This window comes from Desulfobulbus rhabdoformis (assembly GCF_016919065.1).
GTDB lineage: Bacteria > Desulfobacterota > Desulfobulbia > Desulfobulbales > Desulfobulbaceae > Desulfobulbus > Desulfobulbus rhabdoformis.
On record NZ_JAFFQA010000003.1, the window covers coordinates 1 to 115,343 of the forward strand.

Here is a 115,343-nt window from a genome sequence, read left to right on the forward strand (position 1 = left end):
CCTCAATGCTCTTTGTTTTTCGAAGATAGGGAGGCAAGAGTCCTGAGTTAAATTTGACGCCTTTCCCCCGTTTATCCCGAACTTTCGGCACCCTAACACTCACGGGGCCGACACCGGTCTGAATTTTCCGTTCTGGTAAGTAGCCATTGCGAACTACCTGGCGACGGCCACTGGCATCTGTGCACGTTGCAAATTCCTGAAGAAAACCATGTAGCTCTGCTTCCACGGCTTGAGTAATCAATTGCCGGGCACTGGTGCGAAGCAATTCGGTTAACGGATCCTCAGAAATCTCTTCTCGCTTTTTCAGGGAAATGATTTTACCTTCACTCATGACGTATCCTTTTTTGTTGGAAGTAAGTTTTGGCGAACTGTTTCCAACAGGATACGTCATTTTTCTTTTAGAGTCCCCTCAAACACCACTTTCGAGCATAACTCATAGATGAGAGGATTGCATTGAAAGTTTAATTCGGCTGAGATGCTGCCTATTTCAACAGTAATCGGAGAATTACCCCAGGTTAACCTTTATTGAGTCTCTGACGTTGCGTGCTTTTGCACGGGCTTCATCGATATTTTTCCCCAGGGCCAGCCCTACAGCCAGACGGCGATGCCCTGCAATTTCTGGCTTTCCAAAAATCTGGTAGGCGGTATCGGGCTCGGTAAGAGCTTCATCCATTCCGGAGTAGCTGATATTGCTGGAATGGCCTTCCGCCACCAGGGCCGCTGATGCAGAAGGTCCGTACTGCCGGATTAGGGGGATAGGAAGCCCCATTAGGGCACGGGCATGGAGCTCGAATTCCGACATATTCTGCGAGATCAAGGTAACCATACCCGTATCATGGGGACGGGGAGACACTTCGCTAAAAATTACTTTATCCCCCTGAATAAACAGTTCCACTCCGAAAATCCCTCTACCGCCGATACCGTCGGTAACAGTTTTGGCGATATCTCGGGCTTTGGTCAGAGCCTGATCTGTCATAGGCTGTGGTTGCCAGGATTCACGGTAATCGCCATCCACCTGAAAATGGCCAATGGGATCCAGAAAGGAGGTCCCTCCGGTATGGCGTATGGTCAGCAGGGTAATTTCGTAATCGAAATGCACAAAGGCTTCCACAATCACCTTTCCAGCGCCGGAACGGCCCTCTGCCTGAGCATGATCCCAGGCCTTCTGGATATCGGTATCGCTTTTAATAACGCTCTGCCCCCGTCCAGATGAGCTCATGATCGGTTTTACTACACAGGGCATTCCCAGGGCGGATACAGCGGTTTTGAATTCCTCAAAGGTTTCGGCAAAAGAGTAGGGAGAGGTGGCAACGCCCAGTTCTTCGGCGGCCAGCCTGCGGATTCCTTCCCGGTTCATAGTCAGAACAGTGGCACGGGCGTTGGGGATCACATTGAACCCCTCTTCTTCCAGTTCCAGCAGCATAGAGGTAGCAATAGCTTCCACTTCGGGTACGATAAAGTCAGGTTTTACTTCTTTTACGATTTCTTTCAAACGGGCGGCATCGAGCATATTGAATACTCTAAATTCATGGGCTACCTGCATGGCTGGAGCATTTTCATATTTATCACAGGCAATAACCCGGCACCCCAGACGGATCGCTTCCATGGCTACCTCTTTGCCCAGTTCTCCGGAGCCCAATAAAAGCATTTTTGTAGCGTTCTTTCCTGCCGCGTTTCCTAGAGTCATAGGAATCTCCCCTGTTCTCTCATATTCGTACAAATTTACAGTTTGTTGAACTACAGGATGAACCAGTCAGGCTTTCGCCTGCAGGTATCCTGCGCGTTATTATTAATCTTACCACCATTTCGAAAATCCTTTCATTCTGCCAATGCCCCAAGTTGAGGTTACTCTGTTCACTCCTGTCTAACTCTTCGAGTCGCAACATGTTCTGCCTACCGGGGCATAAAGCCGAACAAGTCAGGAAAAATATGTTGCCAATAATTGAGTTGAGGGAGATTCTTCTTTCGAGCTGCACTACAAGTGCCCTTAAAAAGAAAAAGCACCTAACCCAAATTGGCTAGGTGCTTGATTTTATGGTACGCCCGGAGGGATTCGAACCCCCGGCACTCGGATTCGAAGTCCGATGCTCTATCCAGCTGAGCTACGGGCGCAGAGCTTTTAGGTAGGGTAGAGAATATTTATATTACCCGGAAACCCAAGCAGGCGTCAACCATGCACAACATTACGTTGCAAAATAGTTTACTGCATCAGTAGCGGGGCCGGAGAGGTGTGGGTACGCATGGCCGCATATAACCGTTCCGGATCGATATACATGCTCAATTTTTCTCGCTGGGCTTCAAGTACCGGCAGTGCTTTTGCCGCCAGCTTCGCGGCTGGTTCATTGTAACCGTAATCGCTTTTGATATAGACCCCGGCTGCGCGGATCATAGCCTGCAGCAGCGATTTTTCATCCCCTCTGGAATGATGCCAGGCATGCTCCAGAACCTCATGCACCTCAAAATGCAGCCCCAGGTCCCAGAGCAGAAATCCCTGCCAGAGTACATCCTGTGGTCCTTTTGCCGCCTGATCAAGAAACTGCTGAAAGCGGCTTAGCCGTTTTTCGATATACTCCCGCTGCTCTGGCCCCGGATCTTGCTGGAGAAAGCGGTTTGCGACCTCGCGGGCCGGGGCCAGGTTCATTGTTCGCAGGCAGGGAATAATCGCTTCAGAAAGGTGATTTCGAATATCGCGGCTTAAACGATCAACAAATGGATCAAAGGGGTGTGTTTCGCCGTTTTGCCGAGTATTGTCGAGGTCATCTGTATTCATTTGTCCTCCTCCCGGTAGATCGAGTATAGTGATGCGGCATACACTCAGTGTGTCTCCCTTATACCTCTTATTTATCGGTGAGCAAATGAAACTCTACACCTGTATTACAGGACCAGATGATGAAACCTTTTGTAAACGCGTCTCGGAAAAGTTGAACAGAGGCTGGCAGCTCCATGGTGGCCCGACACTGACCTTTAACGGTGAAAACGTCATTGCTGGGCAGGCTCTGTTCAAGGTGGTCGAAGACGAAGAATTCAGCATGGATATCAACATAAGCGATTATTAAATCGACTTGCTACGCATGCGCCTTTTACACACATCCGACTGGCATCTGGGCCACCGTTTTCATGGACGGATGCGGCTGGAAGAACAGGGGGCCTTTTTACACTGGTTACTGGAACAAATTCAGGCGCATACGGTCGAGGTACTGCTGGTTGCCGGGGATATCTTTGATACCACCACGCCGGGAAGCCGGGCGCAAGCGCTCTATTACCGGTTTCTCCACCAGTTGGCCGGTTCCAGCTGCCGCCATGTAGTTATTATCGGGGGCAACCACGACTCTCCTTCGCTGCTGGAGGCGCCGCGTGAAATACTGCGCCAGCTCAATATTCACGTACTGGGCATGGTCGATGATCAGCTGGATAAGGAGATCGTGCTGCTTCCAGGTCAGGCCACTGAGGCACCCGAGCTGCTGGTCTGCGCCGTCCCCTTTCTGCGCGACCGGGACATTCGCCAGGCTGGAGCGGCAGAAACCCTGGAAGAAAAAGGACGTCAACTACGCCAGGGGATTCAGGACCATTTTCAGCAGGTCTGCCAACAGGCCGAGCAGATACGTCAGGAATACAATCCGCAAATGCCTTTGGTGGTCATGGGCCATCTTTTTGTTGCGGGCGGGCAGACTCAGGAGGGTGATGGAGTCCGCGAATTGAGCATCGGCGGCCTGGACCGCATTGATGGCAGTTCTTTTCCAGCCGGAATCGACTACCTGGCCTTAGGGCATCTCCACCTCCCCCAGAAAGTAGCGGGAAATCCAACCCGTCGCTACAGCGGCGCCCCCTTTGCCATGAGCTTTAGCGAGGTTGGCCAGAAAAAAGAGGTGCTGCTGATCGACTGTGCAGGACGAGAAATTACCCCAACTCCCCTTGAAGTTCCCTGTTTTCAACCTCTGGCAAGCATACGAGGCGATCTCTCCCCCCTCTTGGAAAAAATCGAAGCACTCAAGGCCGAAGAACGCCCCTACTGGCTGGAATTGCAGTACGAGGGGGCTACGGTGATTGCCAACCTGCGCGAGCAACTCCTGGAAGCGGTCGCGGATTCGCAAGTAAGCATCCTCCGCATCCGCAACAGGCGTATCTTTGACCATGCCCTGCAGCAAAGTAAAGAGAGCGAAACCCTGGACGAACTCAGTGTTGAAGAGGTCTTTGCGCGTTGCCTGGAGGCCCACCAGATTGAACCATCCCAACGGCAGGGCTTGCTGCAGGCCTTTGCTGAAATCAAACGCGCTGTTGCTGAGGAGGATATGTGAGAATTCTGGCCCTCTCGCTGCATAACCTCAACTCTCTGGCCGGGACCTGGTCCATCGATTTTACCGCTACCGAATACGCGACCACGGGCATCTTTGCCATTACGGGTCCCACCGGCGCAGGAAAATCGACCCTACTGGATGCCCTCTGCCTGGCGCTCTATGGCCGAACCCCACGCCTGGGTCCGATCACCAAGGGATCCAATGAAATCATGTCTCGCCGGGCCGGTGAATGTTTTGCCGAGGTCAGTTTTTCCACAAACACTGGCAGTTTCCGTTGCCACTGGGGACAGCACCGAGCCAGGCGCAAGGCTCAAGGAGAGTTGCAAACACCCCGCCATGAACTCGCCGAACTGGAGACCGGGAAAATCCTGGAAAGTCGCAGCCGTCAGGTGGTGCGTTTAGTGGAAGAACTCACCGGCATGGACTATGACCGGTTTACCCGTTCGATCCTGCTGGCCCAGGGAGATTTTGCCGCCTTTTTACAGGCCGATGCCGACCAACGGGCTCCTCTTCTGGAGCAGATCACCGGGACTTCCATCTATTCTCAGTTGTCAATCGCTGTCCATGAGCGGACCAGCGAAGAACGGAGGCGGCTGAAAACACTCCAGGAAGGATTAGGCGCTTTGCAGCTGCTCAGCCCGGAGGAAAAGGACGAGCTTGCCACCTCTATCGCAGAGCAGAGCAAAACGGTGGAAGAGGTTCGAGCAAAACTGGCCCTGGTGGACAAAAACCTGCAACAGCAAGAGCAGCTTGCCAAATTGGGCCTCCAACTCCAGGAGAACGAAAATAAACGTATCCATCTGGCTAAGCAACGCGAACAAAGGGAGCCAGAATTCAAGCAGCTTGCCCTAGGCCACAAGGCACAACCGCTGATACCACTGTATACCTCCCTGAGTCAACTCAGCAAACAGATCTCCAGCCTTGAAAAACGTCAGGCCCAACGTACAGAGAATACCGTACGATTAGAAAAAACGCGCCAACACCAACAAAAAGAGCTGTCACAAGCTCTGGAGGCGCTCACCCAAATCCGCGAGCGACGCGAACACGAACTGGAGTTGATAAAAGAGGTGCGTGCCCTTGATCTCCACCTCCATGAAAAACAGAAGGCCAATGACCAAATCCTTACCACCCTGCAGCAGCACAACAAGGAACTGGCAGCGATTTCAGCTGCCGAGAAAGGAATGCTTGAGCAACAGGCAGTCCTACGCAAGCAACAGCAAACACTTGATCATTTTTTCGAGGAGCGAAGCCCGGACGCACAGTTGGTGGAAGAGTTTGCCGGTCTACGGCAACAGCTGTTGCACCTGGCACGACAGGAAGAAACTCGCGAACAATATAAGCAAACGCTGAGGGCATTAGAGAAAGAACAAAAAAACGCCCATGTTTTGCACGAAAAGTCGACAAAACGTTTCGCACAGGTCGAAAAGGACGTGCACCAATGTCTCCAGGAGCAGAAGAAAGGAAGCCAAAAACGCGATACCCTCTTAGACGGTCGGGAACTCTCCTGGTTACGTGAACAACTCGCCGACCGTACCGCCTTGATTGCCCGTCTGCAGCAGGGGTTGGAACGAGCTGAAGAATGGCAGATCTTACAAAAAAAGACTCGGGAGCTGGACGAACAAACAACAACGCTTAACGCGCAAAGAAAAAAACTTCAGGAGCAGGAGACACAACTTGCGGGGGAACTGCAGCTTCGCCAAGATCTCGTCCTCCAGTACGAAAAAAACCACCGCTTACAGCTCCGCATTCGCAGCTACGAGCAGGAGCGCGATCATCTCCAGGAAGGAAGCCCCTGTCCGCTCTGTGGCTCCCCCCATCACCCATGGGGCCACGGGAGTGCACCCCTTGAGGACTCAGAGAGCGAGCTGAACCAGGCACGATCACTACTTGAAGAGAGTCAGAAAAAGATGGCCTCACACCGGGAAGGGCTGGCCGTGCTTGGAAGGGATCTTGACCATCTCAGGCAGAGCACAGAGGAAACGCAAAAACGGCTTGCGGAACGTGCAGCACAGCTTGTCCCGTTGCTTGCAGCGCAGAGTCTGGGGCCTGTGGATGAGTGCAGGCAAGCCATTGCCACACAACTCACCAATGTGGAGGAACAACAAGCCGCCCTGTGCACGCAGATCAAACACGTTGAACAGGTAGAAAATAGACTACAGAAGATCGCAGGCAGGCTGGAGCAGGTCAACGCCCTCCACACCAAGTACAGCCAAGAGGCACAAGCCAATCAAGAGAGACTGGCAGCGAAAACCTATGAAGTGCAGAGTCAGACCACCCAACTTGCGGAGGCCGACCGCCTTCTCGCGCAAACAAGGGAAGAACTCCGCACAGTCCTCGCTGCCTATGGGGGGATTGATCTCAATACGCACAAGGCGGACGAACTCATCACAGCGCTGGAGGCAAGACGGCAGCGGTGGAAGAAGCGGCTGGCGCAGCAAGAAGAACTGACACGTCAAGAGATTCAGCTGGCAGGTGAGCTGGAAAAACAAGCGCTGCAGGCGAGTTATTTGAAAGAGCAAATCCAGCAGCAGCGACAAAAACAGCAGTCACTGGCCGAGGAAAGGCAAGGGCTTACCCAAAGACGAAGGGAACTCTACGGGAGCAAGGACCCGAACCGGGAGGAACAACAGCTCAGGCAAGGGGTGCAGGCAGCGGAGAAAAATGAAGGGAAAATCAGGCAACAACTGGCACAGAGCGAAAAAGAACTCCACGGCTTGAGCCAACAGCAACAGCTGGACAACGAAGAACTCGCGAGCATAGGCCCCCAAAAAAGCCAGCAGGAGACCAAACTTCGCCAACAGGTAGCGGCAGCAGGGTTTGCTGATCTCGACGCCTTTCAAGATGCCATCCTTCCCTTGGAGACGCTCCAGGCTCTCGAGCTGAAAAAACAGCAGCTGGACCAAGAGGAAACACTCCTTGCCGCAGGCCACAAAGAGTTGCAGGCCGCGATTGCCCAGGTAGAGGAACAGGTGGCAAAGAGCCCTGACAAAGAGGAGCTAGAGCAGGAAAAACAGCAACTGGTCAAGGCGCAGGAGGGCCTGCAGCAGGCGATCGGCGGTGCTCAGGAACGGCTGCGCGCCAACGAGCAGCGGGCGCAGAGCTTTCAGCAGCAGCAGGAGGCACTTGAAAAACAACGCCAGGAACTGGATCGCTTTGAGGTATTACACCAGCTCATCGGCTCAGCTGATGGCAAAAAATTCCGCGTTTTTGCGCAAGGGCTCACTTTTGAGGTCATGGTGAGTCATGCCAATCGGCAGTTGCAAAAGATGAGCGATCGCTACATCCTCCTGCGAGATCCCGAACGACCGCTCTCGTTGCAGGTGATCGACAACTACCAGGCTGGAGAGATTCGTTCTACCCGTAACCTCTCCGGTGGTGAGAGTTTTCTCGTCAGCCTGGCCCTGTCCCTAGGGTTGTCCGCCATGGCCAGTCATAATGTCCGGGTCGATTCACTCTTTCTGGACGAAGGGTTTGGCACCCTTGATGAGGAGACCCTGGACACCGCCCTCCAAACCCTGGCCAGCCTGCAGCAGGACGGCAAGCTGATCGGGATCATCTCTCATGTTAGCTTGTTACAGGAGCGCATCGACCTCCGCATAGAGGTGCAACCGGGGCCGGATGGGTGCAGCCGCCTCATGGGGCCAGGCTGTCATCAGATTACCTGAGACTAATTCCCTGCAGCGCCTGAATCTCCTGATAACAGCTGTTTTTATAGGTGTAATCCAGACCGTTCACTACCTGAAGGTGCTCATCGGCGAGAAACTCGTGGGTTGCATAATCTCGAATGATACGCCCCTGATGCAGGACCACTGTTCGGGCACAGAGCTGGCGCACAAAAAAAAGGTCATGGGTCACCAGAATCTTGGTGATGGGGAGATCTGCAAGAATCTGCAGTAAAAGCTCTTCACTGCGTGGGTCAAGACTTGCTGTGGGCTCATCCAATATGAGCACCTCCGGCTCCAGACTCAGCGTCGCAGCGATGGCCAACCGCTTTCGCTCGCCTCCACTCATGTGCAATGGCGGTCGTTTTGCATATCCACTGAGCCCTACAAGCTCAAGCGCCTGCTCGACCCGACGCCTCACCTCCGTTTTAGAAAGCCCGAGCTGTTCCGGACCAAAGGCCACCTCCTCACGGCAGGAAGGCGAAAATAGCTGATCGGCGGCATTCTGAAACACCATTCCCACCCTCCGCCAAAGCTGCCTATAATCTTGCCTGGCAAGTGGACGGCCTTCGAGCAGGTAAAATCCCTCGTTTTTTTCCGGCCTGTGCAACCCGAGCAGGCAATGGGCCAGCGTCGATTTCCCTGCGCCGTTTTCTCCTATCAAAGCAAGCGTATCACCGGGAAAGAGGCTGAGATTGATATTGCTCACCCCTGGCGTGGTGTCAGGGTAGCTATACCAGTAATGCTGCAGCTCGATGATGGGATCTGTCTGTTGGCTCTCACCGTGCAGATGCGCACCAGCCACCTCGTGCTCGTGGGTGCCATGATGATGGTGGTGGTATTGGTCGTGATGATAGTGCTGACCACAGCAGGTGAAACGAAAGGTAAAATCCAGGCCGTGCTCACAAAGTGCCTGGGGCTCGGCGGCCAGCTGCTGAAAACTGTAGTCGTGATGGACCTGTCCCTGGGCAAGGACAACTGCCCGTTCACAGAGACCATAGAGAAAAAGCAGATCGTGATCAATGGCAATGAGTGCCCCGGTAAACTGCTCCAGCAGTCGGCGGAAAACAGCCTCTTGCCGGGGGTCGAGATTGGCCGTGGGCTCATCGAGAATGAGCACCTCCGGCTCCATGGCTAAAATCGCGGCCAGGGCAGCCCGTTTTTTCTGGCCATAGCTGAGATGATGGGCAGGTTTGTACATCACCTGGTCAAGCTCGACCTCGCCCAACCAGTGATGGACCAGCCGCTCAACCTCCTCAGGACGACGTCCCTGATTACGCGGTCCAAAGGCCACATCGTCGTAGAGGGTATTGCAAAAGAGGTGATCATCGGGATCCTGAAAGAGGATTCCGACTTTTTGGCGCAGCCCCTGCACCATGGCTTCAGTGATTAACTCTCCCTGGTAGCTGCAACGCCCGGCCTGAGCAAGAAAGAGCCCGTTTAAATGACGGATCAGGGTGGACTTTCCTGAACCGTTCTGCCCCACCAGAGCGACCCGATCTCCGGGAAAGATATCCAGATCGATCGATCGCAATCCCGGTGTGCCATCGGGATAGGTATAGGCCAATTGACGCAGGGAAAACAGGGTGGTGCGCTCATCGTCCACGGGAGGACGAACCGCCATATGATGCATAAAAATTCTCTGGGAAAATCAGAAGAGGATAAGAGGCAGCAGCCGGTCACCGGCAAGCAGAATTGCAGCAATCATAATAAAGAGAACGCCTTTTACCAAGTCCATGTTGGTTATTTTTTGCCGAACCTCTGCAGGAAAGCTGCCCTGATAGCCACGGCTGAGCATGGCCTCATAGACACGTTCGGTGCGTTCAAAAGAGCGAATAAAAAGCATACCAAAGCCACTGCCCATGGTGCGCAGGGTGGCTATATTGGTGCGGGGGACAAAGCCTCGTACCCGCATGGAGCGTTGCATGCGGCGCATCTCTTCCTGAAAGACAAAGATATAGCGGTGGCAGAGCAAAATCATCTGGTTCAGGGACGCAGGCAGGCCGAGGTCGGTAAATCCCTGCAAAGTCTGAGGCAGCGATGAGGTTGCCAGCATGGGTTCCATGAGCAGGGCCACTGCCATCGCCTTACAGACGATAGTGAGCGCAAGGTGGGCACCAGCAAGGCTATAGGGCCACTCCGGCAGGCCGGGAAGCACCAAGACTGTTTCCCCGGACTGGACGGGACTGGTCAGCGGGACAATCACCACCAGCATCCCCAAAAATCCTCCCAGAGCAGCCAAGCGTCGCAAGGGACGCGTCCAGGACATACCGGTCAACTCAACACATAAGGCGCAACAAAACAGCGCTGTCAGGGCCCAGGCCAAGGTGTGCAGGGAGACGATGACAAAGGCTGCGATCAGCAGGGTGGCTATCTTGATCGAAGGAGCCCAGGTGTGAAACAGTGAACTCCCCTGGCCATGGCGATCAAGGACAGGGGAGGACCAGTCCGGCTCGGTCTTCTGGCCAGCGGAGGTACTTTCTTCCGCTTTGAGTAACCAGGCAACAAGGGCACAAAAGAAGGGGAGAAAAAGGCAGGAAAAAAGCGACATGGTCTGGACACCGTTGAGCACGATGACATGGGCCTGATCGAAGTTCACACGTTCTCCCTGGCGAGGGTCACACCAAGCAACTCGGGTTTCACCTGGTACAAAAAGGAGATCACAAAGCCACCGACAAGAGCTTCAACCACCATCACCGGGATATGGGCCACAAGGGCTATCTTGGCAACGCCCATAAAGGATTCACCTCCTGTTGCCAGAAAAAAGGCCAGAATAAGTGCGGCCAGCAAGACGCCCAGTCCACTGACCAAGCTACCAACCAGGGCATTGGACTTTTTGCTGGTTCCGCGCAGGCGACGGTACAAGAAACCACAGACCAATGCCGGGAGACCCATCATAAGGCTGTTGGCCCCCAGAGCGGTGAGCCCTCCAAATTGAAAGAGCAGGCTCTGCAGGAAGAGTCCCACGACAATGGAAAGGAAGGCTGTCGGCCCCAGCAAGGCGCCAACGAGCCCGGGCAGCAGCAGGTGGACGCTGGTGGGTCCAAGGGGCAAATGGATCAAGGAAGCCACAAAAAACGACGAACTGACCACGGCAATTTTGGGCAACTCACGCTGATCAAGCGTGCGCAGACTCAGCCCCAGGCCGGCCAGGGTCACGATATAACTCCCCGCGGCAACGGCCGTGGGGAGTACACCATCGGCAATATGCATCTCAGCGCTCCTCTGCTCCCTGACGACGGGTGGCAACAAGGGCTGCAACCCCGCAGAGGCCAAGAATATAGCCAATACCAGCGGCTATCTCGCGCAGCCCCGGCTCCTCCAGATTTTGGTTCAAGAGGGCAATTTCCCGTTTAATCTGGCGGAGTTCCCGGTGCAGTTTTTTATTCTCCTTGCGAACCTCATCTACCAGAGCAACACACTGCGAGCTCTGGGAAACACCATCAGGCTGCCCCTCATCTGCGGCTGCGGACAGCGGCAAGACAAGAAGCAACACCAAAGTTATGCCCAACAACCAGCAAGCCCCTATCGGGGAGAGTTTATTCCATCTCATCCTGTGACAACACATAGGTATTTCTATGCCCCATCCCTGCATCGATGACAATGGTCAGGGGCTTTTTCTCTGTGAGCGGAAAGGAAAACAATCCCTCCTTATCGGTTGTTCCTGTCAGCAGTTCTTTTCCATTGGCATCGAGTACTTCTATTTTTCCCCCCATTACCTTCTGGCCACTTGCAAAATAACTCTCTGTGTACACCTTCCCATCCTCTACATAAGCAAAAATATTCACTTTATGCGCCCAGGCAGAGGAAAGACAACCGACAAAAACGATGACAGAGAGCGCCAGTACTCTGAGTACGGAAGCCATCATTTACTTCATATCGGTGGTGTGTACCCACATCACCGCTCCGAGCTCAACGGGTTTTTCCTGACCGTCCTGCTTCAATGTCCAGTCGGCGGTGGACAGGGCTGCAAATCCCCACCAGCCAGCCCGGGGCATGGCATAGGTAAAGAAACCGTTTGCATCCGTCTTGACCACCTGGGTGATAAAGGGGTCACTGGGGGGATGAACCGCACTGGGGTTCTCCGGTGATTCGTTGAGATATTCGACCTCCACCTCCACATCCGCTGCCGGTTTTCCCTTTACCAGAACCTGACCGGTAAAGACATTGCCGGTCCAGAGGCCGTAGGGCCGGGTCTTGGCGAGGATTTCAGTCTCCAGGCCAACGGGTGTATCCCAACCTTCTTCCAAGCCCAGAGCGTTGACACAAACTTTGGTGTAATGGACAATATATGAATCCTCAACAGGTTCCCAGTAGGGCTGGGGCTCCACAAAAAAGACATAATCGCCCGGACGCTTGATCTGGTACTGCGTTTGCCATGAGGTAAACGCCTTCCCCGGTTCTGTCCCCTTTACGGCCTTCAGTGTGGGCAGTAAGTCTGTGCTCGTTCCGTCATGGACCACGCCAAAGCGCTTGGGCTTGACCATTTCCATATAATGGCCTTCCAGCGGATGAAGAAATTTCACCGCCACTTCAATTTTCTTGGAATCTTTCTGGGTGACTATGTCATCGGAGGGGATCACCGCACCGAAATGGGCATTGGCAACGGACGCGGTGGTCAAGAGAGCGGCACAACAGCTCAGTAATACCAGTTTGGGGGTTTTGCGCATCTTTCTTCTCCTGTGGATTTCTTTATAGAGAACGGATTTGGGCGAGGACCATAATACGTTTTATGAAAAAATCACACAAAAGAACACAATTTTTCAATTCGTGTGAACACCTACGTATGCATGAGAAAACAAGGCACTGAAAATACATAAGGAAACATGCGGCGCACCCGTCCATTGTCATGGACCTGAATACGTGACGGCGGATGGTCTCTGAATAACATATTCAGTTGATAATGCAGAAATTTTCAAACTAATTTATTTGCTATTCAGTTTCCCCCACCGCCCTTTGGGGCATCCATTAGTACGCCACCTTCACTGTTCGTAACAAACCGATAAAGTTTACTTTAATCGACATATCACAAACAGCGAAGCTGACACACCAATGAATGCTCACGGATCCAGGATGGAATCAGGAGAAGAGCAGAATCAGCCCCCAGTCAATACAGGCCAAAACAAGGGCGACAAAGACAGCGGCCGAGCCAACATCTTTCGCCAGGCCCGAGAGTTCATGACGATCGGCACTGATACGGTCGACCACCACCTCAATGGCCGTGTTAATCAACTCCACAATCAGCACCAACAGAAGACTACTGATCAACAAGGCACGCTCAATACTGTTCTCCCCGAGCCAGAGAGCAACCGGCAGGAGCACAGCGCAGAGCAGCACCTCCTGACGAAAGGCGGCCTCATTACGAAATGCGGCAAGAATGCCAGCCTTTGAGCAGACAGCGGCGCGAATGATTCGTCCTAACCCGGTCCCGTTTATTTTTCCCTGCTCTGTCATGGTGTGTAAAACTCCCAGCTAAATCTGCGACAGCGGATGGTTGATGACAAACCCGAGAGTTTGTCTCTTCAACGCCGCGTAGTAAATGATTTTCCCTCCATATGGACAGGAACTGCTTAAAAAACTACACTATCTTCTTGTGGTTTTCCACAGACTTTCTTCTCAATTCAGCCAGTGTATCCAGCCTTCTGGAAAACACAGTTCCCAGGAAAATCGATTGCTGCACTCCTCACCGTGTGGTATCTCTAGACAAAGCTTTTTTTACAAGAGGCAGGTACATGGATCGCGATACATTCTCACATTTACGGGCAAAACTGGGAAAAACTCAGAAGGCGCTGGCCGAACTTCTCGGCGTCTCCCTGAAAGCCGTTCAAAGTTACGAACAGGGGTGGAGGGCAATCCCCATCCATGTTGAGCGCCAGCTTTATTTTCTGGCTGTCAATCAACGCGGCGAGAAACACAATAAACGCAAAGACTGCTGGAATTTTAAGAAGTGTGATCGCAAAAAAGAATGCCCGGCCTGGGAGTTCCAAGCAGGTCATCTCTGCTGGTTCCTCAGCGGTACCCGTTGTGAGTGCACTGTAGATAAAAACTGGAAAGAAAAGATGGAAATATGCCGCAAATGCGATATGTTAACCTCTTTACTCTAGTCAGTCCCCCTTAGGTTTTCTTCTTTTAATGCCGTTTTTGTTGTTGTTTCTCATTTCTCCCATTATTTCAATACGTCTATGGCTGCGCTGAAAGTTGGTGTTGCCATGAGCGGTGGGGTCGATTCCACCATGGCCGCCTCATTGCTGATGGAAAGGGGCTACGAGGTGCATGGATTTTTCATGCAACTTCCGCTGAACCATCAGGAAGCTCTGGAGACCAGGGCCCGCCAGGTAGCCGCACATCTCAATATCCCCCTTACTCTGGTTGATCTGCGACAACAGTTTCTTGCTGAGGTGATTGGCTACTTCACCAAGACCTACCAGGCAGGCCTCACTCCCAACCCCTGTATCCACTGCAACCGCATGATCAAATTCGGCCTGCTGGCTCAGGCCATGCGTGCAGCAGGTATGGAGCAAATCGCCACCGGTCACTACGCCCGTCTCGTTGAACACCGGGGTAAACGCTGGATCGCTCGCGGTCAGGATCCGGTGAAGGACCAATCCTATTTTCTTGCACGACTCAGTGGAGATCAGCTCCAACACCTGAATTTTCCACTTGGTGGCTGGAGCAAGGAAGCCATCTACGAGCGCGCTGGCCAGCTGGGGTTTAGTTTTAGTGGCGAAGAGAGTCAGGATGTCTGCTTTCTCGAGGAGGATCTGGCAAGTTTTCTTGCCCAACACGGGCTGGGGCAGCAATCAGGCCCGGTGCAAACCCTGGAGGGCAAAACCATCGGAGAGCACCACGGGGTCTGGCGGTATACCATCGGCCAACGTCGTGGACTTGGGTTGCCCGATGCCACCCCCTGGTATGTGGTTGCGCTGGATGGGCCAGGGAACCGGGTAATTGTGGGCAAAAATGACCAGTTATTTTCTCGAACCTGTACGCTGCATTCTTTGCTCGTACCCCATGAACCACCCAAGCTGCCCTGGAGCGGGCAGGTTCAGCTGCGCTCCCGTCATAAACCAGCCCTGGCGACACTGCATTCGACAGGAGCAGATCAATGGCAACTGTGCTTCGAAAATCCCCAACGTGCTATGACACCGGGCCAATTTGCCGTGCTCTACGAGGAAGATCGCGTGATTGCCAGTGGCATTATTGCAGAGGCCCATCAGGAGAAAACACCATGAAGCGGGTTGCCATTACCACCTTGGGTTGCAAGGTCAACCAGTTCGAATCTGCCGCCTTTGCCAGTGCCTTTGAGTCACGAGGCTGCCAAATGGTCCCCTTTACTGCTGAGGCTGATATTTATGTGATTAACACCTGCACGGTTACGGGACGGGCAGGGCAGCAGTCGCGGCAGATGATTCGACGGGTTCTGAAACAGTTTCCCCAGGCGCGAATTTTTGTAACCGGCTGTTATGCCCAGATGGATCCGGAGAGCGTGCTCAATCTCTCTGAAAAGCCCCTGGCTATTGTGGGCAACGGCAACAAGCATCGGCTGGTTGATGCAGCCCTCTCTGAAAACCCTCCGGATATGGTCATGCTCATGGGCCGCATTCGGGAAAACAAAGAGATCTGCGATCTCCCCGTGATACGCTTTCGCGGCCGCACCCGGGCCTATATCCGCATTCAGGATGGCTGCAACAATTTTTGCTCGTACTGTATTGTCCCCTATACAAGAGGGCCGAGCCGCAGTCTTGCGCTGGAAAAAGTGCTCAGCCAGACAGCAATCTTTGTTGATCAGGGATATCGGGAGCTGGTCATCACCGGAATCAACGTCGGTAAATACGGCCTGGATTTGGATGAAGGGGAGACCATCTATACACTGCTGGACCGACTCTGCCGGGCATTTCCCCAATTGCGTCTGCGCCTGAGTTCCATCGAGCCCACCGAGGTCAACACCACCTTGCTGGACCTGGTAAGTCGGCATGACAACTTCATGCCCCATCTGCACATCCCTCTGCAAAGTGGCGATGATGCGGTGCTTGCCCGCATGAACCGTCGCTACAATCGCAGTCAGTTTGCAGATGTCATCCACCAGGTGCATGCGGCCTTGCCCACGGCCTCCATCGGCTGCGATGTACTGGGCGGTTTTCCCGGTGAGACAGAAGAGGAAGCTGAGAACACGTACCAGTTGCTCAAAAGTTTACCCATTTCCTATCTCCACGTTTTTCCCTATTCCAAACGGCCGGGGACCTTAGCCGCCACCATGCCGGGGCATCTGCCAGGCCCTGTCAAAGACGCACGGGTAAGCCGTCTACGCGCACTTGATCAGGAGAAACGACAGACCATGTATGCCCAGGGAAGGGGAGAAATCCATCAGGTACTGGTGGAACGACGAAACAGGAAAAGCGGTCTGTTGCAGGGCTTTAGCGAAAACTATATTCCCTTTCAGTTCAGCGGCGACAACAGACTGATACACACCGTGGTCCCCGTCCAGCTCTGCCATATTGAGAAAGGGCAGCCCATGGGCTGCTTACCTCAGGACTTTCTTGAGGAAAATCACAAAAGCAGGTAGATTGCCACCTTTGATCGATCATGCGTACAGGTGCAGCATCATGGCAACTGCGCATGACCTTGCCCCCAAAAATCCCGCAGGAATAATCTATTAGGTGCCCATTGTACATTTGGGAAGAACGGCATTACTATGATCGGAGAAATAATAGCCATTGGCGACGAGCTGACCTCAGGCCGTATCATCAACTCAACAAGCGGTCTTGCCGCTCGGGAATTGTTTCTTCGAGGCCATATTATTCGGGCCATGCACACCATCGGCGATGATCCAGATCTCATCGGCACCACCCTCAACAGGGCCATTAAGCGTGCCGATTTTGTTCTGGTCACGGGCGGTCTTGGAGCAACCACCGACGACCTAACCAATGAGGCAGTGGTCAAGGCCCTGAACCTTGAGACTGTCACCAACCCTTGTGTCCAGGCCAGAATAGAGGCCCGTGTAGCCAAAGGGACCTGTACATCAACCACCTCGTTGGCTAAACTGGCCCAGTTACCACAAGGGGCTGAAGTCCTGGATGAGGCCTATCGAATGGCTGGCTACCTCTTGCGCTACCAGGGCAAACCGATTTACTTTCTCCCCGGTGTACCGCCACAGATGGAAGTCCTGCTGCAGGAGAAGGTCCTCCCCGGTCTGGAGGAAATGACCCCAGCCACGACATCGGCAGTGGCTCAACGGGTCTATCGCACCTGCGGCCTCTCGGAAATCGAGATCAACAACCAACTTCATTCCCTGGAACAGCAGGGGCTGGAGATTGGTTATTATCCGGTGGGGGCCGAGGTACACGTTAGCCTCACCGGCCGAGACCTGGCACAGGGGGTGCGTAATCCCCTGTTTCAGCAAGGGGACCGGTTCATCCGTGAGGCTCTGGGTGACAACATCTATGGCACGGACGAAGACACGCTGGCCTCTGTCGTGGGGGAACTGTTAGTTCAACACACCTCTATGCTGGCAACGGCGGAGTCGTGTACAGGGGGGTTAATCGGTGCCACCCTGACCCAGGCTGCGGGCAGTTCCAACTGGTTCAAGGGAGGGGTGATCGTCTACTCCAACGCCCTGAAAGAAAACCTGTTGGATGTCCCCGCTGAAACTTTAAACACCCACGGCGCTGTCAGCGCAGAAACCGCACGGGCCATGGCCAGTGGTACCGTTGCCTGCCTGGGCAGCGATATCGCCATCTCAGCGACTGGCATTGCCGGCCCAGGTGGCGGCACCGAGGAAAAACCGGTAGGCACAGTCTATATTGGCCTGTGCATGGCCGGCCAACACAGAGAACAACGCTGCCATTTTGTCGGTTCCCGTCGACAAATTCAGGAAAAAACCGCGCAGACCGCAATGGATATGGTACGCCGGGCGTTACTTTCGCGATAACCGCAGAATGTAGAAAAGGAGAAATTCATGACAGCAGCCAACGATCAGAACGAAGGCCGCCTGAAAAGCGTCGACAATGCCATCACTCAAATCCATCGTCAGTTTGGCAAGGGTGCCATCATGCGCCTGGGGTCGACAGAAAAAGTCAATGTGCCGGTTATTCCCACAGGCATTCTCTCCATTGATATGGCTCTTGGCGTCGGCGGACTGCCCCGCGGGCGTGTAACCGAGATTTACGGCCCTGAGTCCTCGGGTAAAACCACCCTGGCCCTGCATGTCATTGCCGAGGCCCAGAAGATGGGTGGCAATGTGGCCTTTATCGATGCAGAGCATGCCCTGGATACCAGCTATGCAGAGCGTTTGGGTGTGGATGTGGATAATCTGCTTATCTCCCAACCTGATTTTGGCGAACAGGCCCTGGAGATAGCTGAAATACTCATCCGTAGCGGTGGCGTTGACGTCGTTGTTATCGATTCGGTAGCGGCCCTGGTGCCCCGGGCAGAGATCGATGGCAATGTCGGCGACCAGCATGTGGGGCTGCAAGCGCGCCTGATGTCCCATGCCATGCGGAAGTTTACCGGTGTTTTAAGCCGGACCAATACCGTTTTGATCTTCATCAACCAGATCCGTATGAAAATCGGCGTCATGTTCGGGAACCCCGAGACCACCACCGGTGGTAATGCCCTTAAATTCTACAGTTCAGTGAGGGTTGACATTCGAAAATCGACCCAGATTAAAGACGGACAGGACGTTGTCGGTAACCTGACCAAAGTCAAGATTGTCAAGAACAAGGTGGCGCCACCGTTTAAGCAGGCAGAGGTGGATATTATCTACGGTGAGGGTATTTCCCGTACAGGCGACATACTTGATCTGGGCGTAGCCAACAACATTGTGGACAAATCCGGTTCCTGGTACTCTTATCAGGATGAGCGTATCGGCCAGGGCCGTGAAAATGCCAAGAAGTTCCTCAAAGAACACCCGGAAACCCTGGTCTCCATCGAGCGTAAGCTCAAGCTTGGTTTTGGCCTGGCAGTGGAGCCCGAAGAACCCGCAGCAAAGGAAGAGTAATCCGAAGCTTCATGTTCCCTGTACCTGCCTCCTCAGGACAGGGAACATGAAGCACGTACTGATTTCCCCATCTCTAAACAGGGACCAATGTCCTGCCCCCTCCAGTTTCTTTCTTTTTTCACTTGACTTACCCAATATCATCGGTTCTACCTTTTGCCGTTCAGGTGTTCAATACGAACCGAAGAGGGAACTCCGTGTAATTCGGAGACGGGCCCGCCGCTGTAACCGGGGACAACGGTCGCACCATGTCACTGATCCATACGGGTTGGGAAGACGCGATTGTTTGGTTGATCCGGAAGTCAGAAGACCTGCCTGAGCAGAGGAAACAACCGCACGGACAGCGGATTCCTGACATTTTTCTGTGGATAAAAAAGGGCTATCCCGGATCGATTTTTCGGTCCGGGATTTTTTTTTGTGCTCATTTTGGCCAGAGCATTCCACCACCTCTATTAAATCGGCATGTCACAAACAGCGAAGCTGGCGCACCGATAAATCTCACGAATTCAGACATTGTAAGCCGTACAAGAATTGAGGATATACAACTAAAGGAGAAGAGATGAAGAAAAAACTGCTGGCACTGGCTACCATGGGGGCCATGCTCCCCGCTCTTGGCATGGCGGCTGAGAAGGAGAACAGCTCCACCGTACTTGATGAGATTGTGGTCACAGCGACCAAAACCAAGGAAACGCGCAAAAATATAGTCAACTCGGTCGTCGTCAAAGACAGCTACGACATTGAAGAAACGCCTGCCTCCTCCCTGGGGGAGGTGCTTGCCAATGAACCCGGACTGGATTGGCGCACCTACGGCAATTACGGGGGAGCGGCTCAGGCCATTAAAATTCGCGGTATGAGTGCCGACGCAACCCTGGTGGCGGTGGATGGCGTGGTCATGAATTCCCCGTCTCTGGGAACTGCGGATGTCGGCCAGATTCCACTCAATTCCATCGAACGGATAGAGGTGGTTAAAGGCCCCGGTTCCTTGCTGTACGGTTCCGGTGCCATGGGCGGAACGGTGAACATCATCACCAAATCACCGCAGCGTGACCATTTTTCTGCTAAAATATCCGCTGGATACGGCACCGAAGATACCTATCACCTGGCTGCGGAAAGCGGAGCCTTTATTCTCGGCGATCTGGGATATTATCTCACTCTCAACCGCAAGGAAACCGATGGCTTTCGTGATAACAGCGACCTGACCCACAACGATGCCACCCTCAAACTTCTTTTGGATAAAGGGGAAGCTTTTCAAGCGGTTTTGGATGCAGGGCTTGTGGATCGTGAATACGGAACCCCAGGAGCTCAACCACCTGCATCTATTACCCCACTGCTCCCGTATTACAACAGAGATTCAGCTACCTTACTTGACAGAGTCGATGAACAGAACAGCCATGCCGCACTCACCCTCAAAGGAGAAGGCTCCCGATGGTTTGACTGGAAGGTTAAAGGTGATCTGACAAAGCTGGACAGTTCCAGTTACAGTCGTTACTACTTGAGTGGCCTCGGTGAACAAACTGATGTGATCAACAAAGTTATGGGGGCTGAAGCCAATATCGACCTGCATCCCTTTTCTCAGGTTAATCTTCTCTTGGGCACTGAATATCGCAATTTTGATTACGATTATACCGTCTATGGACTCAACTCTTCCGGTGCGCTCATCTCAGGGCCAACCCAAGATGAAAGTCACAGAATTTTTACCCAGGGAACATTCGCTGAACTCAGTGTTCAACCTATTGAAAAAGTAAAACTGGTAGGCGGTTATCGTTATGAAACCCACTCTTTATTTGGTCATGAAGATGTGACCCGTTTCGGTGTCGTGATCACCCCTTGGGAAAATACGGCTTTAAAATTTAATCGCGGGCAGCATTTTAAAGCACCAACGATGAATGATCTGTTCTGGCCCGATGCAAACAACATGTCAGGGAATCTAAACCTTAAACCAGAAACAGGTTGGCATACAGATATCACCTGGGAACAGGGCGGTTTGCTCAATGGAAAACTATACACCTCCGTGAGTTATTTTGACTGGAATGTCGACGATAAAATTCGTTGGGTCTACAATTCAGACACCTTTTATTATCGTCCTTATAATCTCGATTCTTATCAAGCCTCGGGCTGGGAATTTAACATCAAATTGGGCCCATTTTACTCTGTCCAGGCTGATTTTTCTCTCACACTTATGGATGCTAAAGAACAACGCAGTGGCGGGGTAAAAAGACCTGCGCTATACACTCCTGATACCCAATTTAAGGTGCAGCTGATCCATCTGAGTGATTTTGGCCTCTGCTCAACTCTCGTTGCTCGCTTTACAGACTCCCGCCCTGGTTACTACGCGAGCGATACCGATAAAAACGCCAGCATTGAACTCGACTCCTACTGGACACTAGATCTTAAACTGGAACAAAGGATCGCAGAACACTGGAAAGTGAGCATCGAAGCTCTAAATCTGTTGGATGAAGAATATGATACCTACATGACACGATTCTATCCAACCTATACCATGCAGCCATATCCAGGGGCAGGCCGAAGTGTGTTTGCATCACTCTCCTATACCTGGTAAAGCAACAGGCATATGATCGAGGTGGGGAGCATAGAAGCAAGAAAGATATCCATGGAAATGGCACTTAAAATAACGATGGATTCCAGTGGTGAGCCCTGCGGCCTTCGGCGGTCGCGAGGGGGCTGGCCCTTGCCTTGTATCGTAGCGCTGCTTACCCACGGCCTTGCCTTTGCCCTTATCCTGACAGTGAGCTTTACTCCCCGGCAGGCACCCATGCTTGCCGGGGATTGCATCCCAGTGACCCTGTATGCAGCCCTTCCCGGTGCTCCAGGCAGCGCTCCCAAAGCCAAACCAAGTCCCCAGCCCGCCTCTGTGGTGCAGCCAGCCCAGCCGGTCGTGACACCACATCCTCCACAAGAAGCGCTCAAAGAGCCGGTTCTTCACAAACGACCTGCAGTCAGTCTTGCCACTGCACCCAAGAAAACAGTTCACAAGAAACAAAAGACTTCGCGCCCAGCACACCAAGTCACGCGACGCAGTCAGCCCCCGGCAAAAGCAGACTCCGTCTCCTCAAATTCAGCAACAGGGGAGACAAAGCTTACCAGTACGGCGGCTTCAGGTGCAGAGGGGGGAGCGGCCAAAGCGGTGATACCGGCGCGGCCACGTTATCGGACCAATCCACCACCGGTGTACCCGGAAATGGCGCGCAGACGGCAAATGGAAGGGACAGTTGTCCTCAAGGCTCTTGTTAATACACAGGGGAGGGTGGATGCACTCAACATCCAGTCCTCCAGTGGTCACCCCGTGCTTGATCGAGCAGCACTGAGAGCGGTCCGCACCTGGATTTTTATACCGGGTAAACAGAACAACAACCCGATCACCATGGCTGTCCTGGTTCCTGTCCGCTTTGCCCTGCGTTGATCTGACACATTTTAAGCAACAAGCCTGACGCACTAATCAATGCGCACGGTTATAAGGTTCAGGTAAAATCAGAACGCAAATCTCTGGTTATCTTACGTCGTGCATCCACATCCTCATTGCGCACAAGCTCAGGTAAATTGCCCCACATCCCCACCTTCCCGCTGTGGACCGCCAAAATTCCTTCAATCCCCTCAATGGCACCGACATCATCCAAGACCGGGGTCAAATCCTGTTCTGACTTGATGAGATTACAGACTAATGTGACCGCAGAATCGGCCAGAGCGGCCTCCTTGGCAAGCACTGTCGCCAGGTCACAACGACCAAAACTCAACGAATGCCCCATCTTGGAGGAGGATGAGCACAGCGCCAGGGGCAAACGATCGGCTTCAAGGCGAAAAGCGAGCTTGCCGGCGATGGCGTTGTCACCGGCATAGAGCCCAATGGTAATGGCACTGGCGGCATGGATATAAATATCACCGCCGTTTTCAACGATGGCTTCGGAAATGCCTGCCTCCATGGCGGCTTCGGCGCCGAGCTGAGCCAACGTCCCGGCCACAGACGCCATGGGTCCCAGGCCGGTGAGCTGGCTGGCAGTAGCCATACGCTGCGCCGCCACAGGGGCATCCTCACCAACCTCTATCGGAACGAGGCTGGTTTGAAACTCCGCATGGCGGCCAATATAGCGCTCCAGCTGTCGTCGATGAGTAACCACGGCCTGGGTGACCAGCTCAAACGCTGTACACGCAACCCGAAGGTTAGTCTCTTTCCAGGAAAAAGAGCGATATGTGCGCATTGCCGCTTAGCCTTTAAAACAATAGGGTGTCTTGAATAATTAGATTTTTCAATCAAGGCCAAGGATTGCGCAAAATTTTACCGCAGGCATATAATTGATATTCCGAGGATAAAATTTTAAGCATGACGCCGGGATTGGCAGAAAAAGCAATTATTCAAGATTCCCAATATTAGAATTTTGAGGAACAGGCACCAAAGGGACAGGCTTCAACGCAGGCCAGGCATTCCACACAGGCCTTATCGTTAAAAGAAATTTGACGAATATCCCGATCAACCATGGACAGGGCACCGGTGGGACAGTGGACCAGACAGGCGCCACACTGACCACAGCGGTTCTCATCCCATACCATGCCCGAGTTCCCGGCATGGATATTCACGTCAAAACCGCTGAGATACTCAAAGGCGCGATCTACATTTTCCTGACTCCCGGTGACTTCCAGACTCAGGTAGCCCGATTCCTCATTGGTCACCTTGGCACGGAAGATATTCACGACCAGATCAAACTGTTTGACCAGTTCGTAGACAATCGGGCGTTCGGTTTCACTCTGGGGAAAGTAAAGATAGACTTTTTTCGTGATCATTTTGTCGCTCCTTTAATATCCAGAGACTGCATGCCCTGATTTAACGGAAGCCGCTGGCTGGCCTCGGCAAGCAGGAAGCGACCGGCTTCGATTTCGGCCTTCAGTAAATTACAGATCTTCAATGCCTTATTGTAGCTGGAAAGCGAGGTCACTGGAACCTTCTTGCCCATGAGCTCGACCTGACCGGAACGCAGCTCCTCGTAGGAGTACTTTGCCAACACCTTGCCTGTTTTTTCCGGGTAGTCGTGGGAGTAATCAATGACACTTGCCTGAATATCCCGGTCGCGCACAGTAGTCCGTTTGAGAATCTCTGGGTTGAGTATCGGTATGGGAATTCCCACCCCGACCGCCAGTGAGACACCGTACCCTTTAAAACTCAGGCCCCGGACAAACTCGGGCAGCATCTCTTTCATGTTACCGCTTAGGGCCAAAGTCCCTGCGCCCTCAACCGGAACATCATTGTCGCTCCGCTCAACCGCTGAACAGTGCTGGGTCCCCTCGGCATACACCAGGCCCCGTGCACCTGCCAGCCAGACCGGTGTGCCCACCCCAATGGTTTCATAAAGCGGATCATTCAACAGCGGCGAGAGCTGTCCGGCCGAACTGTAGGTCATGTTCCGCATGTGAGCCCGTAAAATGCCCAGATAGGTATAGATGCGCTTATCTGAACAATTCACTGCCACATTATAATTTTGGTAGCAGTTACGGGGGTTGACCATGATCGCCTGGTTGAGATCATTAATATCGAGCATGGTACAGATTTCACGGCGGGGATAATCATCTGTGCCGTAGGAAAGGGCACGAAATTCCACCTGTTTTCCCGCCACAAGATCTTCAATCACGTGGCCTCCACCGTAGCGAAACTCGCCGGGAAAATCCATATTGGCCGGGTCGTGCTGACGCAGCTGCGTTGCCCCTAAATAGGCATCGACAGCGGCAATACCAGAATACGCCATGACATCGTTAAGCCAGGCTTCGGTGATACGCATCTTGGGTTTGCTGTGGCCGAAGTTAAGAAAACAGCCCGAAGAACACATGGGGCCAAAGGTTGCGGTGGTGACCACATCAACCTCTTTGGCGGCTGTTTCCAGACCTCGTTTGTCTACGTAATCGATTACCTCCTCAGCGGTCAGAACCACCGCCTTGCCCGAGGCAATCTTCTCGTTAATTTCTGCATACGTTTTGGTCATATTGCATTCCCATAGAGATAAGTTCTTGGTTTCGTCGCAAAGTACTTACTATAGACGATTGAAAAAAAACAGCAAGGCTGCATCGTAACCCATGGAAAAAAGGGAACAAAACCTACACACATGAAATTTTTAGGTTAAAGGCAACCGCTTACAGGCCTGGCTATCGTACTCACAGGACTCACCGGGAGATGTCCCGCAAAAACAATGCAAACAAGGATGGCAAAAGCACAAAAATGCCTGTTGTCGCCACCATAATCTGGCATAATCGCACAAGAAGACTTATTCTCGTAGGATATGCCCCCATGAGCACACAAGGAGAATTGTATGAGCGCCCCCCAGGATTTCAGCCAGTTCAATCCCAAACTCACCCTCGAGGCCGGTGATACGAGCTACACCGTTTTTTCAGTCAAAGCACTGGAAAGCCTCGGTTACGACTCGATTCATCGCTTACCCTACAGTCTGCGAATTCTTCTGGAAAATCTCCTGCGCCACTATCCGCAAGGCTTGGTGAACGATACCGATATCCACAATCTCGCCTCCTGGCAACCGGATACAATCAGTCCCGAGGCGGTTCCCCTAATGCCCGCCCGGGTTATTCTGCAGGATTTTACCGGTGTTCCCGCCCTGGTCGATCTGGCAGCAATGCGCTCAGCCCTGGCGCGTGCCGGTGGCGATCCTGCCACTATGAACCCTTTTATTCCTGCGGATCTCGTCATTGACCACAGTGTCCAGGTGGACAAATCTGCCAGCGCCGACTCCCTTGAAGTCAATGTGGACATGGAAATGCAGCGCAACCGCGAACGGTACACCATGCTCCATTGGGGGCAACAGGCCTTTACCAACTTTCGGGTCGTCCCTCCGGGTACAGGCATTGTCCATCAGGTCAACCTGGAATACCTGGCCTCGGTTGTGGCTCAGGGGGAACAGGATGGCGCCCCGGTACTCTACCCAGACTCCGTACTCGGTACCGATTCTCACACCACCATGGTCAACGGTCTGGGCGTTATGGGCTGGGGCGTTGGTGGTATCGAAGCGGAAGCCGTTCTTTTAGGACAACCTTACTCCCTGCAAATTCCTGAAGTTGTGGGGGTTCGCCTCAGTGGATCGCTGCCGACAGGAACAACGGCCACCGATCTGGTCCTGACCATCACCCGCTTTCTGCGACAAAAAGGGGTCGTAGGCCGTTTTGTCGAGTTTTTCGGACCAGGACTGCCTACGCTGAGCCTTCCAGACCGAGCCACCATCGCCAATATGGCGCCAGAATACGGGGCCACCATGGGATTTTTTCCGGTGGACAGTGAGACCCTACGCTACCTGCAAGCCAGCGGCCGCCCCGCGTCTCTGGTCAACCTGGTCGAGCAATACAGCCGAGCCCAGTCCTTTTTCTTTGCACCCGAAAATCCAGAGCCCACCTACTCTGTTGTCTATGACATCATCCTGGATGAGGTGGTGCCCTGTCTTGCGGGACCGAAACGTCCCCAGGATCTGCTCCCCCTCTCTGAGGTGCGCAAGGATTTTCAACGCCAGTTTGAGACGGAACTGGCAGCCTCTGCGGCCCCAAAAACAAAGGACATTGTTGGTCAACTCACCAACGGTTCCGTGGTCATTGCCGCTATTACCAGTTGTACCAACACTTCCAACCCGGATGTCATGATTGGTGCCGGCCTTTTGGCGCGCAAAGCCCGCGAGCGTGGCTTGAAACCCAAGTCCTGGGTGAAGACCAGCCTTGCTCCCGGTTCACGGGTGGTAACCCGTTATCTTGAACAAAGCGGGCTCTTACCCGACTTGGAAGCGCTGGGCTTTCAGGTGGTCGGTTACGGCTGTACCACCTGTATTGGTAACTCCGGCCCGCTGGATGAACAAATAGCGGCCCCGATTCGTGAACAAAATCTGGTGGCTGCGGCCGTGTTGTCGGGTAACCGCAACTTTGAAGCCCGGATCCACCCGATGGTCCGGGCAAACTACCTGGGTTCGCCTCCTTTGGTCGTCGCCTACGCCCTGGCCGGAACCGTGCTGATAGACCTGGAAAAAGAACCGCTGGGCACCGACAACACAGGGCAACCGGTATTTCTTAAAGACATCTGGCCGACGATAGAAGAAATCCGAGAGGCGGTCCGACAAAGCATCAAACCGGATCTCTTTACCGTCAGTTACGGCTCTGTCTTTGACGGTGATGCCCGCTGGAATGCACTCTCCGCCGGTACCTCTGAACTCTACCCCTGGGATGGGGAGTCTTCCTATATTCGTGAGCCCCCCTTCTTTCAAGATATGAGCACATCCCCCAATCCGGTGAGCAACATCGAAGGCGCCCGTGTCCTGGCCCTTTTTGGTGACTCCATCACAACCGACCATATCAGCCCGGCCGGTGCCATTGGTCCCCAGACACCAGCTGGCCTTTATCTCCAGAGCCTGGGGATTAAGCCTGCCGACTTTAACAGCTACGGATCCCGCCGTGGGAACCATGAGGTTATGATGCGCGGCACCTTTGCCAATATTCGTATTAAAAACCGCATGGTGGAAAAAGAGGGTGGAGTGACCAAGGCCTGGCCCGAAGGAGTGGAAATGCCCATCTTTGATGCGGCCATGCACTATCAAGAGGCGGGCACACCGCTGGTGGTCTTTGCGGGTAAGGACTACGGAACCGGTTCCTCTCGTGACTGGGCAGCCAAAGGAACCATGCTTTTAGGCGTGAAGGCAGTGATTGCAGCCTCGTTTGAACGCATCCACCGCTCAAATCTGGTGGGCATGGGGGTGCTCCCCCTTCAATTTTCCGAAGGCATCGATGCACAGCACCTGGCACTTGATGGCAGTGAGACCATTACCATCATTGGCATTGACGGTGAGTTGCAGCCTGGTCAGAAGGTGAATTTACGTATTGATCGCGCCGACGGAAGCACGGAAACTACCGAGGTTGTGCTTCGCCTGGATAACGCCATGGAAATCGACTACTACCGCCAAGGCGGTATCTTGCACAAGGTCCTCCGGCAGCGCATGAACCAATGAAACATGGGGGCGAGAAAAGTCCCCTGGAACGAGCAAAAGTCGGGCAAAACCTTGCCCGACTTTTTTATTTCTGCATGAGCCTCTCAGGCAGGGAAGTCACCGCCTCGGTCGTATATCCCTGGCTGCGTTGTAGTACCTCCAGTTGTTGTATCCGCTCCACAGCCTCGGGGTGCGAGGCAAAGTAACTCGCGATTCCCCTACCGCGCTCTTCATTTTGCATGGCCCGGAAAAACTCCGTCGCCCCGCCCACATGGCCGTACCGACAGTGCAGTGCCCTCAGCGCCAGACTATCCGCCCGGGCTTCCCGTGATCTGGAATAACTTGCCGTCCCCAGGCTTACAGCCGGAGTGACCAACCTGGTCAAACCGGAATCCGACCCCGTCAAAAAGGCTGTCATAGCTGTCAAGACGATGCCCCGGCCCATGCCACTCAAGTGATCACGATGCTTAAAATGCGCCAGTTCATGGGCCAGCACAAAGGCGAGACCGTTTTCAGACTGGATCTTGTCCAAAATCCCGGAGAACACTATAATTCGCCCTCCCGGCAGGGCCAGTGCGTTGGCAGTCTCCGTAGTCACCAGCTCCACCTTGACGGGGTAGCCAACATCAATGCAGCTTCCCAGTCCATCGACGAGCTGCTGCAAAACATCTTCGCCAGAGCTGCGTTGCCCCACAGAATCTTTCACGGCAGGGGAGAGGGCCGTGAATATTTGCGCTTCCATTTTCGGTGAAATCCACAGAACGGCCCTGTCCACCAACCAACCGGACACGACAAAGACAGCCACACAGACCAGCAAGACCCCGGTAAGAAGGACCACAAATTCCCGCAAGGGATTGTTGTGGCTGACGTTGTTATTGTCCTCTGGATAGGCGGGTTTGAACTCCATCTGATTTATATCTGATTTATTGAAGCGGCGATTGAAAATATACGGCGGTTCCGTAGGCCAGAACCTCCACGCTGCCCACCTGTTTCTGGCGGCCCTTGAAAATGGACGAGGTCTCCAGGCGGAGATTGATGATCTGATCCGCCTCCGGGCAGGACTCCAGTAGGCGCAACATGGCCTCACGCCGGGCGCGGTCAACCAGGGTCTCGTAGGCCTGCACCCGACCGCCAAAAATATTTCGCAGACCAGCCAACAGACGTTTAAAATAATCCACCGAAATAACCACGCTCCCCATGACCAACTCGCTTCGCCCAACAGGACGATCATCCCCCATGACGGTTCGCGCAGCGGTTGTTGGGCGGCCAAGTTGTTCCTGCTCACGCCTGATAATCGAGCTGTAATGCCGTTTTTCAGCAATTCGCCCGACAAAAAAACCCAGGCTCACAAGCACAAGAAGAACTCCAAGTTGTATGAGTGCTTCCATGGCCTACTCCACGGTGACTGCGGTGCCGTAGACATAGAGCTCCGAGGCACCCGCAGCAACGGAACTTGTGGAAAAACGGACATTGACCACCGCGTTTGCCCCCATCTGGGTTGCCTGGGCTTTCATCCGATTAATGGATTCGTCCCGGGACTCCTGGAGCAATTCGGTATACCCTTTGAGTTCTCCACCAACGATATTTTTCAGACTGGCCATGAAATCCCGGCCCACATGTTTGGCCCGAACGGTACTCCCGGAGACAATTCCGTGAAAGGCTACTATATTTTTGCCAGGAATCCCTTCAGTGTTGGAAAGCAGCATTGTTCTTCTCCTTCTTGAGTAAGGCATGAATAGAAAATTAATTTCTATTCTGTTATATGCCTAGCGAAGCCAGTCTCCAAAGAAATTCCTACATCCCTGATGCATTCTCCCGCTGTCACGAATTCAGGAATTTCCCAAGGCTCAGCCACTCAAGCTACTCAAGCTGCAGATGACTCTTGCCCCCGTTGGGTGCCAGCCATCAACTCATGTTCATTGTCCGTAGGAACCGTATGTCCACTATCATTCTCAGCACCATCAACGCCCGCTATATTCACGCAAGCCTTGGCCTTCGCTGGCTCTATGCCAATCTGGGCGAGCTGCAGCAAGAGACCGCTCTCCAGGAGTATACCCTGACGGATCAGATCACGGATATGGCCGAAAAAATCCTGGCCACCCGGCCACGGGTGATCGGCCTTGCTGTTTATATCTGGAATGCGGAGCAGGTGCGAAAACTCGTCGGTGTACTCAAGCGGGTCGCTCCGGACACGATTGTGGTCCTCGGGGGACCGGAGGTCAGTCATCTGCCCCTGCGGGTGGATATGAGCGAGGCGGATTACCTGATTCAGGGAGAAGGCGAATTTGCCTTTGCCACACTCTGTCAAAAAATTCTTGCGGGCCAGCCACCAACTGAGCGCATCATCAAGGCAGAACCGGTTGATGTGACCCGGCTCCAATCAGCCTATCCCTATTTCAACGAGGCCGATCTGGCCCACCGTCTTGTCTATGTCGAGGCCTCGCGAGGCTGCCCCTTTCGCTGTGAATTCTGCCTCTCTTCCATTGATCCGCGGGTCCGCCCCTTTCCGCTCGACTGGTTTTTAAACGAGATCGAGTCACTCTGGCAACGGGGTGCGCGTACCTTCAAGTTTGTAGATCGCACCTTTAACGCCAATCCTGCGACAGCTGCGCGAATCCTTGACTATTTTCTGGCAAAAGAACCACCGTATCATGTGCATTTCGAAGTCATTCCCGATCATTTTCCAGAGGCTGTCAAAGAGCGGCTGACCAGATTTCCCGAAGGAGCCCTGCAGCTTGAGGTCGGCATTCAGACCCTGGATCCTCAGATTGCCGACAATATCGCAAGACGGCTCAACTTTGAGCGCATTCAGGAGAATCTTGCCTTTCTTGAACAGAAGACCACGGCCCATCTCCATGTGGATCTGATCGTCGGCCTGCCCGGTGAATCCATCGAAGGTTTTGGCCGTAATCTCAACACGCTGATGTCACTCGCGCATGGAGAAATTCAGATCGGTATTCTCAAAAAACTCTCCGGCACTACCATCAACCGCCACGACCAAATCCATGGCATGGTCTATTCGCCGGATCCCCCCTATGAAATTTTGCAAAACGATCTGATCAGCTTTCAAGCCATGCAGGAGATGAAGCGACTGGCCAGGTTCTGGGACCTGGTCTACAACAGCGGTAACTTCCGCCGAACGGCGCCGCTGCTCTGGGAAGACGGGGATGTATTCAGCGGTTTTTTCGCGTTCAGCCGCTGGCTCTATGGACAGACGCAGGCCACCTGGCAGATCGGCCTGCCTCGGTTAAGCGAACTGCTCTTTACCTATCTCACCCAAAAACAGGGGATGGACAAAAGTAGGGTTGCCGACAGCCTGGCCGCCGATATTCTAGTGATAAAGGGGAGGGTACTCCCTAAAACCGTACAACAATACGTGACCCAGATGCCCGAAACCCGGCGCAGCCTGGGAGATTCACTGACGAAACGTCAAAAACGGCATACAAGCTGAAACCACGATACGCAGCCTAGTACCTACGCTCCGCGTGGGGACCTAACCTCCACGCTCTGCGTGCATTCCATTCCTGCAATGCGGTGTTCCGGCTCAGCGCTACCGGCAGGGGAGTGAGGATACCCCCGTGCATCAAACCATCTCTTGACGCGGAGCGTCTAGATAAATGTTCCCACGCAGAGCGTAGGAACAAGAAACGGCAGAAACGCCATTCCGCCTGACCACTGGTACCTACGCTCCGCGTGGGTACCTCACCTCCACACTCTGCGTGCCCCTATCACCATACCCGGCAGACCTCCACCAGCCCCGGCAACCCGGCGTAATTACGCGCACTCGAATAGCGCCAATGCAGGGGATCATCCACATACCCCCTTTTCACCGGATTGTTGTGGATGTACTCCACCTTCTGCCGCATCATCGTTTCGTCCTGGATCTGTTGCGGGTGGGCCCCCTCCTGCCAGAGCTGATACTGCCGATCCGTCTTAAAGCCCGCCTTATACAAGGCCAACTGCTGTAAAATCCAGTCGGCTTTTCGTTCCCTGAGCCGATCAATCATTTTCCTGGCAGTGAAGGACTTGAAGTCGCCGATCTCCTTGCCCAGATTTTCGGCAGCACCGACCAGGTGCAGATGATTCTCCATGATCACATAGGCATACAGGGTCAACCGCCCCTGATCATGCAGAAAGCGCCAGGAATCCAGGAGGATCTCCACCAGGGCCGGGTTACTGAACAGGGGCAGCCAGTTGACCACGGTGCAGGTGAGGAAATGGGGGGCTCGGGCCTCAGAGATGGTGTAGCGGCTTCTGGCCATGGGATTCCTCTGACGCGGAGCGTCTGGTTTATGTTCCCACGCGGAGCGTAGGAACGAGACAACGCTTGAATATTAGAGGTACTGCGACGCATCGAGCAGCATCCGTACCTTATCGGCCAGGGCTGTATGGGAAAAGGGTTTTTGAATGAACTGAATTCCCTCTTCCAGCACTCCCTGATGGGCAATAATATCGGCGGTATATCCGGACATAAAAAGGCTCTTTGCAAGCGGATGCTCTTCTAATACGCGTTGCACGAGTTCTCGACCATTCATTTCAGGCATGACCACATCGGTCAGGATAAGATCGATATTGCTGGCATACACTGTGCTTTTGTGTACCGCCTCAAGTGGAGAACTTGAAGCAAGGACTGTATATCCCAGGTGTTCCAGCATAACCGTGGTTATCTCCAGGATTTCCGGTTCGTCTTCCACCACCAGGATTGTTTCCGCCCCGCCCACCGTCTCGGCGACCATCTCGTGAGCCTCCTCGCTTGCCACATCTATGATGCGGGGAATGTACACCGTAAAAACAGTTCCCTGACCAGGCTCACTGTAGACATTCACAAAGCCTTCATTCTGGCGGACAATTCCATAGACGGTCGCCAACCCCAGGCCCGTGCCCTGGCCAACAACTTTCGTGGTGTAAAACGGTTCAAAAACCCGCTCCACCGTTTCCTTGTCCATACCGCATCCGTTATCAGCCACTGAAACCCGGACATATTCACCGGCCACAAATCCTGTATGTGCTGCACAGTACATCTCATCAAAGCAGCAGTTCTTCGTTTCCACGATAATATTGCCAACACCTGCGATGGCATCCCGCGCATTGACACAGAGGTTGGCTAAAATCTGATCAATCTGTGAGGGATCAGCCTTCACCGACCACAACTCCTTGTCGGGCAACCAGGTCAGGGTGATATCCTCTCCAATGAGCCGCCGCAAAATGGAAAGCATATTTTCGATCGTAGTATTGAGATTCAGCAGTTTGGGATCAATGGGTTGTTTTCGGGCAAAAGCGAGCAACTGGCGGGTCAAATCAGCGGAACGATCAACGATAGTACGAATGGCTTGAAAGCGTTGATAATCAGGACCTGTGGGATTGCTGTTGAGCATGGCCATGTCGGCATGCCCCTGGACCACCATGAGCATATTATTGAAATCATGGGCAATACCACCGGCAAGTCGGGCAACGGATTCCATCTTTTGCGACTGCAGCAGCTGGGCTTCCAGGGCTGCATGCTCCTCTTCGGCCTTTTTACGCTCACTGATATCAACATGGGTGCCCACCATGCGCAGGGCCCGTCCGTTTTCATCCCGTGCAGCGGCCTTGCCCCGGCCCTGAATCCATTTCCAACTTCCATCTTGGCTGCGCAGGCGATACTCAACAAGAAACGACTCGCATCGCCCTTCAATACAGTCCGTGTTGGCGGCGAGTACTGCCTCTCGGTCGTCGGGGTGGAGCATCTCCATCCACACATTGGCATTCTGGGGTTTCTCCTTTCCTTCGTAGCCCAGCATGGTCCAGTAATTTGGGCTGTAATACACGGAGTCTTCCTGGATATTCCAATCCCAGAGTCCATCCTTGGTGGCCTCCATGGCCAACCGAAATCGCTCTTCACCAACCCGCAGGGCCTCCTCGGCCTGCCTGCGTTCGGTCATAGCCCGCGCCTGCTGGATATTCTGATAGGCGGAGAGGGAGAGCTGGTTGGCAAGGGTATGCAGGGACTGGGCTATCTGTTCAAAACGTTTCCGCTCCATGGAAGGAACCTCTGCAAAGGCCTCCATGAAGATCTCTTCATCAACACCTATTTCATCGGCATACTTTCGCAGGGAGGTTTCATCCTGATACTCGTTGCGCACCTGGCCAATCAGCCAGTTGGCCACATGGTGTCCTCCCACAGTTATGCTGGCACCCGCCTCCAAGAGGCCCCCGCTGAGACAAGGCTGGACAATGGGCCCCTCGGGATTATGTCGTCCCAGAGCCGCATCGGATTTGAAGCAGTTGGCACAGCCAACCTCGGTCTGACGAATAATAGAGCTGCACAAACGGGTAAAATTACTTGGCCGGGTGATAGGTTCGCCGTTAGGGTGGGTTATAATCGAGGCGACTCGGGTGGCATTGGCAAACTCATCTTGGATCTGTTGGATACGATCCAAATCAAAAAGTTCCTTAAAACTCACCCTACTCTCCTGTGTGGCAGGGCAGGTAAGCGCAACCAGTCTTTTTTCCAGGGCCTCTTCCAGCTGCTTGAATTTGGTTATATCACGAAATTCAGCAACGCGGACTGTTCGCCCTTTATAAGGAATATTGGCTCCGCGCAGCCGCAGGGGATACTGGCTCCCGTCCTTTCGTAATCCAACCGCCTCGTAGGGAAGATCATAGCCTCCTTGAATATGACGTTTGACCAAATCACGCGATTGCGGCGCGATGAGCTGGATTCCGTCCATGCCCATCAGCTCCTCGACCGAATACCCGCTCTGCTCAGCCAATCCCTGGTTGCAATCAAGAATCATCCCTTGATCATGGATGATGATCCCCCCAAAGGAAGCATTGTGCAAAGCGCGGAAGCGCTCTTCGCTCTCACGCAAAATCAGCTCATCCTCTTTCTGCTTGGTGATGTCCTGAAAAAAGCAGTGGGTTTGCACAAAGCGTCCATCGTTAGTGGTGGCTATTTTGCCGTTAAAAGAGACGAAGATGCGGCTGCCATCCTGTTTGAGCATGGCAAATTCCACACCAGAGATCTCACCCTCACGTTTGAAACGGGGAAACTGTGCATGAAATTGTGGGCGGTAGTCCGGATGGAGAAATTCAGTCACATGTTTCCCAATGACCTCTTCCCGTGTCCTTCCAAGGATATCAAGCCAACGCTGATTGACATCAATAAGGTACCCATCAATGTTCAATGATTGATAAGCCAGAGGTGATTGCTCGTAAAACTGCCGGAGCTGATAGCATTCTTCTGTTAAAGCAGCTACTTGCTGTTGCAGTTCAACGCACTGCTGTGATTCCTGCCCGGTCATTGTATCCATGTACCTGTGGTCATACCGTTCTTTGTAGGGTGGTATCGGCTTTTCAGATCAGTGATTTCTGGAGTTACTCTGCGTTATTAGGGTGTCTTGAATAATTAGATTTTTCAATCAAGGCCAGGTAAGCGCAGACTCCGAGGATTGCGCAAAATTTTACTGCAGGCATATAGCTGATATCGGAGTCTTCGCTTACCTCCGAGGATAAAATTTTAAGCGTGACGTAGGGATTGGCAGAAAAAGCAATTATTCAAGATTCCCATTAGTATAACAAACCATAGAGCTCTGCCATAACACGAGTCGCGATAAATTTCTGTACGAAAAAAGCCACCTGCGACACTCAAAGGTCGCAGGTGGCTTGTGGAGTTGTGCTGAACAATATGCAGAACAGTGGAGAGTATCTTGTTCGTAACCGATGAGGGGGAATTCCCGAAAATACGAGCAATCATCAAAGCTGTAAGCGATTGCGGGGTGCCGGAGATGCCTAGGTATCGGCCTGTACCTAAACAGGCCGATAACACCGCAGATTAGGTGCCCCGTGATCGCTTCCCCTTGTTCAGACCGTAAATTTTTCAATCATCTTCTTCAGTACCTCCGCCATAGCATCAAGTTTGGAAACATTGTCTGAAATCTGCCGACTCCCCTCTGTTACATCCTTTGCGGCCTGATTGACCTCGCTCAGATCCTGATCTATTTGCCGGGACATGGCGCTACTTTCTGCAATCCGTTCGTTAATCTCATCAACAACGCTGGATGCCTGACTGATATTGCTTGAAATTTCATCGGTTGCTGCCGTCTGCTCAGTCACGGATTCCGCGACCATCAGGGTGATCTGGTTAATCTCCACAATCACCTCCGCCATACCGCTGATTTCTGTCAAGGTGGTTCCAATTGCACGCTGAACCGTCTCAATCTGCTGTTTTATCTCGTTGGTGGCACTGGCAGTCTGAAAGGAAAGGTCCTTGATTTCGTTGGCAACAATGGCAAAACCTTTGCCCGCCTCACCTGCCCGGGCAGCTTCAATGGTCGCATTGAGGGCAAGGAGATTCGTCTGATCCGATATTTCGGCGATGGTTGCGGTCACCTTATCGATATCCTGGGCAATAGACCGGAGTTGATCAATCTGCTGGGTTGCCTGCTCCGACCGTTTCACCCCCTGCTCGGATACCCGCCTGGCATTATCGCTGCTGTGGGATATTTCCTGAAGGGTGGTGCTCATCTCCTCGGTTGCCGATGCCATAATCGCAATGTTGGAGGACGCCTCTTCCATGGCTGCCGCTATGGCATTCATGGTATCGCTCATCACCGTACTTGAGGAGGAGACCCTATCTGTTCTTGAGGAAGCAGCAACAGAAGTTCCTGAAATATCTTGTGATATATTCAAGAGATGGGCCGATGCATTGGTAATGGTATCGGTATTTCCGGCAACCTGGCTGATCATCTTTTGCAGGTTTTCAATGAACTTATTGAAATTGTGTACCAGCGCACCAATTTCGTCGTTATTGAAGGCATCAAGTCGCTTGGTCAGATCAGCATCCCCGGAGGCAATATTTTCCAAGCTTTTTGTCACCGAGCCAATGGGTTTGGCCACCGCATAGTGGACTAGAAAATAAAAGGCAAACATGGCACACCCCAGCCCAACCAGGGTAATGACAAACGCCTTGATCAGATCTTTGCGCAGTTTGCTGTCAGCTGGTTTCAGAGACTGCACAATTTCAAAGGCGCCATGAATTTCCCCAAGCTTCCAATTTTCCATGGTCCCCCCGGTGGGATCCTTACCTCCCTCAAGTCCCCAGAGTTTTACCGAGGTAGCAGGATCGCCATGGCACATCAAACAGGTTTGGCTTAGGCGAATGGGTAAAAAATAACGAACCGCATTCTGCTGCTCATCAATGACGAAATACTCGTCGAGGTTCTCCTCTTTCATTTTCTTTAATGCCGGGGCCTCTATCTTGTATTGCAACCCATAGTCAGGCAAATTTTTAGGGTTTCGAGGCTCAAATTTAGGAACCCGTAAAACATAGTCGCCCTGTTCCGCCTTTTTCATGGCAGCTTTCCAGGCGGTGACCACGGGGACCATGTTGAGTACATGGTCCAATTTCCCTTCCTGGGACAATTTGCGGGCCTGTTCGGTCGTGAACAACCCCTGCTCCCATTTTTCATCCATCTCCTGACGGACAGACTCAGCCGCCAAAGCTATACTTCGCGCTTTGTCAACATAGGCCGTCACCGTATCATTGTGGATCATGCGGGCAAAAAAGGACATCAGGCCAAAGCCAAGCAAGGCGACAATAACGATACCTATGGATAAAAACTTGCTTGTCAGGGAAAGGTTGCGCAGAAATTTCATAGGCCTCCGGCAAATCAAAAGGTTGCTGACGAAGAGATACTCAATTCTGAGAGCCACACTGTTCAAGTAAAACCTATCTGAATTAAGAAATGTTATCACAACCCATCCCCAGCAGACAATGGAGACTTCTTAAAAAACAACGAATTACCAAACAGTTATTAGACAGGGGGGAGAGGAGGGGAGCCTGAAATTTAACTTTATGAAACTACAGGAAAAAGTCTCATTCTTTATTCACTGGTTGTCAATTTATCGTAAATAACTCAAGGAATTTTGCATGTATTCCGGTGCCAGCTTCAATACACACTCCTGGTACAACAGGATGATTTTTCTTGTTTCCTTTAAGCTGACCGGTTGAAAGTCAACCAAAGTCGATTTTTTTCAGCAAGTAGAGGGGAGATGGCCGGTAAACGGGAACTCAAAGAGGTGGTGGTCAGTGGCGGTGCCACCCGTCTGCGCCCGGTCCGACCATGTATTACCTGATGCAGCGCAGCAAGGAGCAATCACAGCAGTGGCGCACTCGAGTGCACCGAAAATACGGGAAACTTTATGAGAGGATCTTTGGTGCCAACGGCCTAATCAATCCCTAAAGGATTGTCTTGAACAATTAAATTATTCAAGATACTCTTCTTAGGTAATACACAATGATTCCGCCCTATTTTTCACTGCAGAGTTGTCCTGAAAAGACCGAGTCCAGCCCCTGAAATAGCAACTGGATTCATGGCCCTTCCCCCATTCAGCCCAAAGGAGCACCAATGCATCGATTATACTCAGATATCCTCGTTGTCCTTGCCGCCATGTCGCTTGCTCTATCGCCCTTGGCTGTCGAACGGGCAAAGAGCGCAGAGTCCCCAGCCAATGTTACCACAATCACGGCTGCAGGATCGGGAGTAAACCTGGGAATCACCCGTCTTTTAGCAACGGCATTTGCCCAAAAACACCCCGAGGTGCGTGTGGACGTTCCGGGCAGTATTGGCTCCAAAGGTGGGATCATCGCCGCCGCGGAAGGTGCCATTCCTTTAGGGTTGGTTTCGCGTCCCTTAAAGGCGAAAGAACAAGATCTCGGACTGGTCTACCATCCCTATGCGAGGGTGGCTATGATCATTGGAACCCATCCCTCGGTCACGGATGAAAACATAACCTCTGCCGATTTAGTGCAAATCTTTCAGGGCAACAAAAGCCGTTGGCAAGACGGTCATGAGATTATCGTCCTCTCGCGAGAGGAGGGGGACAGTGGTTTTGGTCTCCTCTCTCAGGCGATCAAAGGATTTCAGCAGGCATGGGATGAAAGCCTTGCCGCAAAACGATGGACGGTCCATTTTAACGATCAGGATGCAAACCGAGCTCTGGCAGCCACCCCCTATGCCCTCGGAGTTGCTGATTTAGGGATGATCACCACAGAACATTTATCGATCAAGCCGCTTGCTCTCGACGGATTTTCCCCGACCGAGGACAATGTCGGCAATGGCAGCTATCGCCTCATCCGTGAACTTGCCTTTGTCTATCGACCGGATACACTCCCGGAGGCGGCCAAGGCATTTATGGATTTTGTGACAACAGAAGCCGGAAAAACCATCTTGCGGGACAATCAGTACATCCCGCTGCCGTAAATTTGCCGCTCCATGCTGCATATTCCCCCACAAAACACCATCAGCCGCCGCCTAGCGGGGAAACTGTTTCCCTTGGCCATGGTGGTCTTTGTCATTCTTTCGCTCTGCATTCCCTTGGGATACGGCTCACTTGAATTGAGTAAACTCCGGCAGGAGGCGCACAACTATGCAAAAGAACTGGCTGGACAAATCAAACGTCTGGCAGCCTCATCCCCCCAACTCTGGAAATATCAGACAGGCAAATACATTCAGATTCTCGACGGCTTTGTCCCCAACAAAAGCATTGTCCACATCACCATTCTTGATCGTCACAACGAGCCCATAACAAATTATACGCATGACCAGGAGCGACATTCCTCGTTCTTTTGCTGGCTCGAAGTGCAAGGCAAATCAGCGGCGATCTTGTTCAACAACCACAAAATCGGCGAAGTCATCATCACACTCTCCATCTATCAGCCTGTACTGACGCTGCTGATGGTCTTTGTCATATGTTCGATCCTCGGCTTGGTCCTGGCTTTGTTGATCTACCGCATCCCCCTGATAGTCGTCCTCCGACTGGAAGGCAATCTGGTGGAGTACCAGCAGTCGCTTGAGCAGAAAATCGAATCAAGAACTGTTGAACTCAAGAAAAATGCCGAGCGATCCAGGCAACTTGCCGAAGAGGCTGAGGCGGCCAACAAAAGCAAATCCCTGTTTCTGGCCAATATGAGCCATGAAATCCGCACACCAATGAACGCTATCCTTGGGATGACCTACCTGGCCATGCGGGAACAATCTGATGCCAAGAGACAGCACCTCTTGAAAACGGTGCATTTCTCCTCGGAAAATCTGCTGAGCATCATTAACGATATCCTGGATTTCTCCAAGATGGAGGCAGGGCAATTCCAACTCAACCTGGTACCTTTTGCTCTGGACCAATTGCTGGATGGCATTCTCAAGACTATGAACACCCCAGCCTTGGAGAAACAGTTGACCTTGGAATGCAGGCTGGACGACGGTCTTCCTCCGGCATTGATTGGTGACGATGTCCGCTTGCGGCAGATTCTGATTAATTTGACCGGTAACGCCATTAAATTCACCCATTCCGGCTCGGTTTCCCTGACCGCTGTCCCTGAACAGTCCGCTGAAGCAGGAATTATTACCGTACATTTTACAGTATCCGATACCGGTATTGGCATCTCAGAGGATAAACTGTCCTCCATTTTCGATTCATTTGAACAGGCCGATGCTTCCTACAGCCGACGATTTGGTGGGACCGGGCTGGGGCTCTCTATCTGCAAACAGCTCGTTGAGATGATGCAGGGAAGCATCTGGGTGGAAAGTCAGGTAGACGTTGGCAGTTCGTTTCATTTTACTGTGCCCTTACGCGTGGATGAGCAGAGAGCGGGGCAAACAGCCCAGGCAAAACAAATGGCCCCCGTCATTAAAGGGTTAAAAGTTCTGATTGTTGATGACAACAAGATAAATCAAGACGTGGCCAGAATGATGCTTGAGCAGGATCATCATATTCAAACAGCAAACAACGGCCTTGAAGCCCTTCGCTGTTTGGCGGCGGAGACCTTTGATCTGGTTTTTATGGATGTGCAGATGCCGGAGTTGGATGGGTTGAGTGCCACTCAAATTATCCGTGATTTTGAGGCGGGCCGTGAAGTGGCACATGAGATGGATGCCGCCATCCACAGAGAACTCGCCGAAAAACTCAAAGGGGGCCACATACGGATTGTGGCCATGACAGCGCATGCCATGGAGGATGACAAGCAACTTTGTCTGACAGCCGGCATGGATGCCTATATCACCAAACCACTGCAACACGATACATTGGAAGAGGTCTTCCGTAGCGAATTTAAATCGCGGCGAGAAGCCACCAGCAGTCAGGCGACTGACGCTGCCGTTTCAGCGAGTACGGTGTCAGCAAAAAGTTTTTCCCAGCCTGGACCAGGCGACATCAGGGAACATTTGCAGGTTGCCACAGCATTGTCCCCATCCAAGGTAGAGAGGATTGCAAACGCCGCACAACAGAGTATTCTAGAAAATCTCACTCTAGCCACTGAATCGCTGGAACAAAACAATTTCCCCTCTTTCTCCAGAGCCATGCATACACTCAAAGGCACCTTGCTCCAATGCGGGATTGATGATTGGGCAACTGAGGCGCAATCCCTCTACGACGGCATCAACAACCATCAGAAACTCAACTTTTCCGAAAGGCTGGAATCCCTGGAGAAGGCAATGGAGAAGTTGAGAAGCACGGAGAACTGAAGGGGAGGCTGCTTTCCCCTTTGAGCTGCGACACGGCCCCGTTCCCACGACCGTGATATACCCCTTCTGGCAAAGGGCTTTTCACTATCCCCCGTCACGGATTCAGAGAAAATTCCTCTTTTTCACCAGACAATCTAGATTCCCTCAAAACATTCTGTATGCGCTCCTTTTTCCTCATCACCCATGAAATTACGACTCTCCTGCGTCTGACCGGCCCCCTGCTGCTGGCCCAGCTCACCCAAACAGCAATGGGGTTTGTCGATACCGTCATGGCCGGACGCTACTCAGCGCTCGATCTGGCGGCAGTGGCGATTGGCTCCTCCATCTTTTTTCCGGTATACCTCTTTCTTATTGGCCTGCAGAGTGCGGTAACCCCGATGGTGGCCCAGGCCCATGGCCGGGGAGACGGGGCAGGGATCAATGGTTCCATTCGTTTGGGGATGCTGATCGGATTGACCATGGGGACACTGCTGATGCCGCTCCTCTGGCACTGTATTCCCTTCATGGAGTGGCTTGATGTCAGTGCTGAAGTCATTCCCATCACCAACCGCTACCTCTATGGCATCTCCTGGAGCCTTCCCTCTGGAGGGCTGTTTTTTGCCCTCAAGGGAGGGGGCGATGGCTTGGGTAAGGCGCGGCTATCCATGGTGGCTGGGTGTTGCGGCCTAAGCGTGAATATCGTTGCCAATTCCCTGCTCATTTACGGCAAGCTTGGCCTGCCTGCTCTCGGCGGTGCTGGGTGTGGTTGGGCGACCTCCATCTCTGTTGCCGCCATGATGACGACCATGGCGTTGCTTCTGCAGCGCAGCCGACTCAGCGGAACCGATCACCTTTTTTCACTGCAGAATGCGAAACGCCTCTTCAGAATCAACGAGGTATTCTCTTTTCTTCGCCTCGGTCTGCCGCTTGGGGTGACCCTTTTCATTGACTGTTCCATATTCACTGTCATAGCACTGTTTATTGCCAAACTTGGCCCAGATGTAGTTGCAGCGCATCAGATTGCGCTCAACTTCACCTCCATAATGTATATGCTGCCGTACAGTCTGGCGACCGCCCTGACGGTTCGAGTTGGCTACACCATCGGGCGTGGCCGCTTACAACGCCTGCAACGCATCGTCCCCACTGGATTGGGACTAGCCCTGTCCGGTGCTGTCCTCACCTGTCTCACCATCCTGATTTTCTCCCCGCAAATAGCAGCACTCTACACGAACGACCGGACGATACAGACACTGGCCGTGTCGTTACTTGCCTATGTTGCCATGGTGCAGATACCAGATGCCCTGCAAGTCAATTCTGGCGGAATATTACGAGGCTGCAAAGACACGCGCGTGCCCATGCTCTTCATGATGGTGACCTACTGGGGGATTGGCTTACCGCTCGGTTACGGCCTGGGGCTGGGAGGCCTTGGGGGCATGGAACCAGGCCCCCAAGGATTCTGGATAGGACTACTCACCGCGCTCATTATCGCGGACCTGTTTCTCCTCACCCGGGTGGTGAAAACAATCAGGAAATTTCAACAAAGCAAGAAAATCAGGCTGATAGAATAAACTCTCAGCCATATTCGCAAATTGAGCACAGATTTCGGGTTAGAACTTAAATTCGTGAGCATTCAGCGGGTTCAGCACAACAGCAATACTCATTCCTCTAACATTACTCAGCTATACAGGGAATACAGTGGTTAGCCCAAAACCCGCTGTCACGAATTTAGATCAAACCGGATTTCTCATCGGTTCAGGCGGTGTCAGATTCAAAGTTTTTGTCACTGAATAATAGTTCACTATATTCAGTGACAAAATACTGCCGAAGATGGCGCCGCCTGGACTGACCGCAGGTGAACATTTTGTTGAAATTGCGCTCAAATGTTACCGATCACAACCAACCTTTTCATTCAATCTTGAATAAATTAAGACAAAATGTTCATGAGAAAGCCGGTTAAAGTTGGCCATCCATTACTTCGAGACACATATCCGCTTTATTGAGCGTGTAGAGATGAACACCCGGTGCACCGCCTTCGATCAGTTCTTTCACCTGCTGGCGGGCATAGGCCACACCGACCTTGTACACAGCCTTAGCCCCGCCTTCCTCATGGGCCTTCAGTACCTTGTTGACCAGCTTGCCAGGAATTCGGGCATTGCACATCTCAAGAATAAAGCGCAGAGAACCAAGGCTACGGATCGGCAATACCCCCGGAACAATGGGCACCTCGACACCGCGTGCTTTCAATCGCTGTACATAATCAAAATAAATACGGTTATCAAAATAGAGCTGGGTGATAACGAAATCCGCGCCGCTGTTCACCTTCCGCTGCATGACCTCCAGGTCAGCGGCAAAGGATGGTGCTTCGGAGTGGGCTTCGGGAAAACCGGCAACTCCGATGGCTAACTGGGGATGATTCTGGTGAATATGGCGGACCAGATCTTCAGCATAGGGAAAATTGGCAAACAGTTCTTTATCACTGCCTGTAAAACAGGTGGGACGATCACCACGCAGAGCAAGAACGTTTTCAATGCCAAGTTCCTTGATCGCCCCCAAAAATCCGTCGATTTTATCTTGATCTGCAGTCACGCCGGTCAGGTGCGGCATGATTTCAAAGCCACAGGTTTTGATCAGCTGCCCACAGATTTCCAGGGTGTTGGACTGGGTCGATCCCCCCGCACCGTAGGTGACCGAGGCAAAAAGAGGATTGAGTTGCCCCAGTTTTTTGGCGACTTCAAAAAATCCAGGCCATTCTTCTTTATTTTTTGGGGGAAAAAATTCTAAGGAAACAAAAGGCTTGTGCGTTTTTATCAGTTGAGGAATCTGCATTCCCGTACTCCTTTGTTAGTGTCTGTCCAGAAATGAGGATTTTTGTTCAAGGTCAAGGCATGCTCAAAATTTTACCGCAGGCATATATCTGATATTCCGAGGATAAAATTTTGAGCATAACGCAGAAATTGGGCAAAAAGACCGTTTCTGGATGGACACTTGTTAGTGTGTACGGTGTAGGCGCAGGGTAGTGCGTGTAGGCGCCTTCACCCTAAATATCTCGCTTTAATGGTCCGATACGTATTATAGGAACGCTTATCATCTACCACGGAGGGTAGACCATGACACCAAGACAAGCAATACGTATCCTCATGCTCAGCCCCTGCTACTGGCTGCTGAGTCTTGCAGAAAGGAAACAGTTAATTCACGAATTTTGCCGATCTTTTTCGGCAGCATGGGTTCCGGAGTCTGTTCTGCGAAAAAAAGAGGCGCTCCCCTAATTAAAAGTACTATTATGGCTTCCTCTTTTTGCCGCCCCAAAGCGGGTCCTGACCAAAGCGTGCCCGCCACCAGTCTTCGGGATCATAAATATCCAGATCGTCCTCTCCAGCATTCTCCCGTTTCAAGGGGTAGCGATAACTATCGCAATAGCGGGTGAGAGTTTCATATGCCGCTGTAATGACGTACATCTTTTCGCCGTTTGCATCACCGCCGGTGTCGGGATGGTAAAGCTTGCTCAGTCGATGAAAAGCCCGCTTGATTTCACCGAGCGTGGCGCGATCATTCAGCCCCAACACCTTCGCCGCCTTCTCGATGGCCTGCCACTCTTTGCTGTTCACTCCCTGTCCTCGGTCTTCCTCTTCCAAGACTTCTCGCCGCCACGAATCAGACGCCCAATATTCTGGTAGTGCTTCACCCAGATCATGAGCACAATAAACGCGGCCAACCCCATTTTCCAGCCCGGTGCATGCAGGAGCGGCAGCCAGAGCAACATGGAAAGCGATCCCAGAAGCGACCCGAGCGAGACAAATCCGGAAAAATAAACAGCGGCAATAAAGACCAGCAGGCATCCAAGAACAGCGAGCGGTGCCAGATAGAGAAAGGCACCCAGCGCGGTGGCTACACCTTTGCCTCCTTTGAAACCAATGTAGACGGGGAACATATGCCCCAGGACCGAAGCTGCACCACAGAGGGCGATAATCAGCTCATGCCCTGCTGTCTCATTGAGCACAAGGCCCGTGAGAAACATGGGCAGGAATCCTTTGAGCAGGTCACAGAGAAGGGTCAGCGCTCCAAGTTTCTTTCCTAAAAGACGCGTCACATTGGTAGCGCCGATATTTTTGCTTCCCTGGTTGCGAATATCTATGCCGCTGCCACGGGAGAGGACCAGGCCAAAGGGGACAGCCCCCAATAAATAGGACAGAGCGATACAAAGAATTCCAATACTGTTCATAGGCGAAAAAATGTCCGTGAAATTACAGGGAATCAGGCCTTATTCTGGCGGAAAAACATCTCCAGTTCGCAGGCTGCAGCGTAAGCGCTGATCTCATCCTGGAGCACCTGGACATAGGGACAGTCGACCACGGCAAGCAGGGACTGACGTAACCGGTATCCCTTGCTCTCCCCCTGGTTGAGGGGTTCCAGCATATAGGCAAAGATCTGTGGACGACGGCAGACCTCAGGTCGATCCGGATAAATCAGACACCGACCGGATTGCGCCTGGTTGGGACACCGGCTTGCTTTGGGGAGCACCAGACTCCAGCCGGATTGCCAATGGATCAGGGCCGGATCAGTTCGCAGGTAAAAATCCTGCCCATTCACCTGCAACGGTGGCTCAGCATCAATACGCTGGCTTCGTGAGGCCGCTGTATCAATCTGCTCCAGAGAAAAATGGGCAGCTTCCCCCGGTTGCAGGGGAATTTCAAAGTAGTCCTGCTGCATATTGGCATCAGGGCCGACACAGCAGAGGGTACAGTGACAGGGAGCGCAAAGCAGACTATTGACCGGCTCCAGTTCTCGCGTAAGAACATTTTGTGCAATCAAAGCTGTTGTGGCCGACATGGGATCCAGCGGATTGTTTTCCGCATCAACCACCGTGATTGCAGGTGGTTCGCCGGTCTTGAATGCCACCAGCGGTTGCAACAGATCAGCATAGGGCATGAGCACACTGACAGGGTCAGCATAGGTTGCGTATCCGGTTTCAATATCAGGAGGCATTTCAGCAATGACCTCTTCAACCGTGGCAAAATCACCGGTCAAATAAAGAAACTGAACCATGGACACCAGCGGCAGAACCGGCTGGGCCAAGAGGGCCATTCCTTCTTGTAATTCATCCTTTGTAACCATAGCGCTCCCTAAGTAATGAGCCTTGTACACTACACAATTAAACGCCGAAAAACAAGCGGCCCCCCCAGCCGGACGTAAACCTGAATCCGTGACGGCGGGTGGTCACTGAACAGCATATCCAATTAATGGGACAAGGATTTTTAAATTAATTCATTTGTTGTTCAGCTTCACCCGCCGCCCCTTGGGGGCATTCAGGGTAAAGGCTCCCAAGGAGAGAACTTTACTTTACAATGCAAACTGATTACATACCAAGAGAACGAAAAAAAGAGTCGTTTGCCTGTTATGTACTCTTATCAGCTGCATCCTCTGTCCTTCCCCTGTTCCTGCTTGATGAAGGCCTCCACGATGCAGCCTTTCTTTATGGTGCTTTACACCGCATACCTGAAAAATTATGGCCATACGAGAAATTATAACCTTTCCGCACCCTGTTCTTCGCCAGAAAGCGGAAACCATTACTGAGTTTGACGATGCCTTAAAAACACTGGTCGAGGACATGGCTGATACCATGTACAAGGCGCCGGGTGTCGGCCTTGCCGCCAACCAGATTGGAATTGCCAAACGGGTTGTCGTCATCGATCCGGAGGCGGACGAAGAAAAACGCGATTACCTTGTCCTGATCAACCCCGAAATCACCCAGGGTGAAGGCTCGATGGTTGGAGAGGAGGGGTGCCTGAGCGTGCTTGAATGCTACGACAAGGTCAAACGATTTCAAAAAATTCATGTCACCGCCCAGGACATCGAAGGCAAGCCTCTGGAATTTGATGCCGAGGACCGATTTGCCCGAATCATTCAGCACGAGGTAGATCACCTGCTGGGCAAGCTCTTTATCGATCATCTCAGCCCCCTCAAACGGACCCTGTATAAGAAAAAACTGAAAAAAATCCTCAGGAATAAACAGTGAGTACTCCGTTGAATATTGTTTTCATGGGCACTCCGGATTTTGCCGTGCCCTGCCTGCAAGCCCTGATTGACTCTGCTCACACAATCGTGGGAGTCGTGTGCCAGCCTGATCGTCAGCGCGGTCGTGGCAAAAAGCTGAGCCCGCCGCCGGTGAAAGTGTTGGCGACCGAGCACGAGCTGCCGGTTCTCCAGCCGGATTCGGTTCGTACCGACGAATTTTACAAGGCATTACAAGCCTTAAGCCCCGATCTCCTGGTGGTGGTTGCCTACGGCAAAATCTTGCCGGAACCCATTCTGGAACTTCCCCGGTTGGGAGCGATTAACGTCCATGGCTCCATTCTGCCCAAATATCGAGGAGCTGCTCCCATTCAATGGGCAGTCATCAATGGAGAAGCAGAGACAGGTATCACCATCATGCAGATGGATGCCGGCATGGATAGCGGTGACATTCTCTTGATCGAGCGCACCCCCATAGGCCCCCAGGAGACAGCGGGAGAGCTCTTTGATCGTCTCTCAAACATGGGAGGAGCCACCCTTGCCAATGCCGTGGATAAACTGGCAGCGAGTGCCTTAATCCGTACCCCTCAGAACCACGACCTGGCGACCACAGCCCCCATGCTGAACAAAAAAATGGGGCACCTTGACTGGTCATTGCCAGCAAATAAACTCCAGAGTCTGATTCGCGGTCTTGATCCCTGGCCCTCTGCCTACGGGTTTATTCAAGGCAAACGGTTTCGCTTATTTCAGCCAGAGGTTGTCCTCCAGCAAACCAGCGAGCAGCCGGGGACCATACTCCGCGCCGACGCACAGGGCCTGCTTGTGGCCACAGGGAGGGATTGCCTGCTGCTGCATGAAATCCAGCCTGAAGGAAAAAAACGCATGGAGGTTGCCACTTGCCTCCGCGGAAACCCCATTGAACCGCTGAGCCTGATCGGCTAGCTCATTACCTGAATCCGTGACGGCGGATGGGCACTGAACAACGTATCCTTTTACAGGTGCGAAGATTTTTAAACAAATTCATGTATTGTTCAGTTTCACCCGCCGCACTGATGAATGCTCACGAATTCAGGTCATTATTCCATTCAGGTTTTGCCTCTACAAACGTGTTGCCATGAATCGCATCCACATGTTTATCGCCACGGGCGCCTACAGTGGTTACCTCCCCAAAGCTCCTGGCACCTGGGGATCTGCGGTCACTGTCCTCCTCTGGTTTGGACTTGGCCGCCTGCCCCTTGTCCCTTACTGGGGCGTGGTTATCATTCTTTTCGTGCTGGGCGTCCTCAGTGCCGGAGCAGCAGAAAAAATTGTCGGCAACGGTGATCCAGGCCTGGTGGTCATTGATGAAGTCGTAGGGCAACTCATCGCCCTCAGTTTTGCCCCGGTTAATCCAACTATTGCCCTGGCTGGATTTGTTCTTTTTCGAATATTTGATATACTCAAGCCATTCCCGGTCAACTGGCTGGATAAACATATCCACGGTGGACTGGGAATTATGCTGGATGACTGCATGGCTGGCTGCTACGCCCTGATCGTACTTCAGCTTGGCCTTTATCTGATCAAATTATTCTAGTGTTCATCCAGAAACGGTCTTTTTGCCCAATTTCGGCGTTATGCGCAAAATTTTATCCTCGGAATATCGTCTATATGCCTGCGGTAAAATTTTGCGCATGCCTTGAACTTGAACAAAAATCCTCATTTCTGGACAGACACTATTCTAGGGTTTCTTGAAGAGGAAAAAACCTCCCTTCCCAACCAAGGCAAGGGTGCTCTGAGCAGCAGAGAGTTGTCCTCCCAAGCTCGATAACCAGAGCGAGTCAAGATCCCTTGTCTGTTATTTGACCGCGGCAGACCTAAGGAGCAGCCATGGCAGGTGCCATTGATATACACACCCATGCCTTTCCCGACCCCATTGCCCATATTGCCATTCCCGCGCTTGAACGGGAAGGCAAAATAAAAGCCTATCTCAACGGCACGGTTGAAGACCTGCTCACCTCCATGGACGTGAGTGGCGTCGCCAGTTCAGTTGTTTGCTCCATCGCCACCCGCCCAGAACAGTTTCAGCCGATTCTCGACTGGTCCAAAACAATCCGTAGCGAACGGATTATTCCCTTCCCCTCCCTGCACCCGGAAGACCCCAACCTCTTAGATCATCTTGAGCTTCTCTATAACGAGGGGTTTAAGGGATTAAAAATGCATCCTTACTACCAGAACTACTTCCTGGATGATTACAATCTCTTCGCTCTTTACGAGCGTATGAGTGAGTTGGGGATGATTTTGGTTATTCATGCCGGCTATGATATAGCCTATCCGCGTATTCGCCGGGCTGACCCGCAGCGTATCCTTGATATCAGCCAGCAATTTCCAGAACTTAAACTCATAGCCACTCATCTCGGCGGCTGGGATGAATGGGAGGATGTCCGCTCGCTGCTCACCGGTCAACCCATTTACATGGAAATTTCTTTTGCTCTGGATTTTCTCGACCAAATTCGCCTCCGCGATCTTCTCCTCAACCACCCGCCTGAATACCTCCTCTTCGGGACCGACTCTCCCTGGTCTGACCAGGCGACTACCATAAAAATGCTGGCTCGGCTCGGCCTTCCAGCCCCCCTGCTTGAGAGTATGCTCAGCGGCAATGCCCGCAGGCTACTCACCCTCTAGGGAGTTTCAGATCAACAGCTGGCAGCGCACAGACTCCCTCTCTGGCCAATTTTATGCTAAAAATGGGCCATTCATCATTTTTCACCCCTAAAAAAACGTCCCCGCTCTTTTTATGTGCGTTTTATGCAAAACACACTTTTCCGCCCAACAAAGTATCCTTCCAGCACAAAAACAAAAAAATCTCCGTAAAATGGCAACTTTTTAAAAAATTTCACCCCAAAGAATCATCCAGACAATCCCTCCCGCTAATTTTAACAAAGTTATTTCAGGTTATTATCCCTAAAGCATCACGATCAGGCGACAACGCTGTGCGTTTTGTGCAAAATAGAGAAAACTATTGCACACTTTCCCCTGCGATTCTATAGAGTAGGCAACCGAGGCAAGAGCTGCATGAAGATTCAGGAAAATAGATAAAAACTATCAGTAAAAAATTACGGAGTGTGTGCCGAGGGCACGAGCAGACCGCTCGATAGGTGCACGCAACGTTCACATTGCCGTTCTCGCAAGAGGGGAAGCCCAAAAGGGTCGGGAGAGCATCTGGGCAAGAGCAACTTCCCGATGCCTGGGCCGCGGATCCCCCTCCGAGTTCATCATGATTTATCCTCATCAAGAAGGAGGCCTGTATGGCAAAAGTCGGTGTATACGTCTGTCATTGCGGTTCCAACATTGCCGGCGTCGTCGACGTGGCAGCGGTTCGCGACTATGCGGAAACGCTCCCGGACGTGGTAATTGCGCGCAAAGACCTGTTCATGTGTTCGGATTCAGGGCAGGAGATGGTGAAGCAGGATGTTCGTGATGGGGTAGTGGACCGGGTTGTGGTTGCCGCCTGTACACCACGAACCCATGAGCCTATTTTCCGGGCCGCCATTGAAAAGGCCGGGCTCAATAAATATCTTTTCGAGATGGCCAATATCCGTGACCAGGATAGCTGGGTCCACGGGCATGATCACGAGGGGGCGACAGAAAAAGCCAAGCTGATTGTGGCCTCAGCGGTTGCCAAAGCACGCAATCTTGAGCCCCTGGAAGACAAGTTCACCCCGGTCACTGACGCAGCTCTGGTTGTCGGTGGCGGCATCGGCGGTATCAGCGCCGCTCTTGAGTTGGCCAATATGGGGCACAAGACCTATCTGCTAGAGAAAAAACCCTCTATAGGAGGTGTCATGGCTCAACTGGATAAAACCTTTCCCACCAACGACTGTTCCGCCTGTATCCTCACCCCGATGATGGTCGAGGCCTACAACCATCCCAACATTGAAACCATGACCTACTCGGAGGTGGATGATGTTGAGGGCTATATCGGTAACTTCACAGTCAAGGTGCGTCGCAAACAGACCTACGTGGACTGGAACAAATGTACCGGTTGTGGTGACTGTGCCTCCAAGTGCCCCTCAAAAACACCGGACGAGTTCAACGCAGGGCTCTCCGACCGACGGGCAGCCTTTATCATGTTTCCCCAGGCGGTGCCCAAAAAAGCGGTGATCGATATCGACCACTGCATAAACTGTGGCGGCCGTGAAATAGGTACCGAGCCCAAGGTAAACCAGAAAACCGGTAATCCGATTCTCGCTCCCTGCGAACGAGCCTGCCCGGCCGATGCCATAAACCGCTCCATTGCCCACGATCCCAAAGGCTCGATTACCGAGATCGAAGTTGGCTCCATCGTCGTTGCAACCGGCTACCAGGTTATGGAGAAAGACTGGTTCAAAGAGATGGCACCGGCCTCGCCCAACGTCATCACCGCACTCCAACTTGAGCGTATCATCTCGGCCACCGGCCCCTCCGAGGGGAAACTGCTGCGTCCCTCAGACAACGAAAAGCCCCACACCATCACCTTTGTCTCCTGTATGGGATCGCGGGACGAGAACTTCCACACCTACTGTTCCCGTTTCTGCTGCATGTACATGATCAAGCAGGCCCGTCTGCTCAAGGAGAAGTACCCACAGCTGACCATCAACATGCACTTCATCGATGTGCGTGCCTTTGGCAAGGGGTACGAGGAGTACTACACCGGCGCCCGCACCATGGGGATCAACTTCTTTAAAGGCAAGGTCGGCGGTCTCGAGATGCTGCCTGATGATAAACTCCGCGTTCTCGCCTACGACATGGAGTCTGCCACCAACATTGAATACGAGTCCGATTTGGTTGTTCTCGCCACCGCGGTCGAGCTGCCCAAGGATTCCGTGGGATTGGCCCAGAAACTCGGACTCCAGTTCTGCGGCAACAACTTTTTCCGTGAGTTGCATCCCAAACTCGGACCGGTTGAGACCGCTGTTCAGGGGCTCTTTGTCGCCGGTTGCTGCCAGGGCCCCAAAGACATTCCCGATACCGTTGCCCAGGCCAAGGGTGCTGCCGCTGCTGCCGCAGTCCCGCTAGCGCAGGGCAAGGTCAAGATCGAGCCGATCATATCCGAGGTCAATCCAGACATCTGTAGCGGCTGCGGTATCTGTGTCCCGCTCTGTCCCTACAACGCCATCAGTATGAAACCCACTGCCGATGGACCACGAGCCGAGATTGAAATGTCTGCCTGTAAAGGCTGCGGTGTCTGCACCTCGGCCTGTCCGTCTGGAGCCATCGTCCTGCATGGTTACGAGGAATCCCAGATATTTGCCCAGATTCAGGCCCTGACCGCCTAAGAGGAGAGATACGCTATGATCATCGACCAGCAAAAAATCGACGAGGCCGTCTCCACCATTGTCGGGTACGGCGGCCAGAACATTCTCAACTGTATCCAATGCGGTGCCTGTTCGTCTGTCTGCCCAGGCATCAAAGCTGGATTCCCCTTACTTTGCCGGAACCTGATTCGTCACCTGCTCAACGGTGAACTCGAGGAGATCATTGAAGATTCCTCCAGTTGGGGTTGCCAGGCCTGCAACCGCTGCACGGAGATCTGCCCGCGTGACGTACGCCCGCAGGAGGTTGTCTTTGCCTTCCGCCGGTATCAGGCAAACGAACTGGCCTTTTCCACCTCTTCAGTGACCAGCCAGATGAACTTGTATGAAACCGGCCATGCGGTTTTCACCGACCCCAGCGCCCTGCGCAAACAGGTAGGTCTGCCGGAAACAACTCCGACCTCTGCCTATGACGACAAGGCCAAAGAGGAAATTCAAACCCTGATCAACAACGGCCCCATGGGTGAGTTGGGACTCTTTTAAGGAAGGTGAGCAACATGGAAAAAATAGGATTATATCTTGGCTGTAACATTCCGATGAAGGCGCCCGACATCGAGCAGTCCATTCGTCAGATCATGCCGCCGCTGGGCATTGAGCCGGTGGACTTACAGGGAGCCTCCTGCTGTCCGGCCTGGGGAACCGCCCCTTCCTTTGATCTCAACAACTGGTGCGCGATCTCCAGCCGCAATATCACCATCGCCGAGGAGCAGGAGGTCGACATCATGACCGGCTGCAACTCCTGCTTTGGCGTACTCTCTGAGGCCAAACATTTTCTCAATGATCCCGAACGGCGGAAGGCGGTCAACACCAGCCTCGCGGCCATCAACCGTGAGTTCAAAGGCACCTCGGACATCTACCATGTGGCCCATGTACTCCATAAAAAGGTGGGCCTGGAAAAAATTCGGGAAAACCTCAAGTACAGTCTGGCTGGACTCAAGATCGCGGTGCAGACCGGCTGCCACACCCTCTGGCCCTCCGATGTCTACAAGGTCAAGGAAGAGAACCCCTTTTACCCGAGCATCCTCAGGGACCTCTGTGAAGCCACCGGCGCCACCGTGCCCCATTATTCACGCCTGGAGAGCTGTTGTGGTATGGGGGGCATGCGTTCCACCGACATGGAAAAATCGCTGGTCCTCTTTAAAGACAAGCTGATGTCCATCAAAGAGGAGACCGATGCCGATCTGGTGGTCACCACCTGTTCCTCCTGTTTCCTCCAGTTCGATATGTCCCAGCCCATTCTTAAGGAACGGGGCCTGATAGACTTCGAACCAATTCCGCCCCTCTACTATACCCAGTTACTGGCCCTGGCCATGGGCTGTGATCCGAGCCAGGTGGCTGCCATCTCGCAGATCGACCGCAGCGGTATCATCCGTGAGATTCAAAGCGAAAAACGTCTGATCAAGGAGGTGGCCTGATGTCCTTTATGCCCAATATCGTAGGCTTTGCCTGCCAGTGGTGTACCTATGCCGGTGCGGATCTTGCCGGTAACCTTCGGGCCAAGTATCCGCCCTCGATTAAGCTGATCAAGGTGCCCTGTTCCGGTCGAGTAGAGCCGGAGTATGTTCTGGAGGCCCTGGCCAATGGGGCTGACGGCGTGCTCATCGGTGGCTGCCATTTTGGCGACTGTCACTACAAAACCGGTAACTACAAGGCTGCCAACCGCATGAAGATCCTGAAAAAACTGATCGAGGATGCCGGTTTTGACTCGCGCCGCTTCCGCCTGGAGTGGATCTCCGGCGCCGAGGGCTACCGCTTTGCCGAAGTGGTGGAAGAGTTTACCAAAGAGCTGCAGGAGCTGGGCCCAAACCCGCTTAAAGGAGGAAATGGCAATGGCAAATAAAGTAAAAACCGCCTTTCTGCTGGCCGGTGGCTGCGCGGGCTGCGAGATGGCCGTGGTCGATCTCTCCGAAAAGCTGGTCGATGCCCTGGAGCATCTGGAAATCGTTTTCTGGGCCCCCACAGTTACCGACGTTAAATACAAGGATCTGGAAGAGATGGAGGACAACTCCATCGACCTGGCCTTTGTTGATGGCATGATCCGCAACACCGAGAACCTGCACACCGTCGAGGTGCTACGGAAAAAATCAAAGATTCTGGTGGCCTTTGGGGCCTGCGCAACTCTGGGTGGTATTGCCGCTCTGGGCGATCTCCATACCAACGAAGAGCTGATGGAGCAGGCCTATAAAAAGTCCTTTTCCACCGATAATCCCGACAATGTCATGCCGACCCCGGAGTATCTCCTGGATGGCAAGTACGACCTCACTATCCCGGCGCTGCTGCCTAACTGCTCCACCATCGATCAGGTGGTGGATGTGGACTACTACGTGGGGGGCTGCCCCCCGCATCCTTCCTTTGTCGGTCAGCTGGTTGGTGCCATTGTGGCTGGTGATCTGCCTCCCGCTGGCTCCTGGCTCACCGGCGGCAAGGCGGTCTGCGACACCTGCAAGCGCAACCCGGCACTCACCGGTCAGGAGCGCTTGCCCATAGGCGAGATCAAACGGACCATTGATGGCCGCCCTGATCCCAACACCTGCCTTCTGCAACAGGGGTACATGTGTTTTGGTCCGGTGACCCAAGGCGATTGTGGGGCTTCCTGCCTGAATGTGAACATTCCCTGTCGCGGCTGCGGTGGCCCCATCCCTGGTATCAAGGATTTTGGTGCCCGCTGTGTCTCCACCCTGGCTTCCAGCATGGAGAACGAGGCAGTTGCAGAGCAATTCATTGATAAATACAACGATATGGCCAAGATGTTCTACCGCTACAGCCATACGGCCTCGAAATTTAACCACCGGGTGGCCCAGCGTAAGGAGAAAGCAGCATGAAAAAGATCGAAATCAGCCCAATTACCCGCCTCGAGGGACATGGCAAGATTGCCATTTTCCTAGATGATGCCGGCAATGTGGACGACGCCTTCTTCCAGACTGTCGAGTTCCGTGGCTTTGAAAAATTCCTCCAAGGGATGCCCATGGAGGAGGTCCCGCGGACCGTTTCCACCGTCTGTGGTGTCTGTCGTGGTGTCCACTTCACGGCCTCGATGAAGGCATCTGACGGCGTCTTTGGGGTCACCCCGCCTCCGGCAGGACGCAAGCTGCGCGAGCTGTTCTTCAACGCACATTACGTAGAAGATCACTCGGTTATTCTTTACGCCTTGGGGCTGCCTGACTTTGTCGTCGGCCCTGAAGCCAATCCGGCTGAACGCAATGTGGTTGGTCTGATCAACGCCGTTGGGGCCGATGTGGGACGCGAGGTCCTGCGCAAACGTGGTCTGGCGGTAAAAATCTTTGAGCTTCTGGGCGGCAAGCCCAATCATCCGGTGGCTGCCATTCCCGGCGGCTGGTCAAAGCAGCTCAGCGAGGAGGAGCGGAAACAGATCGAGGAGTGGTCCGAGGAGCTGGTTGGACTGGGCGAGCTGACCCTGAAGGTCTTTGAGGATGTGGTCCTTAAAAATGACAAGTACATGGAGCTGGTCACCGGTGATATGTACAAGGTCGAAGTCGGCTACATGGGCTCTGTCGATGAGAACGACAACATCACCTACTATGACGGTACCCAGAAAATTATTGATTCTGAGGGCAATCTGGTGGGCTCCTTCAAGGGCAAAGAGTACCTCGATTTTATCTCCGAGCGGGTCCAGCCCTGGACATATCTCAAGTTTCCCTACCAGAAGAAGATCGGCCCCTGGAAAGGAATCGTCGAAGGTCCCGGCACCAACATCTACAGTGTCGGTCCACTGGCACGGATGAACATCGTCAAAGGCATGGATACCCCGCTGGCGCAAAAGCATTTCGAGAAATTCCACGCCACCTTTGGCGCCAAGCCGGTCCATAATGTTCTGGCCTACCACTGGGCACGTGCCATCGAACTGCTCAATGCGGCTGAGAAATGCCTCCAGCTCTCCCGTGATCCTGAAATTACCTCCAAAGAGACCTGGAACAAACCAACCTCCTGCCCGGGCGAGGGGGTAGGCGTCATCGAGGCTCCGCGCGGAACCCTGATCCATCACTACTGTACCGATGGCAAGGGGATCGTCACCGATGCCAACCTGATCGTCGCTACCACTCACAACAACGCCCCAATCAACCTGGCGGTGAAAAAGGCGGCCAAGCACTTCATCAAGAACGGTGATGTCTCCCCGGCTATGCTCAACTATGTGGAGATGGCTTTCCGTCCCTACGACCTCTGCCTGGCCTGCGCTACCCACACTGTGACCGGTGGCGGCTCACCGCTGTTGGTGGAAATCTTCGACAAGGATGGTAAGCTCTATAAGACTCTGAAAAACTTTTAAGGCTGGTCGTACCGGTGGGCACAAAAAACGTGCCCACCCTACGCACTACGTACACCAATGAAACCTCAGAGTAGATTAAAGTGGGCAGGTTGTTTCTGCCCACCGGTTGAAATCTACTCGCATAAAATGCCCCATTTTCGTTTGGTCTTGGCACCCCCGTAAAATAGGGCTACCACTCACCTGGGTTTTTCCTGGCTTGAGTACCTTTGTAGCATGAAAAAAGACCCGAGTCTGTGATCAGGGGATCGATCACAGACTCACCCTTGCATTCTGAAGAGGTCAAACAATGAAAACAGTGGTCGTTGGAATCGGTAACCCCTATCTGCAGGATGATCGCGCCGGTGTTGTGGTCATCGAGCGGCTAGAAGAGGAAGGTATTGGTTGCCAGACCGAGATGGTCCTCACCGTTGGTTTTGAAGTGATGGATAAGATCAAGGGCTATGATCAGGCAATCATTGTCGATGCCTGCATGCTGGGCCGGGAGCCGGGGGAGATTTTAGAGGTCAACGTGGACGATATCTTCACCACCCATGCCCTGGTCAACTCACACGCGGTCACTCTAGGCACGACGCTGAAGACCGGCTCTATCTGTTTTCCCGACGAGATGCCTGCCAACATTCGTATCCTGCTCATCGAGGTGAAGGATATCAAAGAATTCACCCAGCAGATGTCTCCGGAGGTGGAAGCTGCGGTGGATATTGTGGTGGAAAAAATCAAGACAATGGTCGCTGAGCAAGCGGTGGCAGGGTAAATAGCTCTTCCACCAAAGCTATGGAATTACCCCGCAGCTACGCCCTGTTGGGGTTCCTTCCTCACCACCAACCTTCATCGCTTCATGGGAGTAGGGTAGGTTGGTGGTGAGAGACGACCCCCAACAGAATAAATACTATGCATATATTTTTTGCCGCTTATTGATGCTCAGCTGAGGTTGGGAGGAAATAACAAAATACAAAGGGCTTCCGCCATTACAGTGGAAGCCCTTTTTCCATCTCAGAATTTGCCAAGAATCTTACTTTTTCATGGCCTCTTTGAGACGCTCCATAGCTTTAATAACATTCGCCTCGGAATTGAAGGCGGAGATGCGGATATAGCCCTCGCCGCAGGTTCCAAAACCAGCGCCTGGGGTACAGACTACACCTGCCTTATTCAGAAGCAGGTCAAAAAATCCCCAGGAATCCTGGCCTCCGTCGATCCAGACATAGGGCGAATTGTCGCCTCCCACATACTCATAGCCAAGCTCACTCATCGCTTTGCCGATAATCTTGGCATTACTTAAATAGCCATCAATCAATGCGGTGCACTGCGCCTTGCCCGCCTCGGAGTAGACCGCCTCGGCTGCGCGCTGTACCGGATAGGAGACACCATTGAATTTGGTGCAGTGGCGGCGGTTCCACAGCGGATGAATCGCCTGTTTGTTACCGGCAGCATCATAGGCCATGCACTCTTTGGGCACCACGGTATAAGCGCAGCGGGTTCCGGTAAAACCGGCACTCTTAGAGAAGCTGCGGAACTCAATGGCTACTTCACGGGCCCCCTCAATCTCATAGATGGAATGGGGCAGCTCCTCGTCACGAATAAAGGCCTCGTAAGCGGCATCAAAGAGAATCAGCGCCTTATTGTCACGGGCATAATCAACCCAGACCTTCAACTGCTCCTTTGTGGCGGTAGAGCCGGTGGGGTTGTTCGGAAAGCAGAGATAAATAAGGTCGACCTGCTCTTTAGGCAGATCCGGGACAAAGTTGTTTTCCTTGGTGGAGTCCAGGTAGACAATCCCCTCAAAACGCCCGTCTTTAAAGGCACCTGTACGACCGGCCATGACATTGGTGTCCAGGTAGACAGGATAAACCGGATCGGGAATGGCAATCTTGGCTTCGGTGGAAAAGAGCTCCTGAATATTACCGGTATCGCATTTGGCGCCATCGGAGACAAAGACCTCATCCGCCGCTATGTCTGCACCACGATCCTGAAAATCGTTCTTGGCGATGGTCTCACGCAGGAAGTCGTACCCCTGTTCAGGGCCATAGCCACGAAAGCTGGCAGCAGTTGCCATCTCGTCTACGCCCTTATGAAAGGCCTCGACACAGGCGGGGGGCAGGGGATTGGTCACGTCGCCAATACCGAGCTTGATCACCTCTTGCTCTGGATTCGCTGCCTGGAAGGCGGCAACGCGTTTGGCGATGTCGGAAAACAGGTAGGAAGCCTGCAGCTTGAGATAATGCTCGTTAATTGTCAACATGGCATACGTCCCTTCAAGTGTTAGCCGCGATACGCGGGATTGAGTTTGTCATTCAAATAAATAATTGAGCCACCCTACAGGGTGCCTGAGATTTTCGCAAGCAGACTGGCAGGGGGTATTGAGAATGCCCCCCAAGCCGGATCGAAAAAATATAATTATTCAAGGTATTCTAGAGGGTTACCCTCACACGGTCCGTAAAATCAAAATCCCCGGAATTGAAATCATAGTTCATATGTCCGGCATCGATTTTCATATTCGGAGCCTGGATATAGACCTTGCCCGGGCTAATCAGCGTTTTTTTGGCGTCATCATACTCCAACCGTTCGGAAAGCAGAACCTGCTCAACGGTCGGCTTGGTGATACGCACATCGTCTCGAAGCACTAAATACCGGGTATCCATGCGGTAGGAGCCTTCACGGCTTTCTATATCAATGGGTTCCCGCTTGGCACCAACGTACTTGGCGTCAACGCCCTGCATATCAATTTGTTGGTCAAACTCGCCAGTGAAGGCACGCTTGGCTGTTATCTGCCACTCTTCAACGCCCTGACTGGCCAAGGTCATGGTTACCTTCTCCATGACGAAGTTCTTGCTGGCAGACTCTTCCTGGGGTTGCGCGAGCTTGGAATTATAGCCCCCCCGGGGAGTAAGAAAGGCCCCCAGAAGCGGATGCCAGAAGGGACTTGTGAGTAAAAGCAAGAGCGGCAACAGCCAGAGAAGATTGCGCGGGTTTTTCAGCATCATCGATCGAATTTGGCCCGCATCTTCGCCTGGTTGCCCTGGGATTCGATGATAAGATCACAGATCTCACGTACTGCCCCAAAGCCGCCGCTATGCTCGGTGGTATAATGGACGCGCTGGCGAATTTCCTCCACCGCATTGGCGGGAGCCGCTGCCAGTCCGACCCGGTTAAGCAGGGGCATATCCATAAGATCATCGCCCATATACGCCGTTTGTGGCGGGCGCAGACCGGTTTCCTTGAGAATACTCTCATAAGCCCCCAGCTTATCCGAGTGCCCCTGAAAGACATAACTCAGCCCCAGGTCCTTGGCGCGGCGCTCCACCATGGGCGAGGTGCGGGCGGTGATAATGCCAACCTTGACCCCACTGTCCTGAAGCAAACGCAGCCCCAGTCCGTCCTGGGTATTAAAGCACTTGGACTCGACACCATCCGAGGAATAAATCAGAGTACCATCGGTGAGGACACCGTCCACATCAAGCAGCAGCAGTTCCACCTGCTTGGCGCGAACCAGGACCGATTTCCAGGCCTCTGAACGAATTATTGGCTTATTGCGATTCATGGATCTATTCCTCAGGGCTTCTGTCAACTCACAATCGGTGGGATAGCCCCCACCAGGGATACCGCAATCAGACATTGACCACTCCTTCCACAGCCTGACGTACAGCCAGCAGTTGTTTCAGCAGCGATTCGACCTGATCCAGTGGCAATGAATTGGGCCCATCGCAGAGCGCCTTGTCCGGATCGGGATGCACCTCGATAAAAAGACCATCGATGCCCACGGCCATGGCCGCCCGGGCAAGCGGTGGGATGAACTCGCGCTGGCCTCCGGAACTGCCACCGGCACCACCGGGCAACTGCACCGAATGAGTGGCATCGTAGACCACGGGGTATCCGTAAGAACGCAACACCGCCAGCGAACGCATATCAACCACCAGGTTGTTGTAACCAAAACTGGCCCCGCGCTCGGTGAGCATGATCTTTTCAGTGCCCGAGCCCTTGAGCTTATTGACTGCGTTCTCCATATCCCAGGGAGAGACAAACTGGCCCTTTTTGACGTTAATCACCTTGCCGGTTTTGGCGGCGGCGGCAAGCAGGTCGGTCTGGCGGCAGAGAAAGGCGGGGATCTGAATAATATCCAGACATTCAGCAGCCAAAGGAGCCTGGGAAGGCTCATGGATATCTGAGACCACAGGCACCGACATCTCTTCACGCAGACGCCCCAGAATCTCCAGCCCCTTTTCAAGGCCGGGTCCCCGGTAGGAGGAGAGCGAGGTTCGGTTGGCCTTGTCAAAAGAGGCCTTGAACACGTAATTGATGCCCAGGCGGCTGGTAATGGCCTTCATTTCCTCGGCTACCTCACGCGCCAGTTCTTCGCTTTCCAAGGCACAGGGACCAGCCAGCAAGAGCAGGGGAGCGCCAGGACCGACGTTCAGTGCTCCCAGAGGTGTGGGCGCAATCTCAACATTTTTCATGCGATCAGGCCTTGGTGCTTTCTTTGTTGGCAATGGACGCCTTGATAAAGTCGCGGAAGAGTGGGTGCGGCTTCATCGGTTTGGACTGGAACTCGGGATGGAACTGACAGCCCAAAAACCAGGGATGGTCGGCGAGTTCGACAATTTCCACCAGGGTGTTATCGGGAGAGGTACCGCTGACAATGAGCCCGGCCTCTTCGAGTTGATCACGGTAGGCGTTGTTGAACTCGTAACGATGGCGATGACGCTCGCTGATCTCCTCATTGCCGTAGGCAGCGGCTGCATGGGTGCCCTCTTTCAGGGTACAGGGATAGGCGCCCAAACGTAGGGTACCGCCCATGTCGGAGTTCTTATCGCGTTTTTCGACCTTACCGGAACGGAAATCAAACCATTCGGTCATAAGGTAGATCACCGGATGCGGGGTGTTCGGGTTAAACTCCACTGAATGCGCGCCCTCAATTTTGGCAATATTGCGGGCAAACTCAACCACGGCCAACTGCATCCCCAGACAGATACCAAAGAAGGGGATCTTGCGCTCACGGGCATAGGTCACCGCGTGGATCTTTCCTTCCATACCTCGGCTGCCAAAGCCACCGGGCACGAGGATACCGTCGCAGTTGTCCAGCTTTTCCAGCTCGGTGCCGTCTTCCAGACCATCGGCGCTGATATAGGTCAGCGTCACCTTGGCATCATTGGCGATACCGCCATGGATCAGGGCCTCATGGAGTGATTTATAGGATTCAGTCAGGTCGACGTATTTGCCGGTAATACCGATGTTGACGACCTTCTTGGGATTATTGATCTTACGGACCAAGCGCTCCCAGGGTTCGATATTGGGGGAACCGGTCCAAATGCCCAGTTTCTCGAGAATGCGCTCATCCACCCCTTCCTGACGCAGTTTGGCGGGCAGCTCATAGATTGTATCCACGTCGATGGCCGAGATTACCGCGTTGGCGTCCACGTTACAGAAGAGTGCGATCTTCTTTTTCAGATCATCGGAGAGCGGCTCCTCTGTGCGGCACATGAGAATATCGGGTTGAATTCCGGAGGCCAACAGCTCTTTCACCGAGTGCTGGGTGGGCTTGGTTTTAATCTCACCGGCGGTCTTAATGTAGGGGACCAGGGTCAGGTGAATAAAAAGAGTGAACTCCTTCCCCAGGTCGGTACGGAGCTGGCGAATGGCCTCAATAAAGGGTAACCCCTCGATATCACCCACGGTACCGCCAATTTCAATGATGGCCACATCGGCTGAGCCGTCAAGCTGGAGCACCGCCTCTTTGATCTCATCGGTGATATGGGGAATAACCTGGACCGTCCCACCCAAATACTCGCCCCGACGTTCTTTCATGATCACCGAATAGTAAATCCGGCCCGAGGTGTAGTTGTTCTGCTGACCCATAACCGCGTTGGTATACCGCTCGTAGTGGCCCATATCCAGATCGGTTTCCGCACCATCATTGGTGACGTAGACCTCGCCGTGCTGAAAGGGGTTCATGGTACCGGGATCCACGTTGATATACGGATCAAGCTTTTGAAAGGTGACGGTAAGCCCGCGTGCTTCGAGCAGGGTTCCAATGGAGGCAGCGGAAAGCCCCTTGCCCAGGGAAGAAAGGACTCCACCGGTAATAAAAATAAACTTAGTCTTCTTGCTGAGGGAAGCTTTCATACGGTTACCTTGCTGGAGGTGGGGAAAAATCTGAATCCGTGGCGGAGAATGATTGCTCACGGATTCAGGAAACAAGAAAGGCAGCAAAAAGCTGCCTATGTGATCGGGATCAAAGTATACCCGATGATGGTCGGGTTGACAAGTCTAGCGAAACGGGAATCCGTGAGAACTACAGGGTGTCTGGAATAATTAGATTTTTCAATCAAGGTCAAGGATTCGGAGTCTTCACCTACCTTCGAGGATACAATTTTCAGCATGGTGAGGCAAGCGTCAAACTCCGCGAGGTTGGCAGAAAAAGCAATTTATTCAAGATTCCCTCTCCAATTATGAAGTGACGCCAAATAGGGGCTTTACGTCCGTCAAAAATCAGGCCCCTTGTGGAGACCAGAGCTCCTCAACCATCTCGATCAGTCCCCGATGCTGAATCTCACTCAAGTCGATAAAAGGTGAGTTGTCATAGGTGGTGTCTCGATTTTCAACCACCAGTACCTTGGCGTCTTTGCTTAAGGTATGGGTGTGCCAGACCGCCTGTTTCACGTTATAAACCTGGCCGGGAACCAGAGGCTCGGCATACACCCGCTCTATGGTTTCCGCACCCTCACCGACAAAAAGAATGCAGCGCCCGCTCAAAAGCACAAAGACCTCGTCGGTCTCGTTGTGGCGCTGCATACGGGTCAGGTTTTCCGGGAGCAGATCATCGCTGAAATTAAGGATCGCCACCCGCCACGAGGCATAATCAACCAAAGGCTGGTAACCAACAGCGTCATGGCGTTTGACTTCAAGGATACTCGTAGGAGCACTTTTCATGGTTTACAGGGGCAGGATTTGTTTAATGAGTTTGTCGCTGTGTACAATTTCCGTAGGCTGCCGTCGCGACAGTGGCGAAAATGATAGCTGGTTTATGATACGCTCATCTACCATCAGAGAACACCACCGGCAAGAAAAAGGTTGATGAAAACCAGGCCAAATTACGGAAAATCAAATTCCTGCCCCCCCTTGAAAACCTAAGGTTTTCCTTGACCTTTTCAGGAACTTGCATGTATACATCGAGCATGGACAAGTCGTTTTCTCCCACTCCTTTTCACCTGATTTTTGTCGCTGCATTCACCCCTTTTTACTTCGCTTAAATGAGGCCTGTTATGTTCACTCACACCCGTTTTGTTGTTGCGGCATGTGTCACCAGCTCACTTCTCTTTCTGGCAGGATGCAGCCCCAAACAGGTTGCTCCGTATTCCGGTAACGGCAACGGCAGCAGCCAAGTGCCCCCCCAAGAAAGTACACAACCCACCATGGGGACCATTACCGAAGAGATGCTTCCGGCGGTGGAAAGCCTTGATGCAACCGGGGAGGGGACAAGCGGCAGCTTTGCCGAAGGGATGGATCAGCAGAGCGAGGCATATAAACGTGCCTATGGCCGTAGCACCCCCAACTTCAAACCGATCTACTTTGATTACGACCAATCCCTTGTTCGCGGTGACCAGATTCCCACCATGGAATACAACGGCAGTTATCTCCGTGACACCCCTGGCTCACGTGTACTCATCGAAGGCAACACCGATGCTCGTGGAACCAACGAATACAACCTGGCCCTGGGAGAACGCCGTGCTGCAAGCGCTAAAAAATACCTGATTGAGTTCGGTATCGAAACGAGTCGCATCCGCACCGTCAGCTACGGTGAGGAGCGCCCTCTCTTCCCCGGTACCGGCAAAGACGACTATGCCCAGAACCGGCGGGACGATTTTATCCTGGAGTAAGCTTCCCCTTTTACCCGAACATTCCCCCGAATCCGTGACGGAGGATGGCAACTGAACAACACATCTTTTTAATAAGACGACGTATTTTTACAAATTCATGTATTGTTCAGTTGCACCCGCCGCCCTTTGGGGCATCCATTAGCACGCCACCTTCATTGCCTGCAACATACCGATAAAGTTTACTTTAATCGGCATATCACAAACATCGAAACTGGCGCACTGATAAATGCTCACGGATTCAGGATTCCTTTTTAACCGGCAGTTCTTCTTTGAAGAGCTGCCGGTTTTTTTTATCTCCCCCTGACGAAATTTTAACAATGATTTTCTTTCTTATTCTGTTTTCATTTCCCCTTGACATGCGAATGATTATCAAATACATTTAGGAAAAATTTCCACAGAGGGAAAATGGAAAAAAAATTACGAATGACCCATCAGCGTGAGATTATCCTTGATGAACTGCGGAGGTGCCGATCACACCCAACGGCAGATGAACTCTACGAGCGGATCAAGAAGAAACTGCCCCGTATCAGCCTGGCCACGGTGTACCGCAATCTTGAGATACTCTCTGAAGTGGGACTTATTACAAAACTGGAGATCAGCGGACGCCAGAAACGTTTCGACTGGGATGTCCAGGATCACGATCATGTTTACTGCACCGAATGTCACCGGGTGGATAATATCCCCACAGCCACAACCACCTGCCTGCCTGTGGACCCTGATCAGCAGAAGGGGTATCAGATCACCGGATGCAGAATTGAATTTTACGGACTTTGTCCTAACTGCCAAAAACCGAGAAAAGTACAAAAGTTTAAAGGAGATAAAGATATGGCCTGCAAATCATGCACAACCGGTTTGAGCGACACTCAACGTCAGGTCCTCGAGGCCTTTGCCAAGAGTGAGGAAGCATGCGGCTCAAAAGACATCGCTGCAGCAACAGGAATGGAGTCAAAAAAAGTTAGCTGCCAGATTACAGCTCTGAAAAAGAAAGGTTTTGTCAGCAGCCCGGTACGCTGCAAATACGAGATCACTGATGAGGGGAAAAGCCAGCTTTCCTGCTAACCTGTCTTCCCCCTGAGAGGGTCTTTTTTGCCCTATATGGGCGCTATATTTATTTATCAACCTGATTTCAACAAGAGGAGATTCACATGTCCTTTCTCGTTACCCAGGAAGCTCCGGATTTCACTGCCACTGCAGTCATGGCGGATAACTCTATGAACCCGGATTTCAAACTCTCTGATTATCGCGGCAAGTACGTGATCCTGTTTTTCTATCCCCTGGACTTCACCTTTGTATGCCCTTCAGAGATTATTGCCTTTGATCGGGCTCTTGAAACATTCAAATCAAAAAACTGTGAAATTATCGGTGTTTCCATCGATTCTCAGTTCTCTCATTGGGCCTGGAAAAACACACCTATCAAACAGGGGGGCATCGGGAACATTCAGTACCCCCTGGTGGCTGATCTCGATAAAAATATCTCTCGCCAGTACGGTGTCCTCCTTGAGGAGGGTATTGCATTGCGTGGTACCTTCCTGATTGACAGGGATGGCATTGTTCGTCATGCCGTCGTGAACGACCTGCCTCTGGGCAGGAATATCGACGAGGCCCTCCGCATGGTCGACTCCCTGCAGTTCCATGAGAAACATGGCGATGTCTGCCCTGCCAATTGGCAGGAAGGCAAGGACGCCATGACCCCAACGGCAAAAGGTGTTGCCGATTACCTTTCCAAACATGACAAATAAGACCATTCATATCCGGTTAAACACAAAGAAAATCAATTTGTCTCTTTCATAACAGGGGAATATGATTTATTCTTTTTAGTGTTTTGCCGGTAAAGGGTAAAGATCGCGAAGATTTTTCCCCCAGAGAGTCTCGTGCTTGCAGTACGGTGCATTGGTGCAATGTTGTGTCCAGACGTGCAACTTTGCAGGCATCGTTTTTCCACTGCGCACTAGAGCGAGACCGCCAAAAATTCTTCAAATTGAGGAGAAAAGCAATGACTAAAGTAAACGAAGTATACAAATGCGCACTCTGTGGAAACATTGTTGAAGTCCTGCATGCCGGCGCTGGTGAGCTGGTCTGTTGCGGCCAGGCCATGGACCTAATGACCGAAAACACAGTTGATGCTGCCAAAGAAAAGCATGTCCCGGTCATCACAAAAGTGGACGCGGGATATAAAGTCGCTGTTGGTTCCGTAGCTCACCCGATGGAAGAGAAACATTATATTGAATTTATTGAGCTGATTGCCGACGGCAAAGTCTATCGCCAGGCCTTGAAACCCGGTGATACCCCCGAGGCAACCTTCTGCATTCAGGCGGAAAACGTATCCGCCCGTGAATACTGCAACTTGCACGGGTTGTGGAAAGCCTGATCGTAAGCGATCACGGGGTACCGAATCTGCGCTGTTATCGGCCTGTTTACGTACAGGCGTACGTACAGGCGTACGCGGCACAGGCCGATGCCTAGCATCTCCGGCACCCCGCAACCGCTTACAGATTCCATCATAGGGGTTCCCTCAGGAGCCTCTGATCTTTTGATCCAAATCACTACGAGGAAAAAAATGAAGAAATACATTTGTGTTGTGTGTGACTACGAGTACGACCCCGCAGCCGGTGATCCTGACAATGGTGTAGCTGCAGGAACCGCCTTCGAAGATATCCCTGAAGATTGGGTCTGTCCGGTCTGTGGTGCAGGTAAAGATCAGTTTGAAGAGGCCTGATTTTTAGACCTGAATCGGTGAATCGGTGACCACCCGCCGTCAGGATTCTGGTCAGAGCCCTCCTCTCTTTAAGGGAGGAGGGCTTTTTCCAAACGAATCTGCATTCTTTCGCATTCTAACCTGCCCCATCTTTCCATGGCTTCTTTCATGGAACCCCCAGTATCGTTCTTCTCCTATCGTTTCGTATCATTCATACACCACTCTTTGAGGTGAGCATCATGCAGAAAACTGTTTTTTTCGCATTCCGAGATAACCCTCTCTGCTTTATTCATGTCCTTTTAAATGCTCTGGATATGGCGGAGAAGGGAATGGAAGGAAAAATTGTTCTGGAAGGGGAAGCTGTGACCCTGGTCCCGATCATGGCAGAACCCGGTCATTTCCTTCATCCGCTCTACACCAAGGCAAAAGCACAGGGACTTATCGTCGGTGCCTGCAAGGCCTGTTCAGCCAAATTGAAGGTAACCGAGGCTGTGAGCAAGGAAGAAATAGCGCTTATTGGTGAGCTGGCCGGGCATCCGGCGATGTCTGACTTTATCTCCCAAGGGTACACCATCCTCACATTCTAACCCGAATTGCTCTTGAACATTTTTTCCGCCATTAAAGGGTGTCATGAATAATTAGATTTTTCAATCAAGGCCAGGTAAGCGCCAGACTCAGCGGGATTGGCAGAAAAAGCAATTATTCAAGATGCCCTACAGTATGTACCTGAACATGCGCAAATGGGCTAGTGTGTGGTGCGGCGTGTGGGAGGGCCATGCAGGAGAGAGGTAGTCTCAATACTCTGATAAGTCCTTTTTCCGGCCTCTTACAATCAACAACGCCCTGCATTCCTTGATGGAATCCAGGGCGTTGTAGGCATCTTGGCTCAACATTTGGCTGAGCAGGACAATCAATTATTCAGCAGTTTCTTACTCGTCACGGCAGCAGGAAGTATGCAAGACATGCTGGTACATGGCCTCCACAACTTCGTCTGCGGTGAGTTGAGTAGAATCTATCGTTATTGCGTCTAACGCAGCAGCCAGGGGAGCTAGGCTGCGTTCCCTGTCATCTTTGTCCCGCTGAATAATCTGGGCAAGCAGTTCAGCCTCATTGACCGACTCACCTTTGCTTTGCAGCTGGGCAGAGCGCCTTTGGGCTCGCTCCTCAGGGCTGGCATCCAGAAAAAACTTCCAGGCGGCATCTGGAAAAACCACTGTTCCGGTATCGCGGCCTTCAGCGACGATACGCCCCTCTTTACCAATCTCCTGCTGGAGTCGAGTCAGGGTCTGGCGGACAGAGGGCAGTCCCGAATACTTGGAGGCAAGCATCCCCATCTCCGGAGTACGTAACTCAGGCCCAATCTCGTCTCCATTCACCACTACACGGACATCGTCACCGCCTGCCTGAGGCGGCAGGAGTTCCATGGTCATGGAATCCAGCAGATCGCTGAGTTCCGGCGTTTCTTTTGCTTCCAATTCATTCTTATGGCACTGGAAAGCAACAGCCCGATACATGGCACCGGTATCCAGGTAGGTGAAATAAAGCCTGGCGGCAAGAGCTCGGGAAGCGGTTGATTTACCGCCTCCGGAAGGGCCGTCAATGGTGACAATACGTTTACGAATGGACATAACCTAAATCCTGGAGACACTCGCCAAGGGCTGTTACAAAACGTTGATTCTCAGCCTCGGTTCCCACGGTGATGCGAATAAAATTGGGGTAACCGTATGCTTTCATAGAACGCACAATAACCCCCTTATAGAGCATAGCCTCGTAGAGTTTGGTGGCATCTCCCTGCACATCAATAAGAAAAAAATTGGTGTACGAAGGGTAGGGGATACAACCAAGTTTGCTCACCTCTTGACTGAGCCAGGCCCGTCCATCGCGAGTACCGCTCAAGGTTCGCTCGTAATGTTCCACATCCACAAGCGCTGCCAAGGCCCCAGCCTGGGCGGGCAGGTTGATGTTAAAAGGTTGCCGCACCCGGTGCAGCATGGAGGCTAGATCACGATGCATGATCCCAAAGCCAACCCGCAGGCCAGCCAGGCCAAAGGCTTTGGAAAAAGTTCGCATGCCTACGACTGCTGGAATATCGGCACAGTTTGCAATATATCCCAGCAGATCAACCCGTTCTTCAGGATCAACAAAATCCACATAGGCCTCATCGAGCACCACGATCACCGACTGGGGGAGTGCGCGTAAAAAGCCATCAAACTCTTCCCTGGTGATGAGTGTCCCCGTGGGATTATTGGGGTTGTCGATAAAAATAAGGCGGGTACGCTCGGTCACTGCCGCCAGGATAGCCGTCAAGTCATGGCGCATATCCTTGAGCGGAATAACAACATTTTCCCCGCCACGTACCTGGACAAACTTCTGATACATGAGAAAGGAAGGGTGGCTGGTGATAACCATATCGCCACTGCCCACACAGGCTTTGACCAAAAATTCGATCACCTCGTTGGAGCCGTTGCCCAGCACGATTTCTTCCGGCGCACAGCCTACCCATTTTGCCAAGGCTTCAGTAAGGTAATAGCTTGATCCATCCGGGTAGCGGTGAAGGTTGGTCAGCATTTGGCCAATGGCTTCCACGGCCTTGGGCGAAGGTCCCCAGGGGTTTTCGTTGGAGGCCAGCTTGATAGCGTTTGTTACCCCGTACTCCCGCTCCAACTCATCCATGGGTTTGCCGGGAGGGTAGGGGACGATATCACGAATATTTTGAGGAACTGTGAGTTGCATAATCAGGCGATAACCGGTTTTTTGCCGACCACTCCGGCACGTTGTTCAAGGTTGTAGGCTGCTTTCAGTAAAACCTCTTCATTAAAGTGGGTTGCCTGCAACTGCATGCCAATGGGCAGGCCGTTACTGCTGAAACCACAGGGAACCGACATACCGGGGATACCGGCAAGGTTTGCTGAAAGCGTTAAAATATCAGAAAGATACATGGCAAGTGGGTCATCCGCCTTTTCCCCCATTTTCCAGGACGGCGTGGGACAAACCGGGGATACCATTAGATCACACTGAGCAAAGGCCTTGGCAAAGTCATCCTTAATCAGGGTCCGCACCTGGGAAGCTTTTTTATAAAAGGCATCATAATAGCCTGAGGAAAGTGCATAGGTACCAATGAGAATACGTCGCTTGACTTCCTCACCAAATCCCTGGGAGCGGGAACGGTTGTACATCTCGATCAGCGAATCGGCCTCCTTATCGCGAAAACCATAGCGAACACCGTCAAAGCGCGCCAGGTTGGAGCTGGCCTCGGCCGGAGCGATGAGATAATACACCGCCACGCAGTAATCGGTATGGGGCAGGTTAACCTCAACAATCTCGGCCCCCGCTTCCTGGAGCATGGTTATCCCCTCACGCACGGATTTTTCCACCTCGGGGTCAAGCCCCTGGCCAAAATACTCCTGGGGAATCCCCACCTTCACCCCGCCCAGCCCATCGGTTAACGAGGCAGTAAAGTCGGGAACATCAACCTTGATCGAAGTCGAATCAAGAGGATCATGTCCGCTTATGGCATTCATCATCAGGGCACAGTCACGCACATCCTTGGTCAGCGGACCGACCTGATCAAGCGAGGAGGCAAAAGCCACCAGTCCATACCGGGAGACACGGCCATAGGTCGGTTTCATGCCCACGGTACCGCAAAGTGATGCCGGCTGCCGAATGGAGCCACCGGTATCTGACCCCAGGGTTGCAAAACACTCATCCGCTGCCACGGCCGCAGCCGAGCCACCGCTGGAACCTCCGGCCACGTACCCAAGTTTCCAGGGATTATGTGGGGTGGAAAAGGCGCAGTTTTCACTGGTGGATCCCATGGCAAACTCATCCATGGCCAGTTTCCCCAGCAGTACGGAACCGGCATCGTTGAGCTTGAGGACTGTTGTTGCGTCGTAGGGCGCGACAAAATTTTCCAGCATGCGTGAGCCGCAGGTGGTGGGCATGGTGGTGGTGCAGAGCACATCTTTAATAGCCAGGGGCACACCGCAAAGCGAACCTCCCTGACCATTTTTGCGCTGGCTGTCGGCTTCTTCGGCCTGGCGCAACGCGCCTTCGCGATCCAGCGCCAGATAGGCCTGGACCTTGGGTTCCACCTGGTCGATGCGGTTGAGCACGGCTTCGGTCAGAGCCACCGAGGTGGTCTCTCCGGAGTCAAGCAGATCCAGGGCCTCATGTACGGTTAATGCAGAGAGTTCCATGGGAGCGTGTATGTTAAAAAGGGAAGGGATGTTGTAAGAGCAGATTCGATCAGCTGATTACGCGGGGAACAACAAAGGCTTCGCCGTTCTGATCCGGACCATTTTGCAAGGAACGATCGCGATCCAGGGAAGGACGAACTTCGTCTTCACGAAAGGCGTTCACCACGTTCTGGGTATGCGTGGTCACTGGGACACCTTGGGTATCAAGTTCATCAAGTTTTGCCACATAGGACAAGATGGAGTCGAGTTGACCGGTCATGCGGTCCACATCGTCCTCAGACAGGTCAAGACGGGCCAGTTTGGCCACGTGCTGCACTTCTTCACGGGTAATTTTCATAGCTCTTTCAAAAAAAATGACTCAAAGGACTGGGCGTTGCAAACCTGTAAACTGTAACGAAAATACAGCTACTGTTTATACAGCGAACGCGCGGAAAGAACAACCCCTGCAAAAATCTCGACCAGCTCTGGATCAAACTGGGTTCCTGCACAGCTGCGCAGTTCACCAATTGCCTCGGGAACGGAAAGGTTTTTTCGGTAATTACGGCGGGAAGTCATGGCATCGTAGCTATCGACGATGGTGATAATGCGGGTCAGGGTATCGATCTCATCGGCTCCGATTCCATCAGGGTAGCCGGTACCGTCGAGCCGCTCATGGTGATGACGAATAATAGCCTGTTCACGGTCCATGAAACTGAGTGGTTCGATTATACTGGCCCCAATGGAGGGGTGTTTTTTAATCAAGGCCCACTCTTCAGGGGTGAGGTTGCCCGGTTTTCGTATACAGGAAAGATCAATAACCAGCTTGCCGATATCGTGAAACTGGGAAGCACGCCGCAAGACCAGCATATCTTCGGCACAGAGCCCGGCGGACTGGCCCAGGAGCATGGCCAACTCGGTGACGCGCACTGTATGCCCGGCGGTATAGCCATCTTTTTCCTCCATGGCCGCCTGCAGGCTGGACATGATCTGGACAGTGGCATCCTCAAGGTGGTTGCTGTATCTCTCAAGAAGCTGATTTTTCTCTTCAAGCTCCCGGGTTTTGGCCTCCACCTCCACCTCAAGCTGCTTTTTATAAGCCTTTTCCTGAAGCAGAAACTGACGTTTTTCCACCGCCTGTTTCACCTTCACATGAAAGAGTTCAATATCTGCAATAGGCTTGGTAAGAAAGTCGTAGGCTCCGAGGTGGATGGCTTTCACCGCATAGTCCATCGAGCCGACGCCTGTTAGAAAAAGAACAGGGATATCAATAGATTGCTCATTAAGCTGTTCCAATGTTTCAAACCCGTCCATGTCGGGCATATTGATATCTAGAACAATGACGTCAAAGTCATCGGAGACCTGCTCCAAGACCTGTCGCCCCGATTCAACCGCCACCACCTCGTGATCAAAAAGGTGAAGAATTTTTTGAATCGCCAAGCGGACGAGACTATCATCATCGGCTACGAGAATCTTTGACCCCATACATCATCCTGAACGATCGGGAACAATAAAGTGCGCTGAAAGGCTGGCGCGAAGAGCCTGCCAGGCCTCGAACTGTGGTCTGTGTAGTTTCCCACAAAACGTGAATTGAGAAAAGATTAAATCTCATTCAAGCTCAACTCGAGGACATTTTTTGATGATTTCGGGGAAAAAACAGGCAAAAGGTGTTCGTAACCTCCTCACTTTTAGGGGTGCACTAAAGAAATCAGAGTTTCGGGAACACCAGGCGGGCCATGGGTGCCGCGGTAGCGCACAAAGAGATTATCTCCCTGGCGAAACCAGTATTCCGCCGACCAAAGCCCTGAAAGTAACCCTTCCAGACGAATAACCACCTTATTTGCCAGCACCTCACTGCCATCACTCTCGACCAGGCGCCCGCTTCCCTGACGCTCTGCCTTTAGGGTCAAGGCGTCCAGGTTGTCAGGACGAACGGTCCAAAAACTGGTGCTGTCCTCTTTGCGCTCTTCCATACAGCGTAAGGAAAACGACAGGGGCTGATACCAGGGACGTTTATCTATTTTCTCGGTTTTATTGATTTTCCTCCCCTCAAAAACACCCGAGTATACCAAGGTGTTCCCTTGACGCTCCACCTGAATATCGATATCCGGGGTCTTGGTGTAATGCCAGGACAGGGTGGCCCCCTGGGGAGTATTCACACTGACAAAGACTTCTTCCTTCTGGCGCTGGATGACAGTAAGGGTAACCTCTTCAGGCTCGGTCTCAAGTTGCCAGACAAACACAAAACTGTCATCACCCGTCCGCTCCTGATACAACACTTCCCGGATTGCCCCCAAAGCTGTGGAAAGTTGGAAAGTGAAGAGGCAGGCTCCCACAACGAAGAATAAGACAGAGGGCCGACAAAAAATGATTTTCATAGGAGTTCACTGGCGAGCATGGCCAGTTCGGAACGCTCGCCTTTTTCAAGGTTCACATGGGCATACAAAGGCTGCCCCTGCATCTTTTCGATCAGGTGGCTCAAACCATTTGATTGGGTATCAAGATAGGGGTGATCAATCTGGTGAATGTCACCGGTCAAAACCACCTTCGTTCCCTCGCCAGCCCGTGTAATGATAGTCTTGACCTCATGCGGCGTGAGGTTTTGCGCCTCATCAACGATCATATACATATGCACCAGACTGCGGCCTCGAATATAGGCCAGGGGTTCGATAATCAGACGTTTTTCCTCCTGAAGCCGCTCCAGAACCTGTCCCATTTCACTCTGATCGGAAAACTGGCCACGAATCACCGCCAAATTATCGTACAGTGGCTGCATGTACGGCCCAATTTTGGAGTTGATATCGCCGGGCAAATAACCAATATCTTTGTTGGACAGGGGAACAATGGGGCGAGCCAGCATGATCTGACGATATTGAAACCGCTGCTCAAGCGCGGCAGCCAGTGCCAAGAGGGTTTTTCCTGTCCCCGCCTTCCCGGACACAGTGACCAGCGGCACTTCCGGGTTACAGAGGGCGTGCACCGCAAAACTTTGCTCCGCATTTCGGGGTGTTATGCCGTAGACTGTGGCCCGTTGAATCTTCTCCAGCCGTTTATCTTCCTGCTTATGGGTGGCCAGAACGGATTTTCGTCCGTTGCGTAGTATCAAATACTCATTGGCCAGCAACTCTTCACTCGTCTCTAAAAGGTTGATACCTACCCCTTCCGGTGCACCGTGCAGCGCATCAATCAGGTGAGAGTCCACCTCTTCCATGAGGCGGCAGCCACTATATAACCCACCGATATTTTTAACATGGTCGGTAGTATAATCCTCCGCCATCAAGCCAACCGACTTCGCCTTCATCCGCAGGTTGACATCCTTGGTCACCAGAATATAGCGCCTGGAAGGATTTTCTTTAGCCAGGGAGTAACCGATATTTAATATCTGATGATCGGGCTTAGAGGCTGAAGGGAAATGTTGTCGCAGATCCTCATGGGTTTGCTGCTCAAGTTTAATGGAGACCCGGCCTTTGTCAGGTCCGATCTGCACACCTCCATTGAGCAGTTTGCCCGCGCTGAGATTGTCCAGGGTGCGGACAAATTCTCGAGCGTGGTAATTTACCGTTTGATTCCCTTTTTTGAACTGATCGAGTTCCTCGAGAACGGTTATGGGGATAACGACATCATGTTCCTGGAAATGATTTATGCATGCCGAATCATGAAGAATGACATTGGTATCCAGGATAAAGGTTTTGGGGGAGGAGCTGTTGGTCATGGGCGACTCGTTCCTCGGTTTGGGGGGATTGACAAGGGAGAGTAAACCGGTGCAGGCACCGCAGGGGTTGCCCGGGGGCCGGTTCGACAAAAAGACAGAGTGCGTCAATGGTTAAAGGGGAATCGAGTAGAGGTTCAAAAAAATCCAACAAGCTGGTGTGTACCCGATCCTTGGTTTTTCCACCGGCCATACGCGATGTCAGGGTGAAGTGAAACCTATACTGTTCAAATACATAGGGATAGCCCCAAAGTTCAAGGTTTTTCTTCTCCTGACCACTGAGCTGAGCGGCCTTACGCCTGGCGAGTTCACTGGGTTTAAGGGGGGCGCGGAAGCGATCAAAGGCGCGGGTGCATAGAGATGACAATCCCTGCAGGGCCGCAGAGTGCCGGACCGGTCGCAGGCAGAAAAAATTATCCAGCTGAGAAACCATCAAGGGGGCAATGGAGATTTGGCGCTGTTGTTCAACAAAGCTTTTCATCGCCCTGACCAGATCCTCTTCCAAGAGACCTTCTTTGAGCCTGAACGGTGCCACGATGGTTGCATGAAACCCATAACGGGCCGGTGTACGTGTAATATCGACAATGGTTTCAGCATCCAGAGCACGAAAGGCGGGCTGTGCCAACGATACTCCACTCACAGCATCCCGGCCAAGCCAGCGGCACCCCTGCAGCCAGAGCGGAGAGGTTGGAGGTGGAGCAAAAAAAAGAGCGTATCTCATAGAAACTCAACAAAACAAAAGTTTATGGAATACTTAAACAGCTACATTCGATGAATCTACTATGGGCAAGTGGTTTTAACCCTGAGTTATAAAATGGTTATGATTCTGTAAAAAAGAATCTTTCCCAGCTCTTCCTGATCAAAATATAACAGCAGATTAACTTCAATATAACAGCAACCTTCTAGATAAGGTCCACATCTGCTTGGTTCCCTGAATAAATAGTAACTCTAGAGTAAACGGGTTTGAGTTTCCTTTCAGGCAAGCGCAATATAAGCAAGGAAAGGAGCGCTCCATGTCCAAATTGCTTGTGGTCATTATAGATGGACTCTGTACTGAAACCCTGGCATGTGCCCATGTTCCCAGCCTGGATGGGTTGGCTCGACGTGGCATTCAGGGAGGGCATTTGCAAACGCAGCATGCAGCCCTCACCCTCCCCAATCTTATAAGTCTCTTTACCTCTCTGCCTTCTGAGGAGCATGGCGTGCTTTCTAACAGCGGCTCTGCCATTCTTTCCCCGCTGGCTACGCCTCTTTTTTCTCTGCTTCGCTACCGTCAGCAAAATATAGCTGCCTTTTACAGCAGTGATCGTCTCCGTAATATCTTTCCCATGGGATCTCTGCAGACTGGCGTCCTGATCAACTCGCAATCCATCCGCAACGTTGATCAGGAACTCAGCCAGCAGACAGCCCGGCACCTGCAGCGGGAAAAACCGGACTGCTGTCTGCTCTATCTGGAGGGACCCAATGTAACCGGAACCCATTTCGGTTTTTCCTCGGAACCCTACCTGGAAGCAGTGGAACAGGCCGGACGATCTATCAGCGTCATCATGGAGCACTTGGCCTTTGTTGGTGCAGAGCAGGAATATTGCACCCTGGTTGTTGGCTGCTGCGGAGCGGCAGCAACACAGACAGAGAACGCCTGCATCTCACCGGTACTGCTCAGCGGCCCTGGCATTCTCCAAGGTATTGTTGAGGAACAGCCTCTTTCGCTGCTGGATCTAACCCCAACCATGGCTTCGCTTTTGAATGTAGCCCCCCATCCTGATTGGCGTGGGCGAACTCTTTCCGAATGGTTTTACCCAAAAACAGTGGAGATGCGCTCCCTTTCCACACGAGTTGCGCAATCAGCTCACAAGCAAGAACATCCGCTTGCAGCCTAAACCAACTCCTCCTGTCCTTCTTCGTCTTCCCCTGGACATACTTGTGTGTTCCCGGGCTTTCAAAAAGAATTTAACCCGTGGAGATAACATCAAATGTTTCGATTAGCTACTCTCAGCAGGCCATGTGATCACATGAGCGCCGAGGAACTCACGTTAAAAATGTCACCTCTTCTTTCCCAAGGGCTCGACCTGCTCTGCTGTCAATCTGTGGGACAGAGTGCATCTTTGCAGGATAAAAAGCAGGAAAACGAAGCCACTCTTCTGGCCCAACATATGGGGCTGACCTACAGTTGCTTTGCCTCTGATCGAAGACGAAAAGATACGGAAAAAAACTCTCCACTCTTCGGTCAGGTGGTGTTCTCGGGCCCCGGAGTCTGGGTGCTCAACAGCGGCAGTTTCCTTATCGGAGAGGGGAAAAACGAAGAAGCTGTTCTTTTTGCCCTGGTCCGCAAAAATGGATCCTCTGTTCTCGTGTTTAACTTTCACCTGGCAGACACAGCAAAAAAACAGGAACAGCAACTCACGCAGATATTTCAACAAAACATTCTCAAAGAACCCTACGGTGCTGTGGCCATCTGCACAGATCAACCGTCCCTTCTTTCCCAGAAAAAGTGGTTCAACATCACCTCGCACTCAACCTATCAGCCCTACCAGTGCGAGACCTGCGACCAGGGAATGATAGGACTGTTTAAATCTGAACAAGGATCAATCACCCAGTATCCCCAGGATATGGACCCAAAAAATATTCCAGGTCTCAGCTTACTGGTTGATGTCAAGCGAACCGTGAGAAGTAGACGTTCCCGCCCCTCTTTTCCGCTCTCCTTTCGTGAACAGTGGCTTGGCTACCGCGATAACCGCGTTTTTGCTTGAATTACCCCTGAATCCACCAAGGAGCACGCATGTTCACCGTCGACGATATCCTCCAGCAGTACTACCCTAAACTCAGCGATCGGCCCCTGCTCACACCGCCACTCCGTTTGGTGCTGCGCCGTTTACTGCGAGAACGGGAATTTGTTCTATTTGCCCAGGAGTATCCACATCTTCAGGGCATGGATTTCGTTGAACAGGTACTGGAAACACTGCAGGTTACCTACGCTCTCAACGATCGAGAGCGGGAAAATATTCCAGTCAGTGGACGAGTGGTTATTGTGGCCAACCATCCCATCGGCAGCCTTGACGGACTGGCACTGTTGAAACTGGTCCATGAGGTACGCTCGGATGTCCGCATTGTGGGCAATGATCTCTTGGAGGCAATCAAACCTTTACGTCCCTGTCTGCTCTCGGTCAAGGTCATGACCGGGAACACGCTCAAAGCGCAGATCGCCCAGATCGACCAGGCCCTGGCCAATGAAGAGGCGGTTATTATCTTTCCAGCAGGCGAGGTCTCCCGCTTCGGCACCAAAGGGATCAAAGACGGTCGCTGGCAAAAGGGTTTTCTTCGCTTGGCCAGTCGGGCCAAGGCACCTATCCTGCCCATTCATATTCGTGGTCGCAACTCGCTTTCGTTTTACACTACCTCAGCTGTCATCAAACCGCTTTCCACCCTGATGCTTATTGGTGAGATGTTTCGACGACAGAAAAAACCACTGCACATGACTATTGGCGGTCTTATTCCCTACAGCGCCTACGAGGGCCTCAAGCTAAGGCAAAAAGACAAACTGGCCCTGTTTCGAAAACACCTTTACCGGGTGGGAGCCGGGAAAAAAGAGATCTTTGCCACAGAGACCGCCATTGCCCGGCCAGAGCGACGGATCGTGCTCAAAAAAAATATAAGCCAGGGAGAGCTCCTGGGCAAAACACCCGATGGAAAAGAGATCTACCTCTTTCGCGGTAATGAACACCCCTCGGTAATGCGGGAGATTGCCCGCTTACGGGAGATAACCTTTCGTTCGGTAGGAGAGGGGACGGGGAAACGCAGAGACACAGACAGCTACGATCGGTACTATCACCATCTGGTACTCTGGTCGACTGAGGATCTGGAGATTGTCGGGGCCTATCGCTTTGCCGACGTAGGTAAAGTGGTGCAAGAACACGGGGTAGAAGGACTCTACAGCCATAGCCTGTTTCATTTTCAGCAAAGCCACTTTCCCTACCTGGAACATGGGCTGGAGCTTGGTCGCAGCTTTATTCAGCAAAAATACTGGGGAAAACGGAGTCTTGACTACCTCTGGTACGGCATTGGAGCTTTCTTGAGAAAAAACCCTCAGTACCGGTATCTTTTCGGGCCTGTAAGCATCAGCAATGCCATGCCGCAGATGGCCAAAGAACTGCTCATTTTCTTTTATAAGCTCTACTTCACCGACAGTGGCAATCAGCCCTGTTCGCGCAATCCGTTTCGTTTTTCTCTACCGGTCACTGACCTGGCCGACTCCTTTGTCGGCAACAACTACCGCCAGGATCTGGTCCACCTTAAATCACTGCTCGGTTCCATGGGGGCATCGATCCCCACACTCTACAAACAGTACACTGAACTCTGTAGCCCTGGTGGTGTTATCTTTTTAGATTTCAACGTGGATAGCGATTTTGGTGACTGTGTTGATGGTCTTGTGGTCGTCGACACCCATCAGCTCAAAGAAAAGAAACGCAAACGCTATATCGAGGATTCGTTTACAGATATAAGCCAGTAAACACACTTTGTTCCGCCAAGGGCAAGAGTTCACGGTGGGCAGAAAACAACGCTCAGCTCACCCTACGCAACATTTCGATAAAACAATAAAAAACGGGAAACTCCTCATCGAAAAAGAGTTTCCCGTTTTTCTCTCTCTATCTGAAGTCGTTACCGCTTTTTCCCCATCATCGCCTTTTTCATGTTGATGCGGCTGGCCTCGGCCAGTCGCTTTTCTGTCTGTTTGATCAGTTGACGATGAATACAGATAGTGCCGACCCGTCCTTTTGAGACCCGCTGTACATAACTGCCGTCGGGCTGCATCTCCCAAACATTGCGTTTATTGGCCAGCTGAAAATCGAGCCACTGGCGCAACTGCTTACGTAATTTAGGCGCCTCCACCGGTGTGCAGATCTCAACCCGAGATTCAAGGTTTCGTTGCATCAGGTCAGCGGATCCAATGAAATACTCCTCTTCTCCCTGATTGCGAAAATAAAACAAACGCGCATGTTCAAGAAAACGGCCCACCAGTGAAATTACTCGAATATTTTCAGAGAGGCCGGGAATACCGGGACGTAGACGACAGGTATCCCGAATAACCAAATCGATCTGAACACCTGCCTGTGAGGCCTTATAAAGGGCGGCTATCACTTCACGATCTTCCAGTGCGTTGGTTTTCAACTGAATCAAGCCTGGATTTTCAGGGGTATGTCCACGCACCTCCCGTTCAATCTTCTTGATCAGCGCCTTTTTAAACATCCGCGGCGAGGGCAAGAGCTTGCGGTAATGGCGCATCGGGGTGTAGCCGGTGGTAAGGTAATTAAACAACTCCGTCAGATCCGCCCCTATATCGCCGTCACAGGTCAAGAGCCCCAGGTCACTGTACATACGGGCAGTTCCCGAATGATAGTTGCCGGTACCTATATGAGCATAACGACGCAACCCGTTAAAATCCTTTCGAATAACAAAGATAACCTTGCAGTGGGTCTTCAGCCCGACAACACCGTAGGTGACATGGATGCCCGCCTCTTCAAGGTACTCTGCCCAGCGGATATTAGCCTGCTCGTCAAAGCGGGCTTTCAGCTCAACAACCACAGCGACCTGCTTCCCATTACGGGCAGCATCAATAAGGTACTCGATAACCCGGGAATCACCTGCAGTTCTATACAGTGTCATCTTGATGGCACGCACCTTGGGGTCGGTACTCGCCTCACGCAGATAACGCTCAACAGAGGTATTAAAGGACTCATAGGGATGCTGTACCAGAATCGAGCCGTTTTTGCGGATCACGTGAAAAATATTTGGGTCTTCATCGAGCAACACCGGGTTATCCAACGGCTTATGCGGTTCGTAACGCAGTTCCGGACGATCGAGTTTGGCAATCTGAAACAGATCCCGTTTGCCAATAATACCATCAACTTCAAACACATCGCGGAATTCATCAACCCCTAACTCGGCAGCCAACATGCCCCGGTGCAATGGCTCCATATCCTTATCGACTTCCAGACGAACGATTTCGGCAAATTTACGTTCACGAAGGGCTGACTCAATGACCAGCAATAGATCGTTAGCCTGCTCCTGGTGGGGCTCGGTGATGGCATTTCTTGTAACCCGAAAAATTTCGCAGCTCTCCACCACCATCTCCGGAAACAAGACCCCAAGGTTATTTGCAATCAGGTCTTCTAGAGTAATGAGATGACCGTTTTCACCAAAGGAGAGAAAACGAGGCATGTCCTCGCTTACTGGAACCTTGATACGGTTCATATAGCTGTGTTCGCTATCGGGGTAGCGCACACTGACAAGCAGGTTGACCGAGAGGTTGGAGATAAAGGGGAAGGGATGTGCCGGATCCATGCCCTGGGGAGTCAGCATGGGGTATACTTGGTCGAGAAAGTACTGTTCAGCCTCCTCTTTTTCCTCAGGGCTCAAATCGGCATAGGCAATCAAACGAATGTGTTTGCGGCTGAGATGACGTTTCAGTTCTTCTTCGAGTTCTTCCTGCTGGAGCAGGATATCACGCACCTCAATGTGACAGGCATCGATTTGCTCCTGGGGTAAACGACCATCCACAGAGAGTTCTCGTACACCGGCACCTACCTGCTGCTTCAGGCCGCCGATACGTTTCATAAAAAACTCATCCAGGTTGGACCCCACCACGGCGAGAAAAAAAACACGGTCCAGCAAGGGAACACGCTCATCCTGACCTTCATGGAGGACACGGCGGTTAAAAGCCAGCCAGGTCAACTCCCTGTTCAGGTACCATTCCGGAGATTCCAGATCAGTAATCAGCTTGGGAGAATTTTCTATCGTAACTTCAGGTTCAGACACTATCGATTCCATGGTGGTAACACATTGTAAGTAATCAGCAAAAAACAGAATCCAGGCTTAGCCATCCATTGCCACGGATTCTGGGAACATCCTAAAGGAGATTTATCCTACCTGAAAAACATTAAGTTTTGATTAAATTTAATCATTTCCTGGCAAATTAGAGAAAAATATATTTTTTTAAATCTATAGAACTATTTACTGTGTTTTTTTATTACGGTATTTTTTGGTGCGACAGGGTAGTTTTAACGGGACAAAAGAGGTATAATTCTCTTAAATACTCTGACAAAACGGCCACGTTGCTCTTTTTTTACCTTATCTCGATCTCTTTCTAACGGGTTTATGTTTTTTCTTTACCTGGAAAAAACAATTTGCTAGGTCTATTTGTCAAATTTCTGGCACCCAACTCCCCCTTTATCTGCCTTGAAATTCTATGGGTAAAACAACTCTATCGCTTATCTTTCTTACTTTTTTAAGCTTTAGCTTTTTTCAGGTTCATCCCCTGAATGCTACCACACCCCCCAAAAATGACACTGTGCCTCAAAACAGTAACTCCACTGTCGAATGGCACGGTGATTTGGTGAGTAGCAATACGGTAGCTGTCCAGCTCCTGGCTATCAATGAGGCGAACGCCAAAACTCCAAGTCCTTCCATTATTCCCCAGACGTTTGATACAGGTAAACCAATACTTGCTGGTTACCTGAAAAAAGTTGAAGCAAAAATGCCTGGGGCCACCTTCTTTCTCCACGCAGGTGATCAAAACCAGATTCGACTTTCAGGGCTCCCGCAACAATCATCGGCATCTGAAACCAATCTGTTCACCATGCTTGGTAACTCGCACTGTCGTCCCACCGGGGGCTATGACCGGGAATGTAATTTTATAGGGATTCCTGGTAACAACGAATTTATCCAGGGGGTGCAAGAAATGCTGCACCTGCTCTACGAATCCCGAGATGGGCAATCCAGCTATCAGCAGAACTCTTTTCCCTCTATCTGCACCAACCTCGTGGAAACAGAGAGCGAGCACCCGGTCTTCCAACCCTATGTCGTTCGCTTGGTGGACGGTGTTCCCATAGGGTTCATTGGTGCCTTGCTGAAAACAGAGCACAATGCAGAACTGGTGAAGAACAAGGAACACCTGGCCATCAGGGATGAAGCCGAGTCTGTAAATGAGTATGTCAAAATTTTGCAAGGACTGGGAGTTCATACCATTGTGGTCATGATCCATCAGGGAAACGAGAAACAGGCTGCATTGCCATCCAAAAATTTATCAGAGCACAAAATCCGCCTGCAAACAATGCTCGCCCAACTCGACAGCGAGGTTGATGTGGTTCTCTGCGGACAGTCACATTCCTATAACAACACCCTTGTTGAGGGAAAATCCGGGAAAAAGATGCTTGTGGTTCAGGCCTGGCCCCAGGAAAATGGCGTTGCCCAAATTCAGCTGCAAATCAGCCGAGCCAGCGCGGAAGTGGTGGCAATGCGTTCAACCGTCCATTCAACTCAAAAAGGAATGGAGAGCTATCAGAAAAAAGCCAACGTAGCCAGCCTGAATGCGCAGGGACAAACCAATACTCAGCAGCCTGCCCCAAGCACTGGACCACGGATTGCCTTCCCCGAAAATCGGGAAACAATGTAAAAATAAATTATTTATCCTCCTCTCTCTATTCATCTTTCATCCCTATAGCGCATACATCTTTTCCCAAGTCTCACTGTATTGTTCAAGCCTGTTCCTACTGCTTCCTTGAAGCAGTATCGAAGTCGAAAATTCAACAAAACTCTTGAAGTGATTGATGCAAAATGATGCAATCATGAAGAATTGTTGGGATATTTTTTTTCGTACCTTGATTTTCTCTAATTCTCTGTGCGATAATGCCTTCGTCCGGTCAGTAAATTTTCTACTTCTCCGCTGATTACGCGGTGTTTTTGATGATAGGCGAATATTATGCGTTGCCCAAAATGCGGATACACATCCTTTGATCATTTGGAAAGCTGTAAAAAGTGCCACAAATCCTTTGGTCCCGCTGTTGAGGAATTCAACGGAACCACATATGAGGCAGTGGCACCGCTTTTTCTCAAAATTGCACGGGACCTGGAAGAACCTCCGTCTCCTGAATCAGTGCAAGAACTTGATTTCGATGATATTGACCTCGATGACGAGTTAGAAGAAGAGCAGGAAAACACCCTCCGTCCAGGCATTGATACCGAATTCACTTTGGATGAGGACATATTGGCCGAGGCTACCAAGCCTCAAGAAGCACTTGCCGATGATGGGGAAGAACTGGTGGTCGATTTAGACGAAATGGAGGAAGTGGCACCTCGGGATGAATTTACCCTGGATTTTGATCAGGGCCCCGGCGACGACGAAGATTCGGAGCTTCCCCCCATCGATTTCGGCGATTTGGATATCTCTGACCTGGGGCCGCCCATGGAAGAGGAGGAGATAGAGGAAGAGCCGGAAGAAGTTATCTCCCTTGAGCAAGAAGAACTCTCTTTCAGTGAAGAACCGATTATGGAAGAGATTGTCGAAGCTGATGTCGCTGGGCCTCCGCCAGCACCGAAGCCCACCAAACAAGCAGGGAAAACCGGGCTGGAGGATCTCAACTTCAACGGGCTTGATCTCGAATCACCCTCAAAAATTGTTTCCGGCAGCGCAGCGGGTAAGCGCTATCTCCCTTCAGTTAAGACCGGAACCGCTCTTGATAAGTTTGATATCGACCTGGGCGAGCTGTTCAAAGACAACAAAAAGTAAAAAATTTATTGACAAAAGGCCACAATTTATGCTATTAATTCAGGCCTTCAAGTGTTGCCGAGATAGCTCAGTCGGTAGAGCAACGGACTGAAAATCCGTGTGTCCCTGGTTCAAATCCTGGTCTCGGCACCAGAGATACTAAAAGGGTTACAGCCAAATGGTTGTAACCCTTTTTTTATTGCCGTTTTCCCACCAGACCTTTCCCTCACCGTCTTCCTCTCTCTCTTTTTTCCACTATCAGCCATTTTTAGCATAAAGCAATCCAAGCAAGTCTTTTTCCAGCGACTGCCAGCAGCTTTCGTTCCCTATTTCACCACTTTCAAATGACACCAGGCACTTGGTCAGCAAGAGCTTAATCTCTTTAAAATAGACCAGTTTCGCCTTGTGGATGTTCATACTGTGGCAACGGTTGGCAAGCGCCGTTATCAACTCTTTCTTCTCTCTGGATAAATCCGATTTTCTGCGTTTTTTAGCCAGGATATCGATTTTGGCAATGGTATTTTCTTTGGGTTTCCCCATAACTCATTTCCTATCACGGATGTATTTATTTTTTCGAGATAAAACGAGAAGATCTGCGGTTAGTGCTCCCCTTGTTCTTCCTGGCTTCCTCATGGTCGATTCTGAAGGTATCAAACCACCGTATGCAGGTCTACGTTCTCCCCCCCCTTACAATCTTTCTTCTAAAATCTGTTGAAAAGGGTGTTGAAAACCTGTTCGCAAGCAGTTGATGAGCGGAGAGACTCTATTATTCCTCGGTTCTCACCATTTTACCCCGAGGGGGTAAACAACAATATCAACACAAAAAATGTATTTAAATTATAAAGTTACATACTTTCCCAACAATTCAACAGCGCTAATAATAACAATAAATTACTTATAAATAAAAATTATACTATTGAGTATCATTCTCTATCTGTGTAATTCCTTTCATTAAATGAAAAAAACTTCCTGCTTTGATTCCAAACTCTTTGATTGATCAGGAGGTTGTAGGAGCTGGTGAACCGCCTCCTTTAAAAGAGTGTAGCCGTTTCGGGAAAGAACGGATTCAGGGTGAAACTGAAAACCAATGAATCCACTCCCGTGGATAGCTGCTACTTCGTCTGTTCCAGGAAGAATCGATAGCCTATATTCACTGTTTTGGGCAACACCGGCAAAGGTGTTGTAAAAGCCCACCAGTTCTTTGCGACCGTTTAGGTTGATAGCCCGCTGCGTTCCCTGCAGCGGGCGCTCTTTTCGTTTCACCTCAAATCCCAGCTCTTTCAGAAGCAGCTGATGCCCCAGGCAGATACATAGAAAGGGCTGTTGTTTCGCTCGAAGAGTTCTGATTATTTCCCTATTCTTATGCATCTTTTTGTCGAATTCATCATTAGGGTTTCCCGGACCAGGGCCCACAATAACCAGGTCACTTTCGGATAGAGAGGCATCAAACAGGTGGTGGCGAACAATCGACGTAGTAAAGCCCATACACCGCAACATATGATTGAGCATCCATATAAATTCGTCTTCGTTATCGATAAGGGTTACATGAAACTGTTGCGAGGTGGTGTGCACAGGCTGTTGGCGAAAGAACCAAAAGGAGGAGAGACATTCATTGCGTCTGGCCAGGGTTTCGATTATTTCATCATCATTATGAAGGCTTGTCAGTAGTGGCGGGGAAACCTGTACATCTTGTTGTTGCAGGCAAGCCATCAATGCGCCGCTCTTGGCCCTTGTCTCAGCTACCTCCTCCTGCGGTATGGAATCTTTGACCAGGGTTGCCCCCACCCCCGAATAGAGGTTACCGCTACGGTCAATTTCGACTGTCCTGATGACAATGGGTGAATCAATGAAATCTTCTCCTTCTTCATCACGCCCCATGAGCAGTAGGGCGCTCCCATAATATCTGCGCGAAGCAGGACAGTATTTCTTGATTATTTCACAGCTGTTTTCAACAGGTGAGCCCACTACGGTAGCGGCAAACATGGATTCTCTGAACAGTTCCATCACATCCTTACTACTGGTTCCCGAGAGCAGATATTCGGAGTGGATAAGACGCGACATCTCCTTGATCAGGGGGCCGACGACAGCACCTCCACTCTCACACATCTTAGCCATCATCTTCAACTCTTCATCGACAACCATGAAGAGTTCATTGATCTCCTTTTGATCGCAGAGAAATCGTAGCAGGTCTTGCTTGAACTGTTTTCTCAACTCATAATTTTTTTCCTTCCTGAAGGTGCCGCTTATGGGGTTCATCTTGACGCGGGATTTGCGTACCGACAGATGACGTTCGGGAGTAGAGCCGATGAAAAACATGTCGGTATCATAGAAAATAAACTTCCAGTAGGTGCCGTAATCACTTAGCACCAGAGAACGGAAGATAGAGAGTGCCCCCTTGGTGGAGAAGCTGCTTATTTTTCCATTCATGGTACGAGGAATGACAAAATTGGCACCTTCGCCGTTCCCTATCTCATCGTTAATAATGCGCTGAATCGTGGCAGCATACGCCTCTTCACTGGTATCGAAGCTAAGTGGCTGATCAAAACTAATGACCTCTGTAGGAAGCTCTTGCAGCAGCTCCTGAGTGTTGATCAACTCCTGGTGATTTATGGTGATGGTGCGAATATGTTCATTGTTATCGTGCACACCGTACCCACGTTCACGAATCTGACAGAAGGGAATGACGGAAATAGAATCGAATATTTCCCGATTTTCCGTCACTCCCCGCAGCCGGGGTATATCATCAAGGTGGCGATGTTGTGAAGGAAGACCAGCGAGTAGCAGTATTTGATCGCTGTCCTGTTTCTGAATAAGGCAGAAAGCAGTGTCTGTGTCGAGCAGCTGTTGAATACGGAGGGACATTTCCATTCTCCTTGTACACTAACCGGATCATGGATGGGAGAACTGGAAAAAAAAAGCCCATACAGACCCGGAAGCGGCCTGTATGGGCTTAAAATTTATGAACTTATAATAAACCGGCTAGACTCTTCTTCCCATCACAATACCCAGCCAGCCACGCCAAAGAGTAAGGGTGGTGTAGGAAGAGAGTTTGTATGCGGAGAAATGAGTCATCGTCGATTGTGGGGGTACGTTGGTGGTTGGTATTTCAGGCTAATGTGCTGCAAAAGAAGAGTGTTGTCAATAAATAAAAAAGGCGGATAGCCTGGGGCCATCCGCCTTTTTTTTACAGAACTACCTGGATACTGCTGTCTGATTTAGGCAACCTGGGTAAAAACGGTTCCCTTTGCACCACAGACCGGACATTTCTCCGGGGCTTTTCCCAGCTCGATGTACCCACAGACCGGACAGAGATAAAAATCGGTTACATCCATATCTTTGCCTGCTTTGACTGCCTCGAGAGCCTTAGAGTAAATCTCTGCATGCACCGCTTCTGCATCAACGGCAAATTTGAACATGGTTTTTGCCTTGTGACCATCAGCCACAGCAAGCTCAACCATGGGCGGATACATCTCTGTAAACTCATAGGTCTCGCCATCAATTGCCGCCTGCAGGTTATCTGCGGTGGTGGCTATCATATCCAGAGCTTTGAGATGACCTTCAGCATGAATACGCTCGGCTTCTGCAGTGGTGCGAAACAGTTTGGCAATGTTTGCAAAACCGTCTTTCTCAGCCTTTTTCGCAAAAGCACGGTATTTCTGATTTGCTTGACTCTCACCGGAAAAGGCTTCTTTCAGATTGTCATTTGTAGTGGCCATTGGTGTTATCCTCCATGTTCGATGAATGATTTTGGTAATCTCACCTGATTTCTCAGCTCAGACTACCCTCATGTTTTCCTGTTTAACAGCTTGATTACATTATAATTTTAAGTAAATTAAACTCGAATGAAGGCATAGTACATTAAAAAATTATGATAGGCAAGTTTAAATGAGAAAAAATATCATTTAATATTTTTTCACTAATCAGATTGTTACCTAAATAGTGTTTGTCCATAAGTGAGGATTTTTGTTTAAGTTCGGGTAAGCCCGACTCCGAAAAGACCTTTTTTGGATGGGTATTAAAAAGCTGGTTAATTTTTCCTGTTACCGAAAACCAGCTTACCACCAAGGTGCCCGGCAATTCCAACCGCACTGACCAAAATCAATGAAAGGAGAATAAAAATCCATCGACCAGAGGTGGCAACAGTGAGAATATCAGGTTGCACCGCTCGCCAAAGGATAAGAACACAGAGCAAACTCACAGTCACAATCGAGGCGCCTATCTTAATCTTGAAGGTTGAGGTCATAGCCCCACGATACCGGTTTTTCCAAATCTCATACCCGGTAAAAATGACAAAGGGCATAACGATGAGAACAAAAATAAAACTGTAAAAAGCGGCGGTTTCAAAGAGGGGAAGTCCGAAAAAAAGCGTTATCAGGAGAAAAAGAAACGCCATGGGGAGCACACCGTTTGGTGTATGAACGGCTATGGGGTGGAGATGGTGCTTTACAATCTGCTCGGAGGCAAAGGAGTAGATTTTCTGGAACTGGGTAGGCTCCTGAGCTGGAACAGCAGAGGAAACAGGTTCTTCGACGACGGTCTGCTCATTCGTCGGTTGTTCCTCCTCAGTGACCTCGACAAAGGCACTCTTGTCGGCGGAACATATCGGGCATTCATCCGGTGGCTCGTCTCCCTCATGGATATAGCCACAAATAGTACATTCCCATTTTTTCATCCTGTACCTCCATAAACAACGAACATTGTTTCTGCTTCATACAAAAACATGGGGTAACTCGGGGATGTCATCGCAACCATCCCGTTTAGATATGGAATATTATTGTATGAAGTCCCATACATCGTTTTCAGCAATTATAGGAAAACGATATCCCTTAGACAAGATGTACCTAGAAATACTGGTGCTCTGGATGACCAGGAGCAATGCGAAAAGATGAAGGGTGTCTTGAAAAATTAGATTTTTCAATCAAGGTCAAGGCATGCTAGAAATTTTACCGCAGGCATATACTTGATATTCCGAGGATAAAATTTTTTACATAACGCAGAGATTGGCAGAAAAAGCAATTATTCAAGATTCCCTGAAGACTGTGTCCAGCAAAGTGGTCTGTAAACAAATTACTGCAGCTCGTTTTTGAGATCGCGCTGGAAGAGTTCGGCAACGGCATCCGCGCATTTTTTATCCTCATAGAGCACCTGATAGACCTGCTCAAGGATGGGCATCTCTACATCCATGCTTTTGGCGAGTGCATGACAGGATTTTGTTGTTTTGACCCCTTCTGCCACCATTTTCATCTCGCTGAGTGCCTGATCAAGGGTCAGCCCAGAGCCAAGTTTGAGGCCGACAGTTCTATTTCGGCTCAAATCGCCGGTACAGGTGAGCACCAGATCTCCCATGCCGCCAAGACCGGCAAAGGTCTGGAGTTGTCCCCCCAGGGCCACACCCATACGGGATATTTCAGCCAGACCTCGGGTCATCAGTGCTGCCCGGGTATTCAAACCATAGCCAAGACCGTCACAGATACCAGCTGCTATGGCTATAATATTTTTCATGGCTCCACTGATTTCAAGTCCAATTACATCACTTGAAGAGTAGACCCGAAAATAATCCGTGGAAAAGAGATGTTGCACAGCCTCTGCTGCTTTGAGATCCTTAAAAGCAACCGTAACGGCGGTGGGTTGTTTATTCGCAACCTCTTTGGCAAAACTGGGACCACTCAGCACACCAAGCTGCAGATGTTTACAGCTTGTTGCCTCCTGCTGCATCACCCCGGTCATGGTCATACCGCTGGCTATTTCAATCCCTTTCACCGCTGAAACGATAAGGGTGCCTTCAGGAAGCACAGGAAAGAGCTTTTTATAGACCTCTCGGTAGCCGTGTGAAGGAACCACCATGCAAATACACTGGGCGCCGCCAACCGCTGCAAAAAGATCATCGCTGACGCTGAGGCAATCAGGAAAGGGGTGTCCTTCCTGATAGCGTTTGTTTTCACGATCCTGGGATAAGATATTGATGTGTTCCACATCTCTATCCCAAAGGGTAACATTGACGCCTTTACGGGCCAGTAAGAGAGCCAGGGCCGTACCCCAGCTCCCGGCCCCGATCATCGCGACCTTATCAATCTTCATTTTCCCCCTCGACTCTTTCCTCGTCGTTCTCATCGTCTTCCACGTCCTCTTCCCTGGCAAGGATAGACATATCGACAACAAATTCATCCTCTTCCAGATTAATCAGACGGACGCCCTGCGTGTTTCGACCAATAATGCGGACAGTATCCATGGGCATACGGATGATCTTTCCGGAGTTGGCAATCAGCATGACCTGGTCTTCATCAACAACCGGAAGCACGCCGACAACTTTACCATTACGCTCACTGGTTTTGATGGCAAAGACACCTTTACCGCCACGAGCCTGCAGTTTGTATTCGGAGGCTGCCGTCCGTTTACCGTAACCGTTTTCGGTGACTGTAAGCACGGAATCATCTGCGCTGATGATAGCCATCCCAACCACCTGATCGTCTTCGCTCAGGTTGATACCTTTAACACCGGCGGCCAGACGTCCCATGACACGCACATCGGACTCATGGAAATGAATGGAGAGCCCTTTTCGGGTGACAAGAAATATCTCATCGTCTCCACTTGTTATGGCAGCAGAGAGGATTTCATCATCATCACGTATGGTTAAACCAAATTTTCCTTTCCGTAAAGGACGCTTGTATTCAGATATTGAGGTCTTTTTCACCCGGCCCAGCTTGGTAACAGTGAGGACTGAGACGGAATCTTCCATATCAGCGAGACCGGCCACCGGAAGAATGGCGGCAACCTTCTCGTTTTCTCCGAGTTCCAGCAGGTTGACAATGGCCTTGCCGCGAGCTGTACGACCGGCCAGTGGCAGCTCATACACCCTGCGCCAGAAAACCCGCCCACTGTTGGTAAAAAAGAGGAAGGTATCAAGGCTTGAGGCGGTATAGAGTTTGGTGACGAAATCGTCCTCTACACTGACCATGCCACGAACGCCTTTACCACCACGACGTTGAGCCCGGTAAAGAGCCAGCGGATTGCGCTTAATATAGCCGCTGTGGGAAATGGTGACCACCATCTCTTCAGGAGCTATCATATCCTCGGGCAGGATTTCATCGGGCGCGTCAATAATTTCGGTCCGACGTTCATCGCCGTAGTCTTCCCGAATGGCAGTAAACTCATCACGAACAATTTGAACAACGAGATTGTCATCGGAAAGAATCTGTTTGAGCCAGGATATTTGAGCCAGGATTTCCTCATAATCATTGATGATTTTGTCGCGTTCCAGGCCGGTGAGACGCTGCAGCCGCATATCGAGAATAGTCTGTGCCTGAATTTCGGAGAGCTCAAAGCGGGCGATTAATCCGGCTTTAGCCTCTGCCGGGTTAGCGGAGGACTTGATCAGTTCCACCACCTCATCGAGATTGGTAATGGCTATCTTTAAGCCTTCGAGAATATGGGCTCGTTCCTCGGCCTTACGCAGTTCAAAGGCGGTCCGTCGATAAATCACGGTTTTACGGTGGACGATGAAGTGCTGCAGGATCTGTTTGAGATTGAGGATTTCCGGCTTATTATTGACAATACAGAGCAAAATGATACCAAAGCTCTTTTGTAGCGGGGTCATTTTGTAGAGCTGATTGATAACGACATCGGCGATCTCGTCTTTGCGCAGATCGAGAACGACGCGTACACCGTGACGGTCGGACTCATCACGAATCTCGGAAATGGAGGTTATCCGTTTTTCCTTCATCAACAGGGCTATTTTCTCAACCAGGGTGGCTTTATTCTGCTGATAGGGGATTTCGGTGATAACTATGGATTCGGCGTTGTTGCCCCGTTGTTCGATATGGTGTTTGGAGCGCATCAACACTACACCACGGCCGGTCTCGTAGGCTTCGCGAATCCCTGCACGCCCACAGATAAAACCGCCGGTGGGAAAGTCCGGTCCGGTGATGATTTCCATAAGCTGATGCACGGTGATTTCCGCATCGTCAATCAAGGCCATCAAACCATCGATAACCTCTGTCAGGTTATGTGGCGGTATTTTGGTCGCCATACCTACAGCAATACCCTCTGACCCATTTATGAGAATATTGGGTATTTTGGAAGGCAGAACCGCAGGCTCCAGGAGGGAGTTATCGTAGTTGGGAACAAAATCAACGGTTTCCTTATCGAGGTCCGCAACCAGCTCCTGGTCCAGCCGGGTCATCCGTGCTTCTGTGTAACGCATGGCAGCGGCAGAGTCGCCATCCATGGAACCGAAGTTTCCCTGGCCGTCAACCAGGGGGTAACGCATGGAGAAATCCTGGGCCATACGCACCAGGGTATCATAAGCTGCAGTATCGCCGTGGGGGTGAAATTTACCTATTACATCACCGACAATACGTGCCGATTTGATGTAGGCTCGATTATAGGTATTGCCGAGCTCGCGCATGGCGTACAGGGTTCGGCGATGAACCGGTTTGAGGCCATCGCGTACATCGGGCAGGGCTCTGCCGATAATGACGGACATGGCATAATCCAGGTAGGATTTCTGTAATTCCCTGGATATGGCAATGGTGGGCTGTTGGGGGGTATCTGTTGATTGTTGGGTCATTATGCTATCCTAAGTGACTCGTACGTTATGGGAGAGTGGTCGTTTTATATGTCAAGATCCGCAACTTCCAGGGCATGATTTTGAATAAAATCACGGCGAGGCTCGACTTTATCTCCCATGAGCGTTGTAAAAATATCATCAGTCAGAGCAATATCATCGATATTGACCTGGACCAGAGCGCGGTTTTCCGGGTTCATCGTTGTATCCCAGAGCTGCTCCGGATTCATCTCACCCAGACCTTTATAGCGCTGGAGATGTGATCCCTTAAAGGTTTCCTCACGGACAACCTCTATCAGTCGACGCCAGTTTTCAACATCGATGATCGATTCCTGACCGGTTGAACTGGTACGAATCAGGGCAAAGCTGCTCTGGAGATACTCTTGAATGCCTGTGTAGAGCTCCAGGGCATGACGATATTCGTTAATCAGAGGAATATTGGGGCCCACAACAGCAGTTACGTGGGATTCACCGGCAATAGTGACATCAAGCTCAAAGCAGGCTGGACGCCAGATACAAGGCCGAATCGGACCAATAGAGGAGGCTTTCCCTTCAAGTTTTCTCGCCAAGTCTTCCACAAATTCCCGGTTTTCAAACTGAGAAGCTGTGTGAATATTTTCGGCCAAAAGGAAGAGGGTCAGGGATTCCTTGATATTCATCCGTTCCAGATAGGCGAGGACGCGGGCAAAAGCGGAGAGTTTTTTCAGCATAGTGATCATCTGATCTTGGGCGATCTCTACTTCTTTTTCGGTCTGAATGCGCAGCATCTGGCTGGCCTGACTGTAGAGGTAAGCGTTGAGTTCTTCATCATCGAGAAAATACTGCTCTTTTTTTCCTCTGCCCAAACGATAAAGCGGGGGTTGACCAATATAGATGTGACCGTTTTCAATCAGGGGCAGCATCTGGCGGTAGAAAAAAGTCAGCAGCAGGGTACGAATATGAGCGCCGTCAACATCAGCATCGGTCATGATGATAATTTTATGATAACGCAGTTTTTCCAGATCAAACTCTTCACTACCAATACCAGTCCCCAGTGATGCCACTAGCTGTCTGATTTCCTCGGAGCCGAGAATTTTATCAAACCTGGCTTTCTCGACGTTCATAATTTTTCCACGCAGGGGGAGGATGGCCTGAATGGAACGGTCCCGTCCCTGTTTAGCCGAACCGCCAGCCGAGTCACCCTCTACAATAAAAAGCTCACGCTGGGCAGGGTCCTTGGACTGACACTCAGCCAGTTTTCCAGCCATCATCACCGAGACAGAACCTTTCTTTCGGGAAAGGTCACGGGCTTTACGGGCTGCGTCACGGGCACGGGCTGCTTCGACCGCTTTGCTGAGAATTGCCCGGGCCACCTGTGGGTTTTCTTCCAGGTAGGCGCCAAGCTTTTCATTACACAGGGACTCCACAATCGACTTGACCTCAGAGTTGCCCAGCTTGGTTTTGGTCTGTCCTTCAAACTGCGGGTTGGGCACACGCACCGAGATAATGCAGGCCAGTCCCTCACGGACATCGTCGCCACCCAATTTTTCTTTGAGATTTTTAGGAACAACATCGTCACTTGCGTAGCGATTGATGCATTTGGTCAGGGCGGCACGAAAGCCAGCCACATGGGAGCCGCCTTCTTTTGTATTGATATTATTTACAAAAGAAAAGAGACGCTCGGAGTAGCCATCAAAGTACTGAAGGCAGATGTCTACCTGGACATCGTCTCTTTCACCGGTGATGAGAACCGGGATGGGGTGAACCGCAGTACGATTTCTATTGAGATATTCAACATAAGAAACGATACCGCCTTCAAAATGAAAGGAATCCTCGGCACCGTCACGCTCGTCTTTGAGAACTATGAGGATATTTTTGTTGAGAAAGGCCAGTTCCCGCATACGGTTTTTGACAATTTCATATTGAAAAACCGTGGTTTCGGTAAAAATATCAGGATCTGGTTTAAAATAAATTTTGGTTCCAGAATCCTCACAGTTGCCTATTTCTTCGATATCACCGGTTCGATCACCGTACTTGTAGGACTGTTTGTAGATGGTGCCATTTCGGTGCACCACAGCGCTGGTTTCTGCACTTAACGCATTAACAACAGAAACACCCACACCATGCAGACCACCGGAGACCTTATAGGTTGAGTGGTCGAATTTACCACCGGCATGGAGGGTGGTCATAACCAGTTCCAGGGCGGACATATTTTCAGTGGAGTGCATATCCACCGGAATACCGCGTCCATTATCCTCAACGGTTACAGAATTATCGGAGTGGATGGTTATGCTGATTTGGGAGCAGTAGCCAGCCAGTGCCTCATCAATGGAGTTATCAACCACCTCGTAGATGAGATGATGCAGACCTTGAACACCGGTATTGCCGATATACATGGAAGGTCTTTTGCGAACAGCCTCAAGTCCATCAAGAACTTTAATCTGATCCGCACCATAGGAAGTGTTGCTTAATTCACTCACGTTTATCCTTCACTGTAGAGTTGTTGTTCTCGTAGCAAGGTGTTGAAAACTTTAATAACATCTTGTTTTCACACTTTTAGTTATCAATAAAGTTGTTACGAGTTGATAAAACAAGTTCTTGGACAAATAAAAAAAACCGGGGAAAGACCCTGGCAAAAGGTGTCAGAGAAAGGCTTGGACAATCCCTATAATTTCATGGGCATAATCACGCTCAAAAAGCCGGGATCGTCTTCTGAGGTGATCATGCAGGGGCTTTCCTGGTTATTGATGGAGGCAATGACAGTTTCTCCCTCCATAACCTGCAGAGTATCTATGAAATAGCGGCAATTGAAACCAAGAGAGAGTTCCTCACCGGAATACTCAACTTCAAATTCATCTTTGGCTGATCCAAAGTCGGCATTCTGTGAGGTGAGTACTATTTTCCCCTCTGTGACATCCATTTTGATGGCATGAAAGAGATCTTCTGTGAACAGATTGATCCGTTTCAGACTCTCAAGAAAGCGGGTTCTGTCAATATGAATGGAGTTCTCTTTGGATAAGACATTAAGCAATCCCTGGAAATCGGGAAAATCGCCTTCCATCAACCGAATAATGAGCAGAGAGTCATCACTCTTCAAAACAGCCTGCTTTTCTTCAACGCCAAAAGAGAAGGTATTGCGGTTTTCACAGAATTTTCGAATTTCCTGCACGCCTCGGCGGGGAATGAGGGTTGTATCAAGATTGAGGGCATCCAGGCCTGCATCAACATCCCGGTTCATGATGGTGAGACGATGGCCATCGGAGGTGATCATTTTCAGGCTGAGCTGATCATCGGTTTTCACCTTCTGCAACAGAGCAGCGGTGAGGGTGAACATGTTTTCCTTATCCTGGGCGATGGAAAAAATTGTTTTATCGACAAGATCGACCATGATACCACTGTCCATGGAAAGCATGGCATCTTCGTCGTACTCAGGAAACTGGGGAAACTCATCGGCCACCATTCCGGCTAACCGGTAGACACTTGGGCCAGCGGTAATCTCAACCCAGTTTTTTTCCAACTCCTTAAAAGAAAAGGTTGAGGAGTTCGATTCGCGGGTTATTTCGAAGAGTTTTTTAGCTGGAAGGGTCAAGATACCTGTTTCGATAACTTCTGCAGGAATGGACTGTTTTAAGCCTATTTCCAAATCGGTTCCCGTGAGAACTATCTGCTCCTGTTCAACCTCGACCAGTACGTTGGAAAGGATAGCTAACGTTCCTTTTTTACTGGTAATATTTTGCTGAGCACCGATTCCTCGAAGGAGATCATCTCGGTTTATGTTAAACTGGAAGGCCATAATAACATTCCTTTCTTTTTATAAATTATTTGTTGTTGTTATTAACGCTGTTTAAATGTGGAAATACTATATAACTAATTAAATTTTATGCATATTTAATGTTAAAAAGATTGTTTGGCAGGTAGGGGGTATAAGGTGAAAAAGTGGAGAATGCTGCTTATTTGCAACAGGTTGCGCACAGGTTTTCAACAATCTTATCAACACGTTTTACTCAAGGAGTAAAAATACTCGAATTTGGGTAAAAAATCAAATAATTTATGTTATTTGTAATGTCAAAAAAATATGAAAAATCAAATAAATAAAATACTTGATACCCTGGGTGCTCAGGGGGTGGCTGAAGGTGTTTTTTCTGGTATGAGTGCCGGAGTGAGTATTGGTTCTAAAAACAGCCGTTTTCGCAGCTTCACAAGTGCAGGAAAAACACGGCAGGATGCACTGGGGACAACGGTTTCAGAGCAGACACTCTTTGATCTGGCCTCGCTGACCAAACCTCTTTCCACAGTGCTTTTAACCCTGCAGCTCATCGGTGAGCAAAAACTGGATTGGCATACGCCCCTTGATCGATTTCTAGAGTTGAATTATCCCCAGGTTGAACTCTACCACCTGTTGAACCACTCCTCGGGATTACCTGCCTATCACCCTTATTTTCGACAGTTCGCCCCCAGGCAAGATAAAGAGGCTCGACAAAGGCTCTTTGGGCTTATTCGCAGCGAGCCGTTGATTTATGAAACCGGATCAGGTTCTCTTTACAGTGATTTGGGCTTTATTTTGCTGGGTAAATTGATTGAGCAATGTACGGGAAAGGATTTGGATGTTCTGTTTAAGGAGCGAATAGCCAGTCCTCTTTCCCTAGAAAAAGATATATTCTTTCATCCCATAGGGGGAGAACAAGGGCCTATTGAACGTGAAGTTGCAGCAAGCGAAGCATGCCCTTGGCGAGGGAATATCCTTCAGGGGGAGGTGCACGATGAACATTGCTGGCTTATGGGAGGGGTGGCGGGACACGCGGGATTATTTGGCTCAGTGAAGGGCGTAATCTGCCTGTGTGAGCAAATTCTCGATTTATGGAAAAGGGAGAGTGCGCAACTACCGATAGAATCTAAAATACTGCGGTATGCCCTGCAAACAAAACAACCGCATTCCGACTGGTGTCTGGGATTTGATACGCCTACACCTGGAGGCTCGAGCAGTGGTCGATATTTTTCATCCACCAGTGTAGGACACCTGGGGTTCAGCGGTACTTCTTTCTGGATAGACCCTGTAAAAGAGGTGATAGTGGTTTTGCTCACCAATAGGATACATCCCACAAGGGAGAATACGAAAATACGCAGTTTTCGACCGCTGTTTCACGATCGAATAATGGAGATAGCTATCGCTCGTTAGTGCCCCATCAGAAAGGGTCTTTTCGGAATCTGCGCTTACCTGAACTTGAACAAAAATCCTCATTTCTGGACGGACACCAGTTAGCCGAATAAAAAAAGCCCTGTGATCAAATGACCACAGGGCTTTCTTATGCTCAGCAGAAAATACTTACCACCAGCAGACTGTTTTGTCGTTGGCGAAAATTTTCTGTACGAGTGTATCGTAGTTGGGTTCGCCGTCATAGAGTTTGAACTCATCAGCAACCCGGTCGCGGTTGAGGATCTCAACCAGCTTTTTTATATCATCGGTGGGCTCAGATCTGTAGACCTGGAGAATTTTCATTGCATCATCACTCATCGCTCAATCTCCTTTTATTCGCTACAAGCAGCAGGCGGCTCGTGGGATTGTTTAGGAAGACCATAAGGAATGATGACATCAGCGTCTCTCATTGCTTCGCCAAGTTCTTCCAAAGAAATATTGGCAATTTCAGCATCTGCAGGCAACTCGGTGGGAGCCTCGGCGCCGCAGCTGTATACTTGGCCTTCCATATCCATGATCCAGGCGATGTTCTCAGACATGTAGTCAGAGAAACGCGGGAACTCGCCGTTCATGATAACAGGGTAAGCGTAGTGATTTTCAACAGCAAGACCCAGACCGGAACGAATACCGTCATTGTAAACACGGTTGGCGATCAGGATGTATACTTTTAATGATTCCATATCCGTATCTCCTTACATGACGATGTACTTGGCGCATTCGTCAAGAATGGCACCGTGGAAAGCCTGAGTACGCATCTGTTTGTCGATCAGACCGGGGGGAACGTCATTGACGTTGTCATAACCCTCGCAGATGTAGCTGTCGGCACAGATAGCGATATTTTCAACAGGGCAAAGCTCTGTCAATTCGCGGAAAAGGGGATTTTTGGTCAGGTGAATGGATTTATAGGTGAAAAAAACCATTACTTCTTTCCCAGCACGAACCGCAGCTTTGGTGATGCCGAGGATATGACGCATATGCTGAGGAGAGGTGACAAAAATCCCGAGTTTATTTGGATCAGCAGCCATTAGCTTGTTCCTCCATTAAAAGGATGTAAACAGGATGATCATCCTTTTTTGATGAAGAAGCTGATGTAGCCAGACTCTTCCTTCTCGCCCAGGTACTCGTGACCAGCGCGCTCACACCAACCAGGAATGTCGTTACGGGAACCAGGATCAGTACCCTGGATATGGAGAATCTGACCGGCATCGATTTTACCGATTTCTTTTTTGGTACGCAGCAGCGGCATGGGGCAGCTCAGACCACGTGCATCCAGAACAGCGGCAACATCCAGACCATCGGGTGCTACTTTAACGTCACTCATTGTGTGTTCTCCTTAAAGAAAATGCTTGATGTAAAGGGCCTTTTATACATGAAAAAAAGACGTTTTAGTTTATAGAGTAAACCTCTTTCTGTCAAGATGGAAACAAAAATTGAATGAAGATTCATAAATGAACGACGAATCATTATTTATTTGAAATAAAAACAATTGTTTAAGAGTGTGTGTAGCAAGTTGACAGCTGTTGTTGACAAATAGCATAGGCACAGGTATTTTTGCACAATTCGATGAAAATATACCTGATTTTAGGAAGTTTGTCGTTTTCACCAATGAAGCGGGAAACGATGGTTTTATGTAAGTTGCTGTTTTTGCGATGGACGGTTTCTTCATTCATACCAGGCTTTTGCTATGAATGAAGAGCAATTTGGGTTCGTCATCGTTAAGTGGGTGCTCATATCATCAATTAGGGAAAAGGAGGCTGTTTACCAATGGAAAGTTTGAAGGTTTTATGGCAAAAAATTAAGCACTTGTACAAGGTGCTCTGTCAGGAGGAGTGGAATGCGACCACCACAGGTATCATTGTCGCAATTCTCAGTATCCTGGTCATGGCCTGGTGGCGTCCGTGGGGTGCTGTTGGTGCTATCCGCAACTGGGGCGACTGGATGCTGGTTGGCATTGGCCTGTATGATGCCGAACCGTTTCAGGAGTTGAATAAGTCTATCTGGTTTAACTCTGGTTCGGTTATTGGTCTTGGTTTTATCGGGGGTGCGTTCATTTCCGCCTGTCTGGGGGGACAGTTCGCTTTCCGTTTTCCGCCGATCCGTGAATATGTCAAGGCTATTGCCGCTGGTATTTTCATGGGTATTGGTTCAGCCCTGGCCGGTGGCTGTAACATCGGTGGTATGTACAATGCCATCGGTAACCTGGCAGCCAATGGTTTTGCCATGTGGGTTGGTCTGGTTCCCGGCGTTATCTTTGGTTTGTGGTTACTGTACAAGGAGATGGAGCACATCACCTGGGGCGGAGGCGGATCCTGGACTCTGGAGATCCCTTCTATTATTCAGTGGGTTTTCGGTATCGCCGGTGTGGTTGGCCTGATCTACGCGGCAATGTACTACGTCAATTTTGATGGCGATGATTACGTCGAGTACATTAATTCGCTGCCCGGTCTCCTGCTGATTGCAGCGGGTCTTGGTTATGCTATGCAACGTGGTCGCTGGTGTATGATCCAGGGCTTCCGTGAGCCGCACATGACCGGTGACTGCAAGATGGCCAAGTCTGTTGGCCTGTCTATCCTTATCGTCGCCGTTGGTGCTGCTGTTCTCAAATACGGCGTAGCTGTTCGTATGGATGGCGATCCCGTCCTCAACCCCATGTATTATGTTCGTGGTACCTTTGGTTGGGGTGGTGTTGTTGGTGGTTTTATCTTTGGTCTGGGCGCTATGCTCGCCGGTGGTTGTGGTTCCGGAACTTTGTGGCGTGTAGGTGAAGGACAGATCAAACTTTGGCTGGTTGTTCCCTTCTTTGGCCTGTCCAACTCGCTGATGAGTAAATGGTTCAGAGCTTACGATTTTGAAGGTGAAGGATACCTGGGAAGTTCCATTTATCTTCCTGATGTCATGGGCTATGGCTATACCATGGCTCTGATCGTTGGCTTCATCACCCTCTGGTACCTGGTTGTTACCTGGAACGAGGATACCAATAAGCTGTTGTTGCCGATGTAAGCAGTTATTGCCTCAATTTGTAAAAAAGGGTGGTATCCTTCTGGATACCACCCTTTTTTATTGGTCTGTTTGAGTCAGCACAGGAATTATTGGAAAGATTGAGGTCCGAATGCACGTTAAACCAAGTCAACAGCGTTCACAGATACGCCAGACGTTCCTCAAAAGGCGTGATTTACTCTCTGAAACGGAACGGAGGGATAAAAGCGAACAGATACTCAAGCGCTTTCTTTCACTCTCAGATATTCTCCAATTTCAGCATTTTTTTATCTACTGCAACTATAAGAGCGAGGTGAACACCCAAGAACTGATGCAGCGGTTGCTCGCCTTGGGAAAGACCGTTGCCGTGCCCCTGACCAGACCCAAGACAGCAACCATGGATGCGGTTGTCCTGACCAACCCTGAGCAGGAGTTGGTTGCGGGATATAAAGGTATACCAGAGCCTATCAGCAGCCTTATTCCCAAACGGATAATAAATCCGGTACAACTCGAGGTAGTTCTTCTTCCCGGATCAGTGTTTGATCACCAGGGAAATCGTCTGGGCTACGGCGGTGGCTATTATGACCGTTTTTTAGGGAATAAAGCACCTCAGGCCCTGCGGGTTGGTCTAGCCTACGCGCTCCAAGTTGTTGCAATGCTCCCCTCCGAACCCCACGATATTCCCCTGGATTTTCTTATCACTGAATCAGGTGTTCTCAGCTGGCCACGGCCAGAGATACATCAGCCTTGATCTCAACCCGAGCGGCTGATGTATTGGGTGCCAGGTTACCTAAAAACTGTTGGGTGCAGGTATCCCAGGAGTATTGCTCGGCAAACTGCCTGCAGGTATCGCGAGAAACTGACAGCGCGCGTAAGGCCGCTGCCTGGAGATCGGTATCAAGCGAACCATTAACCCCTTCCTTAATCAGATATTGAGGGCCGGTCACAGGAAAGGCGGCCACCGGTACACCACAGGCATTTGCCTCAAGCAAGACCAGGCCATAGGTATCTGTCAGGCTTGGAAAGACAAAGACATCCGCACAGGCCAGATGTTTGGCCAGATCCTCTCCTTTTTTTGCGCCTAAAAACCGAACCTCCGGGTACTGAGATTTAAGTTGTGCCAGGCTCGGACCATCACCGATAACCCATTTTTTCCCGGGGAGTTGGAGATCAAGAAAAGCCGGCAGGTTTTTCTCCGGTGCCACCCGTCCCATGTAGACAAAATGGGGTTCAGCATTGAGTCTGGCTGATTCTTCACGGGGGTGAAACAGCTTTGTGTCCACCCCGCGCGACCAGGGAACCAGATGCGAAAATTTTCGCTCTGCAAGCTCATCAATAATGGTAGGAGCTGCCATGGTCCGCTCCGCAGCCTGGTGAAACCCACGCATCAAGGCATAGCTCATCCGCATGGGAACCGGTGCCCGCATACGAACGTATTCAGGAAAACGGGTGTGGTAGGAGGTTGTAAATTTTAGCCCGAGTTTTCGGCAGCAGCGTCTGGTGATCCAGCCAATGGGACCTTCCGTGGCTATATGGACAGCATCGGGAGCAAACTGGTTCAAAATCTTTCCAATGATCGAGCATGAAACCATGGAGAGACGGATTTCCGGATAGGTGGGACAGGGAATGGTTTTAAACTGATCCGGGCTGAGTACCTTTACCTCATGTCCCCAGGAGCGTAAGGTCTGACTCGTGCGGGTGAGGGTGGTAACAACGCCATTAATTTGTGGATGCCAGGCATCGGTTGCGATACAGATCTTCATAGGTTTTACCGTAGGCGGCCTCCAAAATGGGGTGTTGATTATGCCATTCAATGACACCAAGACGACCAGATGCATTTTCGGCCAGGGCCGTGCAACTTTCCACCCAGTCGCCCGCGTTGGTGTAGAGCACATTGTTGATTTCTCGAATACCGGCCCTGTGAATGTGGCCACAGATCAACCCATCCACTTGATTTTGGGTCGCCTCCTGGGCAACGACTTCTTCAAAGCGTCCCATGTAATTGACCACAATCTTGACCTGATGTTTCAGGTAGGAAGAGATGGAGCGGTATTCCCGTTTGACCCGTTTACGTCCGATATTGAACCAGCGGTTTAAAAGTAAGAGCCATTCGTAGGCGGTGGCACCTATGGATGCGAGCCAGGGGGAGTTCTGGACAATGGGGTCAAACTTGTCCCCATGCATGACCAGATAGCGTTTTCCATCAACGGTTTCATGTATAACGCTGTTTTGAATTTGAATATTATTAAAGGTACATCCGTTGAATTTACGTAACATGTGGTCATGGTTGCCCGGGATGTACACCACCTTGGTCCCATTGGCTGCTTTGGCAAGAATGGTCTCGACAATCTGATCGTTCACCTTGGGCCAATGCCAACGTTTCTGCGCTTTGAGCAGATCAAAAATGTCTCCAACCAGATAAAGAAACTCGGATTCGGTCTGCAAGAGAAAGTCCAGTAGTTTTTCGTTTTGCAGGTTGCGGGTGCCCAGGTGCAGATCAGAGATCCAAATGGATCGAAAATGTTGTGGCGCCATGAAGTCCCTCCTTCGTGTTCGCTCGAGTAAAACGTCTCGGATATCTTCAAAATTTCCCTCCCTGAAGATACCTTTTCTAGAGTCGTGTCACGCAGAGTAACGGATAGATGTTACTCTTTGGTCAGCGTCGGGTTTTATTCGGGTTGAGGGACTGTTTGAACACTGTTTAGATCCTGTTTGCAGAGACTTAAACGCAGTGATGATGTACTTCAAACTCAAGAGTAGAGCCCGTCACCTGACTGCGTCCAAAGTAAAGAAAGAGGATACACCAGATGGTTTGCAGGCTAAAAATAAGCAGGGGATTGACCAGGCTTTTGAAACCTGTGAGAATATCGGGGATCGGTTGACTGGGCACAGGTGTCACCAGGCAGAGGAGACTGCCGTACAACACTGCAATGATACCCATTTTTTGATAGGCCGAGATTGAGCCCAATCCTCGAAAATCGGAGCGAAATATTTCGGAAATGACGCGCCAAATCTGGGAGACGCACAAACAGAGCAGAAAGGCGCTCCGGTATTTGCCGGTAAGGAAAAGAAAGCATCCGACCAATGCTGTGGCCGTATAAATCAGGCTGGTTATCCCCTGAATGGGAATAAGCTTGATTCCAGCCAGATTTCCTTCATATACAGCTTTTTTCGTTGGTCCAGAAAAGACCAGGGCTGTTTGAGCAAAGAGGAAAGAGAGAATTTTGCCACAGCGATGCAATGGTTTGCCATAGCAACAGCCAAAACTGATACAGGCAAGACGGCCAAGGCCTTCACCGAGGATGTAGCCGATAGCCAGAGCGGCAAGCACGATCTGCATGGGCAGTGTCGGGAAGCCAAGGAAGGAACAGCAGGCGTTCACCAGAAGAATAACAAGAGGGGTGGACACCAGGCCGCAGAAAAATGCGCCGCCTATGGTGAAGGTATACTCTTTTTTTTCCACCAGCCGGGCAATCCAACGAGCTGAAGGCACACAGAGCACTATAATGGCAGCAAGTAAGGCAAGAAGGGGAGCCAAAGCCAGGGAGGCGGACAGGCAGAGGAGGAGTGTGTAGCTCATGCCAATGATGGCAGCGCTGGCCAGAAGGAGTCCATACCAGGTGAGGTTCATCCCCTGCCAGCGTCCCTTCCCATCGGGGCGTACGGGAATGGAGGCAAGCATCTGAAAGCGTTCACCGGGAAGATAACGCCAGCCTGAAATAATAATCAGAGTAAAGAGCAGGCCTGAAACAGAGAGAAAAAGCCAGAGGTTCATGAGATTTTTTCTGTATATTGAATGTTCTTAGTTTGCAACCAAGGCAACGCTTGACCGTACCTGAAGATCGGTTTCCACCAAGGGGCGACCAAGTCCTGCGGAAAAACGACTGTAAACATCCGGGCGGACCAGATTGTTTTGCAGATCCTGGCAAAAGCTGACCCGTCCCTGCTGAAACAAAAGGATATCTGTGGAGCTTCCTGGTCGATACAGGCTTTTGGGAGAGCCTTTCTTTACAAACATGCCTTTATGCAGCTGTTGAGGATCATCATAACGATGCTCTGAGTAGCACTGAACAATATCGCCAATCATCAGGGCCACCACCTCAACCATGGCCACAAGACCTACCTGGGAGCCACCCTGAACATCCGTATTGATAATGGTCACTACACGTCGGTTTTTTGCATGGATGGAGGCCAGAGAGATTTGTGCCCCCGGATTGCAGGAGTGGCAAGAGCCATCAACCGTATAGATGTCTTCGACTTCTCCACTGACCGGCAGATGGTTGTAATGGTATTTATCCGGAGTGAGGCGAAAGATTGCAAAATTACCTCCACTAAAGCCCTCACTCCAACGTGATGCTGGTCCCAGTAATTCCCGGGCTGAAAAGAATTTTTCTTTGATAAAGAGCTCAGGAATATCATCAAGACTTCCAATAAGCACCTTGGCATCAGCCGGCGAGACAACAACAGATATATCTGCGTCCATGGGGCGGCACTCCCAGTAACGAATCTGTCGTTCAAAGACCTGACGGGGAGTGGTGAAACTCTGGTGCGAGGCCAGACATTCCCCCCAGTCGACCCCCATTTTTTTGAGCAGGTCTAGACCGGTTGCTCCGAGGACAGGCAGGTTGATGTCAAAATGCAGAAAGCCAAGCACCGCGGACATCCGTTGGGAGGTCAGGGCACGAAAGAGTCCGGGAGCCTGTTCCCGCACCCGGTTATACAGAAGGTCAATGGACTGATCGCCAATGAGTTGTTCGCTGATGATGGCTCCGCTTGCTCGTTCTATAAATTGATGTTGCTCTTGCATAAGGGATTATTCCACTGATATTTCTTGGTGATACAGCACCAGGCAGAGCACAATCAGCATATGGATTTCTTTGCCCGTGGCCTCGCCCGCCAAGAGACGGCAACCGGTTTCACGGATGAAAAGGGCGGTTGGGGTTGGGCCTATGAGCTGTTCTTTCAAGGCTGCTGCTCGGGTATCATGTTGTCCGTCAAAGCGCAGCCCGTCATCGACCAGGGTGTCCAGCCCATTGTCCATATGCAGGCGGCAGAGGTCGTCGCGGTAATACTGCTCGGCCATTTGGTTGAAATCCCTGCTTTTTACCTGCATGGGGTCGGCCACTTTTCCGCTTTTACTCAGAATTTCTGATGTCAGTTGGTCAGCTGCAGAAGGAATTTTCCCCTTGAGCATGGCCTCCAGAGGATCAAGGAGCGAGTTCAACTCAGCTTGTGGACAAACACCCTGCTCTTCGCTTCGCAGGATGTCCAGGCAGGCCTGTTGATAGGCATTTACTTTGATGCGAACGTAGCCCCGGTAGCGACGGCTGGGACGTTGGCGATCCACCTTGCTGAGGATGCGCTTAAGCAGTCGATTGTTGGTGTTTGCACGAATAAAGACTGTGGGCAGGCCTATGGCTGAGGCAAAAAAGATCTGGCGTCGTTCACTTTCTGTGCAGGGATCATCGGGAATATCGGCGTGGGTGACACGGCCTTCAAGAACCCAGCGATAGCTTATGGCTGTGACCAGTGTCTGCAGGTTAACCGCCATGCGCAGGCTTGTATTCAGGTCCGGAAAGAGAGAGTAATGTCGTCCTTCAAAGCCGGAAAAACCATAACCTGCTACATCACGCATGCGATAGGGCAGGTAGATGGCCATTCGGCTGTCAAAGACTCCCATTTCACTTAAATCCCGTTTCAGGCGATCCTGGTTACCAAGTTGGCCGTTGAGCGCCGGGCTGTGTTCAACACTCTGCAGAGCAACCAGGTAATCAATGAGCCGAACATCGGGGAGATAATCACCGCGTAACCGGAGTAGGGTAGAGGTCATCCGGTCCAGCCAGAGAGGCCCGACCGGCGTGAAGCTATGTCCGCAAAAGCGCAGATCCGCCTTTTTTTTCCAACGCCGCCAGAGCATGCGCAGATGCGTGTAATCAAGTTCATGGGGGAGGTAGCCCAGAACCTTTTCCGGATGAAAATCACTGAATCCCAGACGATGGGGAGCAGCCGAACAGGTGGTCACAAAGAGCGGAAGAAAATGCTCCACAATTTTAATCACCAGATCGCCGTAGTATTTTTCCACCAGCATGCCCTCACCCTGGGCAAAACTGTGACTGAGTACCTTGCTTCCCAGGGTAATATGGGTGCCATTGTTGGCAAGAGAGGTGGAGGAGGTATTGGGCAGGACCACCAGATTATTGATTATTATGCCTGCCTCTTTGAGTTTGGCTATGGTGTTGAGCTGACTGCGGGAAAGGGTCCGGTGACATAACCCCATGTAGTCTTTTTTACTTTCCCCCTTTGGCCATCCCGAGAGACAGGGGTTGAGAAAAAGTTCGCGGTAAAATTGATCTGAAATTAAATCATTGAGTTTTTTCTGTCGCGAAGGGGGGTTGGGAGCCATGTACATGCGGCAGATCTGACCATTTTCCTTGAGGCGGAACGCAGAGTTGGCGTATTGGATGAGCAGTTGCAAAAAGAAAAATCGGCGGCTGGTTTCGCGTGCCGTCTCCCGGCCTGGCAGTTCTCCATCTTTGCCTTGGCTTAAGCTAAAGCTACATATTTCAGGTGAGGAGTTGTCGCTGATGAGATGCTCCATCAACCGCTCGCCGATTTTTTTGAGTTGGCTTGTGGAGTGGTGATCGGGGGGCTGCCATGAGCCTATTGCCTGGGCCAGGGATATTTTCAGGAGGTAGCTTACCGGTACGCGCACCCATGGTTCTCCCTCTTTGTGGAAGAGGAACTGGTCGATATCTCCTCTTTTAGGGCTCTGGGGATCATTTTTATCGGCGAGCAAATCATGACGGAGAAGAGAGGCGGCATACTCTCCCAGGCAGCGGAAGGGAAAACGGACCCATGAATTTTCCCAGGTGGCATTTTTTTCTTCATCAAGAAAGCTGATGAGCTCGGCGAGCTGGTGGGGGGTAAGATCACCACGACCGGCACGGGCCTGAAGGTTTTTATAGTAGTTCGACTCAACCAGGGTTATGGCCAGGTCTACCTCGGTTTTACATCCCTCCACGGCGACCTGGAATTCATTTTCAAGACCAACTGTCGTATCGGTACCGTAGAAGGGGAGATTCTTGAGACCGTTTGCAAGTTCGTTTCGAAATTGCTCGGCTTTTGGGGCCGCAGCAGCAAGGCTACAGTATAAAGAGGGGGGAAGACTGGTCATAATCGCTCGGGGTAAGGGACTCCTTATAAATCTTGTCCCTGAATATATCGAGCGATTGTTAGGTTGAGGCTATGATGCGATCAGGATTGTATCAGTGAAGTGTATGTTTCGATGCGCGCGAAAATTGTTCTCGGTTAAAACAACGATGGCGGTTTCCCATCAATAAACTCTGCACCGGCGCGGTTGTTGATGAGGCTGGTGATGCGAATTCTGCGAATCATGGAGCTTCCTGCGCCGGAGCGATATTTGAGACGCAGCTCCTTGGCTTTGGAGACGGTCCGTGCGTAATGCGGCGGAATATTAAAGCCGATCCCACCAAGAGAGATATCGCAGAGATAGACCGGACATTCCCTGCCGTTGGCCAACAGGAGAAACCCCTTGCCGCAGGTGGATTCGCGTGCGTAGACCCGGTGGTTCAAATTGTACGTGGTACTGAGGCCACAGTGACAGCGTATTGATTTTCTGCGAACATTGCCTGGAACAGCGACGTAGCGCCTCTTTCTACAGTTGGAGCAGGTGATGCGAATACGCCCATCTTTCACTGTACAGGTTTGAGTGCGACCACGCATGCGAGAACTCCCGGGAAGAGATTTTCATTGCGAACCTGAATTCGTGGTTGTCCTAAAGCGGGCTGCAAGTCCTGTTGAACAAGGAATGCTTTTGTCAAAGCTACGGACCAAGACGTTGTTTAGCAACCACCCGCTGTCACGGATTCAGGGGGGATATAAGTAGTACATAGCCTAAGCATGCGTTTGTCAATACGATCGCTCTCGTAAAAAGTTTCAGAGAGAAGATCAAAGCATCTCTGTGTTGATCTCTTGCACGGTTTTCCAGAAAGCTTGGATGACGGGGTAGGTGAGGTGGTGCTGCAGCGTGCAGGCACCAATGAGAAAAGGGGTTAACTCGGGAGTAATTGAGCTGATCTCGACCCGATCGCGTAAGGGGCTTTTTTCAAGGACCAACTCGGGAACAACGCCGACCCCGCATCCGAGGCCAACCATGGCCAGAAGCGCCTCGTTGCCTGCGACCTCGGCATAGATATTGGGATGAATGTTTTTTTCCTTAAACCAGCGATCAATGCGAACACGACTTAAGCCCTGCTCGGCGAGGATGACCGGAGTACGGGGCCAGTCGATCATTTGTCCGTTATCGAGCACCGGTAGTCCGCTTTCTTTGGGAGTTATAAAGAGAAGGGGGGTGCGCACCAACTCAATGAAGACCACTGAATCCGGAAGCTGTTCCGGCAAGGCGGCAATGGTCACTTGGGCATCACGAGCACTGAGCCTGTCCAAAGCCTCGGCCGCATCGCCTGTCTGCAGTTTGATCTGGACCCCCGGATGATTTTCCCGAAAGCGGCCGAGAATGCCGGGAAGTATCGATGTCGCAGCGGTTACCGAACAGTAAAGAGAGAGTTCTCCGTGGAGGGAGGCATCATCACTTAAGTCCTGTTTGAGCTGGTGCCACCGTTGTTCCATTTCCTCTGCATACTGTTTGAAGATAATGCCCGCCGGTGTCAGACTGACTTTGCGGTTGTCCCGGAGAAAGAGCTGTTTGCCCACCTCATCTTCGATCCGTTGAATGGCCCGGGTCAGGGCGGAGGGGCTCAGGTTGCATGCGCGACTGGTCCGCCCGAAATGGAGTGAGTGAGCCAGGTGATTGAAAATTTTAATGGTGCGGATGTCCATAATCATGCGGGAAAAAGTGTTCATTCGTGGTATGAAACTGCTTTTCAGATATACTGGAGCTTTGTTGCAAATATTGCAACACGCAATTGCGAATTTATCACTTTTCGCAATAGAAAAATCGAGTATTCTGTGCAAAACAGCTGATATCTTGTCCTGGCTCGTGACTTTCCAGCAAGCGACCAGGCCGTATTCGTATACCCCCATCACATCAGAGAGGATTAATCATGGGACAGAATTACTTCAACACCCTGCCGCTTCGTCTGCAGCTTGAAGAGTTGGGCAAATGCCGTTTTATGGATGCAGGTGAGTTCGCCGATGGCGTCGAGAAACTCAAAGGCAAAAAAATAGTTGTCGTTGGTTGCGGTGCGCAAGGGTTGCATCAGGGCCTCAATCTGCGTGATTCAGGCCTGGATGTGAGTTACGCCCTGCGTGATTCCGCCATTAGCGAGCAGCGTCAGAGCTGGAAAAATGCCACCAACAACGGCTTTTCAGTTGGAAATTACCAGGAGATGATCCCCACTGCCGATCTGGTGATCAACCTCACCCCGGATAAACAACACACCAACGTGGTTTCCGCTGTTATGCCGCTGATGAAAAAGGGAGCCTGCCTTTCCTACTCCCACGGCTTCAACATTGTTGAAGAGGGGATGCAGATCCGCGACGATCTCACCGTTGTTATGGTTGCCCCGAAATCTCCAGGAACCGAGGTTCGCGAAGAGTACAAACGTGGTTTTGGTGTCCCCACCCTGATTGCTGTGCACCGTGAAAACGATCCCAAGGGCGAGGGCTGGGATATCGCTAAGGCCTACGCTGCCGGGACCGGTGGACATCGTGCCGGTGTTCTTCAGTCTTCCTTTGTTGCCGAGGTTAAATCCGATCTCATGGGTGAGCAGACCATCCTCTGCGGTATGCTTCAGGCCGGCTCTTTGCTCTGCTTTGACAAGATGGTCAGCGAGGGCGTTGATGCCGCTTATGCCACCAAACTGATCCAGTACGGTTGGGAGACCATCACCGAAGCACTCAAACATGGTGGTATCACCAACATGATGGACCGTCTCTCCAACCCGGCAAAACTGCGTGCCTTCTACCTCTCTGAGGAGATCAAAGAGATTTTGACTCCGCTTTTTGAGAAGCACATGGATGACATTATGAGCGGCAGCTTCTCCAGCACCATGATGGAAGACTGGGCCAACGATGACAAGAACCTGTTGACCTGGCGCGCCGCCACCGCTGAGACAGGTTTTGAGAAAACCGATGCGACCACTGCCGAGATCAGTGAGCAGGAGTATTTTGATAATGGTATCCTCATGATTGCCATGGTTAAAGCCGGTGTTGAGCTTGCCTTTGACACCATGGTCTCCGCCGGTATCAAAGAGGAGTCTGCCTATTATGAGAGCCTGCACGAGGTTCCGCTGATCGCCAACACCATCGCTCGGAAGAAACTCTACGAGATGAACGTGGTTATCTCCGATACCGCTGAGTACGGCAACTACCTCTTCGCCCACAAGGCTGTTCCCATGCTGGCCGACTTCATGAAGACAGTTGGTACCGATGTGATCGGTAAAGGTATGGATGTGAAAGACAATACCGTAGACAACGTCGAGCTGATCGAAGTCAACGCAGCCATCCGCTATACCGTGGTTGAGCAGGTTGGTGAAGAGCTGCGTTCCTACATGAGCGCTATGAAGCCAATCATGTAAGCACGCTGTTCCTGAATCATAGATTCAGGCTTGATAACAAACTCCCCCTTGGCCCCATGCCGAGGGGGAGTTTTTTTTTGATGACCTAAAGCTCAACTGAAAAACAAAATTGTTTTTGGCAGAAGCGAAGCAACCTGTCCCTGTCCTTTCCTCCTCTGTCCTGTTCCCCCTGGCCAGCGCGTCATATTTGATGAAAACGTGCATTTTCAGCAAAAACCTTTTACCCTGGAAGCCTTGAGAATGCAGATTCGTAAAATGTTCGATCCTTAATACTCAATCCCTCCCCTTCCAACAGAGACGACCATGAGCAGACAATCCCTTTGCCCCTGTGAATCCGGCCTTCCCTATGCCAGCTGTTGCGGCCCTCTACTTTCCGGCGAGAAGACTGCACCTACCGCTGAAGCCCTGATGCGTTCCCGATACACCGCTTATACTCGAGTGGCACTGGAGTATCTGCTGAAAAGCTGGCATTCTTCCACCCGGCCGGCGTCTATTGATGTTAAGTCTATTCCTCACTGGTGTGGTCTGGAGATTATCGATACCAAAGGTGGGCAAGCGGGAGATCAGGCAGGCATTGTCGAGTTCCGGGCGACGGCGCTTGGCAGTGAGCGCTTGATCGTTCTCAGGGAACGCAGTCAGTTTATTTTTGAAGATAATGCCTGGTTGTATGTGGACGGTGAATTTATTCAGGAAGAAGAACCTCCGTCCCCGCCAGAGCCAATCTCTGCGTCCAAAGCCGGAGCCAAAGCCAAAAAGAAAATTGGGCGGAATGATCCCTGCCCCTGCGGTAGTGGCCGTAAATTTAAGAAATGTTGTGGGTTTTAGGCTCTTTCCCTTTCCTGTACCCGTGACGTCGGCTGATCGCTCACGGGTTTTGGTTCATTTTCCACTTTTCTTTCCCCATTTCTGGGGTTGGGTTAATAGGTATATTCTATATCCAAAACATTCCTATTCTTTAGCCAGATAAAATGCTGGTTGTCTTGCTCTTCTTCTCGTAAATTTTTGTGTCACAATGTAAACGCTCTTCCGCCTCGATTCTTCCTCCCCGCTGAGCAGGTTGGGGATGGGTTCGATTCCGGGTCATGGTTGGTGGGCAGGTTTTAAGAGAGATCAGGTGAGTTCCTGGTTATCCTCTACTGCTGACCTTTGGCCTGAAAACTTCTTTATTACGAGAGGGTAGACACCTATGGCCACCTATCTGCATCCCGGCGTGTACATCGAAGAGATTCCCAGCGGCGCCAAACCCATAGAGGGCGTCTCCACCAGCGTGGCAGCGCTGATAGGCTATACCACCAGCGGGCCCATTGGCAGGCCGACCTTGGTACATAGCTGGGATGAGTACAAAACAGAATTTGGTGAAATTACATCTGAAACGGACACCATGGCTCTGGCCGCCTATTACTTTTTCTTAAACGGCGGACGAGATACATATATCGGTCGTCTGGCAAAAGATGCCAAGGCTGCCACTCTGGCCAGCGGAAATGTTTTGGGCAGAGGGGCGGCTTCGGCTGCCGATGTGCTTGAAGTCAGCGCAGCCAATCAGGGAGCCAGTGGCAACGCCTACAGGGTTCAGGTCGAGGCAGGGAGTGATGGGTATCATTTTTCCCTGGCAGTCATCCAGGGGGATACAGTAATCGAGAGTTTCTCCTCCCTTTCCATGGATCCCACCGATGGATCCTACGCCCCTATTCTGGTCAACAGTTCTTCCCGATATATTCGCCTTGCCCTGCCAGCGGGAATCAACAGCTTTTACAAGCCTGCCACCTCGGTGTCCGGAGATTTGAGTGGTCTTGATTACTCTGTCGTGGTCACGGGAATGACGCTGACGCTCAACATTGATAACCTCGGTGCCCGTATCATCACCCTTGGGGAGCCTGATGGTGGCAGCTATAACGGCAGTAAAGTAGCTGCAGAAATTCAAAAGCAGGTCCTGGCGCTGGGACCGGAGTATGTCGGTTTTACCTGCAGCTTTGCAGCCGATGCCCTCACGCTCACCTCGGGCACAAGCTCTGCGGCCTCACGGGTATCGGTTCGGCCGGGAACGCTGGCTACCCTGCTGAAACTGGGAGCAATCGGGGGCACGGAAAAACACGGCAGTGAGGATGTGGTCCCGGCTGGCATGGCGGGTCCTGTCAGCCTGACAGGCGGTGATGACGGTGTTGTTCCGGGGCTGGAGGATTATAACGACTTTTTTGCTCAGCTTCAGAAAGTACGCGATGTCAATATCGTCCTCTTACCCGGCCAATACATGCCCGCAGATAATACAGGAAATCCTATTATAGATGCTGCCGAGTCGCATTGTATATCCATGGGAAGCCGCATGCTGTTGGTTGACCCACCTCCTGGAACTGAGCTGGATCAAGGAAAACGAGTGAACGAACTCCAGCTGCCGAGTTCGACCTACACTGTGCTCTATTACCCCTGGGTCCAGGTAAAAAATCCGCTTTATTCCAAGGAGTCCAATCCCACCGCACCAACCACCCTGACGGTTGCTCCCTCTGCATTTGCCGCTGGAATCTGGGCTCGAACCGATGGAACCCGTGGCGTCTGGAAGGCACCCGCCGGTGTCGAGGCTTCGGTGAGCGGAGTGGCAGCCCTGGAATATGTGGTGGAGGATGGAGATCAGGATCAGCTTAACTCGCTTGGGGTCAACTGCCTGCGTACGATGCCTGGATATGGTCATGTGGTCTGGGGAACCCGAACCCTGGCAACCAGGGCCAATCCGGAGTGGCGCTACGTACCGGTGCGGCGAACAGCACTCTATATAGAATCCAGTATCCGTAACGGTATTCAATGGGCGGTTTTTGAACCCAATGATCACCGACTCTGGTCCTCCATGCGTGCCAATATCGGAGCCTTCATGGACGGTATGTTCCGTGCCGGGGCTTTTCAGGGGCAAAAGGGATCGGATGCCTACTTTGTTCGTTGCGGCTTGGGCGACACCATGACCCAGGACGATATCGATCGGGGCCAGGTGATCGCTGTGGTTGGGTTTGCCCCGCTCAAGCCAGCCGAGTTTGTCATTGTCCGTATTCAGCAAAAAGTCGGTCAGTCGTAAATCAGACTGCA

General features: G+C 51.4%; 102 protein-coding genes, 2 tRNA genes and 1 riboswitch. Of the genes, 46 read left to right on the plus strand and 58 right to left on the minus strand.

Annotated features, from left to right (window positions below; genetic code table 11):
- The 4 genes from JWJ90_RS02035 to JWJ90_RS02050 all read right to left on the minus strand — a co-directional run.
- Positions 1 to 331, minus strand: a 331-nt coding sequence (locus JWJ90_RS02035) for a transposase (protein ID WP_205225510.1), incomplete at its 3' end; no start/stop codon positions are given.
- 174 nt (positions 332 to 505) lie between these two features.
- A complete protein-coding gene (gene purT, locus JWJ90_RS02040) occupies positions 506 to 1,687 on the minus strand; it encodes a formate-dependent phosphoribosylglycinamide formyltransferase (RefSeq protein ID WP_205225511.1) in 1,182 nt (393 codons plus the stop codon).
- Between the two features lie 348 nt (positions 1,688 to 2,035).
- Positions 2,036 to 2,112, minus strand: a tRNA-Arg gene (locus JWJ90_RS02045).
- An 88-nt stretch (positions 2,113 to 2,200) separates the two neighbouring features.
- A complete protein-coding gene (locus JWJ90_RS02050) occupies positions 2,201 to 2,770 on the minus strand; it encodes a DUF309 domain-containing protein (protein WP_205225512.1) in 570 nt (189 codons plus the stop codon).
- 85 nt (positions 2,771 to 2,855) lie between these two features.
- Between JWJ90_RS02050 and JWJ90_RS02055 the strand changes: the two genes are divergently transcribed.
- From JWJ90_RS02055 to JWJ90_RS02065, 3 genes are read left to right on the plus strand one after another with little or no spacing between them, the layout of a single operon-like run.
- Complete coding sequence (locus JWJ90_RS02055; RefSeq protein ID WP_205225513.1) at positions 2,856 to 3,056, plus strand: DUF1737 domain-containing protein; 201 nt, start codon at positions 2,856 to 2,858, stop codon at positions 3,054 to 3,056.
- A gap of 15 nt (positions 3,057 to 3,071) precedes the next feature.
- On the plus strand, positions 3,072 to 4,295 hold the full coding sequence (locus JWJ90_RS02060; protein WP_205225514.1) for an exonuclease SbcCD subunit D C-terminal domain-containing protein: 1,224 nt from the start codon (positions 3,072 to 3,074) through the stop codon (positions 4,293 to 4,295).
- Positions 4,292 to 7,960 (plus strand): AAA family ATPase, encoded by a 3,669-nt coding sequence (locus tag JWJ90_RS02065; RefSeq protein ID WP_205225515.1) that lies wholly within the window; start codon positions 4,292 to 4,294, stop codon positions 7,958 to 7,960. The genes JWJ90_RS02060 and JWJ90_RS02065 overlap by 4 nt, the downstream gene beginning before the upstream one ends.
- Here the strand turns inward: JWJ90_RS02065 and JWJ90_RS02070 are convergent.
- The 7 genes from JWJ90_RS02070 to JWJ90_RS02100 form a co-directional block, all read right to left on the minus strand.
- Positions 7,953 to 9,590, minus strand: coding sequence for an ABC transporter ATP-binding protein (locus tag JWJ90_RS02070; RefSeq protein WP_205225516.1), 1,638 nt, complete (start codon positions 9,588 to 9,590; stop codon positions 7,953 to 7,955). The genes JWJ90_RS02065 and JWJ90_RS02070 overlap by 8 nt on opposite strands.
- 18 nt (positions 9,591 to 9,608) lie before the next feature.
- Complete coding sequence (cbiQ, locus tag JWJ90_RS02075) at positions 9,609 to 10,556, minus strand: cobalt ECF transporter T component CbiQ (RefSeq protein WP_205225517.1); 948 nt, start codon at positions 10,554 to 10,556, stop codon at positions 9,609 to 9,611.
- Positions 10,553 to 11,170 (minus strand): cobalt transporter CbiM, encoded by a 618-nt coding sequence (cbiM, locus tag JWJ90_RS02080; protein WP_205225518.1) that lies wholly within the window; start codon positions 11,168 to 11,170, stop codon positions 10,553 to 10,555. The genes cbiQ and cbiM overlap by 4 nt, the downstream gene beginning before the upstream one ends.
- A gap of 1 nt (position 11,171) precedes the next feature.
- Positions 11,172 to 11,453 (minus strand): hypothetical protein, encoded by a 282-nt coding sequence (locus JWJ90_RS02085; RefSeq protein ID WP_205225519.1) that lies wholly within the window; start codon positions 11,451 to 11,453, stop codon positions 11,172 to 11,174.
- A gap of 43 nt (positions 11,454 to 11,496) precedes the next feature.
- Positions 11,497 to 11,826 (minus strand): carboxypeptidase regulatory-like domain-containing protein, encoded by a 330-nt coding sequence (locus tag JWJ90_RS02090; RefSeq protein WP_240194713.1) that lies wholly within the window; start codon positions 11,824 to 11,826, stop codon positions 11,497 to 11,499.
- Positions 11,827 to 12,627 (minus strand): DUF4198 domain-containing protein, encoded by an 801-nt coding sequence (locus tag JWJ90_RS02095; RefSeq protein WP_205225520.1) that lies wholly within the window; start codon positions 12,625 to 12,627, stop codon positions 11,827 to 11,829. It abuts the gene before it with no gap.
- A gap of 409 nt (positions 12,628 to 13,036) precedes the next feature.
- Positions 13,037 to 13,411: a diacylglycerol kinase gene (locus tag JWJ90_RS02100; protein WP_205225521.1), complete on the minus strand. Its 375-nt coding sequence runs from the start codon at positions 13,409 to 13,411 to the stop codon at positions 13,037 to 13,039.
- A gap of 278 nt (positions 13,412 to 13,689) precedes the next feature.
- Here JWJ90_RS02100 and JWJ90_RS02105 point away from each other — a divergent pair, with 278 nt between their 5' ends.
- The 7 genes from JWJ90_RS02105 to JWJ90_RS02135 all read left to right on the plus strand — a co-directional run bounded on the left by JWJ90_RS02105 (position 13,690) and on the right by JWJ90_RS02135 (position 22,371).
- Positions 13,690 to 14,061, plus strand: coding sequence for a helix-turn-helix domain-containing protein (locus tag JWJ90_RS02105; RefSeq protein WP_205225522.1), 372 nt, complete (start codon positions 13,690 to 13,692; stop codon positions 14,059 to 14,061).
- A gap of 78 nt (positions 14,062 to 14,139) precedes the next feature.
- Positions 14,140 to 15,189 (plus strand): tRNA 2-thiouridine(34) synthase MnmA, encoded by a 1,050-nt coding sequence (mnmA, locus tag JWJ90_RS02110; RefSeq protein WP_205225523.1) that lies wholly within the window; start codon positions 14,140 to 14,142, stop codon positions 15,187 to 15,189.
- The gene (mtaB, locus tag JWJ90_RS02115) at positions 15,186 to 16,520 is read left to right on the plus strand and encodes a tRNA (N(6)-L-threonylcarbamoyladenosine(37)-C(2))-methylthiotransferase MtaB (protein WP_205225524.1); all 1,335 of its coding nucleotides are present in this window, start codon (positions 15,186 to 15,188) and stop codon (positions 16,518 to 16,520) included. Before mnmA ends, mtaB begins: the two co-directional genes overlap by 4 nt.
- Before the next feature lie 129 nt (positions 16,521 to 16,649).
- Complete coding sequence (locus JWJ90_RS02120; RefSeq protein ID WP_205225525.1) at positions 16,650 to 17,885, plus strand: CinA family nicotinamide mononucleotide deamidase-related protein; 1,236 nt, start codon at positions 16,650 to 16,652, stop codon at positions 17,883 to 17,885.
- A gap of 27 nt (positions 17,886 to 17,912) precedes the next feature.
- Positions 17,913 to 18,953 (plus strand): recombinase RecA, encoded by a 1,041-nt coding sequence (gene recA, locus JWJ90_RS02125; RefSeq protein ID WP_205225526.1) that lies wholly within the window; start codon positions 17,913 to 17,915, stop codon positions 18,951 to 18,953.
- A gap of 145 nt (positions 18,954 to 19,098) precedes the next feature.
- A riboswitch (cobalamin riboswitch) is annotated at positions 19,099 to 19,283 on the plus strand.
- Between the two features lie 226 nt (positions 19,284 to 19,509).
- Positions 19,510 to 21,510 (plus strand): TonB-dependent receptor plug domain-containing protein, encoded by a 2,001-nt coding sequence (locus JWJ90_RS02130; RefSeq protein WP_205225527.1) that lies wholly within the window; start codon positions 19,510 to 19,512, stop codon positions 21,508 to 21,510.
- Between the two features lie 51 nt (positions 21,511 to 21,561).
- Positions 21,562 to 22,371, plus strand: a complete 810-nt coding sequence (locus tag JWJ90_RS02135; protein ID WP_205225528.1) for an energy transducer TonB — start codon at positions 21,562 to 21,564, stop codon at positions 22,369 to 22,371.
- Between the two features lie 58 nt (positions 22,372 to 22,429).
- On the opposite strand, the gene JWJ90_RS02140 is transcribed toward JWJ90_RS02135, so the two are convergent.
- From JWJ90_RS02140 to JWJ90_RS02150, 3 genes are all read right to left on the minus strand, one after another.
- A complete protein-coding gene (locus JWJ90_RS02140; RefSeq protein WP_205225529.1) occupies positions 22,430 to 23,164 on the minus strand; it encodes a UPF0280 family protein in 735 nt (244 codons plus the stop codon).
- A gap of 169 nt (positions 23,165 to 23,333) precedes the next feature.
- Positions 23,334 to 23,744 (minus strand): NIL domain-containing protein, encoded by a 411-nt coding sequence (locus JWJ90_RS02145; RefSeq protein ID WP_205225530.1) that lies wholly within the window; start codon positions 23,742 to 23,744, stop codon positions 23,334 to 23,336.
- The gene (locus JWJ90_RS02150; protein WP_205225531.1) at positions 23,741 to 24,934 is read right to left on the minus strand and encodes a homocysteine biosynthesis protein; all 1,194 of its coding nucleotides are present in this window, start codon (positions 24,932 to 24,934) and stop codon (positions 23,741 to 23,743) included. The genes JWJ90_RS02145 and JWJ90_RS02150 overlap by 4 nt, the downstream gene beginning before the upstream one ends.
- A gap of 324 nt (positions 24,935 to 25,258) precedes the next feature.
- Here JWJ90_RS02150 and acnA point away from each other — a divergent pair, with 324 nt between their 5' ends.
- Positions 25,259 to 27,937, plus strand: coding sequence for an aconitate hydratase AcnA (gene acnA / locus JWJ90_RS02155; RefSeq protein ID WP_205225532.1), 2,679 nt, complete (start codon positions 25,259 to 25,261; stop codon positions 27,935 to 27,937).
- Positions 27,938 to 28,001: 64 nt separating this feature from the next.
- On the opposite strand, the gene JWJ90_RS02160 is transcribed toward acnA, so the two are convergent.
- Genes JWJ90_RS02160 through JWJ90_RS02170 form a run of 3 tightly spaced genes read right to left on the minus strand, consistent with a single transcriptional unit; the run spans position 28,002 to position 29,622 of the window.
- Positions 28,002 to 28,823, minus strand: coding sequence for a M48 family metallopeptidase (locus JWJ90_RS02160; protein ID WP_205225533.1), 822 nt, complete (start codon positions 28,821 to 28,823; stop codon positions 28,002 to 28,004).
- Positions 28,824 to 28,839: 16 nt separating this feature from the next.
- Entirely contained in the window at positions 28,840 to 29,304 is a 465-nt protein-coding gene (locus JWJ90_RS02165; RefSeq protein WP_205225534.1) for a YbjQ family protein, read from the minus strand.
- A gap of 3 nt (positions 29,305 to 29,307) precedes the next feature.
- Positions 29,308 to 29,622 carry a YbjQ family protein gene (locus tag JWJ90_RS02170; RefSeq protein ID WP_205225535.1) on the minus strand — a complete coding sequence of 105 codons (315 nt, stop codon included), beginning with the start codon at positions 29,620 to 29,622 and terminating at the stop codon, positions 29,308 to 29,310.
- Between the two features lie 230 nt (positions 29,623 to 29,852).
- Between JWJ90_RS02170 and JWJ90_RS02175 the strand changes: the two genes are divergently transcribed.
- A complete protein-coding gene (locus JWJ90_RS02175) occupies positions 29,853 to 31,367 on the plus strand; it encodes a B12-binding domain-containing radical SAM protein (protein WP_205225536.1) in 1,515 nt (504 codons plus the stop codon).
- A gap of 277 nt (positions 31,368 to 31,644) precedes the next feature.
- Here JWJ90_RS02175 and JWJ90_RS02180 read toward each other — a convergent pair whose 3' ends face one another.
- The 3 genes from JWJ90_RS02180 to JWJ90_RS02190 all read right to left on the minus strand — a co-directional run bounded on the left by JWJ90_RS02180 (position 31,645) and on the right by JWJ90_RS02190 (position 37,552).
- Entirely contained in the window at positions 31,645 to 32,178 is a 534-nt protein-coding gene (locus JWJ90_RS02180) for an REP-associated tyrosine transposase (RefSeq protein WP_205225537.1), read from the minus strand.
- A gap of 72 nt (positions 32,179 to 32,250) precedes the next feature.
- The gene (locus JWJ90_RS02185) at positions 32,251 to 35,208 is read right to left on the minus strand and encodes a PAS domain S-box protein (RefSeq protein ID WP_205225538.1); all 2,958 of its coding nucleotides are present in this window, start codon (positions 35,206 to 35,208) and stop codon (positions 32,251 to 32,253) included.
- 550 nt (positions 35,209 to 35,758) lie between these two features.
- On the minus strand, positions 35,759 to 37,552 hold the full coding sequence (locus JWJ90_RS02190) for a methyl-accepting chemotaxis protein (protein WP_205225539.1): 1,794 nt from the start codon (positions 37,550 to 37,552) through the stop codon (positions 35,759 to 35,761).
- A 351-nt stretch (positions 37,553 to 37,903) separates the two neighbouring features.
- On the opposite strand from JWJ90_RS02190, the gene JWJ90_RS23490 reads away from it, so the two are divergent.
- The 4 genes from JWJ90_RS23490 (at position 37,904) to JWJ90_RS02205 (ending at position 42,962) form a co-directional block, all read left to right on the plus strand.
- A complete protein-coding gene (locus JWJ90_RS23490) occupies positions 37,904 to 38,032 on the plus strand; it encodes a hypothetical protein (RefSeq protein ID WP_275889052.1) in 129 nt (42 codons plus the stop codon).
- A gap of 272 nt (positions 38,033 to 38,304) precedes the next feature.
- Positions 38,305 to 39,159 carry a PstS family phosphate ABC transporter substrate-binding protein gene (locus JWJ90_RS02195; protein WP_205225540.1) on the plus strand — a complete coding sequence of 285 codons (855 nt, stop codon included), beginning with the start codon at positions 38,305 to 38,307 and terminating at the stop codon, positions 39,157 to 39,159.
- 12 nt (positions 39,160 to 39,171) lie between these two features.
- On the plus strand, positions 39,172 to 41,415 hold the full coding sequence (locus JWJ90_RS02200) for an ATP-binding protein (RefSeq protein WP_205225541.1): 2,244 nt from the start codon (positions 39,172 to 39,174) through the stop codon (positions 41,413 to 41,415).
- Between the two features lie 158 nt (positions 41,416 to 41,573).
- On the plus strand, positions 41,574 to 42,962 hold the full coding sequence (locus JWJ90_RS02205) for an MATE family efflux transporter (protein WP_205225542.1): 1,389 nt from the start codon (positions 41,574 to 41,576) through the stop codon (positions 42,960 to 42,962).
- 385 nt (positions 42,963 to 43,347) lie between these two features.
- Here JWJ90_RS02205 and JWJ90_RS02210 read toward each other — a convergent pair whose 3' ends face one another.
- On the minus strand, positions 43,348 to 44,220 hold the full coding sequence (locus JWJ90_RS02210) for a methylenetetrahydrofolate reductase (protein ID WP_205225543.1): 873 nt from the start codon (positions 44,218 to 44,220) through the stop codon (positions 43,348 to 43,350).
- A gap of 281 nt (positions 44,221 to 44,501) precedes the next feature.
- On the opposite strand from JWJ90_RS02210, the gene JWJ90_RS02215 reads away from it, so the two are divergent.
- Entirely contained in the window at positions 44,502 to 44,660 is a 159-nt protein-coding gene (locus tag JWJ90_RS02215; protein WP_205225544.1) for a hypothetical protein, read from the plus strand.
- A gap of 12 nt (positions 44,661 to 44,672) precedes the next feature.
- Here JWJ90_RS02215 and JWJ90_RS02220 read toward each other — a convergent pair whose 3' ends face one another.
- Genes JWJ90_RS02220 through JWJ90_RS02230 form a run of 3 tightly spaced genes read right to left on the minus strand, consistent with a single transcriptional unit; the run spans position 44,673 to position 46,506 of the window.
- Positions 44,673 to 44,999, minus strand: coding sequence for a DnaJ domain-containing protein (locus tag JWJ90_RS02220; RefSeq protein ID WP_205225545.1), 327 nt, complete (start codon positions 44,997 to 44,999; stop codon positions 44,673 to 44,675).
- Positions 44,996 to 45,613 carry a glycerol-3-phosphate 1-O-acyltransferase PlsY gene (plsY, locus tag JWJ90_RS02225; RefSeq protein ID WP_205225546.1) on the minus strand — a complete coding sequence of 206 codons (618 nt, stop codon included), beginning with the start codon at positions 45,611 to 45,613 and terminating at the stop codon, positions 44,996 to 44,998. Before plsY ends, JWJ90_RS02220 begins: the two co-directional genes overlap by 4 nt.
- A gap of 32 nt (positions 45,614 to 45,645) precedes the next feature.
- The gene (locus JWJ90_RS02230; RefSeq protein ID WP_205225547.1) at positions 45,646 to 46,506 is read right to left on the minus strand and encodes a YkgJ family cysteine cluster protein; all 861 of its coding nucleotides are present in this window, start codon (positions 46,504 to 46,506) and stop codon (positions 45,646 to 45,648) included.
- 391 nt (positions 46,507 to 46,897) lie between these two features.
- Here JWJ90_RS02230 and def point away from each other — a divergent pair, with 391 nt between their 5' ends.
- From def to JWJ90_RS02285, 11 genes are all read left to right on the plus strand, one after another.
- Positions 46,898 to 47,407 (plus strand): peptide deformylase, encoded by a 510-nt coding sequence (def, locus tag JWJ90_RS02235; protein WP_205225548.1) that lies wholly within the window; start codon positions 46,898 to 46,900, stop codon positions 47,405 to 47,407.
- Positions 47,404 to 48,345 carry a methionyl-tRNA formyltransferase gene (fmt, locus tag JWJ90_RS02240; protein ID WP_338032275.1) on the plus strand — a complete coding sequence of 314 codons (942 nt, stop codon included), beginning with the start codon at positions 47,404 to 47,406 and terminating at the stop codon, positions 48,343 to 48,345. The genes def and fmt overlap by 4 nt, the downstream gene beginning before the upstream one ends.
- Positions 48,346 to 48,517: 172 nt before the next feature.
- Positions 48,518 to 48,976 carry a phosphatidylglycerophosphatase A family protein gene (locus JWJ90_RS02245; RefSeq protein WP_205225549.1) on the plus strand — a complete coding sequence of 153 codons (459 nt, stop codon included), beginning with the start codon at positions 48,518 to 48,520 and terminating at the stop codon, positions 48,974 to 48,976.
- A 293-nt stretch (positions 48,977 to 49,269) separates the two neighbouring features.
- Positions 49,270 to 50,064 carry an amidohydrolase family protein gene (locus JWJ90_RS02250; RefSeq protein ID WP_205225550.1) on the plus strand — a complete coding sequence of 265 codons (795 nt, stop codon included), beginning with the start codon at positions 49,270 to 49,272 and terminating at the stop codon, positions 50,062 to 50,064.
- 623 nt (positions 50,065 to 50,687) lie between these two features.
- Positions 50,688 to 52,697 carry a CoB--CoM heterodisulfide reductase iron-sulfur subunit A family protein gene (locus JWJ90_RS02255; protein WP_205225551.1) on the plus strand — a complete coding sequence of 670 codons (2,010 nt, stop codon included), beginning with the start codon at positions 50,688 to 50,690 and terminating at the stop codon, positions 52,695 to 52,697.
- 15 nt (positions 52,698 to 52,712) lie between these two features.
- Positions 52,713 to 53,216, plus strand: a complete 504-nt coding sequence (locus JWJ90_RS02260) for a 4Fe-4S dicluster domain-containing protein (RefSeq protein ID WP_205225552.1) — start codon at positions 52,713 to 52,715, stop codon at positions 53,214 to 53,216.
- Between the two features lie 14 nt (positions 53,217 to 53,230).
- Positions 53,231 to 54,148: a CoB--CoM heterodisulfide reductase iron-sulfur subunit B family protein gene (locus JWJ90_RS02265; RefSeq protein WP_205225553.1), complete on the plus strand. Its 918-nt coding sequence runs from the start codon at positions 53,231 to 53,233 to the stop codon at positions 54,146 to 54,148.
- Positions 54,148 to 54,573: a hydrogenase iron-sulfur subunit gene (locus JWJ90_RS02270; protein WP_205225554.1), complete on the plus strand. Its 426-nt coding sequence runs from the start codon at positions 54,148 to 54,150 to the stop codon at positions 54,571 to 54,573. The genes JWJ90_RS02265 and JWJ90_RS02270 overlap by 1 nt, the downstream gene beginning before the upstream one ends.
- Positions 54,563 to 55,555, plus strand: a complete 993-nt coding sequence (locus JWJ90_RS02275; protein ID WP_205225555.1) for an NADH-quinone oxidoreductase subunit B family protein — start codon at positions 54,563 to 54,565, stop codon at positions 55,553 to 55,555. The genes JWJ90_RS02270 and JWJ90_RS02275 overlap by 11 nt, the downstream gene beginning before the upstream one ends.
- Entirely contained in the window at positions 55,552 to 57,018 is a 1,467-nt protein-coding gene (locus JWJ90_RS02280; protein WP_205225556.1) for a Ni/Fe hydrogenase subunit alpha, read from the plus strand. Before JWJ90_RS02275 ends, JWJ90_RS02280 begins: the two co-directional genes overlap by 4 nt.
- Positions 57,019 to 57,304: 286 nt before the next feature.
- Positions 57,305 to 57,769, plus strand: coding sequence for a hydrogenase maturation protease (locus JWJ90_RS02285; protein WP_205225557.1), 465 nt, complete (start codon positions 57,305 to 57,307; stop codon positions 57,767 to 57,769).
- 258 nt (positions 57,770 to 58,027) lie between these two features.
- Here JWJ90_RS02285 and JWJ90_RS02290 read toward each other — a convergent pair whose 3' ends face one another.
- The 6 genes from JWJ90_RS02290 to JWJ90_RS02315 all read right to left on the minus strand — a co-directional run bounded on the left by JWJ90_RS02290 (position 58,028) and on the right by JWJ90_RS02315 (position 63,939).
- Positions 58,028 to 59,254: an LL-diaminopimelate aminotransferase gene (locus tag JWJ90_RS02290; protein ID WP_205225558.1), complete on the minus strand. Its 1,227-nt coding sequence runs from the start codon at positions 59,252 to 59,254 to the stop codon at positions 58,028 to 58,030.
- A 169-nt stretch (positions 59,255 to 59,423) separates the two neighbouring features.
- Positions 59,424 to 59,996: an LPS export ABC transporter periplasmic protein LptC gene (gene lptC, locus JWJ90_RS02295; protein WP_205225559.1), complete on the minus strand. Its 573-nt coding sequence runs from the start codon at positions 59,994 to 59,996 to the stop codon at positions 59,424 to 59,426.
- The gene (locus JWJ90_RS02300; protein WP_205225560.1) at positions 59,993 to 60,628 is read right to left on the minus strand and encodes a KdsC family phosphatase; all 636 of its coding nucleotides are present in this window, start codon (positions 60,626 to 60,628) and stop codon (positions 59,993 to 59,995) included. The genes lptC and JWJ90_RS02300 overlap by 4 nt, the downstream gene beginning before the upstream one ends.
- Complete coding sequence (kdsA, locus tag JWJ90_RS02305) at positions 60,621 to 61,466, minus strand: 3-deoxy-8-phosphooctulonate synthase (protein ID WP_205225561.1); 846 nt, start codon at positions 61,464 to 61,466, stop codon at positions 60,621 to 60,623. Before kdsA ends, JWJ90_RS02300 begins: the two co-directional genes overlap by 8 nt.
- A 4-nt stretch (positions 61,467 to 61,470) precedes the next feature.
- The gene (locus JWJ90_RS02310; protein ID WP_205225562.1) at positions 61,471 to 63,132 is read right to left on the minus strand and encodes a CTP synthase; all 1,662 of its coding nucleotides are present in this window, start codon (positions 63,130 to 63,132) and stop codon (positions 61,471 to 61,473) included.
- Positions 63,133 to 63,498: 366 nt separating this feature from the next.
- Positions 63,499 to 63,939, minus strand: a complete 441-nt coding sequence (locus JWJ90_RS02315; RefSeq protein ID WP_205225563.1) for a cupin domain-containing protein — start codon at positions 63,937 to 63,939, stop codon at positions 63,499 to 63,501.
- Between the two features lie 332 nt (positions 63,940 to 64,271).
- On the opposite strand from JWJ90_RS02315, the gene JWJ90_RS02320 reads away from it, so the two are divergent.
- The 6 genes from JWJ90_RS02320 to JWJ90_RS02345 all read left to right on the plus strand — a co-directional run bounded on the left by JWJ90_RS02320 (position 64,272) and on the right by JWJ90_RS02345 (position 68,168).
- Complete coding sequence (locus JWJ90_RS02320; RefSeq protein WP_205225564.1) at positions 64,272 to 64,886, plus strand: OmpA family protein; 615 nt, start codon at positions 64,272 to 64,274, stop codon at positions 64,884 to 64,886.
- 405 nt (positions 64,887 to 65,291) lie between these two features.
- Entirely contained in the window at positions 65,292 to 65,945 is a 654-nt protein-coding gene (locus JWJ90_RS02325) for a Fur family transcriptional regulator (RefSeq protein ID WP_205225565.1), read from the plus strand.
- Between the two features lie 86 nt (positions 65,946 to 66,031).
- Positions 66,032 to 66,625, plus strand: a complete 594-nt coding sequence (locus JWJ90_RS02330) for a peroxiredoxin (protein WP_205225566.1) — start codon at positions 66,032 to 66,034, stop codon at positions 66,623 to 66,625.
- 254 nt (positions 66,626 to 66,879) lie between these two features.
- The gene (locus tag JWJ90_RS02335; protein ID WP_205225567.1) at positions 66,880 to 67,254 is read left to right on the plus strand and encodes a desulfoferrodoxin; all 375 of its coding nucleotides are present in this window, start codon (positions 66,880 to 66,882) and stop codon (positions 67,252 to 67,254) included.
- Between the two features lie 189 nt (positions 67,255 to 67,443).
- Positions 67,444 to 67,602 (plus strand): rubredoxin, encoded by a 159-nt coding sequence (gene rd, locus JWJ90_RS02340; protein WP_205225568.1) that lies wholly within the window; start codon positions 67,444 to 67,446, stop codon positions 67,600 to 67,602.
- A gap of 218 nt (positions 67,603 to 67,820) precedes the next feature.
- Positions 67,821 to 68,168, plus strand: coding sequence for a DsrE family protein (locus JWJ90_RS02345; RefSeq protein WP_205225569.1), 348 nt, complete (start codon positions 67,821 to 67,823; stop codon positions 68,166 to 68,168).
- A gap of 342 nt (positions 68,169 to 68,510) precedes the next feature.
- Here the strand turns inward: JWJ90_RS02345 and cmk are convergent, their stop codons facing one another.
- From cmk to JWJ90_RS02385, 8 genes are all read right to left on the minus strand, one after another.
- Positions 68,511 to 69,209 carry a (d)CMP kinase gene (gene cmk / locus JWJ90_RS02350; protein WP_205225570.1) on the minus strand — a complete coding sequence of 233 codons (699 nt, stop codon included), beginning with the start codon at positions 69,207 to 69,209 and terminating at the stop codon, positions 68,511 to 68,513.
- Positions 69,196 to 70,314: a histidinol-phosphate transaminase gene (gene hisC / locus JWJ90_RS02355; RefSeq protein WP_205225571.1), complete on the minus strand. Its 1,119-nt coding sequence runs from the start codon at positions 70,312 to 70,314 to the stop codon at positions 69,196 to 69,198. Before hisC ends, cmk begins: the two co-directional genes overlap by 14 nt.
- Before the next feature lie 2 nt (positions 70,315 to 70,316).
- Positions 70,317 to 71,777, minus strand: coding sequence for an Asp-tRNA(Asn)/Glu-tRNA(Gln) amidotransferase subunit GatA (gene gatA, locus JWJ90_RS02360; protein ID WP_205225572.1), 1,461 nt, complete (start codon positions 71,775 to 71,777; stop codon positions 70,317 to 70,319).
- A gap of 49 nt (positions 71,778 to 71,826) precedes the next feature.
- On the minus strand, positions 71,827 to 72,114 hold the full coding sequence (gatC, locus tag JWJ90_RS02365; RefSeq protein ID WP_205225573.1) for an Asp-tRNA(Asn)/Glu-tRNA(Gln) amidotransferase subunit GatC: 288 nt from the start codon (positions 72,112 to 72,114) through the stop codon (positions 71,827 to 71,829).
- A 68-nt stretch (positions 72,115 to 72,182) separates the two neighbouring features.
- The gene (locus JWJ90_RS02370; protein ID WP_205225574.1) at positions 72,183 to 73,238 is read right to left on the minus strand and encodes an HD domain-containing phosphohydrolase; all 1,056 of its coding nucleotides are present in this window, start codon (positions 73,236 to 73,238) and stop codon (positions 72,183 to 72,185) included.
- Between the two features lie 203 nt (positions 73,239 to 73,441).
- The gene (locus JWJ90_RS02375; protein ID WP_205225575.1) at positions 73,442 to 74,131 is read right to left on the minus strand and encodes a hypothetical protein; all 690 of its coding nucleotides are present in this window, start codon (positions 74,129 to 74,131) and stop codon (positions 73,442 to 73,444) included.
- Positions 74,128 to 75,465: a PhoH family protein gene (locus JWJ90_RS02380; RefSeq protein WP_205225576.1), complete on the minus strand. Its 1,338-nt coding sequence runs from the start codon at positions 75,463 to 75,465 to the stop codon at positions 74,128 to 74,130. Before JWJ90_RS02380 ends, JWJ90_RS02375 begins: the two co-directional genes overlap by 4 nt.
- Entirely contained in the window at positions 75,407 to 76,183 is a 777-nt protein-coding gene (locus JWJ90_RS02385; RefSeq protein ID WP_205225577.1) for a DUF1045 domain-containing protein, read from the minus strand. Before JWJ90_RS02385 ends, JWJ90_RS02380 begins: the two co-directional genes overlap by 59 nt.
- A 292-nt stretch (positions 76,184 to 76,475) precedes the next feature.
- On the opposite strand from JWJ90_RS02385, the gene JWJ90_RS02390 reads away from it, so the two are divergent.
- From JWJ90_RS02390 to olsF, 3 genes are all read left to right on the plus strand, one after another.
- On the plus strand, positions 76,476 to 77,342 hold the full coding sequence (locus tag JWJ90_RS02390) for an alkaline phosphatase family protein (RefSeq protein ID WP_205225578.1): 867 nt from the start codon (positions 76,476 to 76,478) through the stop codon (positions 77,340 to 77,342).
- A gap of 93 nt (positions 77,343 to 77,435) precedes the next feature.
- Complete coding sequence (locus JWJ90_RS02395; protein ID WP_205225579.1) at positions 77,436 to 78,212, plus strand: hypothetical protein; 777 nt, start codon at positions 77,436 to 77,438, stop codon at positions 78,210 to 78,212.
- 29 nt (positions 78,213 to 78,241) lie between these two features.
- On the plus strand, positions 78,242 to 79,969 hold the full coding sequence (gene olsF / locus JWJ90_RS02400; RefSeq protein WP_205225580.1) for a bifunctional ornithine lipid synthase OlsF: 1,728 nt from the start codon (positions 78,242 to 78,244) through the stop codon (positions 79,967 to 79,969).
- Between the two features lie 149 nt (positions 79,970 to 80,118).
- On the opposite strand, the gene ppk1 is transcribed toward olsF, so the two are convergent.
- Complete coding sequence (gene ppk1, locus JWJ90_RS02405) at positions 80,119 to 82,287, minus strand: polyphosphate kinase 1 (RefSeq protein WP_205225581.1); 2,169 nt, start codon at positions 82,285 to 82,287, stop codon at positions 80,119 to 80,121.
- A 565-nt stretch (positions 82,288 to 82,852) separates the two neighbouring features.
- Between ppk1 and JWJ90_RS02410 the strand changes: the two genes are divergently transcribed.
- From JWJ90_RS02410 to JWJ90_RS02420, 3 genes are all read left to right on the plus strand, one after another.
- Entirely contained in the window at positions 82,853 to 83,911 is a 1,059-nt protein-coding gene (locus JWJ90_RS02410) for a metallophosphoesterase family protein (protein WP_205225582.1), read from the plus strand.
- A gap of 306 nt (positions 83,912 to 84,217) precedes the next feature.
- Entirely contained in the window at positions 84,218 to 85,024 is an 807-nt protein-coding gene (locus JWJ90_RS02415) for a hypothetical protein (protein WP_205225583.1), read from the plus strand.
- A 56-nt stretch (positions 85,025 to 85,080) separates the two neighbouring features.
- Positions 85,081 to 85,156: transfer RNA gene (locus JWJ90_RS02420), tRNA-Phe, on the plus strand.
- A 105-nt stretch (positions 85,157 to 85,261) separates the two neighbouring features.
- Here the strand turns inward: JWJ90_RS02420 and JWJ90_RS02425 are convergent.
- From JWJ90_RS02425 to dnaN, 8 genes are all read right to left on the minus strand, one after another.
- Complete coding sequence (locus JWJ90_RS02425; RefSeq protein ID WP_205225584.1) at positions 85,262 to 85,543, minus strand: hypothetical protein; 282 nt, start codon at positions 85,541 to 85,543, stop codon at positions 85,262 to 85,264.
- Positions 85,544 to 85,954: 411 nt separating this feature from the next.
- Positions 85,955 to 87,865, minus strand: coding sequence for an anthranilate synthase family protein (locus JWJ90_RS02430; RefSeq protein WP_205225585.1), 1,911 nt, complete (start codon positions 87,863 to 87,865; stop codon positions 85,955 to 85,957).
- A 353-nt stretch (positions 87,866 to 88,218) separates the two neighbouring features.
- Positions 88,219 to 88,719, minus strand: a complete 501-nt coding sequence (locus JWJ90_RS02435; RefSeq protein ID WP_205225586.1) for a rubrerythrin family protein — start codon at positions 88,717 to 88,719, stop codon at positions 88,219 to 88,221.
- 311 nt (positions 88,720 to 89,030) lie between these two features.
- On the minus strand, positions 89,031 to 89,675 hold the full coding sequence (locus JWJ90_RS02440; protein ID WP_205225587.1) for a rubredoxin-like domain-containing protein: 645 nt from the start codon (positions 89,673 to 89,675) through the stop codon (positions 89,031 to 89,033).
- 395 nt (positions 89,676 to 90,070) lie between these two features.
- On the minus strand, positions 90,071 to 91,081 hold the full coding sequence (locus JWJ90_RS02445; protein ID WP_205225588.1) for an NAD(P)H-dependent glycerol-3-phosphate dehydrogenase: 1,011 nt from the start codon (positions 91,079 to 91,081) through the stop codon (positions 90,071 to 90,073).
- Positions 91,071 to 93,569: a DNA gyrase subunit A gene (gene gyrA, locus JWJ90_RS02450; protein ID WP_205225589.1), complete on the minus strand. Its 2,499-nt coding sequence runs from the start codon at positions 93,567 to 93,569 to the stop codon at positions 91,071 to 91,073. Before gyrA ends, JWJ90_RS02445 begins: the two co-directional genes overlap by 11 nt.
- 44 nt (positions 93,570 to 93,613) lie before the next feature.
- Positions 93,614 to 96,025: a DNA topoisomerase (ATP-hydrolyzing) subunit B gene (gene gyrB, locus JWJ90_RS02455; RefSeq protein WP_205225590.1), complete on the minus strand. Its 2,412-nt coding sequence runs from the start codon at positions 96,023 to 96,025 to the stop codon at positions 93,614 to 93,616.
- Between the two features lie 185 nt (positions 96,026 to 96,210).
- Complete coding sequence (gene dnaN / locus JWJ90_RS02460; RefSeq protein ID WP_205225591.1) at positions 96,211 to 97,338, minus strand: DNA polymerase III subunit beta; 1,128 nt, start codon at positions 97,336 to 97,338, stop codon at positions 96,211 to 96,213.
- Between the two features lie 282 nt (positions 97,339 to 97,620).
- On the opposite strand from dnaN, the gene JWJ90_RS02465 reads away from it, so the two are divergent.
- Complete coding sequence (locus tag JWJ90_RS02465) at positions 97,621 to 98,721, plus strand: serine hydrolase domain-containing protein (RefSeq protein WP_205225592.1); 1,101 nt, start codon at positions 97,621 to 97,623, stop codon at positions 98,719 to 98,721.
- Positions 98,722 to 98,868: 147 nt separating this feature from the next.
- Here JWJ90_RS02465 and JWJ90_RS02470 read toward each other — a convergent pair whose 3' ends face one another.
- Genes JWJ90_RS02470 through JWJ90_RS02485 form a run of 4 tightly spaced genes read right to left on the minus strand, consistent with a single transcriptional unit; the run spans position 98,869 to position 100,060 of the window.
- The gene (locus JWJ90_RS02470; RefSeq protein ID WP_205225668.1) at positions 98,869 to 99,057 is read right to left on the minus strand and encodes a hypothetical protein; all 189 of its coding nucleotides are present in this window, start codon (positions 99,055 to 99,057) and stop codon (positions 98,869 to 98,871) included.
- A 14-nt stretch (positions 99,058 to 99,071) separates the two neighbouring features.
- The gene (locus JWJ90_RS02475; protein WP_205225593.1) at positions 99,072 to 99,419 is read right to left on the minus strand and encodes a hypothetical protein; all 348 of its coding nucleotides are present in this window, start codon (positions 99,417 to 99,419) and stop codon (positions 99,072 to 99,074) included.
- 12 nt (positions 99,420 to 99,431) lie between these two features.
- Positions 99,432 to 99,764: a hypothetical protein gene (locus tag JWJ90_RS02480; protein ID WP_205225594.1), complete on the minus strand. Its 333-nt coding sequence runs from the start codon at positions 99,762 to 99,764 to the stop codon at positions 99,432 to 99,434.
- 38 nt (positions 99,765 to 99,802) lie between these two features.
- Entirely contained in the window at positions 99,803 to 100,060 is a 258-nt protein-coding gene (locus JWJ90_RS02485; protein WP_205225595.1) for a sulfurtransferase TusA family protein, read from the minus strand.
- A 443-nt stretch (positions 100,061 to 100,503) separates the two neighbouring features.
- Here JWJ90_RS02485 and JWJ90_RS02490 point away from each other — a divergent pair, with 443 nt between their 5' ends.
- Together JWJ90_RS02490 and JWJ90_RS02495 are read left to right on the plus strand one after the other, a co-directional pair.
- Positions 100,504 to 101,739 (plus strand): YeeE/YedE thiosulfate transporter family protein, encoded by a 1,236-nt coding sequence (locus tag JWJ90_RS02490; RefSeq protein WP_205225596.1) that lies wholly within the window; start codon positions 100,504 to 100,506, stop codon positions 101,737 to 101,739.
- 109 nt (positions 101,740 to 101,848) lie between these two features.
- Positions 101,849 to 102,466, plus strand: coding sequence for a 5-formyltetrahydrofolate cyclo-ligase (locus JWJ90_RS02495; RefSeq protein ID WP_205225597.1), 618 nt, complete (start codon positions 101,849 to 101,851; stop codon positions 102,464 to 102,466).
- On the opposite strand, the gene JWJ90_RS02500 is transcribed toward JWJ90_RS02495, so the two are convergent.
- From JWJ90_RS02500 to ilvY, 7 genes are all read right to left on the minus strand, one after another.
- Positions 102,432 to 103,478 (minus strand): glycosyltransferase family 4 protein, encoded by a 1,047-nt coding sequence (locus JWJ90_RS02500; RefSeq protein WP_205225598.1) that lies wholly within the window; start codon positions 103,476 to 103,478, stop codon positions 102,432 to 102,434. The two genes, JWJ90_RS02495 and JWJ90_RS02500, sit on opposite strands and share 35 nt — an antisense overlap.
- The gene (locus tag JWJ90_RS02505; protein ID WP_205225599.1) at positions 103,435 to 104,250 is read right to left on the minus strand and encodes a UDP-2,3-diacylglucosamine diphosphatase; all 816 of its coding nucleotides are present in this window, start codon (positions 104,248 to 104,250) and stop codon (positions 103,435 to 103,437) included. Before JWJ90_RS02505 ends, JWJ90_RS02500 begins: the two co-directional genes overlap by 44 nt.
- A gap of 187 nt (positions 104,251 to 104,437) precedes the next feature.
- Entirely contained in the window at positions 104,438 to 105,490 is a 1,053-nt protein-coding gene (locus JWJ90_RS02510) for a prolipoprotein diacylglyceryl transferase family protein (protein ID WP_205225600.1), read from the minus strand.
- Positions 105,491 to 105,517: 27 nt separating this feature from the next.
- Positions 105,518 to 106,522: a phosphatidylserine decarboxylase gene (locus tag JWJ90_RS02515; protein WP_205225601.1), complete on the minus strand. Its 1,005-nt coding sequence runs from the start codon at positions 106,520 to 106,522 to the stop codon at positions 105,518 to 105,520.
- Between the two features lie 6 nt (positions 106,523 to 106,528).
- Positions 106,529 to 108,889: a hypothetical protein gene (locus JWJ90_RS02520; protein ID WP_205225602.1), complete on the minus strand. Its 2,361-nt coding sequence runs from the start codon at positions 108,887 to 108,889 to the stop codon at positions 106,529 to 106,531.
- Positions 108,890 to 109,023: 134 nt separating this feature from the next.
- Entirely contained in the window at positions 109,024 to 109,458 is a 435-nt protein-coding gene (locus tag JWJ90_RS02525) for a PilZ domain-containing protein (RefSeq protein ID WP_205225603.1), read from the minus strand.
- A 225-nt stretch (positions 109,459 to 109,683) separates the two neighbouring features.
- Entirely contained in the window at positions 109,684 to 110,598 is a 915-nt protein-coding gene (ilvY, locus tag JWJ90_RS02530) for an HTH-type transcriptional activator IlvY (RefSeq protein WP_240194715.1), read from the minus strand.
- 200 nt (positions 110,599 to 110,798) lie between these two features.
- Here ilvY and ilvC point away from each other — a divergent pair, with 200 nt between their 5' ends.
- The 3 genes from ilvC (at position 110,799) to JWJ90_RS02545 (ending at position 115,332) form a co-directional block, all read left to right on the plus strand.
- On the plus strand, positions 110,799 to 112,274 hold the full coding sequence (ilvC, locus tag JWJ90_RS02535; protein ID WP_205225604.1) for a ketol-acid reductoisomerase: 1,476 nt from the start codon (positions 110,799 to 110,801) through the stop codon (positions 112,272 to 112,274).
- Between the two features lie 303 nt (positions 112,275 to 112,577).
- On the plus strand, positions 112,578 to 113,099 hold the full coding sequence (locus JWJ90_RS02540) for a YchJ family protein (RefSeq protein ID WP_205225605.1): 522 nt from the start codon (positions 112,578 to 112,580) through the stop codon (positions 113,097 to 113,099).
- 361 nt (positions 113,100 to 113,460) lie between these two features.
- Positions 113,461 to 115,332, plus strand: a complete 1,872-nt coding sequence (locus JWJ90_RS02545; protein ID WP_205225606.1) for a phage tail sheath C-terminal domain-containing protein — start codon at positions 113,461 to 113,463, stop codon at positions 115,330 to 115,332.
- Positions 115,333 to 115,343 lie beyond the last annotated feature (11 nt).

What these genes read in the sequence shown, in the direction of transcription:
- mtaB (WP_205225524.1), top strand. Translation starts at nt 15,186, where the DNA reads ATGAAGCGGGTTGCCATTACCACCTTGGGTTGCAAGGTCAACCAGTTC.
- mnmA (WP_205225523.1), top strand. Translation starts at nt 14,140, where the DNA reads ATGGCTGCGCTGAAAGTTGGTGTTGCCATGAGCGGTGGGGTCGATTCC.
- JWJ90_RS02385 (WP_205225577.1), bottom strand. Translation starts at nt 76,183, where the DNA reads ATGAGATACGCTCTTTTTTTTGCTCCACCTCCAACCTCTCCGCTCTGG.
- rd (WP_205225568.1), top strand. Translation starts at nt 67,444, where the DNA reads ATGAAGAAATACATTTGTGTTGTGTGTGACTACGAGTACGACCCCGCA.
- JWJ90_RS02315 (WP_205225563.1), bottom strand. Translation starts at nt 63,939, where the DNA reads ATGAAAAGTGCTCCTACGAGTATCCTTGAAGTCAAACGCCATGACGCT.
- JWJ90_RS02055 (WP_205225513.1), top strand. Translation starts at nt 2,856, where the DNA reads ATGAAACTCTACACCTGTATTACAGGACCAGATGATGAAACCTTTTGT.
- JWJ90_RS02250 (WP_205225550.1), top strand. Translation starts at nt 49,270, where the DNA reads ATGGCAGGTGCCATTGATATACACACCCATGCCTTTCCCGACCCCATT.
- purT (WP_205225511.1), bottom strand. Translation starts at nt 1,687, where the DNA reads ATGACTCTAGGAAACGCGGCAGGAAAGAACGCTACAAAAATGCTTTTA.
- JWJ90_RS02255 (WP_205225551.1), top strand. Translation starts at nt 50,688, where the DNA reads ATGGCAAAAGTCGGTGTATACGTCTGTCATTGCGGTTCCAACATTGCC.
- JWJ90_RS02210 (WP_205225543.1), bottom strand. Translation starts at nt 44,220, where the DNA reads ATGCAGATTCCTCAACTGATAAAAACGCACAAGCCTTTTGTTTCCTTA.
- JWJ90_RS02175 (WP_205225536.1), top strand. Translation starts at nt 29,853, where the DNA reads ATGTCCACTATCATTCTCAGCACCATCAACGCCCGCTATATTCACGCA.
- JWJ90_RS02095 (WP_205225520.1), bottom strand. Translation starts at nt 12,627, where the DNA reads ATGCGCAAAACCCCCAAACTGGTATTACTGAGCTGTTGTGCCGCTCTC.
- JWJ90_RS02440 (WP_205225587.1), bottom strand. Translation starts at nt 89,675, where the DNA reads ATGAAAAAATGGGAATGTACTATTTGTGGCTATATCCATGAGGGAGAC.
- JWJ90_RS02060 (WP_205225514.1), top strand. Translation starts at nt 3,072, where the DNA reads ATGCGCCTTTTACACACATCCGACTGGCATCTGGGCCACCGTTTTCAT.
- ppk1 (WP_205225581.1), bottom strand. Translation starts at nt 82,287, where the DNA reads ATGGAATCGATAGTGTCTGAACCTGAAGTTACGATAGAAAATTCTCCC.
- JWJ90_RS02160 (WP_205225533.1), bottom strand. Translation starts at nt 28,823, where the DNA reads ATGGAGTTCAAACCCGCCTATCCAGAGGACAATAACAACGTCAGCCAC.
- JWJ90_RS02485 (WP_205225595.1), bottom strand. Translation starts at nt 100,060, where the DNA reads ATGAGTGACGTTAAAGTAGCACCCGATGGTCTGGATGTTGCCGCTGTT.
- JWJ90_RS02170 (WP_205225535.1), bottom strand. Translation starts at nt 29,622, where the DNA reads ATGCTGCTTTCCAACACTGAAGGGATTCCTGGCAAAAATATAGTAGCC.
- JWJ90_RS02480 (WP_205225594.1), bottom strand. Translation starts at nt 99,764, where the DNA reads ATGGCTGCTGATCCAAATAAACTCGGGATTTTTGTCACCTCTCCTCAG.
- JWJ90_RS02205 (WP_205225542.1), top strand. Translation starts at nt 41,574, where the DNA reads ATGCGCTCCTTTTTCCTCATCACCCATGAAATTACGACTCTCCTGCGT.
- JWJ90_RS02345 (WP_205225569.1), top strand. Translation starts at nt 67,821, where the DNA reads ATGCAGAAAACTGTTTTTTTCGCATTCCGAGATAACCCTCTCTGCTTT.
- JWJ90_RS02150 (WP_205225531.1), bottom strand. Translation starts at nt 24,934, where the DNA reads ATGACCAAAACGTATGCAGAAATTAACGAGAAGATTGCCTCGGGCAAG.
- olsF (WP_205225580.1), top strand. Translation starts at nt 78,242, where the DNA reads ATGTTCACCGTCGACGATATCCTCCAGCAGTACTACCCTAAACTCAGC.
- JWJ90_RS02270 (WP_205225554.1), top strand. Translation starts at nt 54,148, where the DNA reads ATGTCCTTTATGCCCAATATCGTAGGCTTTGCCTGCCAGTGGTGTACC.
- JWJ90_RS02280 (WP_205225556.1), top strand. Translation starts at nt 55,552, where the DNA reads ATGAAAAAGATCGAAATCAGCCCAATTACCCGCCTCGAGGGACATGGC.
- JWJ90_RS02050 (WP_205225512.1), bottom strand. Translation starts at nt 2,770, where the DNA reads ATGAATACAGATGACCTCGACAATACTCGGCAAAACGGCGAAACACAC.
- kdsA (WP_205225561.1), bottom strand. Translation starts at nt 61,466, where the DNA reads ATGAAAAATGTTGAGATTGCGCCCACACCTCTGGGAGCACTGAACGTC.
- JWJ90_RS02245 (WP_205225549.1), top strand. Translation starts at nt 48,518, where the DNA reads ATGAATCGCATCCACATGTTTATCGCCACGGGCGCCTACAGTGGTTAC.
- JWJ90_RS02090 (WP_240194713.1), bottom strand. Translation starts at nt 11,826, where the DNA reads ATGATGGCTTCCGTACTCAGAGTACTGGCGCTCTCTGTCATCGTTTTT.
- JWJ90_RS02215 (WP_205225544.1), top strand. Translation starts at nt 44,502, where the DNA reads ATGACACCAAGACAAGCAATACGTATCCTCATGCTCAGCCCCTGCTAC.
- JWJ90_RS02070 (WP_205225516.1), bottom strand. Translation starts at nt 9,590, where the DNA reads ATGCATCATATGGCGGTTCGTCCTCCCGTGGACGATGAGCGCACCACC.
- JWJ90_RS02130 (WP_205225527.1), top strand. Translation starts at nt 19,510, where the DNA reads ATGAAGAAAAAACTGCTGGCACTGGCTACCATGGGGGCCATGCTCCCC.
- JWJ90_RS02265 (WP_205225553.1), top strand. Translation starts at nt 53,231, where the DNA reads ATGGAAAAAATAGGATTATATCTTGGCTGTAACATTCCGATGAAGGCG.
- JWJ90_RS02380 (WP_205225576.1), bottom strand. Translation starts at nt 75,465, where the DNA reads ATGACCAACAGCTCCTCCCCCAAAACCTTTATCCTGGATACCAATGTC.
- JWJ90_RS02490 (WP_205225596.1), top strand. Translation starts at nt 100,504, where the DNA reads ATGGAAAGTTTGAAGGTTTTATGGCAAAAAATTAAGCACTTGTACAAG.
- cmk (WP_205225570.1), bottom strand. Translation starts at nt 69,209, where the DNA reads ATGTCCATTCGTAAACGTATTGTCACCATTGACGGCCCTTCCGGAGGC.
- gatC (WP_205225573.1), bottom strand. Translation starts at nt 72,114, where the DNA reads ATGAAAATTACCCGTGAAGAAGTGCAGCACGTGGCCAAACTGGCCCGT.
- JWJ90_RS02540 (WP_205225605.1), top strand. Translation starts at nt 112,578, where the DNA reads ATGAGCAGACAATCCCTTTGCCCCTGTGAATCCGGCCTTCCCTATGCC.
- JWJ90_RS02230 (WP_205225547.1), bottom strand. Translation starts at nt 46,506, where the DNA reads ATGGTTACAAAGGATGAATTACAAGAAGGAATGGCCCTCTTGGCCCAG.
- JWJ90_RS02100 (WP_205225521.1), bottom strand. Translation starts at nt 13,411, where the DNA reads ATGACAGAGCAGGGAAAAATAAACGGGACCGGGTTAGGACGAATCATT.
- JWJ90_RS02395 (WP_205225579.1), top strand. Translation starts at nt 77,436, where the DNA reads ATGTTTCGATTAGCTACTCTCAGCAGGCCATGTGATCACATGAGCGCC.
- JWJ90_RS02325 (WP_205225565.1), top strand. Translation starts at nt 65,292, where the DNA reads ATGGAAAAAAAATTACGAATGACCCATCAGCGTGAGATTATCCTTGAT.
- JWJ90_RS02300 (WP_205225560.1), bottom strand. Translation starts at nt 60,628, where the DNA reads ATGTCTGATTGCGGTATCCCTGGTGGGGGCTATCCCACCGATTGTGAG.
- JWJ90_RS02165 (WP_205225534.1), bottom strand. Translation starts at nt 29,304, where the DNA reads ATGGAAGCACTCATACAACTTGGAGTTCTTCTTGTGCTTGTGAGCCTG.
- acnA (WP_205225532.1), top strand. Translation starts at nt 25,259, where the DNA reads ATGAGCGCCCCCCAGGATTTCAGCCAGTTCAATCCCAAACTCACCCTC.
- JWJ90_RS02285 (WP_205225557.1), top strand. Translation starts at nt 57,305, where the DNA reads ATGAAAACAGTGGTCGTTGGAATCGGTAACCCCTATCTGCAGGATGAT.
- JWJ90_RS02505 (WP_205225599.1), bottom strand. Translation starts at nt 104,250, where the DNA reads ATGGCGCCACAACATTTTCGATCCATTTGGATCTCTGATCTGCACCTG.
- JWJ90_RS02330 (WP_205225566.1), top strand. Translation starts at nt 66,032, where the DNA reads ATGTCCTTTCTCGTTACCCAGGAAGCTCCGGATTTCACTGCCACTGCA.
- plsY (WP_205225546.1), bottom strand. Translation starts at nt 45,613, where the DNA reads ATGAACAGTATTGGAATTCTTTGTATCGCTCTGTCCTATTTATTGGGG.
- JWJ90_RS02335 (WP_205225567.1), top strand. Translation starts at nt 66,880, where the DNA reads ATGACTAAAGTAAACGAAGTATACAAATGCGCACTCTGTGGAAACATT.
- JWJ90_RS02200 (WP_205225541.1), top strand. Translation starts at nt 39,172, where the DNA reads ATGCTGCATATTCCCCCACAAAACACCATCAGCCGCCGCCTAGCGGGG.
- JWJ90_RS02390 (WP_205225578.1), top strand. Translation starts at nt 76,476, where the DNA reads ATGTCCAAATTGCTTGTGGTCATTATAGATGGACTCTGTACTGAAACC.
- ilvC (WP_205225604.1), top strand. Translation starts at nt 110,799, where the DNA reads ATGGGACAGAATTACTTCAACACCCTGCCGCTTCGTCTGCAGCTTGAA.
- JWJ90_RS02140 (WP_205225529.1), bottom strand. Translation starts at nt 23,164, where the DNA reads ATGCGCACATATCGCTCTTTTTCCTGGAAAGAGACTAACCTTCGGGTT.
- ilvY (WP_240194715.1), bottom strand. Translation starts at nt 110,598, where the DNA reads ATGAACACTTTTTCCCGCATGATTATGGACATCCGCACCATTAAAATT.
- gyrA (WP_205225589.1), bottom strand. Translation starts at nt 93,569, where the DNA reads ATGACCCAACAATCAACAGATACCCCCCAACAGCCCACCATTGCCATA.
- JWJ90_RS02320 (WP_205225564.1), top strand. Translation starts at nt 64,272, where the DNA reads ATGTTCACTCACACCCGTTTTGTTGTTGCGGCATGTGTCACCAGCTCA.
- JWJ90_RS02375 (WP_205225575.1), bottom strand. Translation starts at nt 74,131, where the DNA reads ATGAAAATCATTTTTTGTCGGCCCTCTGTCTTATTCTTCGTTGTGGGA.
- JWJ90_RS02430 (WP_205225585.1), bottom strand. Translation starts at nt 87,865, where the DNA reads ATGTCCCTCCGTATTCAACAGCTGCTCGACACAGACACTGCTTTCTGC.
- JWJ90_RS02515 (WP_205225601.1), bottom strand. Translation starts at nt 106,522, where the DNA reads ATGCAAGAGCAACATCAATTTATAGAACGAGCAAGCGGAGCCATCATC.
- JWJ90_RS02105 (WP_205225522.1), top strand. Translation starts at nt 13,690, where the DNA reads ATGGATCGCGATACATTCTCACATTTACGGGCAAAACTGGGAAAAACT.
- lptC (WP_205225559.1), bottom strand. Translation starts at nt 59,996, where the DNA reads ATGATGCTGAAAAACCCGCGCAATCTTCTCTGGCTGTTGCCGCTCTTG.
- JWJ90_RS02520 (WP_205225602.1), bottom strand. Translation starts at nt 108,889, where the DNA reads ATGACCAGTCTTCCCCCCTCTTTATACTGTAGCCTTGCTGCTGCGGCC.
- JWJ90_RS02445 (WP_205225588.1), bottom strand. Translation starts at nt 91,081, where the DNA reads ATGAAGATTGATAAGGTCGCGATGATCGGGGCCGGGAGCTGGGGTACG.
- JWJ90_RS02470 (WP_205225668.1), bottom strand. Translation starts at nt 99,057, where the DNA reads ATGAGTGATGATGCAATGAAAATTCTCCAGGTCTACAGATCTGAGCCC.
- JWJ90_RS02290 (WP_205225558.1), bottom strand. Translation starts at nt 59,254, where the DNA reads ATGTTGACAATTAACGAGCATTATCTCAAGCTGCAGGCTTCCTACCTG.
- JWJ90_RS02525 (WP_205225603.1), bottom strand. Translation starts at nt 109,458, where the DNA reads ATGCGTGGTCGCACTCAAACCTGTACAGTGAAAGATGGGCGTATTCGC.
- JWJ90_RS02260 (WP_205225552.1), top strand. Translation starts at nt 52,713, where the DNA reads ATGATCATCGACCAGCAAAAAATCGACGAGGCCGTCTCCACCATTGTC.
- JWJ90_RS02475 (WP_205225593.1), bottom strand. Translation starts at nt 99,419, where the DNA reads ATGGAATCATTAAAAGTATACATCCTGATCGCCAACCGTGTTTACAAT.
- JWJ90_RS02500 (WP_205225598.1), bottom strand. Translation starts at nt 103,478, where the DNA reads ATGAAGATCTGTATCGCAACCGATGCCTGGCATCCACAAATTAATGGC.
- JWJ90_RS02510 (WP_205225600.1), bottom strand. Translation starts at nt 105,490, where the DNA reads ATGAACCTCTGGCTTTTTCTCTCTGTTTCAGGCCTGCTCTTTACTCTG.
- JWJ90_RS02185 (WP_205225538.1), bottom strand. Translation starts at nt 35,208, where the DNA reads ATGGATACAATGACCGGGCAGGAATCACAGCAGTGCGTTGAACTGCAA.
- JWJ90_RS02495 (WP_205225597.1), top strand. Translation starts at nt 101,849, where the DNA reads ATGCACGTTAAACCAAGTCAACAGCGTTCACAGATACGCCAGACGTTC.
- JWJ90_RS02135 (WP_205225528.1), top strand. Translation starts at nt 21,562, where the DNA reads ATGGAAATGGCACTTAAAATAACGATGGATTCCAGTGGTGAGCCCTGC.
- dnaN (WP_205225591.1), bottom strand. Translation starts at nt 97,338, where the DNA reads ATGGCCTTCCAGTTTAACATAAACCGAGATGATCTCCTTCGAGGAATC.
- JWJ90_RS02415 (WP_205225583.1), top strand. Translation starts at nt 84,218, where the DNA reads ATGCGTTGCCCAAAATGCGGATACACATCCTTTGATCATTTGGAAAGC.
- JWJ90_RS02145 (WP_205225530.1), bottom strand. Translation starts at nt 23,744, where the DNA reads ATGATCACGAAAAAAGTCTATCTTTACTTTCCCCAGAGTGAAACCGAA.
- JWJ90_RS02310 (WP_205225562.1), bottom strand. Translation starts at nt 63,132, where the DNA reads ATGAAAGCTTCCCTCAGCAAGAAGACTAAGTTTATTTTTATTACCGGT.
- JWJ90_RS02370 (WP_205225574.1), bottom strand. Translation starts at nt 73,238, where the DNA reads ATGGGGTCAAAGATTCTCGTAGCCGATGATGATAGTCTCGTCCGCTTG.
- hisC (WP_205225571.1), bottom strand. Translation starts at nt 70,314, where the DNA reads ATGCAACTCACAGTTCCTCAAAATATTCGTGATATCGTCCCCTACCCT.
- def (WP_205225548.1), top strand. Translation starts at nt 46,898, where the DNA reads ATGGCCATACGAGAAATTATAACCTTTCCGCACCCTGTTCTTCGCCAG.
- JWJ90_RS02190 (WP_205225539.1), bottom strand. Translation starts at nt 37,552, where the DNA reads ATGAAATTTCTGCGCAACCTTTCCCTGACAAGCAAGTTTTTATCCATA.
- JWJ90_RS02120 (WP_205225525.1), top strand. Translation starts at nt 16,650, where the DNA reads ATGATCGGAGAAATAATAGCCATTGGCGACGAGCTGACCTCAGGCCGT.
- JWJ90_RS02275 (WP_205225555.1), top strand. Translation starts at nt 54,563, where the DNA reads ATGGCAAATAAAGTAAAAACCGCCTTTCTGCTGGCCGGTGGCTGCGCG.
- JWJ90_RS02545 (WP_205225606.1), top strand. Translation starts at nt 113,461, where the DNA reads ATGGCCACCTATCTGCATCCCGGCGTGTACATCGAAGAGATTCCCAGC.
- JWJ90_RS02435 (WP_205225586.1), bottom strand. Translation starts at nt 88,719, where the DNA reads ATGGCCACTACAAATGACAATCTGAAAGAAGCCTTTTCCGGTGAGAGT.
- recA (WP_205225526.1), top strand. Translation starts at nt 17,913, where the DNA reads ATGACAGCAGCCAACGATCAGAACGAAGGCCGCCTGAAAAGCGTCGAC.
- JWJ90_RS02425 (WP_205225584.1), bottom strand. Translation starts at nt 85,543, where the DNA reads ATGGGGAAACCCAAAGAAAATACCATTGCCAAAATCGATATCCTGGCT.
- cbiM (WP_205225518.1), bottom strand. Translation starts at nt 11,170, where the DNA reads ATGCATATTGCCGATGGTGTACTCCCCACGGCCGTTGCCGCGGGGAGT.
- JWJ90_RS02465 (WP_205225592.1), top strand. Translation starts at nt 97,621, where the DNA reads ATGAAAAATCAAATAAATAAAATACTTGATACCCTGGGTGCTCAGGGG.
- gatA (WP_205225572.1), bottom strand. Translation starts at nt 71,777, where the DNA reads ATGGAACTCTCTGCATTAACCGTACATGAGGCCCTGGATCTGCTTGAC.
- JWJ90_RS02180 (WP_205225537.1), bottom strand. Translation starts at nt 32,178, where the DNA reads ATGGCCAGAAGCCGCTACACCATCTCTGAGGCCCGAGCCCCCCATTTC.
- JWJ90_RS02195 (WP_205225540.1), top strand. Translation starts at nt 38,305, where the DNA reads ATGCATCGATTATACTCAGATATCCTCGTTGTCCTTGCCGCCATGTCG.